An 84306-nucleotide genomic window follows, 5' to 3' on the forward strand; every position below is an offset into this window, starting at 1 on the left:
GGGAGCAGCATGAAGGCCAGCAGCGGGCCGAGGGTGGTGAGCATCGCGTCCATGGGCCGGAACGATGTCAACGGCCCGGCGTCGATCCCACGTCCGCGGGGACGAATCTGTCGATCTCATTTGGACGGAGGAACAACGGGGTACCGCTCCAGGCACGCCAACGCCACGCCGAGCTCGGTGCGCCGCTCGGCCAGCGGGCGGCCGATCAGCTCCTCGGCCTGGGAGAGCCGGTAGCGCACCGTGTTCTTGTGGACGTGCAGCGTCTCTGCGGTGTGCTCGACGTTCCCGCCGGAGGCCAGGTAGGTCGCCACGGTCTCGCGCACCCGGTCCAGTGCGGACCCGGCGCCGGCGAGTCCCCCGAGCTCACGCCGGATGAGCGCCCGCGCGCCGGCCTCGTGCCCGGAGACCAGGCACGCCAGCTCCACGTCGACGTACGACGTCAGCGGCCGCCGGGCTGCCACCGACGCAGCGTACCGCTGCGCGTCGACCGCCTCGCGGTGGCTGTCCCGGAAGCCGGTGACCCCTGCCGCAGTGGTGCCGACGGCCGCGCGCACCTCCGCCGCCTGGACCGCGGCGAGTGCCGTCTCGAGCGCCGCGGGGTCAGGTGGTTCGGAGGTCGCGAGCCAGCACCACAGCTCGCCGCTGCCTGCGGGGACGGTCAGCAGTCCGGCGGCGAGCGCCGTCCCGAAGGAGTGTGCGACCTCGGCCAGCGCCTCGAGCGCGCCGGCGCCGGGCGCGCCCTCCACCCAGAGCACGACGGCGGTCTGCAGCGCGCGGAGCGGATGGCCGAGCACGCGCGTGGCCTCGTCGAGGGGCATCTGCTCGCCGCGGAGCAGGGCGTGCACGGTCTCGGTACGGCGCGCGAGCGCACCCTGCATGGTCGCCTCGCGCTCGGCGGAGAAGACGCCGATCAGCTGCTCGACCGCCTCGTTGATCCAGGTGCCGCCGTGGTCCCAGAGGTAGATCAGGACGTCGGCGCGGTCCGGCCCGTCCTCGGGCACCTCGGCCGCCACCTCGGTGAAGTACTCCCACACCGCCCCGAGCGCCACGCGGTAGACCTTCAGCACCACCGCGAGATCGAGCTGGCGCCGGGCGATCGAGAGCACGAGGTCGACGGCCTGGGGCGGCAGCAGCAGCTCCTGCTTCTTCCGCTCCAGCAGGCTCAGGAACACCTGGTACTGCGCTCGCGTGCTCGCGTGCAGGTCGGCGACGAGCACCGGGTCCTCGGCCAGGACCGGGATCTCGGCGAGGATCGCTGCGTCCACGCGGGCGACGAACACGTCGACGTTCTCGTCACGCGCCGCGTCGACGGCGTACTGGTGGATCCACGCGGCGAGGTCCCGCTCACCACTTCCGGCCACGGCCCCGCCTCCGTTTGTGCAGAAGTCCAGTCGGTGGTGCGCGATTCTGGCAGAAGCACCCTGGCCCCCGGAAGACCGTTGTGCTGGACTCGGTCAATGAGCACACGTGAGTCCTTCGACTACGTCGTCGTCGGCGCCGGCAGCGCGGGCGCGGCCGTCGCGAGCAGGCTGACCGAGGACCCGACCGTCTCGGTCCTGCTGCTGGAGGCGGGACCGCCGGCGGATGCGCTGGAGGTCTCGATGCCGGCCGCGTTCGCGAGCCTCTTCAAGACCAGGTGGGACTGGAACTTCGAGACCACCCCGCAGTCCAGCCTCGGCGGCCGGCGCGCCTACTGGCCGCGGATGAAGGCGCTCGGCGGCTGCTCGTCGATGAACGCCATGATGTACGTCCGCGGTGCGCGCGCCGACTTCGACGGCTGGAAGCGCGACTTCGGCGCGGTGGGCTGGTCCTACGACGAGGTGCTTCCCTACTTCCTCCGCTCGGAGGACAACAGCCGTGGGACGAACGGCTACCACGCGACCGGCGGACCGCTGCACGTCGAGGACCGCCGCTACCGCTACGAGACCCCGCACGCCTGGGTCGACTCCGCCGTCGCGCACGGGCTCGCGGCCAACGACGACTTCAACGGAGAGACCCAGGACGGCGCCGGCGTCTACCAGGTCACCTGCCACAACGGCCGCCGCTGGTCGACGGCCTCGGCCTTCCTCGACGAGCGGGCCCAGGCCCGGCCGAACCTCACGGTGCGCACCGACGCGCTGACCACCAAGGTGCTGCTCGAGGGCGGTCGCGCGGTCGGCGTGACCTACCTGGCCGAGGGGCGGCTCGAGCACGCGTGGGCCGACGCCGAGGTGGTCCTGTCCGGAGGGGCGATCAACTCCCCGCAGCTGCTGATGCTGTCGGGCATCGGCCCGGCCGACCACCTCGCCGAGCACGGCATCGACGTCGCCGTCGACCTCCCGGGCGTCGGGGAGAACCTGCACGACCACCCGGTGACCCCCCTGCTGTGGCGGACGACCGCGAAGGACCTCGGCGTCCACCACGTGACGCCGATGCGGCTGGTGCAGTGGCAGGCGACGGGCCGCGGACCGCTGTCCTCCAACGTCGGCGAGACGGGCGGGTTCGTGGCGACCCGGGCCGGTCTCGAGGGCCCCGACATCCAGTTCATCTGCGCGCCCACCGGCTTCTACGACAACGGCCTCAACGAGCCGGACGGACCGACGTTCACCACCGGCGTCGTCCTCGTCGACGTCGCGAGCCGCGGCCGGCTCCGGCTGCGCGGGTCCGACCCGCGCTGGAAGCCCGAGCTCGACCCGGCGTACTTCGCGGAGCAGGTCGACCTCGACGCGGTGCGTGCGGGCTGCCGCACGGCGGCGGAGATCGCGTCGACCGGACCGCTCGCCGACCTGCTGACCGCGCCGTACCTCCGCCGCAGCGACGACGAGGCCGCGCTGGACGACACGATCGCCCGGTGGTCCCAGACGCTGTACCACCCGGTCGGCACGTGCGCGATGGGCACGCACGACGCCGCGGTGGTCGACCCCGAGCTGCGGGTGCGCGGCGTCGAGGGCCTCCGGGTCGCCGACGCGTCGGTGATGCCGAAGATCACCCGTGGCAACACCAATGCTCCTTCCATCATGATCGGGGAGAAGGCGGCCGACCTGCTTCGCGGTCGCACCCTCGCCGGCCCCCGCACCGAGCAGCGGGCACCAGGCACCACCAAGGAGGCGGCACGATGACCACCACGCACCCGACCGATGCCGGGACCACGCCGGTCCTCGAGGTCCGCAACCCCGCCACGCAGGACGTCGTCGGCACCTACCCGATCCACGGTCCCGACGAGGTCGGCGCCGCGGTGGAGCAGGCGCGGATCGCCGCCGAGTGGTGGCAGGGGATCGGGTACGCCGAGCGGCGCAAGCGGCTCGACGCCTTCCGGGGCGTCATCGCACGCCGGATCAACCAGCTCGCCGGCGTCATCCACGAGGAGATGGGCAAGCCGCACAGCGACGCCGCGCTCGAGGTGGCGCTGGTGCTCGACCACATCGCGTGGGCGGGCAAGAACGCCGGCAAGGTCCTCGGGAAGCGCCGGTCGCCGGTCGGGATGGTCAACGCGCACCTCGGCGCGACCGTGGAGTACCGGCCGCTCGGCGTCATCGGGGTCATCGGCCCGTGGAACTACCCGGTCTTCACGCCGATGGGGTCGATCGTCTACGCCCTGGCGGCCGGCAACGCGGTCGTGTTCAAGCCGAGCGAGTTCACCCCCGGCGTCGGCGCCTGGTTGGTCGACAGCTTCAAGCAGGTCGTGCCGGAGCACCCGGTCTTCCAGCTCGTGACCGGCGACGGCTCGACGGGCGCGGCGCTGTGCCGCTCCGGCGTGGACAAGGTCGCGTTCACCGGCTCGACCGCCACGGCCAAGCGGGTGATGGCGACCTGCGCCGAGACGCTCACCCCGATCGTGGCCGAGTGCGGCGGCAAGGACGCACTTCTCGTCGACGAGGACGCCGACCTCGCCGCGGCCGCCGAGGCCGCGGCCTGGGGTGGCATCGCCAACGCCGGCCAGTCCTGCGTCGGCGTCGAGCGCGTCTACGTGCACAGCAAGGTCTACGACGAGTTCACCCGCCTGCTGTCCGACCAGGTCTCGAGCGTGCGGGCCGGCGGCGACGCGGGCGCGCCCGTCGGGCCGATCACGATGCCGTCGCAGGTCGACATCATCACCCGTCACGTCGAGGAGGCGGTCGCCCGCGGCGCCCGGGTGATCGCCGGCGGCGGCCCCACCGAGGGGCAGGTCGTGCAGCCGACGCTGCTCGTCGACGTGCCCGAGGACGCGAGCGCCGTCACCGAGGAGACCTTCGGGCCGACCCTGGTGCTGCGCAAGGTCGCCGACATGGACGAGGCGCTCGCGCTCACCAACGCCTCGCGCTACCACCTGGCCGCCTCGGTGTTCAGCAAGCGCAGGGGCCGCGAGATCGCCGACCGGATCCGCTCCGGCATGGTCGCGGTCAACTCCGTCTTCACGTTCGCGGTGGTGCCGTCGGTCCCGTTCGGCGGCGTCGGCGACTCCGGGTTCGGCCGGATCCACGGTGAGGACGGGCTGCGCGAGTTCTGCACGCCGCACGCCGTGGTGCGGCAGAAGTTCGCGCCGCCGCTGAAGCTGATGACGCTGCAGCGCACGAAGCAGGCCGAGGAGCGGCTGAACCAGATCATCGGGCTCCTCCACGGCCGGAAGTAGCCGCCGGCGCTCAGGCGGCCGGGCCGTCCGCCAGGCCGGAGCCGGTCACGTTCGTCATCACCTCGACGAACCGCTCGGGGTCGGCGATCAGCCAATTGTGGTCGCCCGGCACGGTGTGCACCTCGGCGCCACCGGCGAGCGCCCGGACCGAGGCGAGCGGGATGACCCGGTCCCCCTTTCCCCACAGGATGAACACGGGCAGCCGGCGCCGCCGCACGACCTCGAGCTCCGCGGCGAGGTTCGCCTCCTGGGCCAGCCGCCCGACGTGCCACAGCGCCCCGGGGTTCCGCAGCGCGTTGCCGACCAGGTCCTCGAGCACGACCGGGAGCACCCGGGTCATCGTGCGCGGCGACAGCACGTCCGTCGAGAGGTGCAGGCCCCAGTCCCACAGCGGGCGGTCGCGGAGCTCCCGGCCGGCCTTCCACTCCGAGCCGCCGACCGAGTTGACCAGCACCAGGCGGTCCACGAGCTCGGGATGGTCGTGTGCGGTCTGCAGCGCGACGCCGCCGCCGAACGAGTGACCGATGAGGGTCACCGGCTCGGTGATCCCCGCCGCACGGACGAAGTCCGCGACCCACCGACCGTAGCCGGCCAGGCTCCTGGCCGTCGGCTTCAGCGGCGGCGTACCGCCGAACCCCGGCAGCGGCGGTGCGTAAACCTCGGCGCCGGTCTCCGCGAGCCGGCTCAGCGCCGCGCGGTAGGACCGGTGCGAGAGCGCCCACCCGTGCAGGAAGACGACCGGCGCCCCCTCGCCGCCGGTGACGTAACGGACCGACGCGCCCTGGACGGACGCCGTCCGGGTCTGCAGTCGCCTCATGGTCCAGATGTACGGCGTGCCCGCGGCGCCCGGCAGAGCAGTTGGGCCCGCAGCCGCAGGCCTTCGGGCACGGTGGCAGCCATCTGAAAAGGTGCCTTGTCCGATCGGGGTCGCGGTCCCTAGCGTGCAGCCATGCGAGCAGCCGAGGCGACGTCCGCCGGCCGCGTGTACGGCGGCCGGTCCGCCGGTGAGCGCGAGGCCGACCGACGGGCCCGGCTGCTCGCGGCCGCGCACGACATCGTCGGGACCCAGGGTTACGCGGCCCTCACGGTCGAGCGGCTCTGTGCGCGCGCGAACGTCTCGAGCCGCAGCTTCTACCAGCTCTACGACGGCAAGGAGGCCGCGTTCGCCGACCTCTACGACGAGCTGCTCGTTCGCTCGGGCGCCAAGGTGGTCGCGTCGCTCGCGGCGACCGAGGGGGAGCCGCTCGCCGAGCGGGTGCCCGCTGCCCTGCTCGCCTACCTGGTCCCGCTCTTCGACGACCTGCGGGCCGCTCGGATCGTGTTCGTCGAGGTCGTCGGCCTGAGCACGCGGATCGAGTCGACCCGGCTGCGCAACCGCGAGAAGCTCATCGAGCTGATCGTGGCCGAGGGAGAGGCGGCGGTCGTCCGCGGCGAGGCCGCCGACCGCGACTGGCGCTTCGCCGCACTCTCGCTCATCGGCAGCGCGACCGCGGTCGCCCTCGACTGGATGCTCCGCACGGAACGCCCGGCCGTCACCCTGCTCGAACGGCAGCTCGGCGAGCTCGCCGTCACCCTGCTCACCGCCACTCCGAGGACCCGCCCGTGAGACGACTCGCTCCCGCCATCGCCCTGCTCGCCTGCCTCGCCCTGCTGCCCGGCACCGCGTCGGTCGCGGCCGTCCGCACGCCGGTGCCCGAGCACGACCCGTTCTACGTCGTGCCCTCGGACATCGCCTCCTACGCGGACGGTCAGGTCGTCGCGTCGCGCACCATCGCCCCGAAGGCGTTCGACATCCCGCTCCCCGCGCAGGGGTGGCAGCTGAAGTACCGGACCGAGGACCGCGCCGGCGCGCCGACCGCGACGGTGACCACCCTCCTCGTGCCGAACAAGCCCTGGCCGGGGCCGGGCCCGCGACCGTTGGTGTCCTACCAGACCGCCGAGGACGGCGTCGCCGGCAAGTGCGCGCCGTCCTACGCGTTCAACGCCGGCCCGGTTGCCGCGGCCAGCAACTCCTACCCCGAGCTGTCGCTGATCGCGCTCGCGCTCGGCCGTGGCTGGGCGGTGTCGGTCCCCGACTACGAGGGCCCGGACTCGGAGTTCCTCGTCGCCGCCGTCGAGGCCAAGGGTGTGCTCGACGGCATCCGGGCCGCGCGCAGCTTCGCTCCCGCCGGCGTCGCGCCCGACGCCCCGGTCGGCGTGTGGGGCTACTCGGGTGGGGCGCTCGCGAGCCTGGACGCCGCGCAGTACCAGCCGACGTACGCACCGGACGTCCCGCTCACGGCGCTCGCCCTCGGCGGCGTGGTGGCCGACATCCGGGCCAGCATCGAGGCCTTCAGCGGCAGCGCCTTCGGGGGCGCGATCCCGATGGGCATCAACGGGTTCCTGCGCGGCTACCCCGACCTCGACCTGATGCAGTACCTCAACGCGTCCGGCCGGCGGAAGGTGCTCGCGACGGCGGGCGACTGCATCCACAACGCGGTGCTCCGCTACCCGTTCCTCAGGATCCAGCAGATCGAGGCGACGCCCGGGGCGCTCGACCGGGCACCCGTGGCGGCGATGCTGCGCGAGAACAGCCCGCTGTACGTCGACCGGATCCCGCAGGTTCCGATCTACCACTACCACGCCAAGCTCGACGAGCTCGCTCCCATCGGGCCGGCCCGTGCGGTGATGCGGAGGTTCTGCAGCCAGGGTGTGGTGGTGCAGAACGTCGAGGACCTGCTCGGCGAGCACCTGAGCGAGGCGGGCAGCGGCGCACCGGGTGCGCTGCGCTTCCTCGCCGACCGGTTCGCCGGCGTGGCCCCGACCAACGACTGCGCCTCGATCCCCGGCGGTTCATGACCGGCGGTCCCCGGGGAGTTCTCTTGACTAGTTCAAGAAAACGCGCCATGGTGGGCAGGTGCCCTCCGGACCCGACTACGAGCTGATGCTGAGGGAGGCGGACCTGCGGGTCACGCGCCCGCGGCTCGCCGTGCTCGAGGTCGTGCACGAGCACCCGCACGCCGACACCGAGTCGGTCATCGACGCCGTGCGTCGAGGGCTGGCAGACGTCTCGCACCAGGCGGTGTACGACGTCCTCCGGGCCCTGACCACGGCCGGGCTGGTGCGCCGCATCCAGCCCGCCGGATCGGTCGCGCGCTACGAGGCGCGGGTCGGCGACAACCACCACCACGTCGTGTGCCGCGTGTGCGGCGCCATCGCGGACGTCGACTGCGCGGTCGGCCACCGGCCGTGCCTCACGGCGTCCGAGCACCACGGCTTCGTGATCGACGAGGCCGAGGTCGTCTACTGGGGGCTGTGCCCCGAGTGTTCCGAAAGTTCCTGAGATACCGGACCGAAAGGTTGACATGACGAACTCCGACCAGAGCCCCCAGGGCGTCGAGCGCAAGGCAGCGGAGGGCTGCCCGGTCGCGCACGACGGTGCGACGGGGAACGGCAGCGAGAGCGAGAACCCGGCCCTCGACTCGCCCACGCCCAAGACGGACGGGCGGCCCCGGTCGAACTCGGACTGGTGGCCCAACCAGCTCGACCTCTCGGTGCTGCACGCCCACTCCCCGGAGGGCAGTCCGCTTCCGGCGGACTTCGACTACGCCGAGGAGTTCGAGAAGCTCGACGTCGACGCGCTCAAGGCCGACGTCGCGCAGGTCCTGCGCACGTCGCAGGACTGGTGGCCGGCCGACTTCGGTCACTACGGCGGCCTGATGATCCGGCTCAGCTGGCACGCGGCCGGCACCTACCGGATCCACGACGGCCGCGGTGGCGCCGGCGAGGGCCAGCAGCGCTTCGCGCCGCTCAACTCCTGGCCGGACAACGGCAACCTCGACAAGGCGCGCCGCCTGCTGTGGCCGGTGAAGAAGAAGTACGGCCAGAAGATCTCCTGGGCCGACCTCCTCGTCCTGGCCGGCAACGTGGCGCTGGAGGACATGGGCTTCGAGACGTTCGGCTTCGGCTTCGGCCGTGCTGACACCTGGGAGCCCGAGGAGGTCTTCTGGGGCTCGGAGGACACCTGGCTGGGCGACGAGCGCTACAGCGGCGAACGTGACCTCGCCAACCCGCTCGGTGCGGTCCAGATGGGCCTGATCTACGTCAACCCCGAGGGTCCCAACGGCAACCCGGACCCGCTGGCGTCCGCCAAGGACATCCGGGAGACCTTCGCCCGGATGGCGATGAACGACGAGGAGACCGTCGCGCTGATCGCCGGCGGCCACACCTTCGGCAAGACCCACGGCGCCGGCGACGCCGACCTCGTCGGCCCCGAGCCCGAGGCCGCGCCGCTCGAGCAGATGGGCCTGGGCTGGAAGAGCTCCTACGGCAGTGGCAAGGGCGCCGACGCCATCACGTCCGGCCTCGAGGTGACCTGGACGGACACCCCGACCACGTGGGACAACCGGTTCTTCGAGATCCTCTTCGGCTACGAGTGGGAGCTGACGAAGAGCCCCGCGGGCGCCAACCAGTGGGTCGCCAAGGACGCCGAGGAGATCATCCCCGGCCCGGCCCCGGACTCGCCGAAGCGCAAGCCGACGATGCTCACCAGCGACCTCGCGCTGCGGTTCGACCCGACCTACGAGAAGATCTCGCGCCGCTTCCTCGAGGACCCCGACGCGTTCTCCGAGGCGTTCGCCAAGGCCTGGTACAAGCTCCTGCACCGCGACATGGGCCCGGTCTCCCGCTACCTCGGACCGTGGGTCCCCGAGCCGCAGATCTGGCAGGACCCGGTGCCGCCGGTCGAGGGCGAGCTCGTCAGCGACGTCGACGTGGCCGCGCTCAAGCAGACCCTGCTCGACTCCGGCCTGACCGTGCAGCAGCTGGTCAAGACCGCCTGGGCGGCGGCCGCGAGCTTCCGCTCCACCGACAAGCGCGGTGGCGCCAACGGTGCCCGGATCCGGCTCGAGCCGCAGCGGAGCTGGGCGGTCAACGAGCCCGAGCAGCTCGCAACGGTGCTGGCAAGGCTCGAGGAGATCCAGCAGGAGTTCAACGCCGGTGGGAAGAACATCTCCCTGGCCGACCTGATCGTCCTCGGCGGCAGCGCCGCGGTCGAGAAGGCAGCGAAGGACGCCGGTGTCGACATCACCGTGCCCTTCCACCCGGGCCGCACCGACGCCACCCAGGAGCAGACCGACGTCGACTCGTTCGCGGTGCTCGAGCCGCGCGGCGACGGCTTCCGGAACCACGTCGAGGCCGACGAGAAGCTCCCGGTGGAGAAGCTGCTGCTCGAGCGCGCCTACATGCTCGGCCTCACGGCTCCGGAGATGACCGTGCTGGTCGGCGGGCTGCGGGCCCTCGGCGCCAACAACGCTGACAGCAAGCACGGCGTGCTGACCGATCGCGTCGGTGTGCTCTCGACCGACTTCTTCACCAACCTGCTCACCCCCGGCACGGAGGTGCACGCCTCGGAGGTGGAGGAGAACGTCTACGAGATCCGCGACGGGCAGACCGGCGAGGTGAAGTGGACGGCGACGGCGAACGACCTCGTCTTCGGTGCGAACTCGCAGCTGCGGGCGCTGGCCGAGGTCTACGCGAGCGACGACGCGACCGACAAGTTCGTCCAGGACTTCGTCGCGGCGTGGGTCAAGGTCATGGAGGCGGATCGCTTCGACCTGAGGTGAGCGCCCCGGTCTGACCGTCAGATCGCCGAGGCCCGGCGTACCGACCGACCACCCGGGGCGGACGGCGCCGGGTCTCGGCGTCTCAGGCCGCGGTGATGCCGAGCGAGTCGAGGAGCACGCGCACCCGGACCTCGATGTCGTCCCGGATCGGCCGGACGGCGTCGATGCCCTGGCCGGCCGGGTCGTCGAGCGGCCAGTCCTCGTAACGGCGCCCCGGGTAGAACCGGCACTCGTCGCCGCAGCCCATGGTGACGACCACGTCGGACTCCTGGACCGCCTCGCCCGTCAGCACCTTGGGCTGCTCGCCCGCGATGTCCACGCCGACCTCCGCCATCGCCGCCACCGCGACCGGGTTGATCCGGTCGCCCGGCAGCGAGCCGGCGGAGAGCACCCGCACCCTGTCGCCGCCGAGGTGGCGGAGGAAGCCCGCGGCCATCTGGGAGCGGCCCGCGTTGTGGACGCAGACGAAGAGCACGGTCGGGGTCATCGGATCACTTCCTCGGGCGGCTGGTCGGGGAACAGCACCCGGACCAGGGGTACGGCGACGGCGGCGCCCAGCAGCTGGAGGGCCACGAACGCCGGCGCCGACGCGGGGGCGATGCCCGCGAAGGTGTCGGAGAACATCCGGGCGATCGTCACGGCGGGGTTGGCGAACGACGTCGACGAGGTGAACCAGTAGGCCGCGGCGATGTAGCCGCCCACGGCGTAGGCGATCGTCTCCGTCCGGCCCGACCGCAGGCCGCCGAAGACGACCACGACGAGGCCGAGGGTCGCGACCACCTCGGCGACCGCGGTCCCGCTGCCGACCCGGTGGTGCGCCGACAGCGAGACCGGGTCGAGCTCGAACATCAGGTTGGCCAGGACGGTGCCGATCACGCCTCCCGCGACCTGAGCCAGCGCGAGCACGCCCGCGGTGGTCCAGGTGATCCTGCCGAGCACCGCCTCGACCGCGGTGACGGCCGGGTTGAACGATGCCGAGACCGGCTGCAGGGTGAGGATCAGCGCGACCAGCACCGCGCCGGTGGCGATGCTGTTCTCGAGCAGCTGGAGCCCGACGTCGCCGGGAGAGAGGCGTTGCGCCATCACGCCCGAGCCGACGACGGCGGCGACGAGCAGCGCCGTTCCCACCGCCTCCGCGGCCGCCTTGCGACCGAGGTCGCTCACCGGCTGCCGCCGAGCAGCGCGGCGAGGTCGGCGAGCGCCTCTCGTCGTACGGCGTAGTAGACCCAGGTCCCGCGCTTGGCGCGGTCGAGCAGCCCGGCCTCGTGCAGCACCTTGAGGTGGTGGCTGATGGTCGGCTGGGACAGGTCGAACGCCTCGTTGAGGTCGCACACGCACGCCTCGCCGTCCGCGTGCGCGGCGACGAGCGAGAGCAGGCGGAGCCGCACCGGGTCGGCGAGCGCCTTCAGCAGCGGCGAGATCTGCTCGGCGGCCTCGGCGCTCAGCGGCGTCGAGACCAGCGGCGAGCAGCAGGCCACCGTCTCGACCGGCGACAGGTCCAGAAACTTCGACATGGATCAATATTGATAGATGTCGATGTGTTGCCGCAAGATGGGCCCGCCATCACATCGACAATCATCGATATCAACGACAACAACGAAGGAGACACCATGTCCCGCCTGCAGCTCGCCCTGAACGTCGACGACCTCGAGGAGTCGGTCGCGTTCTACTCGAACCTCTTCGGCACCGCCCCGGCCAAGCGCAAGCCCGGTTATGCGAACTTCGCGATCACCGAGCCGCCGCTCAAGCTGGTCCTGGTGGAGAACACCGGTGCCGGGGGCACCATCAACCACCTCGGCGTCGAGGTCGCCGACACCGACGCGGTGGACGCGGAGCAGACCCGGCTGGGCGAGGCCGGTCTCGCGTCGGTCGACGAGCGGGGGACGACCTGCTGCTACGCCAAGCAGGACAAGTTCTGGGTCGAGAACGCCCCCAACGGCGAGCGCTGGGAGATCTACACCGTGCTCTCCGACAGCGAGACCTTCTCGGCGCCGTCGGACAGCGACACCTGCTGCGGCGTCCCGATGGCCGAGGCCGAGCCGGCCGCGAGCTGCTGCTGAGGCCGCCGGGCGGGCTCAGGGGGTGACGTTGATGAGCCCGTCCGCGTTCGAGGTGGCGAGCCACGACGTGCCGCCGGTGAGCGAGGAGAGCTGCTTGACCCCGGCGACCCAGGATCCGTCGGTGTTCGTCGGGTCGGGGTCGCCGTCGTCGAACCAGAACATGCCGTAGGAGGGTGACTGCCACCCGTTGGCGAACGCGGCCGAGATGAGGGTCGACGTGATCACGTGCGGGTCCCAGTTGCCGTTGCTGTTCGACGGCCCCACCTCCCCGAGCGCCATCCGCGGCGCGTGGTGGGCCACGTCGAGGTAGGAACCCAGCTCGAGGACGTCCGTGTCGTCGGCGTGGGCCTCGAAGTCATAGCTGGACAGGCCGGCGATGTCATAGGCCGGGCTGCCGTCGGAGAAGGTGGGCAGGATCGAGACCGGGCTCGCGGCGTTGTAGTTGTCGGCCGGCACGAAGGAGTAGCCCCACAGCACGTTGTGGATCCCGTGCTTGGACCAGGCGCGCTGCTGGACCAGCCGGAACAGCTTCCGGACCCCGCTCTTCCACTCGCTGCTGCCGCCGTGGGAGTTGTTGCAGCCCCACCAGAACCAGAAGCTGTTGGCCTCGATCAACGGTCGGAAGATCGTCGCGACGCCGTGGCTCTGCAGCTCGAGGAGGTACGGCGCGACCTTGGTGTCGAACTCCTTGAGGAAGGCCTTGCGCTCCGGCGTGCCCTTGGTGAGCACCTGCTTGACGACCTTCGGGCCGGGCTGCCGGTGCGCCTCGGCGCCGGTCCTCGGGTTGTGCGGGTACCAGCTGGTGACCAGCACGGTCGGCGTGCTCGCCTGCGCCTTTGCGATGAGGTCGGGGAGCACGTCCTCGTTGTACTCGTGCCGCACGGCGTAGTCCCACTCGTTGGTGGTCCAACCGAGCACCCGGATCCGGGTCGCGAGCCCGCCGAGGGTGGTGACCGGGCCGAAGGGGTCGTCCCCGTTGACGTTGAGCTGCTGGCCGGCAGTCATCTGGCCGGCTCCCGACCAGCTGTCGAGCAGCGCGGCGAGGTCGATCGCCGACTGGGTGGCGTGCGGGTCGGCCACCTGGACGGCGAGCCGCCGCCTCGCCGCGGCGGGGGCGGCGAGCGCGGCGTCGCCCCGTGCCGAGCTGCCGAGCAGGACGGCGGGGACGGTGAGGGCCGAGGCGCGGAGCACCGATCGGCGGGACGTGCGGAACGCGGGACGCGGGTCCTCGTGGGCCATCGCAACCACCTCGGCGGTCGGTCGGTTTCGGGTACCGCGAGGCTAGGTCAGTCGGATCCGTGCCGCGACGGGTCGACCTGATCCGCGGGCGATGGTCTAGACCTGCTGCTGCTCCGTCGGCCTCAGGTCGAGCGACTCGTCGCCGAACGCCGTGAGCAGGGTCGTCGCGGGCTCGTCGTCGACCGGGTCCGCCTCCTCGCGTGCGGACGCGGCCGGCGCCGGCGTGGCAGGGAGTGCGCGCGTCGGGGCGGGTGGTGCCTCGCCCGACAGGATCGGCCACACCCACCGGACCGCGGCGGCCAGGGCGACGCAGCCGACGGCGACGACGAGGTAGCGGGTGAGCAGGTCGGTGAGGCTGACCATCCCCTCGGCCAGCCGGAAGCCGGCGGGCACGCAGACGACGAGGGCCGCGAGCAGCAACCAGACGTCGACCAGTCCCGGAGGCACCTGGCCCGGCGGGCGGTTCATGCGACACCCACCGCGAGGGCGGGCTCGTTGGCCTCACCGACGATGCCGACCGAGCGGACCTGCCGGGCGGTGCCGAGCTCGGTGTAGGAGAGGACCGGCAGCCGCGGGACGGCGGGAGCGACGAAGCGGCGGACCGCAGGCCGCAGCTGGGGCGCGCAGGCGAGGACCGGACGATGGCCCTGGTTCTCCGCTGCCGTCGACAGCTGGGCGATGCTGACGAGCAGCCGCTGGGCGAGGTCCGGATCGAGTGCGAGCACCGCGCCGTGCTCGGTCTGCCGGACGTGCTCGAGCATCCGCTGCTCGAGGAGCGGCTCGAAGCTGACGGCGTGCAGGGTGCCGTCGGTGACGTACGCCGCCGCCAGCGAGGGGTCGAGGGCGGCCCGGGCGGCCTCGATCAGGCCGTCGAGGTCCTTCGACGTCGCTGCCCGGACCGAGAGCGCCTCGAAGATCCGCACCAGGTCGCGGATCGGCACCGCCTCCTCCAGCAGCGCGCGGAGCACGGCCTGGATCTCGCCCAGCGAGAGCTGCGTCGGCGTGAGCTCCTCCACCACCACGGGGTGGGTGCGCTTGACGACGTCGGCCAGCAGCCGCACGTCCTCGCGGCCGAGCAGCCGGGCGGCGTGGGTGTGCACGACCTCGGCGAGGTGCGTGGTGACGACGGACGCGCGGTCGACGACCGTCGCGCCGCCGACCTCGGCCTGGTGCCGGAGCTCGGCCGGGATCCACTTGGCCTCCAGACCGAAGACGGGCTCGTGCGTCGGCGTACCGGGGAGGGAGCCGAGGAAGTCGCCGATCGCGAGCACCGTTCCGCGCGGCGCCTCACCGCGGGCGACCTCCGCGCCGAACAGCGTGATCGCGTAGGTGTGGAGCGGCAGCTCCATGTTGTCGCGGGTGCGGACCGGTGGGATGACGATGCCGAGCTCGCCGGCGATCTTGCGGCGCAGCGCCTTGACGCGGTCGAGCAGGTCGCCGCCGGAGCGGGAGTCGACGAGGTCGATCAGGTCGGCGGACAGCTCGAGTCCCAGCGGGTCGACGCGGATCTCGGCGGCGAGCAGCTCGGGAGAGTCCGGTACGGCGAGCTCCGCCGTGCCCTCCGCGACGTCGGCCGCGCCCTCGGGGTTCTCGTCGACGCGGCTGGACAGCAGCAGCATCGCGCCCCCGGCGACGATGAACGGGATCTTCGGGAGGCCGGGGATCAGGCAGAGCACCAGCGCACCGGCACCGGCCACCCGGAGCGGGAGCTGGCGGGCGAGCACCTGGCCGACCAGGTCGGAGCCGAGGTCGGAGTCGGCGACCGAGCGGGTGACGATGAGGCCGGTCGCCGTGGACAGCAGCAGGGCCGGGATCTGGGAGACCAGACCGTCGCCGATCGACAGCAGCGAGTAGGTGTTGATGGCCTCGCCGAACGGCATGCCGTACTGCGCGACACCGATCGCGAGGCCGCCGATCAGGTTGACGAGCGTGATCACGATCGCGGCGATCGCGTCGCCCTTCACGAACTTGGACGCGCCGTCCATCGCACCGTGGAAGTCCGCTTCGGCGTGCACCTCGGCCCGCCGGCGCCGCGCCTCATCCTCGTCGATGAGGCCGGAGTTGAGGTCGGCGTCGATCGCCATCTGCTTGCCGGGCATCGCGTCGAGGGTGAACCGTGCACCCACCTCGGCGACCCGGCCGGCGCCGTTGGTGATGACGACGAACTGGATGACGAGCAGGATCGCGAACACGATCAGGCCGACGATCAGCGAGCCGCCGACCACGAAGTGCCCGAAGGTGTCGATCACCTTCCCGGCGAAGCCGTTGAGGAGCACCAGCCGCGTCGCGCTGACGTTCAGCGCCAGCCGGAACAGCGTCATCATCAGGATGACCGACGGGAACGCCGCGAACTCCAGCGGCTTGTGGATGAACATGGCGACCATCAGCACGAGCAGCGCGCCGGTGATGTTGAGCGCGATCAGCAGGTCGAGGACCATCGCCGGCAGCGGCACCACGAGCATCGCCACGATGAACACGATGCCGACGGGGATGGCGAGCTTGGGCAGGCTCTTCACGCCACAGCCTTTCCGGGGGGTCGTCTCGAGAGGCGGCCGTCCGTGGCTGCGGGTGGCGCGGATCCTTGCGCCGACCCCCTCATCGGCCGGTCAGCCGAGCTCCTGAGGGATCCGCCTCCGCCGACGCGCGGCGAGCAGCACGTCGGGCAGCTCGGCCTCCGTGCGGGGCGTGCGGTGCTCGCCGCCGTACTGGCCGTGCGCCCGCCGGCTGATCACGAACGCCAGCACCTGCGCGACGGCGGCCCAGAGCTCGCGCGGGATCTCCTGCCCGACCTCGGTGGACCGGTAGATCGCGCGGGCCAGCGGTACGTCGCGCACCATCGGCACCCGCTCCTCGACGGCGCGTTCGCGGATCTTGGTCGCGATCGCGCCGGCGCCGCGGGCGAGGACGCGCGGCGCCCCCTGCTCGGGGTCGTAGCGGAGGGCGACGGCGACGTGCGTCGGGTTGACGAGGAGGACGTCGGCGTCGGCGATGTCCTGCATCATCCGCGATCGTGCCGCGGCGAGCTGGCGGCTGCGGATGGCGCTCTTGACCAGCGGGTCGCCCTCGGACTGCTTGTGCTCCTGCTTGATCTCCGCGTGGCTCATCCGGATCTGCTTGCCGATCCGGCGACGCTGCATGGCGTAGTCGGCGGCGGCCATCACCAGGCCGGCGACGCCGATCGTCAGGAACAGCCGGGTGGCCTGGGAGGAGACCTCCTCCAGGACGACGGGGATCGGTACGACGCCGCCGACCAGCGGCATCATCGCGTGGACCGCGCCCCAGGCGAGCAGGGCGACGACGCCGCTCTTCACCAGCATCTTCGCGCCCTCCCACCAGGCGTGCGGTCCGAAGAGGCGCTTGGCACCGGAGAACGGGTTGAGCTTCTTGGGGTCGGGCTTCGCGAGCTTCGGCGACAGGTAGAAGCCGCCCTGGGCGATCGCCGCGACGACGCCGACCACCATGATCATGCCGCCGAGCAGCACGAGGGCCAGGAACGCCTGCCTCGCCACGTCGCCGAGCAGGCTGAGCGCGAGCGGCACCGACGGGTTCTCGACCGAGGTGAGGCTGGTGATCAGCGCCGTCCGCAGCGAGCCGAGCTCGTGGCGCAGCAGCGGTCCGATCGCGAGGGCGACGACGAGCAGGCCGAGCCAGCTGCCGAGCTCAGGCGTGCGCGGGACCTGGCCGTCCTTGCGGGCCTGCTTCTTGCGCTTGGGTGTCGGCTTCTCGGTCTTCTCGCCGCTGTCGCTGCCACTCATCGGCTCACCCGCCCACCATCGTGGCCATCGCCTCGTTGGCGAGCTCGACGACGCGGTCGGTCACGTGCGGGAGCATCGGGAAGGACAGGCCGAGCAGCAGCAGCGTGAGGCCGACCTTGGCGGGGAACATCACGTTGAACGCGTTGAGCTGGGGCGCGACCTTGGTCAGCAGCGCGAGCGCCAGGTCGGACACGAAGAGCACCGCGACGAGCGGCAACGCGATCTGCACCGCGACGGTGAAGAACATCGAGAACGCCGTCACCAGGACCTGCGGCCAGCCGTCGATCGCGGGCATCCCGGTGAGCGGCAGGAAGCGGAACGTGCTCAGCAGCCCGCCGATGACGAGCAGGTGCCCGCCGGTGACCATCAGCAGCGCGATCGCGATCATCTGGTGGAACCGGCCGAAGACGGTGTTGCTGTTGAGCCCCAGCGGGTCGAACGCCTGCGCCAGGGCGAAGCCGCCGAACACGTCGACCAGCGAGCCCGCCGCCGCGATCGTCGAGAACAGCAGCATCGTCACGTAGCCCATCGCGAGGCCCACCGCGACCTGCACGACCGCGCTGGTGAGCAGCGCGACGGTGTCCTCGGGAAGCGGCTGGTCGGCGAGCGTCGGCGCGACCGCGAGCGAGAGCCCGACGGCGAGGATCACCTTGGCCGGCGCCGGGATGCCCTTGCTGGAGAAGGGCGGTACCACGGCCAGCCACGCGATGATCCGCAGCGAGCCGAGGAGCAGGGCGGTGTACGACGCTCCGTCGACGGTGATCGTCATGGCACCGCCTCAGCTCAGCAGCCCGGGGATCTGGTCGAAGAGGTCCTGGGTGAACGAGATCAGCGTGTGCAGCATCCAGTTGCCGGAGAACAGCAGCGCCGCCCCGACGCCGACCAGCTTCGGCACGAACGAGAGCGTGAACTCCTGGATCTGGGTCATCGACTGGAACAGCGAGATCGCGAAGCCGATGACCAGCGCGGTGAGCAGGATCGGCGCGGACAGCTTGAGCGCGACGGTCATCGTCTGCATCGCGATGTCGATGACGTTGGTGTCGGTCATGACGTCAACCCCCGCCGCCGTACGACGAGACCAGCGCCTTGATGATCAGCGCCCACCCGTCGACCATCACGAAGAGCAGCAGCTTGAACGGCAGCGACACCATGACCGGCGGCATCATCATCATGCCCAGACTCATCAACGCCCCGCTGACGACGATGTCGATCACCAGGAACGGGATGAAGACGATGAACCCGATGATGAACGCGTCCTTGAGCTCGGAGAGGACGAAGGCCGGGATGAGGGTGGTCGTGGGGACGTCGTTCCGGTCCTCGGGAAGGTCCTGCTTCGCGACGTTGGTGAGCAGGGACAGCTCGTCGTCGTCGGTGTTGTCGAGCATGAACTTCCGCAGCGGCTCCATGCCGTCGTGGAAGGCCTGGGTCGTGGTCTTGTCGCCGTGCAGGTAGGGCTGCACGCCGTCGTGGTTCACCTGCGACACGACCGGGGACATGATGAACAGGCTCAGGAACAGCGCGAGCCCCGCGAGGACCTGGTTGTTGGGCGTCTGCTGGAGGCCGAGCGCGTTGCGGGTCAGGCCGAGCACCACGAGCACCTTGGTGAAGCTCGTGCAGGTCAGCACGATGGCGGGCAGCAGGCTGAGCAGGGTCAGGGCGAGGATGGTCACCAGGCTGCTGCTGGGCTTGTCGGTCAGCCCGCCCAGGTCGATCTGCACGGACGACCCGCCGTGCCCGTGCGGACCGCTCGGTCCGTGCGGCCCCCCGGGGGCGAGGAACACGACCGCCGTGGCGATCCGGTTCACGAGGCTTCCTGCTCCGGTGCCGACTCGTCGTCCGCCGTGGTCGAGCGGGATCCGCCGAACGCCGCGAACGTCTGCTTCCACGTCTGCGGCGAGAGGATCGACCCGGCCAGCGCGCCGTCGTACTTGACGGGCGCCCTGCGGGGGTTGTCCGGCGTCGCGAGGCCCGTCAAGCCCGGTGAGTCACCGGTCGACCGGTGCTTCCCCGCCGACTCCACCTCGGCCAGCCCCACCTCGTCGAGCCCCACCTCGTCGAGCCCCACCTCGTCCGGCTCCACCTCGGCGAGCAGCGTCACCTGGTGCTCGGTCGTGCCGAGCACCAGCACCCGCGTGCCGACGGTGACGACGGCGACGCCGCTGGAGCGGGTGAGCGACTGCCGGCAGACGACCTGGACGGCGGCGCCGGCCGGCGCCTTGAACCGCCGGTTGACGAGCCGGGCGAGCAGCACCAGCAGGCCGACGACGACGGCGAGGGACCCGAGCAACCGGATCCCCAGCTCCGCCGTGCTGGCGTCCCCGCTGCCCATGCTCAGGCCGTCGCAGCGGCGTCGACGATCTCCGTGACCCGCAGGCCGAAGTCCTCGTCGACGACCACGACCTCGCCGCGGGCCACGAGCCGGCCGTTGACCAGCAGGTCGGCCGGGCTGCCGGCGGCCCGGTCCAGCTCGAGCACCGCCCCGGGCGTGAGCGCGAGCAGGTCGCGGACGGTCATCCGGGTACGGCCGAGCTCGACGGTCACCTCCATGTCGACGCCGTGCAGCATCTCCAGGCCGCGGACGGCGGGGATCGACGGCGGAGCGGCTCCGAAGGCGGGCACGAACGGCTGGTCCAGCGGGGCGATCTCGGGCACCTCGACGACCGGCTGGCGCGCACCCTCGAGGCTCGCGGTGGGCACCAGCACGGCCGCGTCGATGCCGACTCCGATCAGGGGCACGGTCACGAACTCGCCGAGCGCGGTCGGCAGCGCGGCGCCGTCGCCGGGCAGGTCGAGCACGGTGGCCGGGCGGGCACGACCGCCGAGCCGCTCGGCCGCGGCGTCGAGAGCGGGCTGCACGGCCGCCGCGAGGTCCAGCTCGCCGAGCGGGCTCGCGGCCAGGGCGGCCACCAGCTCCGGGCCGACGAGCACGACGACCTGGCCAGGCACGCCGTCCAGCGCGGCGACCGCGCCGCCGGCGAAGGCGTCGGCGACGTGCGAGGACCCCGGCTGCTCGGGACCCGTGGTGAGCGGGGTGACCGACGGCAGCTCGGCCGCGGCCGCCTCGGCGACGGCGACGGCGAGGCCGGTGTCAGGAAGGGCGCTCATTGGTTCTGCTCCTTGGGGGTGTCCACGATGAGGGCGGCCAGGCGCTGGCCGCGGGTGCCGGGAGTGGCGTGAGCGAAGGTGTTGCCGGCGACGGTGACGTCCAGCGGTGCGGACGCCGGGTGACTCAGCCGCAGCACGGAGCCGGCGGAGAGGCCGGTGAGGCTGGCGGGGTCGAGGACGATCGGGCGGAACCGCACCGCGACCGACACCGGCACCCGCGCGAACTGGTCCTGCAGCAGCTGCGCCGAGCGCTCGCGCAGGGCGCGCTCGCGGTCGGAGACCGCGCCGGGGCTGGTCGCGTTGGTCAGGTGGGGGAGCAGGCCGCTGAACGGCAGGCACACCGTCATCCGGTGGCCGCGCTCGTCGATCTTCAGCTCGAAGGTGACGACCACCATCACGTCGGCGGCGCCGGCGACCTGCGCGAACTGCGGGCTGTACTCCACGCCGGTGACGGTCGGCTCGAGCGCCACGATCGGGGTGAGCGAGTAGCGCATCTCGCCCAGCAGCCGGTCGATCAGGCCGCGGATGACGCCGTCCTCGATCTCGGTCAGCGGCCGGTCCGGCTGCTCCTCGGACCCGGGGCCGCCGAGCATGTGGTCGACGCACGACATCGTCGCGAACAGCGGGATCTCCAGCACGCCGGTGCCCGGCATCGGCTCCGCCGAGAAGAGGGTCATGAACGTCGACGCGCCGAGGCTGTCGACGTACTCCGCATACGTGCGCTGCTCGATGTCGACGAGCGTCACCGTGCAGACCGTGCGCAGCGAGCTGGTGAACACCGTGGTCGCCGTGCGCGCGAAGCCGTCGAAGCCGAGCTGCAGCGTCCGCTGGTGCTCGCGCGAGAGCTGGATCGGCCGCCGGAAGTCGTACGGCGTGGGGTCGACGGTGCGGGTGCGCCGTCGCGACCTGGCCGTGGGAGTCGCGGGCGGCGGGACGGTGCTCACAGCAGGACCATCGGTGCGGAGGTCCCAGGACCTGAGCGGCCGCCCGGTCAGTTACGCATGGTCCGGAATGACTATCACTGCGTCACGTACTCGGTGAAGTACACCCCCATCACCTCGTCGGGATATCGCTCCTCGAGCTTCTTCTCCAGCTGGTCGCGCAGCTTCTCCCGCGTCGCGCCGTTGTCGATGTCGCCGATCGAGCGACCGCTGAACACCTCGATCGCGGCGTCGAGCGCCTTGCTGCCGTCGACCTCCGTCGCGCTCTCGGTGAGCTGCAGCGCGATGCCGAGCCGGAGGTAGTGGCCGTCGGCGAGGTTGATCTGGATCGAGTCGAGCGGCGCCACCTGTCCGGGCTTCGGCGCCTGGTCGCCGCCCGGCCGCAGCAGGAAGAAGTAGGCGCCCGCGGCCGCACCGAGGACGAGCACCAGGACGACGAGCAGCAGCTTCTTCCTGCCCTTCTTCGGTGGCTCCTCGGCGGTGGCCGCGTCCGGCGCGGAGATGGTCGACGCAGTCATGTCAGCTCCTGGTAGATCTTGCGGAAGCGGGCCCTGGCCTCGGCCGGCGCGCCGCTGAGGATGACGATGTCGACGCGCTTGTTGATCCGCTGGGAGCCCGGCTTGCTCGGGTCGATCAGCGGTTTGGTGTGGCCGAAGCCGGTGGCGCGCAGCCGCTTGGCGGGCAGCCCGTCGTGCTCCTGCAGCCGGTGCAGCACGTTGACCGCACGGGCGACCGAGAGCTCCCAGTCGGTGGGGTAGTACTTCGGCTTCACCGGCTCCTGGTTGGTGTGCCCGTCGATCTCGAGCGGCTCGGTCAGGTGGGCGAGGATCGGCGCGACGGTGTCGACGACCGCCTCGCCGCGAGGCGTCAGCGTGGCGATGTTCGGCTGGAAGATCACGTGCCGCGAGACCAGGCTGAGGATCAGCCCGCGCTCGTCGACCGACGCCTGCACGTCGTCCTGGAGACCCCTGCGCTCCAGCGCCTTCTGGACCTTGCGCCACAGGGCGAGAAGCTTCTTCACCTCGGCCTTCGCGTCCTCGTAGGACCGCTGGTTGCGCAGCTGGTCGGCACTCTGCAGCACCTTCTCGGTGGCGGCCTGCTGCGAGGCGGGGAGGTTCTGGACGAGCATGTCGTACGTCGACGCCGCGCCACCGGTGGCACCGGTGTCGTCGCGCATCGGATCGGCACCGTTGAGGATGGTCACCGACTTGCCGAACCCGCTGGCGAGTCCCTCCTTGAGCGACGCGAACTTGTTGGCGTCGACGGTCGACATCGCGAACATGATGATGAACAGCACCATCAGGAGGGTGACCATGTCGGCGTACGTCACCAGCCAGCGCTCGTGGTTCTCGTGCGCCTCCTCCTCCTCGTGGTGCGGCCGACGTCTCCCGGTCGAGTGAGCCATCAGGCCGCCTCGCTCTCCTGGGCGGTCGCAGCCGGCAGCAGGGAGCGGAGCTTCTCGGCGACCAGGCGCGGGTTGGCGCCGGCCTGGATGGCGGCGACGCCCTCGATGGCGACCTCCATCCGGGCGCACTCGAGCTCGCCGAGCCGCTTGATCCGGTGCCCGAGCGGGAACCACAGCACGTTCGCCGACATCACGCCCCACAGGGTCGCGACGAAGGCGGAGGCGATGAGCGGACCCAGGGTCTCGGGGGTGGACAGGTTCTCCAGCACGTGCACCAGGCCCATGACGGTGCCGACGATGCCGATCGTCGGCGCGTAGGCGCCGGCGTCGCTGAAGAACTTCGAGGACTGCCGGTCGTCGCGCCGCTTGGCGCGCAGCTCGGCCTCGAGGATGTCGCGCACGTCGTCCGGGTCGGTGCCGTCGATCGCCATCGTGACGCCCTTGACCAGGAACGGGTCGTCGATCTCGCCGAGGCTGTCCTCCAGCGCGAGCAGCCCCTCCTTGCGTGCCTTGTCGGCGAGCTTGACCACCTGCGGGACGAGGTCGCCCGCGGGGGCCACGCCGCCGGTGAAGGCGCGCTTGACGCTGCGGACCGCCTCCTTCGCGTCGGCCATGGTGCCGCCGCCGACCGTGATGAGGAGCGTCGTGCCGAGCACGAGCAGCATCGGCGGGAAGATCAGCAGGCTCATCGGGTTGCCACCCTCGAGCACGTTCGAGACGACGATGACCACCAGGCCGAGGCCGATGCCGATGAGAGTTGCGGGGTCCTTCACCTCTCTCCCCCCTCGTCCGGTGTGACGGCGGCGAGCCGTACGGGTCCCGTGCCGCGGTTACGCCGACCGCTCGCCTGGCTGCGCCGCTCCGCGTCCAGGGCGGCGCTCCGGGCGACGATCGCGCCGCGGTAGTCGACGACCAGCTCGCAGATCTCCTCGAGCGACTCGGTGACGACGTACTTCGTGCCGTCGACGAGGGTGACCACCGTGTCCGGGGTCGCGTCGACGCGCTCGACGAGGTCGGCGTTCAGCACGAACACCGATCCCGAGAGTCGGGTCAGGCTGATCATCCGAGCACCTCCCTGCGCAGCGGTCCCACCGCGGCCGTCCGTGGCCAACGCACTGCCTATCGGCCGTGCCGCCGCGCCCCTGAGCCGTCAGGCTCAGCGCTTGATGTTGACGAGGTCCTCGAGCACCTGGTCGGACGTCGTGATCACCCGCGAGCTCGCCTGGAACCCGCGCTGGGCGAGGATCAGGTTGGTGAACTCGGAGGAGAGGTCGACGTTCGACATCTCCAGCGCGCCGGCCATGATCTGGCCGCGCTGGCCCTGGCCCGCGACGCCGATGTCGGCCACGCCGGAGTTGGCGGACTCGCGGAACTCGGTGTCGCCGATCTTCTCCAAGCCCATCGGGTTCGCGAAGTCGGCGACGGCGAGCTGGCAGATGTCGCGCTGGACGCCGTCGGAGAAGGTGCCGCGCACCTTGCCGTCGGGACCGATGTTGTAGGACGTCAGCTCGACGCCGGCCGGCAGCGTGGAGTCGATCATGTGCAGGTTGATGTCGGTCGGCCCGCCGGTCGGGGCGCCCGTCGCGTCGAGCGCGTAGCCCTCGACGCGCATGCCGTTCGGCGCGACCAGCGTGCCGGTGTTGTCGAACGTGAACGCTCCGGCGCGGGTGTAGACGTTCTCGTTGCCGTCGCGCAGCATGAAGAACCCGTCACCCTGCAGCATCAGGTCGGTGGGCCGGCCGGTGGTCTGGGCCGAGCCCTGGTTGAAGTTGAGCATCGTCGCCGCGAGCTGGACGCCGAGGCCGATCTGGATCGGGTTCGTGCCCCCACGGTCCGCGCCGCCACCGGACGCCGCGGTGAGCATCTGGCTCAGGGTGTCGGAGAAGACGGTGGTGCTGGCCTTGAAGCCGGTGGTGTTGACGTTGGCGATGTTGTTGCCGGTCACGTCGAGCATCGTCTGGTTGGCCCGCAGGCCGCTGATGCCGGCGAAGAGTGAACGAAGCATTGCTGGTCCTACTTTCTCGGTTTCTTCGGGTGATCTCGGAGGTGGTGCGACCGGCCCTAGGGGGTCGGCGGGGTACCGGACGGGCCGGTGGTGGCGTCACCCGAGGGCGCCTCTGGCTGGATGGTGGGGGCGTCGCCGACGCTGATCACGCTCATGACGGGCACCTCGTGACCGTCCACGCTGAGCACCGGGCCGGACGGCAGGAACGTGGTGCCCTGCACGACGCCGGTCTGCTCGACGCCGTTCTCGTCGTTCCAGTGCACGGTCTTGCCGATCAGCGAGCTGGCGCCGAACGACAGCTGGGTGGTCAGCAGCATCGCGGTCTGGTCGGCGACGTCCTGCATCTTCTGCAGCGCGGTGAACTGCGCCGACTGCGAGAGGAACTCGCTGGAGTCGGTCGGGTTGAGCGGGTCCTGGTAGCGCAGCTGCGCCACCATCAGCTCGAGGAACGTCTGCTGGTCGCCCAGGCCGTCGGTGGTGCCGGCGGACGTCGCGGCGACCGGGGACATCAGCCCCGACGAGACGCCGTCGGTGGGGGTGACGGACACGGTTCCCTCCTCACATGGTCCGGTCGAGTCGACCGGTGGTCGGCGCCGCGACGGCAGGTACGTCGTCGCGACGGTTGCGGTCCGCGCGCCGGTCGCGGTGGTCGGGGTGGGCGTCGGAGCGGCCGGGCGTCCCGCCCCCGGACGAGCGGTGCTCGCCCTGCGGGCCGGTCTGGCCCCCGTCGTGGTTGCCGGCGTGCGGGCCGGTCTGGCCGGGCTGGCCGGGCTGGGCCGGCTGGCCGGGCTGGGCCGACTGGGCCGAGAGGCCGGCGGTCGGCGTACCGCCGAGGTCGCGGACGACCACCCGTGCCTCGGCGCCGGTGGCCTCCAGCAGCCGCCGCAGCTCCGGAACGCCCTGGACCAGCGCCTCCTTGGCCTGGTCCGCCGCGAGCCGTACGTGCACCGACCCGTCGCGCACGACGAGCGTCACCCGTACCTCGCCCAGCTGCTCCGGCTGCAGGGTCAGGGTCATCCGGTGCGTCCCGTTCCCCCGCGACACCAGCTGCGTCACCTCCGGCGCCACCTGCCGCACCACCACCGCCGCCGCCGCGGCCGCGGTCTCCCGCTTCCCCCCGCCCCCCGTCGAACCGACAGCTGTGGCGGGTTGAACCGTCAGTTGTGGCGTGTCGAACCCCGTGTTGGAGCGGGTCGAACCGTCAGTTGTGGCGGCGGCCGACAGGTCCGGCGCCGCGTCGGCAGCTGGGTGCGGCGCTGCGCTCCCAGGCTTGGTCTCGTCGGTCGCGGTCGTGCTCGCGGCCGGGGCCGGGGTCGTGGTCGTGGCTCGCGGCTGCAGCTTCCCCAAGGGATGTAGCCGAACCGTCGCTTCCCTCGCCGGATTCGACGTGGGAAGCGCAGGCTTCGGTGCATCCCTTGGGAAATCAGCAGCGGGCTCAGCGGGCGCACCGGGTGCGGCGGGGACGTCGGCGGGCTGTCCGGCGCGGGTGGGCCGGACCGGTACGGCGGGGGTGCGGGGCTGGCCGGCTTCGGCGAGGAGTACGGCGGGCGCGGCAGCCGGCTGGGGCTGCGGCGCGGCGTCGGCCGCGAGGGGCGCCGGCGCGGCAGCGGGCTCCGACGTCGCCGGCGCTGTGACGGGCGCAGAGGTCGTTGGCGCGGCAGCGGCGGGCACCGCAGCCCCCACCGACGACGCGGGCGCTGCGGGCGCGGGTGCTGCGGGCGCAGGTGCTGCGGGCGCAGACGGCACCGGCGCGGGCACGCCGGGCACGACACCCGCCATCGCGGCGACCAGGGCGTCGAGGAAGCCACCGGGCTGACCCGCGGACTGGTCACCCTGGCCGCCGGCCGGGTCACCGGCCGCACCAGGGGTGCCGGTCGCGCCTGCGGCGGTGGGCAGGGACGGGAGGAAGGGCAGCACGCTCATGAGGTCACCGCTGTCCCAGGATCCCGAGCACGCTGCGCACGTAGTTCTGCGTCTCCGGGTAGGGCGGCACGCCGCCGTACCTCAGCACCGCGCCGGGCCCGGCGTTGTACCCCGCCAGCGCGAGGTCGACCTTGCCGAACCGCTGCAGCAGGTCGTGGAGCAGCCGGGCGCCGCCGTCGATCGCCTGAGCGGGGTCGAACGGGTTGCTGACCCCGAGGCTGTCGGCCGTGCCCGGCATCAGCTGCATCAGCCCCTGGGCGCCCGCGCCGCTGACCGCCTTCGGGTCGAAGCCCGACTCCTGCTGGGCGACCGCGGCGATCAGCTCGCCCGGGACGCCGGTGCGCGCGGCCGCGGCGTTGATCAGGTCGGCGTACGGCACGTCCGCGCCGACGCGCGCCGAGGCGTTCGGGACCGTGGTGCCGGCGACCGGCCGTGCGGAGGCACTGTCGCTCGGGAGGATCCGGCGGATGTAGTCCGGCGTCGACGGTACGTCGACCAGCCGGACGTTCGCGCCCGTGTACGGCGCCTCGATCATCTTGCCGTTGCCGACGTAGATCGCGATGTGGTCGGCGCCGTTGTTCCGGCTCGAGTTGTCCCACGCCAGCAGGTCGCCGGGCTGCGCCTCGGCGAGGCTCGCGACGGGCGTGCCCTGCCGGGCCTGGTCGGCCGAGACCCGCGGCAGGTCGATGCCGAGGTCGGCGTACACCCGCTGCACCAGGCCCGAGCAGTCGAGCCCGACCTTGGGGTCGGTCCCGCCCCAGACGTAGGGGATGCCGAGGTACTTCTTCGCGTCCGCCACGACGTCCGCGCCGCTCACGCCGTCGGAGGTGTCGGCCCGCGCGTTCGCGAGCGTCGTGCGGAAGCCGGACCCGCCGGCGCTCACCGACTGCGCCGGCACGAACTGCGCGAACTGGCTCTGCAGCTGGGCCACCCGGGCGGCGACGGTCTCGATGCTCATCGCGCCGCCTCCCCGTCGGTCGCGCGCAGCCAGCGCTGTGCGGTCATGTCGTCGGCGTCCTTCTGCTCCCGGCGCGCGGCCTCGGCCCGGCGCCGCTGGGCCCGTCGCTCGAGCAGGTGGTCGACGGCGGCGAGCCGGGCGCGGTCGCTGTCCCAGCGGTGGTGCGCCTGCTCGGTCAGTCGTACGGCGCTCGCGGCCTCGATGCGTGCGGTCCTGCCGTCCTCGCCCAGCACGGCGAGGGCCGTACGCCGTGCGAGCAGCAGCCCGGGCGTGCTGGTCTCGGGGACCTCGGCGACGGCGAGCCGCTCGTGCAGCTCCTCGGCGCGCCGACCCCGGGACGCGGCCTCGGCGGCGGCGAGCCGCAGGCCGATCCGGCTGTCCTGCTCCCTCACCCCGCGGACCCGGGCGACCGCGGCCAGGCCGCGGTCCTCGGCGTGCACCCTGCTCACGCGACCAGCTCCTCGAGCCGGCGCCAGGTCTCGGCGGTGGGCGTGAGGTCGTCCATCGACTGGCGCAGGAACGCCTCGATGCGCGGCAGCCGCTCGAGCGCGGCGTCCGCGTCGGCGTCGGCACCGGCGACGTACGCCCCGATCTCGACCAGCTCGCGCACCGACCGGTGTGCGGCCAGCATCCGGCGCAGGCGGGTCGCCAGCCGCTGCTGCTCCTTCGTCGTCACCGCGGAGGTGACCCGGGAGATCGACTCGAGCACGTCGATCGCCGGGAAGTGCCCGGACGTGGCGAGCTCGCGGGACAGCACGACGTGGCCGTCGAGGATCGACCGGGCGGTGTCGCCGACCGGGTCCTGGAGGTCGTCGCCCTCGACGAGCACCGTGTAGAGACCGGTGATCGAGCCACGGTCCGACGTACCCGCGCGCTCGAGCAGTCGCGGCAACAGGCCGAAGACGCTGGGCGGGTAGCCGCGGGTCGCGGGCGGCTCGCCCGCGGACAGCCCGATCTCGCGCTGGGCCATCGCGACCCGGGTCAGCGAGTCCATCATCAGCACGACGTCCCGGCCCTGGTCGCGGAACCACTCCGCGATCCGGGTCGCCGTGAACGCCGCGCGCAGCCGCTCCATCGCGGGCGCGTCCGACGTCGCGACGACGACGACCGACCGCGCCAGGCCGTCCGGCCCGAGGTCGACGTCGATGAACTCGCGCACCTCGCGGCCCCGCTCGCCGACCAGCGCGATCACCGACACCGGCGCGTCCGAGCCGCGCGCGACCATCGACAGCAGCGACGACTTGCCGACGCCCGAGCCGGCCATGATCCCGATCCGCTGCCCGCGACCGCAGGGCACCAGCGCGTCGAGCGCACGTACGCCGAGCCCGAGCGGCTGCGTGATCCGGGGCCGCGAGAGCGCCGCAGGAGCGGCGAGCTCGACCACGACGACGTCGAGGGCGTCCAGGTCGGGTCCGCCGTCGACCGGGCGGCCCAGTCCGTCGAGCACGCGCCCGAGCAGCTGCTCGCCGACCCGGATGGTCAGCGGTCCGCCGGTGTGGCGCACCAGGTCGCCCACCCGGATGCCCGCGGTCGGACCGAGCGGCAGGCACACCATCGAGCCCGGCCGCAGCGCGACCACCTCGGCGAGCAGCCGGCCGGCCCCCACGACCTCGACGAGGTCACCGACCGCCGCCGGCAGGTTCCGTACGACGACGTGCAGACCCACCAGCTCGGTGACCGTCCCGTGGTGCAGCGGCCGGGCCGCACCCAGCGCGGCCGCTGCGACGGACGGAGTGAGCAGGCTCATGCGAGCACCTCCCGGACGCGCTCGAGGGCGGCGGCGATGCGGAGGTCGACCACGGCGCCGTCGGACTCGACCAGGGCGTCGGAGACCTCCAGGGCCGGATCGGCGACGACGACCACGCCGTGCTCGGCGAGCTCGGCGGTCGCGGTGCCGGAGGCGACGTCGGGGTGCAGGCGGACGGTCGCGACCGGGCCCGCGGGCAGCGCCCCCAGGACCCTGGCCACGACGTCCTGTGCGCCCTCGCCCCCCACGGCGCGGCCCACGATCTCCTCGGCCAGCGCCCAGGCCAGGTCCGTGCCCTGCGCCGCGAGGGACGCGGCGAGGTCGTCGAGCAGCCCCCGCACCTGCTCGGCGGCCTCCCCGAGCGCCTGTACGGCGACCGCGAGCTCGCGGTCGCGGCGCGACTCCTCCTCCGCGTGCCGGACGTCGAGGGCGCGGGCGTGCTCGGCGGCCTCGGCCGCCGCCTGCCGGCGTCCCTCGGCCCAGCCGACGGCGTACCCCTGCGCCCGCGCCGCCGACCGCGCGCGCTCGGCGAGACCGCCGAGCGCCGCCTCGGTGACGGCGTCGCCGAGCACGGAGTCCCCGCCGAGACGGGTCCACTCGCCGGTCCGCAGCTCCGGCAGCGCCATGGCGACGCCGGCCGAGGCGCTTCGCGCCTGGCTCCCTCGCTCGCGGCCAGCGCTTCGAGCTCGTTCCTCGCTCGGCGCTGTCACTCGCTCGGTCGCCTCAGACGACGAACTCATCGTCGTTCCCCCTGCGGACCATGATCACGCCCTGCTCCTCGAGCTGGCGGATCGTGCGGATGATGCTCTGCTGGGCCTCCTCGACCTGCGCGAGCCGGACGGCGCCGAGCAGCTCGACCTCTTCGAGCAGGTTCTCGGCGGCACGCTCGGAGAGGTTCGTGGTGATCTTGGTGCGGACCGCCTCGGGGACACCCTTGAGCGCGAGCGCGAGCTCGGCGGTGTCGACCTGGCGCAGCACCTGCTGCACCGAGCGGTCGTCCAGCCCGACGATGTCCTCGAACATGAACATCCGGCTCTTGACCTCGTCGGCGAGCGCCGCGTCCAGGCCCTCGAGGCCCTCGACGATCTGCCGCTCGGTCGGCCGGTCGGACCGGTTGATGATGTTGACCAGCGGGTCGACGCCGCCGACCCGCGACACCTCGGCGGGCTGCAGCATCGACGAGAGCTTGCGCTCGAGGATGCTCTCGACGGTGCGCACGATCTCCGGCGACGTACGGTCCATCACCGCGATCCGGTGCGCCACCACGGCCTGCTGGTGCGCCGGCAGGCCGCTGAGCAGCAGCGAGGCCTTGTCGGCGGCCATGTGTGCGAGCACCAGCGCGATCACCTGCGGGTGCTCGTCGGAGATGAAGCCCCGCAGCTGAGCGGGATCCGCGCGGTGCAGGAACTGGAACGGCATCTGCACCGCCGCGGCGTGCAGCCGCTCCATGATCTCCTTCGCGCGCTCGGGGCCCAGCGACTGCTCGAGCAGCTGCTGCGCGAAGCCGAACCCGCCCTGGGTCACGTGCGCGTGCGCGGTCATCAGGTCGTGGAACTCGCCGAGCACCGCGCCGGTCTCCGACGCGGTCACCGCGTCCAGCCGGGCGATCTCGGCGGAGATGTTCTCGACCTCGGTGTCGGTCAGGTGCGCCATCACCTGTGCGGCGCGGTCCTTGCCGAGCTGGATCATCAGCACGGCGGCCTTGCGCACCCCCAACGAGGTGAGCGATGCGGCCTGGGTCATCACGCTCACCTGGGCTCCACGAGCCAGCCGCGGAGCAGCGCGGCGACGTCCTCGGGCTGCCGCTCGACGAGCGCGATCAGCTCGTCACGGACCCGGTCCTCCTCGGTCTCCTCGACCGCCTCGAGCGCCGCGACGGCGGGAGCGGGCGGCTCGATCGGTGCCCGCGCGGCCGCATCGGCCCGCAGCTGCTCGACGACGTACGACGTCGCCTGCTCGCGGGCCTTGGCCCGGCGCCGGGCCTGCGCCCACGCCAGCAGGACCAGCAGGGCGATGCCGCCGCCGATCGCGATGTTGCGGTACATCGTCTTCTTCGCCGCGTCGGCCTTGGCCTTCTGCGCGGCCTCGAGCTCCGCCTGGGCCTCCTCGGCCGCGGAGTGGTCGAACGCCATCTGCGTGGCCTCGATCGTGTCGCCGCGCTTGCGGTCGATGCCGATCGAGTCGCGGATCAGGTCCGAGACCTCGTCCATGTCGTGACCGGCGGCCGCGGCGGTGTCGACGACCACGCCGATGTGCAGGCTCTTGACGGAGCCGGGCGCGGTCTCGCGGTGCTCGACGGTCTGGTCGACGGCGTTGTCACGGGTGGAGCTCTTGTTCTCGTACGCCGAGTCCGATCCGCTCGGCACGGCGCTCGGGTCCATCTGCCCGTCCGGGCCGACCACGCCGCCGCCCGCAGTGCCGCCGGCGCCGGGACCGGTGTAGGTCTCCGAGGACTTCGACTCCGACAGCGCGGTCAGGTCCTTCGGGACGGTGTAGGTGCGGCTCTCGATGGTCGCGTGGTCGAAGTCGAGGTCGGCGGTCGCGGTCACCTTGGAGTTGCCGGGGCCGAAGACGGTGTCCATCATCTGCTGGACCTCGCCCTGCATGTCGTTCTCGAACTGCTCGACCTGGTCGTAGCGGTTGCCGGTGAGGCCGCCGCCCGCCACGTCGTCCTGGCCCGGCATCGCGAGCACGTTGCCGGCCGAGTCGGTGACGGTGACCTGGTTCGGGTCGAGGCCGTCGATGCTGGAGGCGACCAGGTGCACGATCGCCTGCACCTGCTCCGAGCTCAGCGTCACGCCGGGCGTCGTCGCGACGAGCACGGAGGCGGTGGCCGGGTCCTGCTGCTCGGCGAAGACCTGCTTCTCCGGCAGCGCGAGGTGGACGACGGCGGTGTCGATGCCGTCCATCGCCTCGATGGTCTTGTCGAGCTCGCCCTCCATCGCCCGCTTGAAGTCGGTCTGCTCCTGGAAGTCCGACGTCGAGAGGCTCTGGTTGTCGAGCAGGCTGTAGCCACCGGCGTCGCTGGACGGGAGGCCCTTGCCGTTGAGGGCGATCCGGGTCGAGTACACGTCCGACTTGGGCACCATGATCGTGCTGCCGCCGTTGGTGAGCTTGTAGGAGACGCCCTCGGCGTCGAGCTCGTCGACGACGGCGCTGGCGTCGCTCCCCGACAGGTCGGAGTAGAGCGGCGCGTAGCTCGGCGTGGACACCCAGCGGAACACCATGACGGCGCCGATGAGCAGCGCCGCCGTACCGATCACGGCCACCGCTTTCTGGCCGACGGTGAAGTCGCTGAAGGTCTCGCGGGCGCGCCCCAGCGCGCCCATCATCCGGTCCCGCATGTCGTCAGACCTGCATCCTCATGATCTCGTTGAACGCGTCGACGGCCTTGTTGCGCAGGGCCACGGTCAGCTGGGTCGCGACCGAGGCCTCGCTCGCCGCGATGGTGTAGTCGTGGATGTTGTCGAGCTTCCCGGTGGCCGCCTGGACCGCGAGGTTGTCGGCGCGGTCGTTGAGCCCCTCGAGCCGGTCGAGGCCGTCGAGGACCATCGAGCCGAACTCCTCGCCCGAGCCGGACGGCCCGCTGACCCCGTTGGTCGAGGTCAGCGACGGGGCGATGGCGTCCGCGCCGGCGACCGGGGTCGGCGTGGTGGGAGCCGTCGGGAAGGACGGGAACTGGACGGGCGTGATGCTCATGTCACCTGGCCCCGATCTGCAGGGCGGCGGTGTAGGTGTCCTGGGCGGTCTTGGTGACCTGCACCGCGGCCTGGAAGCCGCGCTGCGCCATCACCAGCTGGCCCATCTCCGAGGCCATGTCGATGTCGGGCTGGCGGACGTAGCCGTCGGCGTCGGCGAGCGGGTTGCCCGGGTCGCTGACCAGCCGGCCCTGCGGGTCGCCCTTGGCGAGCCCGGTGACCTCGACACCGCCGTTCGGGTCGGCGCCGAACTGGACGTACGTCGCCTGGAACGCGGTCTGGCTGGTGGGCTCGACGGTGTTGATGTTGGCGATGTTGTCGGCGATCGCGTCGAGCCAGGTCTGGTGTGCGCCGAGCGCGGAGTTGGCGATGCCGAGGGCGTCGAAAGCGCCCATCAGAAGCTGCCTGCCGCGGCCGAGAGGCGGTCGAACCGGTCCGTGAACGCGCGGCCGACGATCTGGTACTGGAACTGCGTCTGGATCGCCGCGATCGACTCCTTGCGGAGGTCGACGTTGTTGTTGTTCGCGCCGACCGGCGTCTGCGTCTCCTCGACGGTCGCCTGCAGCTGGTCCGTCGAGACCGTCCCGCGGTCGATCGCGCTGGAGAGCGCGGACTCGAAGTCGACCGAGTGCGCGCGGAAGTTCGGGGTGTCGACGTTGGCGATGTTGTCGGCGATCACCCGCTGGCGCAGGGCGAGGCCGTCGATCGCGTCGTGCAGCACGAAGCTGACCGGATCGGACATGGCGAAGGACACGGTGCAAACCCCCACGGGTAGGGCAAAGCGGGGTGCCGGTCCATCGGCGAGGGGCGAGCGGATCCTTGCTCAGGCTCCTGATCGGTCCCGGACGCCGGCGGTTGAGCGATCGGTCGGCCGGTGCTGCTAGTCAGGAATGACTACCTGTCAGAACAGGACGACGCTGAGCCGGCCGGTCCCGTAGCCCGCGATGTCGACCGTGAGGTCCTCACGGCGACCGAGGGTGAGCGTGCGGATCCGCAGCTGCGGGTCGAGCGTCGGCCCGGCCGGGTGCATCTCGTGGAGCCGGACGTGGTCGGCGCCGGGCACGTTGAAGACCGAGGCGCCGATGTTCAGGACCTCGTAGAGGTTCTCGGCCAGGTTGTCGGTCAGCTTGCCGTCGTCGATCGCGGCCTGTGCGCCGGCGGCCGGCACCAGGCCGATCGCGGCGCCGGCGTACGCCGAGAACGGCAGGTCGCACGCGACGAGGGCCACGAGGTGGAGCGCGTCGTCGACGTACGTCGCGATGGTCACGGCGTCGTCGGGACGAGGGGCGTACGGCGTGCCCGGCGACAGGCTGACGTCCCGCCCGAGCAGGTCGGCGAGCAGGTCCTTGAGCTGCTTGGGCTGGGGGAGGTGGACGGCCATCGCCGGCTCAGAGGACCGAGCGGAGCGCGTCGTCGAACGCCTCCGGGGTGAACGGCTTCGCGATGAGGAACGCCGCGCCGGCGGCCTCGGCACGCTGGCGCATCTCGTCGGACCCCTCGGAGGTGACGAACCCGAAGGCGACGTCGGAGCCCGAGGCGCGCAGCGCGGACAGGCAGTCGATGCCGGTCATCTCCGGCATGTTCCAGTCCGACAGCACCAGGTCCGGCCGCTCGGTCGTGACCAGCTCCAGTGCCTGCTTGCCGTTCTCGGCCTCCACGATCTCGTGGCCGCCGTGGCCGGCCTGGCGCAGCGTGCGGACGACGATCTGCCGCATCACACGGCTGTCGTCGGCGATCAGGATCTTCATCGGTGGGTCTCCCCGGTCGAGTTGTGGACGGTGACGCGTACGGGCTCGCCGTCCCAGGTCGCCTCGACCCGGGCGACCTCGCGGGCGTCGGAGGAGAACGCGGCGCGGCCGGCGGCGACGGACGGCAGGGACAGCACGCTCGGTCCGGGCATCAGGCTCTTCACGTTGCCGCCGAGCATGTTCACCAGCTCGCCGACCGCGTCGGCGACGTCGGCGTCGGAGACCTCGGCGTCGTGGGGCAGGTCGAGCATGGTCGTGGTGAGCGCGCCGGCGACGTACGTCGTCAGCTCGACGGTGACGCTGCCCTCCCAGCCGCCGCTCACCGTGACGGCGGCCGACCACACGCCCACGCTGTCGAAGGGCGTGCCGACCGGCACCAGCCGGTCGATCAGTGGTGCGGCCTCGCCCAGCAGGGTGGTCCACACCTCGTCGGTGACCGCGCGGACGTCGTCGTACGACGGAGCGGTGAGGGCGGGCGCGGTCATGCCGCACCTCCGACCAGGCCGAGCATCTCGAGCTTCTCCGCGATGGCGTCGGGCGTGAACGGCTTGATGACGTACTCGTGCGCACCGGCGGCGAGCGCCCGCACGATCTGCTGCTGCTCGCTCTCGGTGGTGACCATCATCAGCGTCACGTTGCGCCAGTCGGGGTTGGCGCGGACCTTCGTGATGAAGGTGTAGCCGTCCATCACCGGCATGTTCCAGTCGACCAGGCACACGTCGGGGACGGGGCCGCTCTCCATCCGCTCGAGGGCCTCCTGGCCGTGCCCGGCCTCGTCGGTCTCGAAGTCGAGGGAGGTGACGATCCGGCGCAGGATGCTCCGCATCGCGCGCGAGTCGTCGATGATCAGTGCCTTCACGTCAGGGCTCCTGTCGCGGGTCGGTGGACTTGCACGCGTCCCTCCTGCTCCCGCCGCCACTGGGCGGCGAGGTCCGGCGGAAGGTCGAGGGTCGTCTCGGAGGAGCCGAGCATCAGGTAGCCGTGCGGCGCGACCATCGGCCGCATCCGGCGCAGGATGTCGTGCTTGGTCTCCTGGTCGAAGTAGATGAGCACGTTGCGGAGCATGATCAGGTCGAACGAGCCGAGCCCGTCGTAGGGCGCCGCGAGGTTGAGGTGCCGGGTGGAGACGTGCTCGCGCAGCCGCGGCACGATCTCCCACTCGTTGCCGGCGCGGGCGAAGTAGCGCACCAGCGCCGTCGCGGGCAGCCCGCGGTTGACCTCGACCGCGCTGTACCGCGCGTTCCGCACCCGCTCGAGCATCGCCGTCGAGACGTCGGTGGCGACGATCTCGTGGGTCCAGCCCGCCGGCAGGTGCTGGTCGAGGAGCATCGCGAGCGAGTAGGCCTCCTGGCCGCTCGAGCAGGCCGCGCTCCAGATCCGCAGGTGCCGGGTGGCGGCGCGGGCCTCGAGCAGCCGGGGGAGGAGCACGTCGGAGAACACCTGGTACGGCGCGTGGTCGCGGAACCAGCTGGTCTCGTTGATGGTGAGTGCGTCCATCGCCTTGCGCCGCTCGACCGGGTCGATCGGCAGCCGCTTGACGTACTCGTCCACGGTGCAGCCCGCGGCGGCGGCCAGTGGCCGCAGCCGCGCCTCGACGAGGTACTCCTTGCCGGCGTCGTAGATCATCGAGGTCTCGCGACGCACGAGGGCCGAGACCGACTCGTAGGTGTCCGTCGCCGTAGTCATGCCTCGTCTATCGGGCGCCGGGTGCCCGTCCTGAGCGGTCATGAGGGGCCGCGGCGACGACCTTTATGTACGTACATCCAGGCTTGATGTACGTACATAAAGGTGGATGTACGTACATAAAGGCGCGCGCTCAGCACCGCCGCGCGGAGGCCGATGAGGGATCCGTGACGACCCCGAAGATCCGCGTCCTCGTCGTGGACGACTCCGCGCTCGTACGCCGCCTGGTGACCACCGCACTGCGGGAGGCGCCCGACCTGGAGGTCGTCGGCGTCGCCGCGGACGGGGTGGAGGCGGTCGAGCAGGTGGACGCCCTCGAGCCCGACGTCGTCACCCTCGACATCGAGATGCCCCGGCTGGACGGGCTCGGCGCGCTGACCGAGATCCGCGAGCGGCACCCGCGGCTGCCGGTGATCATGTTCTCCACGCTGACCGAGCGCGGCGCGGCGGCGACCCTCGAGGCGCTGTCCCGGGGCGCGTCGGACTACGTCACCAAGCCTTCCAACACCGGCCGCATCGCGGACGGCATCACCGCGATCCGCGACCAGCTGGTGCCCCGGATCCGCGCGCTGGTCGGCATGCGCAAGCTCGCTCCGGCCGGCGTCCGGACCGCCGTGAGCCGACCGCCGACCGCCCCGCCCGCGCGCAGGGCACCCGTGGGCCGCCCCGAGGTGCTGCTCATCGGCTGCTCCACGGGTGGCCCCGACGCCCTCGCCCGGCTGCTGCCGAAGCTGCCCGCCGACCTCGGCGTACCGGTCCTCGTGGTCCAGCACATGCCGCCGGTCTTCACGACGATGCTGGCCGAGCGGCTGGACCGCTCCTCCCCGCTGACCGTGCGCGAGGCCGCCGACGGCGACCCGGTGCGAGCCGGGGAGGTGCTCATCGCGCCCGGGGACCACCACGTCCGGCTGCGCTCGGCGGCCGGCTCGGTCCGGGTGGTGCTCGACCAGGGCCCGCAGGAGAACTTCTGCCGTCCCGCCGTCGACGTGCTGTTCCGCTCCGCGGCCGAGGTGTACGGCGGCCGCGCCCTCGCCACCGTGCTGACCGGGATGGGCCAGGACGGACTCGAGGGCGCCCGGCTGCTCTCCGCCGCCGGCGCGACGATCATGGCGCAGGACGAGGAGACGTCGGTCGTGTGGGGCATGCCCGGCGCCGTCGCCACCGCCGGTCTCGCGCACGACGTGCTCCCGCTGGACCAGCTGCCCGCCCGGCTCCTCGGCGCGCTCCGCGCCTGACGCGCGCCGCTCAGGCGGTGACGTCGAGGTACACCGAGCCCGGCCGCGCGGGCCCGCCGGGCCGGGGCCGGTCGGCAGCGGCACGCTGCTGCCGATTGACGGCGATGGCACCGGGGAGCGCGGCGATCACGGCGGCCTGGCGCTCGCGCAGCGCGAACGCCCGGTCGACCAGGTGCGCGGGGAGCGGGCCGAGCCCGTCGGGCTTCAGCCAGCGGCCGGGCACCGGCACCGCGTCGGACCCACCGGGCGCGCCGGACGCGTCGGACCCCTCGGACCCCTCGGACAGCAGCGACTCGCAGTGGTGCAGGTGCTGCTCGAGCTCGTCGAGCGCCTGCTCCCAGGTCGGTCGGGTCACGCCGCCGCCTCAGCTGAGCGCCGCGGCCATCGCCGCCTGGCGCCAGGTGTCGCAGAGCTGACGGGCGATGAGCAGCGCCTCGTGGGTTGTGTCCGGGTCACGCCGTACGTTCGCGGTGACCAGGCGCCGGCGCAGGTACTCGTAGAGCGACGCGAGCTCGGTGCCCGCCGGCATCAGGTCGACGTCGAGGCTGGCCTGCAGCTCGTTGACGATGTCCTGCGCGTGCAGCAGCTGCTGGTGCGCCTCGGGCCAGTCCCCGTCGACCTGGGCGCGCAGGCCCCGCTCGACGTCGAGCACCAGCCGCTCGACCAGCATCACCAGGAGGCGGGCCGGGCTGGCGGTGCTGACGGAGTTGCCCACGTACGCCGCGCGGGCACTGGTCGGATAGGTCACGGTCTCTCCTAGGAGCTCGAGCTGCTCGACAGGGCGGAAAGCTGGCTGGTGAGCCAGGCCTGCTGGCTCTGCATCTGGGAAAGGGCGGTCTCGAGCGCGGTGTACTGCGTCTCGAGCGTCGTACGGCGCAAGGCGAGCCGGTCGTCCCACGACGCGATGCTGTCGTTGAGCTGCTTGATCGTGGAGTTGTGGCCGTTGATCGTGGTGGTCACGCTGCCGGTGTACCGGTCGCTCGCTGCGTCCGCGACCTTCTTCACCCGCGCCGCGAAGCCGTTCGTCCCGGTGATGGCGGCGGTCACCGCGTCGGGATCGGCCTGGTAGGCCGCGGCGAACTTCGTCTCGTCGAAGACCAGCTTGCCGTAGCGGTCGACCTGGATGCCGTACGCCGCCATCGAGGTCTTGTCGCCGGGATAGATCGACTCGAGCAGGTTGCTCGCCACCTGCCGCACCGTGCCGTCGCCGGCCAGCACCCCGGCCTTGGACGCGTCGGAGTTGTTCGCCGTCTGCGTGGAGATCGAGTCCAGGATCGCGTTGATGCTGGTGACCATCGTCTTCACGGCAGCCGACCGTGCGGTCGCGTCCCGCGAGACCGAGATGGCGGCGGTGCCGGTCGCGGCCGCACCGAGGGTGATCGTCACGCCCGGCACCAGGTCGGCGAACGTGTTCGTCGACGAGGTGGCGTCGATGCCGCCGACGCTGATCGTGGCGTCGCGCCCGGCGCGGACGGTCGCTCCCCCCAGGAGCGACCCTCCGTCCGCGTCGGTGAGGTCGAAGGCCTGGCCGGCACCGGTCGTGGTCGACTCGACGAGCAGCCGGTACTGGTCGGTGCCACCCGAGGTGCCGACCTTGACGAGGGTCGCGCGGACGCCGGCGTTCGCGGCGTTGATGGCGGACGCCACCTGGTCGAGGGTGCCGCCGGCGGTGCTGATGGTGAGGTCCGGCTGGCCGCTGCGCTTGAGCACCACGTCGGTACCGGTGCCCGTGACGACGTCGGTCTTCGCGTGCGGGTCGAGGAACGCGAGCTGGTGGGAGAGGGCGGTCTGCCCGACGGTGACGCTGAACGCCGTCGGCGCCGCGCTGCTGGTGGCGGTCACGGTGACCGCCGAGTTCGAGGAGGTGGCTTGGAGCGTGGCCCACACGTTGGTCGTCGAGGACGAGGCGCCGGAGAGCCCGGCGGCGGTGGTGGAGAGGTTCGCGAGCTTGGTGTTGAGCGCCTGGAGGGCGGTGACCTCGCTCTGCTCGGAGGTGACCCGGATCTTGAGCTTGTTCTGGGTCGTGGCCTCCAGCTGCATCATCTTGTCGATGAGGCCGGCGGTGTCGAGGCCGCTGACGAGGCCGCTGATGCTCGCGGTGGACGACGTCGTCGTCATGCCGGCCTCCTTCGCTCACGAGACGGATCGGGACTGCGATCGGGACCGGGCGCCGGTGGGGCTGGTGCCCCGCCGGCGCCCGGAGACGCTCTGGGCCGTGGTGGCCCGGGGCCCGATCAGTTCTGCAGCAGCTGCAGAACGCTCTGCGGGGCGGACTTCGCCTGGGCGAGCATCGCCGTACCGGCCTGGGACAGGATCTGCGAACGGGTGAAGTTCATCATCTCCTGAGCCATGTCGGTGTCGCGGATCCGCGACTCCGACGCTGACAGGTTCTCGACCGCGACGTTCACGTTGTTGATCGTGTGCTCGAAGCGGTTCTGGATCGCACCGAGCGCGGCGCGCTGGGTGGACACGGCGGTGATGGCGGTCTGGACGGCGTCGCTGCCACCGGCCGCGGTGAGGGCGGAGGTCGACGACGTGAAGTCCGCCAGCGCGCTCGCACCGTCGATGGTGATCGCGTCGGTGCTGGCGTAGCCGACCTGGAAGGTCAGGTCGTTGCCGGCGAACAGGTCGACACCGTTGAACTTGGTGTTGTCCTTGATCCGGCTGATCTCGGTGGTGAGCTGGGTGAACTCGGCCTCGATCGCGGCCTGCGAGTCGGTGTTCTGCGTGCCGTTGTTGTACTGCACCGCGAGGTCGTTCATGCGCTGCAGCATGGAGTGGACCTCGGTCAGCGCGCCCTCAGCGGTCTGGGCGACGGAGACGCCGTCCTGGGCGTTCCGGACGCCGACCTTGAGACCACCGACCTGCGAGCGCAGGCCCTCGGAGATCGCGAGACCGGCTGCGTCGTCCGCGGCCCGGTTGATGCGGAAGCCGCTCGAGAGCTTCTCCAGCGACTTGGACATCTGCCCCTGCGTGACCGACAGGTTGCGGTACGCGTTCATCGCGTCGATGTTCTGGTTGATGCGAAGACCCATGATGATTTCCCTCCTGGATTCAGGTCATGTGCTCCAGGAGCCCGTCCGTGGGCTCCCGTCGCGAGGTTGATCGGTGCGTGGCGGCGGAGCCTGAGGAGTTTTCAGCCGACAGCGCCGAGGTTCCGCGGTGTACGCCGTACGCCGTCCGCGTGCCGCGCGGCCACGGCGGCGAAGTAGGCCTCGCGACGCCGCTGCGCCACACCGCCGGTCTTGCCGGCGGGCTTGACGAGCGTCGGCTCGAGCGCGTTGTTGAGGGCGTCGCGCAGCAGGATGAGCGCCTCGGCGCGCATCTGCGAGATGCGGGAGTCGGTGACCCCGAGGTCGGCGGCGATGTCGGCCATCGGACGCTCCTCGAAGAAGTACTCGCGCACGACCTTCTGGAGCCGCTCGGGCAGCTCGACGATCGCCTCGCGCAGGTAGGTCAGCTGCTCGTCGTACTCGACGGCCTGCTCGGGCGACGGCGCGCGGGTCGGCAGCAGGTCGTCCAGGGAGCCGGTCGCCGGCGCGTGGAGGGAGAGCACCTGAGCCCGGGCGACGTCGTCGTCGTTGGCGAGGACCTCGTCCTCGGACAGGCCGCACGCGCGCGCCACCTCGATCGCCGTGGGGGTGCGACCGAGGGTGGCGGCGAGGGTGCCGCGGGTCTCCGCGAGGTCGCGGGCCCGGCGCCGGACCGAGCGCGAGGCCCAGTCGACGGCGCGGAGCTCGTCGAGCACCGCGCCGCGGATGCGGGTGGCGGCGTAGCGCTCGAACGGGACGCCGCGCTCGGCGTCGTAGGCCCGGGCGGCCTGCACCAGCGCGGTGAGGCCGGCGGACGTCAGGTCGTCCCTGCTGACGTGCGACGGGACCCGACCCATCGTCTCGCGAACGATGTGGCCGACGAGGGGCATCGTGCGAACGATGAGGTCGTCGGTGCTGGTTTCGGTGGTGGCCGCCGGGCCTGCGATGCTTTCGGACACATAGCGGACATTGCAGGTCAGAAGGGAAATGCTCGATGGGTTTCGAGGCTTCCGGGCCCCTGCCCGGAACACTTCGGGACCCTGGTCCCAAGAGGTCCCAATCGGCGGGTCCTCCCAATTGACTAGTGCCGTCGGACAACCGACTGAGGAATTCTCGGCGACTCCTCATATCGGCGGCGGCCCGGGCGATGAAAGGGGCCGAGAGTCCCGGTTGGCGGGACCGATCCGAGAGGTGATCCGGTGGACCGGCTGTCCCAGATCCTGTGGCGCGAGCGGGAGCTCCTCGAGCTGCTGTCGTTCAAGCTCGAGGTCGAGCGACTGGTGCTCGCGAGCGGGCGCACGCGCTACCTGGCCACCGCGACCCGTGAGATCGAGGACGTGCTCGGCTCGCTGCGCGAGACCGAGCTGATGCGCGCGGTCGCCGCGGACGCCGCGGCCGAGGAGCTCGGCCTCCCGCCGAACCCGTCGCTCGCCGCGCTGGCGGAGACCGCGCCCGAGCCGTGGCGCGCGATCCTGGTCGAGCACCGCGACGCACTGGTCGCCGTGGCTCGTGAGATCGCCGACCTGTCCTCGGAGAACCAGGGCTTGCTCACGGCCGGCTTCCGCGCCGCCCAGGAGACGCTGCTCGCCCTCGGCGGGGGCGCCGCCGACGGCTACACCCACGCAGGCGCCGCCATCGTCGACGCACCGCGCAGCCGCCTGGTCGACCGGGCGATCTGAGGCAGGGCAGCGTGTCGGGCACCTTCTCGTCGATCAACACGGCGCTCTCCGCGATCCGGTACAACCAGGTCGCGCTCGACCTCGCGAGCAACAACATCGCCAACGCGAACACCGACGGCTACGTGCGGCGTCGCCTCGTCGCGGGTTCCGTCGGCGGCCCGACCACTCCCGCGATGTGGTCGAAGTACGACGGCCACGGCGACGGCGTCCGGGTGGTCGCCTCGCAGCGGATGGTCGACGTGCTGCTGGACGGCCGCGTACGACGCGAGCACGGCACCCTCTCCTACCTGCAGACCACCCAGACGGTGCTGAAGCGGCTCGACGACGCCATCGCCGAGCCGAGCGACAACGGAGTGGCCGCGGCGCTCCAGGAGTTCCGCAGCTCCTGGCACGACCTCGCCAACAACCCCGGCGGCGACGCCGCCCGCCAGCAGGTGCTCGGCCGGGCAGCGACCCTGGTCCAGGCGATCCACAGCCAGCTCTCGAACGTGACCGGCGAGGAGGCGGACCAGCGGGTCCACATGCTCTCGCTCGTGAGCGACGTCAGCTCCGCCGCCGGCGACCTCGCCGCCCTCAACCAGACCATCCTCAGCAGCAAGGCGAACGGCAACGACGTCGCCGACCTGGAGGACCAGCGCGACCAGCTCGCGCTCCGCCTCAGCGAGCTCGCCGGCGCGGTGACGACGGTGCGCCCCGACGGGATGTACGACGTCACGGTCGGCGGCCAGTCGCTGGTCTCGGGCAACACCGCCTCCTCGCTCACCATCGCCTCGGGCATCACGGCGACCGGCGACTCGGACGGCACGCCGCTGACCCTCGCGGTCACCGGACCGTCCGGCACCACGCCGGTCACCGGGCTCGGCGGCGAGGTCGGCGCGGTCAGCGACCTGCTGACGACCGTGCTCCCGGGCTACCGCGCCGGGCTGGACGCCGTCGCGAAGGACCTCGCCGACACGGTCAACGCCCAGCACGCGGCCGGGTACGACGCGAGCGGCGCGGCCGGTGGCGACTTCTTCAGCTACGACCCCGCGGACCCCGCCGCCAGCCTCGCCGTCGCCATCACCGACACCTCCAAGATCGCTGCCGCCTCCGTCGCCGGCACGGTCGACGGCAACAACGCCGACGCCCTCAGCCAGACCGGGAACGTCGAGTCGGCGTACCAGCGCCTGGTCAACTCCTTCGGCGTCGAGGTCAGCACCCTCAACTCCCGCACCACCAACCAGCAGGCCCTGGCGGGCTCCGTCGACGAGTCCCGGGAGCAGCAGGCCGGCGTCAACCTCGACGAGGAGACCGTGAACCTGATGACGGCGCAACGCGCCTACCAGGCCGCAGCCCGCGTGATGTCGACGATCGACGAGGTCCTCGACACCCTCATCAACCGCACCGGCCTGGTCGGCCGCTGACCACGGAGGAAGCGCCATGACCATCGGACGCGTCACCCAGCGGATGCTGGCCCAGAACTCGCTCGGCTCGGTGCAGAGCGGCCTCGGCCGGCTCGCCAAGGTGCAGGAGCAGCTCACCACCGGCCGGGTGCTCAACCGGCCGTCGGACAGCCCGACCGCCACCACCGCCGCCATGCGGATCAGGAGCGAGCGGGCCGCCCAGGAGCAGTACGCCCGCAACGCCCAGGACGGCCTCGGCTGGCTCACCCAGATCGACTCGACGCTCGGCTCGGTCACCGACACCGTCCGCCGGGCCCGCGAGGTCGGGCTCCAGGGCAACAACACCGGGTCGGTGGGCCAGGTCGCCCGGGACGCACTGGCCACCGAGGTCGACGGGCTCCGGGCCGACCTGGTCTCCCAGGCCAACTCCACCTACCTCGACCGCCCGGTCTTCGGCGGCATCACCAGCGGCTCGAAGGCCTACGACGACGCCGGCAACTTCGTCGGCGTGGTCGGCAACGTCAACCGGCGGGTCGGCGACGGCGTCGTGGTCAAGGTCGACGTCGACGGCAACACCGTGTTCGGCGACGGCGCGACCTCGGTCTTCGCCGAGCTCGACGGACTGTCCGCCGCGCTGCGCTCGGGCAACACCACAGCGATCGGCGCCTCGCTCGACGCGCTCGCCGCTCGCCTCGACACGGTGACCTCGGCCCGTACCGCCGTCGGCGCCACCCAGAACCGGGTCGAGCGCGCCGCCCAGTCCGCGACCGACGCCAAGGCCGCGCTCGACGGCGACCTCAGCAACGTCGAGAACGCCGACCTCGCCGCGACCACGGTCGAGCTCCAGCTCGCGGAGGTCTCCTACCAGGCCTCGCTCGCCGCCACGTCCCGCGTGCTGCAGCCGAGCCTCGTCGACTTCCTGCGGTGACCCCCGTGACCCCGGTGACCTCGTGACCGCGCTGCAGGCTGCCAGGATGGACGTCATGGACGGTGTCGAAGCAGTGGACCTCCCGGTGATCGAGCTGGCGCACCCGATGCCCGGCTTCCCCGACGACGAGCGGTTCGCGCTCGTCCGGCTCGACGAGAGCGGCGTGCTGATGGGGTTCCGCTCGTTGCACCGCGACGACCTGCAGTTCGTGGTCGTCCCGCCCGCGCCGTTCTTCCCCGACTACGCCCCCGAGCTCGACGACGACGTCGTCGCGGAGCTCGGCATCGCCTCCGCGGCGGACGCCCTGGTCCTCCTGGTCGTCCACGCCGGCGACTCGCTCGCCTCCACCACGGTCAACCTGCGCGCGCCGATCGTGGTCAACACGGCCACCCGTCGCGCCGCCCAGGTGATCCTCGAGGACGCCGAGCTGCCGCTGGCCGCGCCGTTGGTCGCGTGAGCGCGCCGGTCACCCGCTAGCCTCGGCATCGTGCTCGTCCTCTCCCGCCGCATCGGCGAGTCGATCGTCGTCGGCGCCAGCGCCGAACGTGTCACGATCACCGTCCTCGAGGTGCGCGGCGACGTGGTCCGCATCGGCATCGACGCCCCCCGCTCGGTCCGCGTCCACCGCGCCGAGCTCCTCGAGCAGCTCGCCGAGACCAACACCGAGGCCGCCTCGCCCTCGAAGGACGCCGTCGACTCCCTGACGCAGGCACTTCGCGACCGCCGCTGACCCGCGAGCGCATTCGCCTCATCCCGACCCGACTGCCGCCGATGAGCGGGGTTGAAGGGAGGGCGCATGGACGACGACGCGGAGATCATCGCGGAGTTCCTGGTGGAGTCGCACGAGAACCTCGACCAGCTCGACCGAGACCTGGTCGAGCTGGAGCAGCAGCCCGGTTCACGGGATCTGCTCTCGAGCATCTTCAGGACGATCCACACGATCAAGGGCACCAGCGGATTTCTCGCGTTCGGGCGGCTCGAAGAGCTGACCCACGTCGGTGAGACGCTCCTGTCGCGGCTGCGCGACGGCGAGCAGGAGATGACGCTCGAGGTCACCGAGGCGCTGCTGCGGATGGTCGACACCGTCCGCGGCCTCCTCGACGCCATCGAGCGGACTGCCTCCGACACCGACCCGTCGGTCGACGTCGCGCCCGTCGTCGAGGTCATCGAGCGGCTGCTCGCGGGGGAACCCGCGGCGCCGCCCGCGACGACGGACGTCGAGACGGCGGCAACTCTTCAAGGGACCGACGGGGGTGGCGTCGACCCGACGTCGTCCCCGGACGGGTTGAGCGCGCCTCCGTCGGTACCCCCAGCCACCGTGGACGAGGAGGTCTGGGACGGCGTCGAGCGCCGTACGCCGGCCGCCGACCCCGCGGAGACCTTCGACGGCGCCGAGCGCCGTACCGTCGTCGACTCCTCGGTCCGCGTCGACGTCGACCTGCTCGACAACCTGGTCCAGCTCGTCGGTGAGCTCGTCCTCACCCGCAACCAGATCCTGCAGCGCACCGAGGCCGGCACCGACGCCGAGCTCGGCCGGGCGAGCCAGCGGCTCGACCTGGTCGCGAGCGAGCTGCAGGAGTCGGTGATGAAGACCCGCATGCAGCCGATCGGCCAGGTCTGGTCGAAGATGCCGCGCGTCGTCCGGGACCTCGCCCACCAGCTCGGCCGCGAGGTCGAGCTGGTGATGGAGGGCCACGAGACCGAGCTCGACCGCAGCCTCCTCGAGGCGCTCAAGGGCCCGCTGACCCACCTGGTCCGCAACGCCCTCGACCACGGCATCGAGCCACCCGACGTCCGCACCGCCGCGGGCAAGCCGGCCAAGGGCACCCTCGTGCTGCGCGCCTTCCACGAGTCCGGCCAGGTCGTCGTGGAGATCCGCGACGACGGCAAGGGCATCGACCCCGCTCGGATCGGCGCCGCCGCGATCGACCGCGGCGTCGTCACCCGCGAGCAGCTCGCCCGCATGGACGCCCGCGAGGTGCTCGGCCTGATCTTCCGTCCCGGCTTCTCGACCGCCGCCGAGGTCAGCAACATCTCCGGCCGCGGCGTCGGCATGGACGTCGTCCGCACCAACATCGAGCGGATCGGCGGCTCGGTCGACGTGCAGTCCGAGGTGGGCCGCGGCACGACGTGCCGGGTCCGCATCCCGCTGACGCTCGCGATCATCCCGGCGCTCGTGGTGGGGGAGGGCGGCGAGCGGTACGCGATCCCGCAGGCAAACCTGGTGGAGCTGGTCCGGCTCGAGGGCGAGGACCTCGCCCGCGACGTCGAACGGCTCGCCGGTGCGCCGGTCCTCCGGCTGCGGGGCCGGCTGCTGCCGCTCGTCCACCTCGCCGAGACGCTCGGCGGCGGCGAGCCGGCCACCGACGCGCTGACCGTGGTCGTGCTGCAGAGCGACGACATCCGGTTCGGCCTTTGCGTCGGGGAGGTGCACGACACCCAGGAGATCGTGGTCAAGCCGATCGGGCGCCAGCTCAAGGGGCTGGCGATGTACGCCGGCGCGACCATCATGGGCGACGGCCGCGTGGCCCTGATCCTCGACGTCGCGGGCGTGGCGCAGACCCGCGGGATCTCCGCGACCGACGCCGACGCGGCGGACACCCGCGGCGACGCGGACCCCGACGCCACCGCGCTGCTCGTCCTCGAGGTCGCCGGCGGCCGCCGTGCGGCCCTCCCGCTCGAGGCGGTCGCCCGGCTCGAGGAGTTCCCGGTGAGCCGCATCGAGCGGTCCGGGACCGCCGAGGTCGTCCAGTACCGCGACGGCATCCTGCCGCTCGTCCGGCTCGCGCCCGCGATCGGGCTCACCGAGACCGACGCCTCCGACGAGCAGGTCCACGTCGTCGTCCACGACGTCGGCGGCCGCGACGGCGGCGGGTCCGTGGGCATCGTCATCGACCGGGTGCTCGACGTCGTCGAGACGACCCTGGTGCGGTCCGACTCCGGGCGCCGGCACGGCGTCACCGGCTCGGCCGTCGTGCAGGACCGGGTCACCGACCTCGTCGACCTGCCGGCCGTCGTCGCCCTCGCGGGAGCAGGTGCCCGATGAACGCGCCGACCACCGTCGCGACGTCGGTCGCGCCCTCCACGGAGCAGTACTGCACGTTCTGGGTCGACGGCCTGTTCTTCGGCGTCGCCGTCGACGAGGTCCAGGAGGTGATCCGGCACCAGCCGATGACCCCTGTCCCTCGGGCGCACGAGGCCGTCCACGGCCTGATCAACCTGCGCGGCCAGATCGTCACCGCCGTCGACCTGCGGGTCCGGCTGGACCTGCAGGAGCGGCCGGCCGACCGGCCGCCGATGAACGTCATCGTCCGCTGCGCCGGCGAGGTGGTCAGCCTCCTCGTCGACGACATCGGCGATGTCATCGACACCAGCGACCGCGGCGGTGCGGCGCCCGTGCCACCGAACCTGCCGGGCGCCCTGCGCGACGTCGTACGGGAGGTCCGTCCGCTGGCGGACGCGATCCTCCTCGTCCTCGACGTCGACCGGGCCCTCGACCTCACCATCCACGACACCGACACCACCGGAGGAACCCCGTGACCGATCTGCAGACCGCCCCGGCGGTGAACGGCCGTCACCCAGCCCCGCACGCCGAGGAGGGCCTCGACCCGGCGCTGTTCCGGTCGATGCTCGACAACTCGCCGACGAACGTGATGTTCGCCGACCGGGACTTCGTCATCACCTACATGAACCCGGCCTCGCTCGAGACGCTGACCCGGCTCGAGGAGCACCTGCCGGTCAAGGCGAAGGACGTCGTTGGCTCGAGCCTGGACATCTTCCACAAGGACCCGGGCTACCAGCGCGGCATCCTGGCCGACGAGTCGAACCTGCCGCGCCGCGCGAACATCAACGTCGGTCCGGAGGTCCTCGACCTCAACGTCTCCCCGATCCGCGACGCCAAGGGCCGGCACATCGGAGCGATGGCGACCTGGGAGGTCGTGACCGAGAAGCTCCGGCTGGAGCGCGAGGTCGCGCGGATCACCTCGATGATGGAGAACAGCCCGACGAACATGATGTTCGCCGACCGCGACTTCGTCATCACCTACATGAACCCGGCCTCGCTCGAGACGCTGACCCGGCTCGAGGAGCACCTGCCGGTCAAGGCCAAGGACGTCGTGGGATCGAGCCTCGACATCTTCCACAAGACCCCGAGCTACCAGCGCGGCGTGCTCGCCGACGAGACCAACCTCCCGCGCCGTGCGGACATCTCCGTCGGCCCGGAGACGCTGGACCTGCTGGTGTCGGCGATCCGCGACGAGCAGGGCCAGTACATCGGCGCGATGGCGACCTGGGAGGTCGTCACCGACAAGCTCCGCATGGAGCGGGAGCGCACCGAGTCGGCCGCCGACACGAAGGCGGTCAACGAGGTGCTGTCCGCCCTCTCGGCGATCGAGGACGTCGACGTCGCCGTGCAGACCGCGCTCGACACCGTCCGCCGCGAGTTCGGCTGGGCGTACGGCTCGTTCTGGCGGGTCGACCCCGCCGACGCGCTGCTCAAGTTCGACCGGGAGTCGGGCGACGCCGGTCCGGAGTTCCGCCGGGTGACGCTCGAGGCGTCCTTCGCCGAGGGCGTCGGCCTGTCCGGTCGCACCTGGAAGCAGCGCGACCTCTACTTCACCCGCGACATCGGCGAGATGACCGACTGCGTCCGGGCGCCCGTCGCGCAGAAGGTCGGCGTCAAGTCCGGCGTCTGCTTCCCCATCATCGTCGGCGGCGAGGTGGTCGGCACGATGGACTTCTTCGCGACCGAGACCCTCGACCCGAGCCCCCAGCGCCTCGACTCCCTCCGGAACGTCGGCCGCCTGGTCTCCTCGGCCGTCGAGCGCATCGAGCGGGACAGCCGCGAGCGCGCCGCCGCCGAGGCGCAGTCCGCCAAGGTCGCCCTGATCCTCGAGGCGGTCCAGGCGGCTGCCGCCGGTGACCTGACCCACGAGCTGGCCGTGGACGGCGACGACGCTGCCGGCCAGGTCGCCGCGGCCCTCCGCACGCTGCTGGACACGCTGCGCGGCAGCATGGGCCAGATCAGCGGTACGGCGGACACCCTCTCCGTCGCGGCGCAGCAGCTGACCACGACCTCCGAGGGGATGGGCGGCGGTGCGGCGCTGACCTCGGAGCGGGCCGCGTCCGCGTCCACCGCGTCGGTGCAGGTGTCGGCGTCGATCCAGACGGTCGCGACCGCGGCCGAGGAGATGACCGCCAGCATCCGGGAGATCGCGAAGAACGCCACCGAGGCAGCCACCGTCGCTACCGACGCGGTGACCGTCGCGAGCGGCGCCCAGGCGACCGTCGCGTCGCTGGGCGAGTCGTCGGCCGAGATCGGGCAGGTCATCAAGGTGATCACCTCGATCGCCCAGCAGACCAACCTGCTCGCGCTCAACGCGACCATCGAGGCCGCGCGCGCCGGCGACGCCGGCAAGGGCTTCGCGGTCGTGGCCAACGAGGTCAAGGAGCTGGCCAAGGAGACCGCGCGGGCGACCGAGGACATCAGCCAGAAGATCGAGGCGATCCAGACCGACACCCAGGGTGCGGTCTCCGCGATCAGCCGGATCGCGGACGTCATCGCCCGGATCAACGACATCCAGACCACGATCGCCTCCGCGGTCGAGGAGCAGACCGCGACGACCAACGAGATCGCGCGGTCGGTGACCGAGGCCGCGGCCGGCGCGAACGGCATCGCCGAGGACGTCACCCAGGTCGCCTCCGCCGCCGCCCAGACCCGGGAGGGCGCGGAGGAGACGCTGCGGTCGGCCACGGAGCTGACCGGGATGGCGGGGGAGCTGAAGGGACTGGTCGGGAAGTTCACGCTGGAGGCGTGAGGTCCTGATTCGATCGGGCCGGGCGGCGTTCGTTGTGAATGTCGCCCGGCTCGAGCCAATTGAGGGTGAGGTTGGCTGTCGGGCGGACAGCGGCCCGCGCGGACACCGGTCGGCTTAGCCTCTTGCCGCGCTCGGCTCTTCGGTCGGGCGCCGCGGTGGCTCCGGCCGGCGCGTCGTCGAGGAATCGCCGCCCGGCGCCCGCGCGGACCGCCGTCCGCGCGTCGCCGGTGGGTGAGGTCGCGCCTCGGAGTGGCTGGGTCAGCCCGCGGTGCGGCGGTCGGGGATGACGATGTCGACCGAGGCGGGGCGGAGGTCCTCCCGGCGGGGGAGGGGGGCGGGCTGGTAGTCGTTGCGGACCCGGTTGGCGAGCAGGGCGGCCTGCATGCGGGTCTCGACGCCGAGGCGGCTGAGAAGGCCGGTGACGTGGTTCTTGACGGTCTTCTCGGCGAGGAAGAGGCGCTCCCCGATCTGGCGGTTGGTGAGGCCCTCGCCGATGAGGAACAGGATCTTGGTCTGGCGCGGGGTCAGCTCGGAGATCAGCTCGAGGGTCGACTTGTGGAACTCGACCTGCTGCTGGACGCGGGCAGCCATCACCGGGTCGATGAGGGAGTGGCCCGCGGCGATCAGGCGGATCCCGCTGACCAGGTTGGTGCCGTCGATCTGCTTGAGGACGTAGCCGCTGGCGCCGGCGAGGATGGCCGAGCTCACCGCGGCCTCGCTGTCGTAGCTGGTGAGGATCAGGCCGCGGATCTCGGGGTCGAGCGAACGCATCTCGCGGCACAGCTCGATGCCGGTGCCGTCGGGGAGCTGGGCGTCGAGGACCACGACGTCGGGCCGGAGCCGCAGGATCTCGGGGAGCGCGACGGTCGCCGTCGCGGCCTGCCCCACCACCTCGATGTCGTCGGCGAGGGCGGCGATGAGGCTGGCGATGCCTCGGCGGACGATCTCGTGGTCGTCGACGAGGTAGACGCGGATGGTCGAGGCGGCGGGCACGTGAGTAGTTTCAAGAACTTTCAACCAACCTACGAGGGGTTCGGCCGACGTCCAACCGAAAGTGTTTGGACAAGTGGTCAGAACGGGCCATGCGGGCCTCCGACCGGCCCGTCACGGGTCAGCCGCCGGAGATGCCCAGGAACTCCTGCAGGGCACGCTCGCGGGAGCGGAGCTCGCGGAGGAGGTCGACCAGCCGACGGGTGGTGACCTGGCCGGCGGCGGGCGGGGCCGGCTCGGGGGCCAGCCACTCCTGGGCCTCCTCGGCGGTGATCCGGGTGCCGAGCTCGAGTCGGTAGACGGTGTCCTCCAGCTCGAAGCCGATGTCGGCGACGGCCGCGGTGAAGTCGACCCCGTCGGCGGGGTCGTGCACGAGGACGAACTCGCCCGGCTCGAGCCCGCGGGCCAGGCCCGCGGCGACGTGGCTGACCGCGATCGAACGGCTGCGCCGGGTGAAGGGGCTCAGCTCGACGACGACGCGCTCCATGGGTCTCCTCGGGCTCGGCTTTGGACGTCACCCTTACAACGCGCTCCGAGGCCCTCCGGTTATCAGGACGTTGGTCCCAAAAAAGTTGGTTGGTTGCAAATGTTTGGCCGCTGAGTACGTTGGGTAACTGGTCCTCGATTGCTGAACACCTGTGGCCAAGCCAACCGCCACATCGCTCTCGTCCTCGGGAGTAGTTCGTGACCACCACCGCCGTTCTGGCGTCAGACAAGTCCACCATCACCCCTCTTACGTCCGCCAAGCCTGAAGTCACCTCGGACGAGCGCAAGCGCCGTACGGCGTACCTGCTCAACCTGGCAGTCGATCTGGAAGGCGACGAGCGCAACCGTGTCCTGGACGAAGTGATCGTCCTCAACATCCCCGTCGCGCACTCGTTGGCAGCCCGCTACCGCAACCGCGGTCAGCAGGTCGAGGAGCTGGAGCAGGTTGCCTGCCTGGCCCTCACCAAGGCGGTCCGCGCCTTCCGGCCGGACCGCGGCGAGGACCTGCTGGTCTTCGCGGTGCCGAGCATCCTCGGCGAGCTCAAGCGGTACTTCCGTGACGTCAGCTGGACGGTCCGGCCCCCGCGCCGGCTCCAGGAGCTGCGGCCGCGGATCGCCACGGCCGAGGAGGAGCTGAGCCAGCGGCTCGGCCGCGCTCCGACGCCGCGGGAGATCGCCGAGCTGGTCGGCTGCGAGGAGGACGACGTCCTCGAGGCGATCGACTGCCGCGACTGCGCCAGCCCCTCCTCGCTCGACGAGTCACCGGCCGCCGGGGCAGACACGCCCTGGATCGACCGGCTCCCGAGCCTCGACGCCGGCTTCGACCGCACCGAAGCCGTCGCCGTGCTGGCACCTGCGTGCCGGCGGCTCAAGCCGCGTGATCGACAGATCCTCCGGATGCGCTTCTACGAGCAGCTGACGCAGCAGCAGATCGCCGACGAGCTGGGCGTGACCCAGGTCCAGGTCTCGCGGCTGCTGCAGCGCATCATGCGGGACCTCCGTCGTTCGATCGGCAGCCCCACGCCGCAGCGTCAGCACGCTACGGCTGCCTGACGCCGCCCCCCCGCTTGTCCCTCGGTCCACCGGCGCAGGACCGAGGGACATGCCATTTTTCTGAGCGAGCGGGTCGGCGACCGACACGCTGCCGCCCTCGCGGTCGCGCGGCCCGTCCCGTCAGTCCTGGCGGCGGCGGGTGATGCCGTCGGAGCCGAACTTGTGGCTGCTGTCGCACCAGGGCATCCGGCCGGAGCGGCCGCACTGGCAGAGGGCGACCACGGGGCGGGCGACCGGCACCAGCTCGCCGTCCTCGGTCTCCACCTGGGTCGCGCCCCGGACCAGCAGCGGGCCGCCGGGACACTGACGCACGCTCACGGTCGTCACTGGGCGACGTCCTCGGGCATGTCGCGCCATGGCGAGAGGATCGCCTCGGCGGCCAGGGCGTCCACGGCGAGGGACGCCGCGACCCCGAACAGGACGTCGGCCGCCTCGGCGGGGTTGTCGTCGACGAACGCACCGCAGATGTCGCGTACGGCGACCTGCTCGTGCACGGAGTCGGCCTCCACGTGCTCCTCGAAGTACGCCGCCACGGGGTCGGGCAGCCCGAGCCGGCGTGCGCCGAGCGCGACCATCCGGCACGGCACCGAGCTCGTCGCCTCGTAGGCCGCGAGGTGGCCGAGCGCCGCGCCCCGCAGGCGCCGGTTCAGCGCGAAGAGGGACATCACGTTGACGGCGGCGAGGGTGGCCGCGGGCGCCTGGTCGACGTAGGGGATGACGTCCGTCGTCATGCCGAGGCTCTCGAGGGCGTCGGCGAACAGGGTCGCGTGCAGCCTCGAGGGCTGGCCGCCGCCGTACTCGTCGTACTGGAGCTCGGCGAGCGCGGCCTTGGGCGCTCCCTCGAGCCGCGGCAGCACGAAGCTCTGCGGGTCGGACTCCCGCAGCTGGTAGACCGCACGACGGGCCAGGTAGGTCCGGTAGTGGTCCACGTCGGCACGCCGCTGCAGGAAGCTGGCCAGCTCGGGCAGCGCACCGCTGCCGGTGGCCTCGAAGATCCGGTCCGCCACCGCCACGCCGGGTTGCTTCGGCTGCTCGCCCCCGGCCGGCCAGTCGATAGGGCCGACCAGGTCCCGCACGGCCGCCTCGAACGCCCGCTCCATCGGCTGCCGCGCGGCGATCAGGAGCGGGTCCCACTCCAGGTCGGCCGGGACGCCGGGGAAGCCGCGGTAGTGCAGCTCGTAGAGCATCCAGAGCGCGAGCTGGAAGTCGCGATCGACGAGCGGGTCGACCGGGTGCCCGAGGTCGTCGTGCACGGGCACCGACCGCGGCGGGTCGCTCGGGTCCGCTGTCAGCGCGCGGATGACGCCCTCGCTCAGCGGGCCGCAGGCCTTCGGCAGCACGTTGGGAAGGCGGGTCAGGTTGCTCTCCGGGAGGGCATGCTTCCCGCCGAGTTCACGGGGCGCTATTTTGCTCTCGCGGGCATCGGGTCCGGCCATCGGGACGACCTCCTCTCTCGGGGCCGGGAGGTACCCTTGCCGGTCGGCGGCATACGGAAGCGGGGGGCGTCGTGACGACGGAGCAGCGGACTGATCTGGCACCGGGGGAGACCCGGCAGACAGGTCGCTTCGTCTTCCACGTGGCAGAGCAGCGCTGGGAGTGGGACGACGACGTCTACCGCATCCACGGCTACGAGCCCCACACGGTGGAGCCGAGCAACGAGCTGTTCCTCAAGCACAAGCATCGCGACGACCGCCAGCGCGTCGAGGACCGCTTCGCCGAAGCCGCGGCCACCGGTGAGCCGTTCTCCATCTACTACCGCATCCTCGTCGACGGCTCCGAGCGCCGCGTGGTCGTGACGGGAGAGGGGGTGCGCGACGGCGCCCGGGTGACCCATCTCACCGGCTACTACGTCGACCTCACGCCCGAGTTCACCGCCGAGAACAGCGCGGCCGCCGACGCGGCGGTCGCGGCGTCGGCCGCGGCCCGCGAGACGATCGAGCAGGCCAAGGGCGTGCTCATGCTGGCCTACGGCCTGGACGCGGATGCTGCCTTCGCCATGTTGAAGTGGTGGTCGCGCAACCGGAACGTCAAGGTGCGCGACGTCGCCGACCGGCTGCTCGCCGTCGCCCGCGAGGGTCACGTCAGCCACCCCGGGCTCAGGAGGCTGCTGGACGCGCTGCTCGACGACCTGACCGTCGACCGGAGCAAGTAGCACCGGGCCGGGGACGGCCTGCCTCGCCTTATGAGGAATCACCTGGTGGGTACCCACCATGCATGCACCGCTCTGCCCGGCTCGATGCGCCCGACGTAGAGGTCACCGACTTCGCGGGGCTGGCGATCGGCTGGGACCGACGGGTGCTGCGGCCGCGTCCGTGGACCGCCGAGCAGGGCCGCTGGGCCGCGGACCTGCTGCTCGGTGCTCCCGACGGGCCGATCCTCGAGCTGTGCTGCGGCGCCGGCCACATCGGCCTCCTCGCCGCCCACGGCTCGGGCCGCGACCTGGTCCAGGTCGACGAGGACCCGACGGCCGCGGCGTACGCACGCCGGAACGCCGAGGCCGCTCGGGTCCGGAGCGACGTACGCGTGGGCCCGCTCGGGAGCAGCCTGCGCGCCGAGGAGCGCTTCCCGATGGTGATCGCGGACCCGCCGTGGCTGCCCATGGTCGGGGTGGCCTACCCCGACGAACCGGTGGAGCCGTCCACCGGAGCGGTCGAGGGCGTCGACGCGCTGCACGAGTGCGTGGACGTGTGCCTCGACCACCTCGCACCCGACGGCCACGTCGTGCTCCAGGTGGGCCTGTCGAAGCAGGTCGAGCGACTGACGGGCTGGCTGGCGGAGTACGCCGCCGCCGACGCCACGGTGCCCGAGCGCGCGGTGCTCGGTGTGCGGGACCGTCGGCCCGGTGGCTATCTCGTCCACGTGGGCCCGAGCCGGGGAGCCTGACGGTCGTGGGCACCAAGCGCGATGAGGACGAGCCGTCGGCCGAGCGGCTCACCCGCAACTGGAACGAGCTGCTCCAGGAGCTGCGGGTCATGCAGACCGGCGTGCAGATCCTCACCGGCTTCCTCCTCACCGTGCCGTTCTCCGACCGGTTCACGGCGCTGGAGGACCACCAGAAGGTCATCTACCTGGGCGTGCTCGGTGGGGCGGTCCTCACGACGGCCCTGATCGTCGCGCCCGTGTCGTTCCACCGGATCCTGTTCCGCCAGGGCGAGCGGGACTGGATCGTCGAGGCGGCCAACAAGTGCGCCCGGGTCGGGCTGCTGCTCTTCGGGCTGGTCTCCTCGACGGTGGTGCTCCTGGTCTTCGACATCGCCGTCAGCACGACCGCTGGGCTGGTCGCCGCCGCCGTGTCGGTGACGGTCTCCGGGACACTCTGGTACGGCGTGCCGCGGGTTCTGCGGCGCCGGCACCTGACTTGAGCCGGGGGCGCCGCGGCGGGCGAGCTGCCGCCGCGGTCGCCCTGCTCGCCGTCGTCGCGGGCGGCCACCGGCGAGGTCCGGGTCGGTCCCGGCGCCGGCATCCGCCCGCTCCGCGGGTGAAGGATCGCCGGTTGTCCCGACGGCGCCCGGGTACCGCAGATGAGCACACAGAGCGAAGGAGGACTCATGCCCGGCAAGAAGAAGCCCGGTCCCAGCGTGAAGAACCCGGACACCTACGAGGCGCTGCGCGACGAGGGTGCGAGCAAGGAGAAGGCCGCACGGATCTCCAATGCGCAGGCCAACCAGGGCAAGAAGGTCAGCCGGCGAGGCGGGAGGTCGGGTTCGTACGACGACTGGACGGTCGACAAGCTCCGCAAGCGCGCGGGCGAGATCGGCATCGACGGCCGCTCCAAGATGAACAAGGGCGAGCTCGTCGAGGCGCTCCGCAACCACTGACCGAGCGGGCTCCTAGGCCGCGGGGTACCCGCTCTCCTTGAGCAGCCGTGCGAGGTGGACGGTGTTCGCCGCGGCCGTCCTGGTCGTGGCGCTCGTCTTCTCCGAGCCCCCGTCCAGGTCCAGGTAGTCCGTGCTCTGCATCGCCTCGCCGACCCAGTACGTCGAGCCGTTCGCCGCGACGCTGAACCCGACGTCGTTGAGCGCCTGGAGGCACTCCGCGATCACGTGGTGCGCGCCGTCCTCGTTGCCGACGACGGCGACCGCGGCGACCTTGCCGTAGGTCTCCATCCGGCCCTCGTCGTCGGTCTCCGAGATCTCGGCGTCGAGCCGCTCGAGCACCATCTTGCACACCGAGGCGGGCTGCCCCATCCAGATCGGCGTCGCGATCACCAGGACGTCGGCGGCGAGCATCTGCTGACGGACCGTCGGCCACGCGTCTCCGTCACCCTCGTCGGTCGAGACCCCGAACTTCACGGAGTGGTCGGCGACCCGGACGAGCGACCCCTCCACGCCGTGCTCCCGGAGCGCCTCGAGGAACTCGGTGCCGAGCTGGACGGAGCTCGACGGTGACGGCGACGGCTTGAGGGTGCAGGCGAGCACCAGCGCATTGAGATCGGCCATGGGGGTGTGGTTCCCAGCGGACCCCGCCGCAACCGGGCTAGCAGCCCAGCGTCGTCCGGACCAGCGCGGCGACGCTCGCCGGGTCGGTCGTCGCAGCGGCGGCGTCGATCGCCGAGACGCGGAGCGGCCAGCCCCGCTCGCGCGCCTCGGTCTGGATCGCGTCGGCGGCCTTCTCGACCGCCGTCCCGGTCGGGGCGACGGTGACGAGGTCGGCGACGCCGTCGGCGTCCTCGAGGTCGAGCCGGCCCTCGATGAAAGCCCGGTACGTCGAGTCCTGCTCGTCGATGTCGACCAGGCCGTCGAACTTCTCCGCGTAGTCGCGGAACACCACCTTGAACACGCTCTCGACCTGGTGGGGGGTGCTGGCGTCGAGCTCGACGCCCTCGGCGCTGCCGCCGGCGTCCTCCACCTGGATCGCCGTGTCCTTGGCGCCGGTGCCGTCGACGTCGGCAACCACCACGTGCGCGCCGCAGCCGGCGAGCTCGAGCGCGATCGCGCGGCCCAGCTCGCGCCCGGCACCGGTCACGAGCACCACGCGTCCGGTCATCTGGTCAGCCATGGGAGCTCCTCTTCTGGGATGGTCGGACCCGACTGGGTGGTACCCGACGGGAGCGCCGTCATCCGGCGTCGTCGAGCAGCTCGTCCGGCGGCCTGCTTGACACGCGGTCTACGGTTGAAGTGGTTAGGAAGCAGCCGGCGGTCTCGCATCGCACACCGGGCACAGCCATCGGGAAGACGACCCCATGTCCACGGTTGCTCAACATCCGGCTCCCGGATCCCCGGAGCTCGGCATCCGGCTCCACTTCGATCCTGCGTCCCCTCGCGTGTGCGTCTTCGGCGAGCTCGACCTCGGCTCCGCCCACCTGCTCGCCGACGCCCTGGACTCGATCGGGGCTACTGCTCGCGGCGCGATGTTCGTCGTCCTCGACGTGGAGGGTGTCACCTTCTGCGACCTCGCCGGCCTGCGCGCGATCGAGGCCTGCGCAGTGAGTCTGGAGCGGATCGGGAAACGGCTGATGATCCAGCATCCGCCGCGATCGATGGCGAAGCTGATCTCGATCACGGGCGTCGCGGCCGCGATCCCCTGCGGCTGACCAGCCGTTCCCTGCGGGCCGACATCCAGGCCCACACGGCCGCCTGGAGGGCCAGCGTGAGCCACCCGGCCAGCACCATCCCACTGATGTTCAGGACCAGCTGCAGCGTGCTGCCCCAGATCTCGTGGGAGATCCCGAACGCCAGGCCGAGCGCCACGTTGCCGGCCGCCGGGACCGTGGTGACCGAGATGAAGACACCGGACAGCCCTCCCACCTTGGACGACGTCAGGGCCAGCACGCCCGCCGCCGCGGCGATCAGCGCGACGAGAAACGAGAACTTGTCCGGGTGGTAGATGAACGTGGTGCTCGTGCGGTCGGCGGTGACGTCGTCCGCGTGCACCCAGCCGAGGCCGCGCGCGGCCAGCGCCGCGAGCGCGGCGATGGCGATCGCCACGACGAAGCCCACGACGAGGGTTCGCGCGGCGATGCCGAACAGCGTCTTCCGGCGCCGCACGACCGCCAGGCCCAGCGTGGCGATCGGCACGAACTCCGGCCCGAGCACCATCGCGCCGATCACGAGGATCTGGGAGTCCAGGATGATCGCGATGCTCGCGATGAGGGTCGCCAGGACCATGAAGGACAGATAGGTCCAGTTCAGCTCGGACTCCTCGTAGGCACGCTGGGTGACCTCGGCCCAGACGACCGAGTCCGCGCTGCTGCCGGGAGTACGCCGATCCGCGTCGAACCCGGCCCGGGAGAGCCAGGTCCGTGCCGGGTCGACGTGGATGCTGCCGGCCTCCGGGATCCCGAGCGCGCGCAGCTCGTCGATGATCTGGTTCGCGGCTTCGCGCGCCACGTCGGCGAGGAGGACGTCGCCCTCCGGGCGGATCGCGGCGCCCGGGAGGTGGATGAGGTTCGTGACCGCGGGGTCGGCGGTCAGCAGCTCGACGGCCTGGTCGGTCAGCTCCGCCGGGGCCGTGATCCGCAGGTGCAGCATGGGCTCATCTTCCCCGCTCGCGAGGCTCGGGAAGCGTGCGACAGGCGGGTCGCTAGACCCAGCGCGAGAACCAGATGCGGTCCAGCCACTCGCTGTGGGTGAGCAGCCCGTCGGTCCAGATCGGCCAGAACCACGCGAAGTTCACCAGCGTGAGCACGACGAAGGCACCGCTGACGACGACACCGACGGTGCGCCGCGGCGAGGGGTAGCGCGACGGCCCGATCAGCTGCCCGATGGCGAGGGTCAGCGCGATCACCACGAAGGGCAGGATCGCCGAGGCGTAGAAAAGGAAGATGGGCCGGTCGTCGTACTGCAGCCACGGCAGCCAGGTGGACAGCGTGCCGACGACGGCCAGGCCGTACCTCCAGTCCCGGGCACCGACCCACATCACCGCCGCGAAGATCAGCGCGATGCACCCGGCCCACCAGATCGTCGGCGTGCCGAGCAGCAGCACCTGGCGGATGCAGTCGCTGCCCTGGGGCGCGTCGCAGCCGTCGTCGCCGGGCTGGATGTCGTTGGTGACCGCGACACCCACCGGCCGGTTGAGCAGCAGCCAGCTCGACGGCTTCGACTGGTAGGTGTGCGTCGCGCAGTTGAGGAAGTGCGTGTGGAACGTCCAGACGTCCTGGTGGTAGTACCAGAGCGAGCGCAGCGACTGCCACAGCTCGGCCGGGCCGTGCGCGTCCGGCTCGTCCGCGGTCGGCCAGTGCTTGCTGGTGTCCAGCTGCGTGGCGACGTAGGAGTCGTCCTTCTTGGCGCAGTGGCCGTGGCCGGTGTACTGCGTGTACTGCGTGGAGCTCAGGTGGTCCTCGTAGCTCCCGGAGTGCGCGAGCCAGCCCGCCCACGTCGAGATGTAGACGATCGTGCCGAGCAGCACCAGTGACAGGAACGCCGGTACGCCGTCCAGCAGGACGCTCTTGAGCAGCGGCCACCTGACCCCGAACGACCGCCGGGCGCCCGCGCTCCACAGCACGACCATGATCCCGAAGGCCGCGAGCGGGTAGATCGCCGTCCACTTCGTCCCCGCCGCGAGCCCGAAGCAGACCCCGCCCGCCAGCAGCCAGGGCCGCCACAGGAAGCCGAGCCTGCGGATCTCGATACGCCGAGGCTCGTTCCTCGCCTCGGCTACTCGATCAACGGAGGCCCCTTCCGTTGGTCGAGTAGCCGCCGAGGAACGAGGCGGCGTATCGAGACCCTCGGCGAGCTTGCGGCGCAACCAGTCGCGGTCGGCGACGAGGCAGTGGATCGCGCAGAGCAGGAAGAACGCGAGGTAGATGTCGAGCAGCGCGAGCCGGGAGAGCACCAGCTGCATGCCGTCGAGCATCAGCAGCAGCCCGGCGACGCAGCCGAGGAGCGTGGACCCGGTCATCCGCCGGACCAGCCGGCACATCACCAGGATCATCAGCGACCCGATGACCGCGGACATGATCCGCCAGCCGAAGGGGTCCATCCCGAACGCCTTCTCGCCGAGCGCGATCAGCCACTTCCCGACGTCGGGGTGCACCGCGAGTGACGGCTCACCCGTCCACACGCCGTGGGTGTGCCCGGCCAGGATGTCGGCGTTGATGTCGGTCTTGGAGTTGCCGTCGACGTCGGTCAGGTAGGTCTCGATGTAGCCGTTGTTGAGCAGCGACCACGCGTCCTTGGCGTAGTAGGTCTCGTCGAACGCGAACACCTTGGGCGTGCCGAGGTGATAGACCCGCAGGCCGAACGCGACCAGCGTGAGCCCGAGCGGCGCGAGCCAGCCCATCAGCCGCTCCCGGCGACGGATCCCGGTCAGCACACCGCGCGCCCGCTCGCGCGCCGAGGGGACCGGGAGACCGTCCGCGGTGCGGGACAACCCCACGGTCGGCTCGGCGGTCACGAGGAGGAACTGTACGTGGGCAGGACTGACATGATCGGCCCCATGGCGGATGGCGTGCTGGTGCTGGCGGGGACGCCGATCGGCCGGGTGGCCGACGCGCCGCCCCGGCTCGCGGAGGAGCTCGCGAAGGCCGACCTGGTCGCCGCGGAGGACACCCGCCGGTTCCGCCGTCTCGCGGCCGACCTCGGGGTCGAGGTCGGAGGCCGGGTCGTGTCCTACTTCGAGGGCAACGAGTCCGCGCGTACGCCGACCCTGGTCGAGGCCCTCGAGGCGGGCGAGCGGGTCGTGCTGGTCACCGACGCCGGCATGCCGAGCGTGTCGGACCCCGGCTACCGGCTCGTCGCCGCGGCGGTCGAGCGCGGCATCACGGTGACGGCGGTCCCGGGCCCCAGCGCGGTGCTGACCGCCCTCGCGGTGAGCGGCCTGCCGGTCGACCGGTTCTGCTTCGAGGGCTTCCTGCCGCGCAAGGCGGGCGAGCGGGCCCGGCGGCTGGCCGCCCTGGCCGCGGAGCCGCGCACGATGGTGTTCTTCGAGGCGCCGCACCGGACGGCCGCGGCCCTGGCGGCGATGGCCGAGGCGCTCGGCGCCGACCGGCCGGCCGCGGTGTGCCGCGAGCTGACCAAGACCTATGAGGAGATCCGCCGGGGCCATTTGGCCGAGCTCGCGGCCTGGGCCGAGGATGGGGTCCGGGGCGAGATCACGATCGTGGTCTCCGGCGCCACGGCGGGCCCCGCCGTGGCGAGCGACCCGGACAGCCTGCGCGCGGCCGTGGCCGCGCTCGAGGAGGACGGCATGAGACGCAAGGACGCCATCGCCCAGGTCGCCGTACAGGCCGGGCTGCCGAAGCGGGAGGTCTACCAGGTGGTGCATGTCGGTGAATGACGTGAGCGGCCGGATCACCGAGGTCCGGCGCGCCGGGCTGACCTTCGACGTCCGCGACGAGGGCCCGGTCGACGGCGAGCCGGTCGTGCTGATGCACGGCTTCCCGGAGCGTGCGACGTGCTGGCGCTACGTGTCGCCCATCCTCAACGCGGCGGGCTACCGGACGCTGGCGATCGACCAGCGCGGCTACTCGCCCGGTGCCCGGCCGAAGCGCCGTCGCGACTACGTGCAGAGCGAGCTGGTGGACGACATCGTCGCGCTGATCGACGAGGTCGGCGGCAGCGCCCACGTGGTCGGGCACGACTGGGGCGCGAGCGTGTCCTGGCTCGTCGCGATCATGCATCCCGACAAGGTGCGCACCCTCACCGCCGTGTCGGTCCCGCACCCGGGCCTGTTCATGAAGTCCTGGACGCGGTCGGCCCAGGGGATCAAGTCCTGGTACATGGCGTTCTTCCAGCTGCCGGTGATCCCCGAGGCACTGGCCGGGTCCCGGATCTTCCAGCGCTGGGCACGCCGCGGCGGGATGGACGAGGACGCGATCAACCGGTTCCGCTCGGAGATCCTCGAGGACGGCGCGCTGACCACGGCCATCAACTGGTACCGCGGGCTGCCGCTCTCCGACCCGCGGTCCGTCGGCGGCAACGTGACCGTCCCGACCACCCTGGTGTGGAGCGACGGCGACCACTTCGTCGGCCGCTGGGCCGTCGACCGCACCGACTCCGTCGTCGAGGCGCCCTATCGGCTGGTCGTGCTCTCCGACGTGTCGCACTGGATCCCGACCGAGGCGCCCGACGCGCTCGCGGACGCGATCCTCGGCCGGATCTCCGGCAAGGACGGATGACCGCCGGCGTGCCCGACGGCCGGCCGGGGGTCCCCGAGCCGTTGCCGCACCCGGTCGTCGACAACCACTGCCACCTCGACATCGCCCGCGAGGGCGAGCCGTGGGACGCGGGCGAGGCGATCGCCGCCGCGACGGCGGTCGGCGTGCCCCGGATCGTGCAGATCGGGTGTGACCTGCGCGGGGCCCGGTGGGCCGTCCAGGTCGCGCAGGAGCACGACGCCCTGGTGGCCGGCGTCGCGCTGCACCCCAACGAGGCGCCGCGGCTCGCCGAGCGCGGCGAGCTCGAGGCGGCCTGGGCCGAGATCGAGCGGCTCGCGGCCGACGACCGGGTCCGCGCCGTGGGGGAGACCGGACTGGACGCCTTCCGGACCGGTGAGGAGGGCCGGCGCGCGCAGGTGTCGTCGTTCGCCTGGCACATCGACCTGGCCAAGCGGCTCGGCAAGACCCTGGTGATCCACGACCGCGACACCCACGCCGAGGTGCTCGACGTCCTCGACGCCGAGGGCGCGCCGGACCGCTGGGTCATGCACTGCTTCTCCGGCGACGGCGCGTTCGCGCGCGAGTGCCTCGACCGCGGCGCCCACCTCTCCTTCGCGGGCACCGTCACCTTCAAGAACGCCGAGCCGCAGCGCGAGGCGCTCCGGCTCGGGCCGCGCGACCGGATCCTGGTCGAGACCGACGCGCCGTACCTCACCCCCAGCCCGCACCGGGGCCGCCCGAACGCCTCCTACCTGGTGCCGTTGACGGTCCGGCGGATGGCCGCGGAGCGGGACGAGGACCTCGGCGAGCTGTGCGCCGCGATCGAGGCGAACACCTTCGCCGCGTTCGGCGGCGCCTGGTAGCCGGCACGCAGCAGGGCGCAAACTATTGCAAGCAACCGGGTGTGAACGATGGTGCTGGTGAGGCGTCGAACCGGTGAAACGGGTCACTCCGCACGCCTGCCGGGCCCGTCGCGGGTTTGCATTCCGGTGCTTGCTGTTGTTTCGGTAGAGCGCGACGGCCGGGATCGGGAACCGTTACGACCAGCGCCGGGAGCAGCCACGAGCCGCTCCCGAGGCGCCCGGGTCAGGGGGCACGCGCCGCCGTACGTATGAGGTACGGCGGCCCGCTCCCGGACAGGGCTGTGCTGGCGCCCGAGGCCCGGAGAGTACGACGTTCGGAGAATCGTGCCCGCCAGTGAGCACACCACCCAGACCCCCGACGCGACCAGCGCGAGCCTGAAGGCCCGACTGGCCGCACTCATCGCCAGCCGCACCGTGCTGGTCGCGACCGCCGTGGTCGTGGCCCTGGCCGTCATGGGAGCCACCTACGGCTACCAGACGATGAAGACCACGGTGACCCTCTCCGTCGACGGCAAGGACCGCACCGTGTCCGGCCTCGGCGAGCACACCGTGGGCGACGTCCTCCAGGCGCAGGACATCACCGTCGGCCGGCACGACCTCGTGCAGCCCGACGTGGACGAGCCGATCCAGGACGGCGACCGCATCTCGGTGCGCTACGGCCGCCCGGTCGAGCTGACCGTCGACGGCAAGACCACCACGCACTGGGTCACCGCGACCGACGTGGACCAGGCCGTCGAGGAGCTCAGCGGCATCACCGCCGGCGCGCGCGTGATGACCAGCCGAAGCCTCGACATCCCCCGCGGTGGCACCCAGATCCGCGTGGTCACGCCGAAGAAGCTGACGGTCGCGATCGCCGGCCACAAGGCAGTCACCAAGGAGGTCCCGGCCTACACGGTCCGCGACGCCCTGACGTCGCTGCACGTGAAGTGGGACAAGAACGACCGCATCTCGCCGAAGCTCGGCGCCACGGTCGACGACGGCGACCACATCACGTTCACCGACGTGGACTTCAAGAGGAAGCACGTGAGCCACGAGAGCTACGACGTGCCGACCGTCTACCGCGACGACGACTCGGCGTACGAGGGCGACGACACCGTCGTCCGCGACGCCGAGGCCGGCACGCGCAACGTGACCTACCGGCTCGTGTTCGAGAACGGCAAGCTCGTGAAGCGCGTCGTCCTGCACCAGAAGGTGCTCGACCCGGCCGTGGCCGAGGTCGTGGCGCAGGGCACCAAGCAGGAGCCGACCTCCAACTATGCCGGCGGCTCGACCGTCTGGGACGCCATCGCGCAGTGCGAGTCCGGTGGCAACTGGGCGGCCAACACCGGCAACGGCTACTACGGCGGGCTGCAGTTCAGCCTCGGCACCTGGCAGGCGTACGGCGGCTCCGGCCTGCCGAGCGAGGCCAGCCGTGAGACCCAGATCGCCATCGCCGAGAAGGTCCGCGCCGCCGAGGGCGGCTACGGCGCCTGGCCTGTGTGCGGTGCCCAGGCGTACTGACGGATAGCCTCACCGCATGACGAGCCCCGCCGGTCCGAGACTCCTCGGGCCGGCGGAGGTCCGTTCCCTGGCCGACAAGCTGGGCATCCGGCCGACCAAGCAACGGGGCCAGAACTTCGTCATCGACGCCAACACGGTGCGGCGGATCGTGCGCGAGTCCGGTGTCGCCGACGGCGAGGTGGTCGTCGAGGTCGGGCCCGGCCTCGGGTCGCTGACCCTCGCGCTGCTCGAGGCGGGCGCGTCGGTCACCGCGGTCGAGATCGACCCGCTGCTCGCCGACGCGCTGCCGGCCACGGTCGCGGAGTACGCGCCCGACCACGCCGAGCGGCTGGTCGTCGTACCCGCCGACGCGCTGCGCATCACCGAGCTCCCCGGGCCGCCGCCGACCGCGCTGGTCGCCAACCTGCCCTACAACGTCTCGGTCCCCGTGCTGCTGCACCTGCTCGCGCTGCTGCCCTCGCTCGAGCACGGCCTGGTGATGGTGCAGTCCGAGGTCGCCGACCGGCTGGCGGCCGCCCCCGGCTCCAAGGTGTACGGCGTCCCGTCGGTCAAGGCCGCCTGGTACGCCGACGTACGCCGCGCCGGCGCCATCGGCCGCAACGTCTTCTGGCCCGCGCCGAACGTCGACTCCGGGCTCGTCGCGTGGACCCGCCGCGACCCGCCGACCACCGCGGTCTCCCGGGCGGACGTCTTCGCGGTCATCGACGCCGCGTTCGCCCACCGGCGCAAGGGCCTGCGGGGCGCGCTGCGCGAGATCGCGGGCAGCAGCGAGGCGGCCGAGGCCGCGCTGGTCGCCGCCGGCATCGAGCCGCTCGCCCGCGGCGAGTCGCTCGACGTGCACGGTTTCATCCGGATCGCCGAGGCCTTGGGGTCCGGTGGTTGAGGTGCGAGCGAAGCGAGTCCCGGTGGTTGAGGTGCGAGCGAAGCGAGTCCCGGTGGTTGAGGTGCGAGCGAAGCGAGCCTCGAAACCACCGATGATGGAGACGACATGAGTGCCGAGCCTCTTCCGGATCCGCTGTCGGTGACGGTCCGGGCGCCGGCGAAGATCAACCTCTTCCTCGGCGTGGGCCGGGCGCGCCCGGACGGCTTCCACCCGCTGGAGACGCTCTACCAGGCCGTCTCGCTCTACGACGACGTCACCGTGACCAGCGCGGACGAGTGGTCCGTGCGGACGGTGTCCGACGACCCCCACGTCGACCTGGCCGGCGTACCGGAGGACGAGGACAACATCGCCGTCCGCGCCGGCAAGGCGCTGGTCACCCACCATGGGGTGGACCGTGCGGCGGCGATCGAGATCCGCAAGGGCATCCCGGTCGCGGGCGGCATGGCGGGCGGGTCTGCCGACGCGGCCGCGACGCTGCTCGCGCTGGACCGGCTGTGGAACCTGCAGACCTCCGACGAGGACCTGCTGGCGCTCGCCGCCGGGCTCGGCTCGGACGTGCCCTTCGCGCTCGTCGGCGGTACCGCGCACGGCACCGGCCGCGGCGAGGTCGTCACCCCCGTCGAGGACAACGGCACCTGGTGGTGGGTGGTCGTCTTCAACGAGATCGGGCTGCCGACGCCGACGGTCTATGCCGCCTTCGACGTCGGGGAGTACGCCGAGGACGAGATCGGCATCGACGAGCCGCGCTACAAGATGCTGCGCGAGGCGGACCCGGACACGATGGCCCTGCTGGTCCGCAACGACCTCGAGGACCCGGCGTTCGACCTGCGCAAGGACCTCGAGCGGACCGCCGAGCAGATCCTCACGTGCGGCGCGACCACGGCGCTCCTCTCCGGGTCCGGCCCGACGCTGCTCGGCGCCGCCCGCGATGCCGCCCACGCCCGCGAGATCGTCGCGCGCCTCGCCGAGCTCGGCCACGAGAACGTGATGGTGGCCAACGGACCGGTGGCCGGCGCGCACGTGGTGTCCTACAACTGATGGCGAATCTGCTCAACCTCGAGAAGGTCTCCAAGGCCTACGGCGTCCGCCCGCTGCTGACCGACGTCTCCCTCGGCGTCGCCGCCGGTGAGCGGATCGGCATCGTCGGGCGCAACGGCGACGGCAAGACCACCCTGCTGCGGGTGATGACGGGGGAGGAGCCGGTCGACACGGGCCGGGTCTCCCGCCAGCGCGGCCTGCTCGTCGGCTTCCTGAGGCAGACCGACGACTTCGCCGACGACCACACGGTCCGCGAGGTGGTCCTGCAGGGCAAGGCCGACCACGAGTGGGCCGCGGACCCGGCGCTCCGGGAGATCGTCGACGTGCTGCTCGCCGGCGTCGACCTCGACCGCGCGATCGCCGGTCTGTCGGGAGGCGAGCGCCGTCGCTGCAGCCTGGCCGCGCTGCTGCTCGGCGAGCACGACCTGGTGATCCTCGACGAGCCGACCAACCACCTCGACGTCGAGGCGGTCGCCTGGCTCGCCGCGCACCTCGCCGCGCGACCGTCCGCCCTGGTCGTCGTCACCCACGACCGGTGGTTCCTCGACGCGGTCTGCCAGCAGACCTGGGAGGTCCACGACGGCGTGGTCGACGCCTACGAGGGCGGGTACGCCGCCTTCGTCCTCGCCAAGGCGGAGCGGCAGCGGCAGGCGGCCTCCTCCGAGGTCCGCCGCCAGAACCTGGTCCGCAAGGAGCTCGCCTGGCTGCGCCGCGGCGCGCCCGCCCGTACGTCGAAGCCGAAGTTCCGCATCGACGCCGCCAACGCGCTGATCGAGGACGTACCGCCCCCGCGCGACCGGCTCGAGCTGCAGAAGTTCGCCACCCAGCGGCTCGGCAAGGACGTGCTCGACATCGAGGACGTCGACCTCCGCCGCGGCGAGCGGGTCCTGCTCGAGCACGCCACCTGGCGGCTCGGCCCGGGCGACCGGGTCGGCATCGTCGGGGTCAACGGGGCCGGCAAGACCTCGGTGCTCGCGCTGCTGTCCGGTGAGCTCGCCCCGCAGCACGGGCGGGTGCGGCAGGGGCGGACCGTCGTGCTCCAGCACCTGTCGCAGAACGTCGACTTCGAGGACCCCGAGTCGCGCGTCCTGGCCACCGTCGAGTCGATCCGCCGGGTGACGCGGACCGTCGACGGCGAGGTCACGGCGACCTCGCTGCTCGAGCGGTTCGGCTTCACCGGTGACAAGCTCACCGCCCGCCTCGGCGACCTCTCCGGCGGCGAGCGCCGGCGCTTCCAGCTGCTCCGGCTGCTGCTCACCGAGCCCAACGTGCTGCTGCTCGACGAGCCCACCAACGACCTCGACATCGAGACCCTCAACGTCCTCGAGGACTTCCTCGACGGCTGGCCCGGCACCCTCGTCGTCGTCTCCCACGACCGCTACTTCCTCGAGCGCGTCACCGACACCGTCTGGGCCCTCCTCGGCGACGGCCAGATCTCGATGCTCCCCCGCGGCGTCGACGAGTACCTCGAGCGCCGCGCCGCAGGTCTCGATACGCCCTCGCTCGTTCCTCGCGAGGGCTACTCGACCGGCGACATCACCGTTGGTCGAGTAGCCGCCGAGGAACGAGGCGGCGTATCGAGACCATCCAGGGCGAAGGCGGGGTCGGCGGAGGAGCGTACGGCGCGCAAGGCGCTCGCCCGGCTGGACAAGCAGCTGGAGCGGCTGGCGGCGCGGGAGGCGGAGCTGCACGAGGCGATCGCGGCGAACGCGACCGACCCCGAGAAGCTGACCGAGCTCGCGGCGGAGCTGGGCGAGGTGCAGGAGGAGAAGGACGCCGCCGAGCTGGAGTGGCTCGAGGCGGCCGAGGTCGTGGAGTAGCGGCTCAGTCCTCGAACGGCAGCAGCAGCCGGCGGAGCAGGCCGGCGAGGGCGTCCTGGTCGGCGGGTGAGAGGTCGGCGAGCAGCTCGTTCTCGGCGTCGATGAGCGCGGTGAACGCGCCGTCGACGGCCTTCTTGCCCTCGGGGGTGAGTCGGACCAGCACCCCGCGGCGGTCGCTGGGGTCGGGATGCCGCTCGACCAGGCCGCGCGAGGCGAGCCGGTCGACCCGGTTGGTCATCGTCCCGCTGGTCACCAGGGTCTCCTTGAGCAGCCGCCCCGGCGAGAGCTCGTACGGCGACCCGGCGCGGCGCAGCGCGGCCAGCACGTCGAACTCCCACAGCTCGATCTCGTGCTCGGTGAACGCCTGCCGACGCGCGCGGTCGAGGTGGTGGGCCAGCCGCGAGATCCGGCTGAAGACGGCGACGGGACCCATCGCGAGGTCGCTGCGCGCGCGCGCCCACGCCTCGATCAGGTCGTCGACCTCGTCGCGCCCGCCGGACATGACAGAACCTTAACCGACGTCTCAAGAATCTTGATATCAAGAGAGTGTCGGGTAGGGTCGCCCCCGTGGACACCGTGACCACCGACCTCGACCAGCTCGAGCTGGTCAGCCTCGCCTGGGGCGACATCGAGGACAGGAGCCGCCCGCTCGCCGTGCTCCTGCACGGGTTCCCGGACACCGCGCACACCTGGCGGCACCTCGGGCCGGCTCTCGCCGAGGCCGGCTATCGCGTGGTCGCCCCGTTCACCCGCGGCTACGCGCCCTCCGGCCTCCCTGCCGACCGGAGCTACCACGTGCCGGCGCTGATGTCCGACGCGCTCGCCGTGCACGCCGCGCTCGGCGGCGACGACCGGGCCGTGCTCGTCGGTCACGACTGGGGTGCGATCACCGCCAACGGCCTCGCGGCGTACGGCGAGAGCCCGTTCGCGCGCGTCGTCGCGCTCGCCGTACCTCCCTTCTCCGCGATGAACCCCGACCGCGCCGACCTGCTCGGGTGGGCGCGGATCCTGCCGCGGCAGCTGGTGCTGAGCTGGTACACCCTGTTCAACCAGCTCCCCGTCCTCCCCGAGCGCAGCTTCGACCGCCTGGTCGCGCACCTGTGGCGGCGCTGGTCGCCCGGCTACGACGCGACCGAGGACCTCGCCCACCTCGCCGCGTCGCTCCCCGACGACGAGCACCGCTCGGCGGCGATCGGCTACTACCGCGCGCAGCCGCGGGTCTGGCGGCTGCCGGACCGCTACCGCGCGCTCGCCGACGACTGGGTCAAGGCGCCGCGGGTCCCGCTGCTCTACCTGCACGGCGCCGACGACGGCTGCCTCGACCGGCGCTGGGCGGACCGGGTCGCGCCCCGGCTGCCCGCCGGCAGCGAGGTCACGGTCGTCCACGGCGCCGGCCACTTCCTCCAGCTCGAGCAGCCGGACGCCGTCGCCGCGCGGATCCTCGACTTCGTCGGGGCCTCCGCATGACGCACCGCTGGGACCCCGAGCGCTACCTCGCGTACGCCGACGAGCGCGGCCGCCCGTTCGTCGAGCTGCTGGCGCGGGTCCGGGCCGAGGAGCCGGAACGCGTCGTCGACCTGGGCTGCGGCCCCGGCAACCTGACCGCGCTGCTGCGCCGGCGGTGGCCCGAGGCCGACGTGCTCGGTGTCGACAGCAGCGCCGAGATGATCGAGCGCGCCCGGCAGGACGTCGACGGCGTGCGCTTCGAGGTGGGGGACCTGCGGGAGTGGGCGGGTCTCACAAGGGGTCTCGATACGCCGTCGCTCGTCCCTCGCGACGACTACTCGACCGCCGGTCTGGTCGATGTGCTGGTCTCGAACGCCACCCTGCAGTGGGTGCCGGGTCACCTCGAGCTGCTGCCGGCTCTCGTGGCGAAGGTGCGGCCGGGCGGGACCTTCGCGTTCCAGGTGCCGGGCAACTTCGGCGAGCCGAGCCACACGATCCGCGACGAGCTGGCGGCCGAGGCGCCGTACGCCGAGGGTCTCGAGACGGTCGCCAGGGCGACCTCCTCGACCACCGGAGGGGGCGTCGCCACTCCGAGCGCCCACGACGCGGCGACGTACCTCCGCGCCCTGACCGCGCTCGGCTGCGAGGTCGACGCGTGGGAGACGACGTACCTCCACGTCCTGCACGGGGCGGACCCCGTCTTCACCTGGGTGTCCGGGACCGGCGCCCGGCCGACGCTGCAGGCGCTGCCGGACGACCTGCGCCCGGCGTTCGAGGACGAGTTCAAGCGGCGGCTGCGGGCCGCGTATCCCGACGACGGCCACGGGGTCGTGCTTCCCTTCCGTCGGGTCTTCCTCGTCGCCGTGAGGAGCAAGTCATGAAGCTGCACCACGTCCAGGTCGCCTGCCCGCCCGGCGGCGAGACCGAGGCGCGCCGGTTCTACGGCGACGGGCTCGGGATGATGGAGGTCGAGAAGCCCGGCGAGCTCGCGCAGCGCGGCGGTTGCTGGTTCCGGGTGTACGACGCCGCGGGCGCGGTCGCCGCGGAGATCCACGTCGGCGTGGAGGACCCGTTCGCGCCGGCGCTCAAGGCCCATCCCGCCCTGCTGCTCGACTCGGTCACCGACCTCGAGCTGTCCGCCGAGCGGCTCGCGGCGGCCGGGTTCGACGTCGACTGGACCGAGCGGCTCACCTTTGCGGGCTACGAGCGGTTCCACGTCTTCGACGGCGCCGGCAACCGGGTCGAGGTGATGGCGGCCGCGACGTGACGCAGGTCCGATTGCCGGGGCTGGTTACCCGCGAGTAACCTCGGCCGCATGAGTGCGGTCAAGAAGCTCTGGGACATCAGCACCGGCGTCCCCTTCCTCGGCGAGCCGGTCGGCAAGCGGGTGTTCTCGCTGGCGTTCAGCCAGAAGGCGCCGTACTTCGCGACCATCCGCCCGCGGTTCACGGTCGTCGAGCCGAACCACGTCGAGCTGGTGATCCCCAAGCGCCGCGGCGTGCAGAACCACATCGGCACCGTGCACGCGATCGCGCTCTGCAACGGCATGGAGGCCGCCATGGGGGCGCTCGCCGAGGTCACCATCCCCGCCGACAAGCGCTGGATCCCCAAGGGGATGGACGTCTCCTACACCGCCAAGGCCAGCAGCGACATCACCACGATCGCCGAGACCGACCAGGCGCAGTGGGACACCGCCGACGGCGACGTCGCCGTGCGGGTGAAGTGCGTGCGGGACGACGGCACCGTCGTCGCCGAGGGCCACATCAATCTCTGGGTCACCGCGAAGAAGTAGCGATTCGGGCAGGATCGCCCGCTCGCCGTACCCTTTTCGGGTCATGAGCACCGCGTCGAGCACCGCGTCCGAGCCCCGCACCTACGAGGTGCGCACCTACGGGTGCCAGATGAACGTCCACGACTCCGAGCGACTCTCGGGGCTCCTGGAGGACGCGGGGTACGTCCCGTTCGAGCCGGGGTCGTCGGCCGGCCGGGCCGAGTGTGCCGATGTGGTCGTCTTCAACACCTGCGCAGTGCGGGAGAACGCCGACAACAAGCTCTACGGCAACCTCTCCCACCTGGCGCCGATCAAGGCCGCCAACCCCGGCCTGCAGATCGCCGTCGGCGGCTGCCTCGCCCAGAAGGACCGGCAGACGATCACGGCCAGGGCGCCGTACGTCGACGTCGTGTTCGGCACCCACAACATCGGCTCGCTGCCGGTGCTGCTGGAGCGGGCGCGGGTCCAGGAGGAGGCGCAGGTCGAGATCCTCGAGTCGCTCGAGGTGTTCCCGTCGACGCTGCCGACCAAGCGCGAGTCGGCGTACGCCGCCTGGGTCTCGGTGTCCGTCGGCTGCAACAACACCTGCACGTTCTGCATCGTCCCCTCGCTGCGCGGCAAGGAGAAGGACCGCCGGCCCGGCGAGATCCTCGCCGAGGTCGAGGCGCTGGTCGCCGAGGGTGTCTCCGAGGTCACCCTGCTGGGTCAGAACGTGAACTCCTACGGCGTCGAGTTCGGCGACCGGCAGGCGTTCTCCAAGCTGCTGCGGGCGTGTGGCTCGATCGACGGGCTCGAGCGGGTGCGCTTCACCTCGCCGCACCCCGCCGAGTTCACCGACGACGTGATCGAGGCGATGGCCGAGACGGCGAACGTGATGCCGCAGCTGCACATGCCGCTGCAGTCCGGCTCGGACCGGATGCTGCGGGCGATGCGGCGGTCCTACCGCCAGTCCAAGTACCTCGGCATCATCGACCGGGTCCGTGCCGCGATGCCCGACGCCGCCATCACCACCGACATCATCGTCGGCTTCCCCGGCGAGACCGAGGAGGACTTCCAGGCGACGCTCGACGTCGTGCGGGAGGCGCGGTTCTCGGGTGCCTTCACGTTCCAGTACTCCAAGCGGCCCGGCACGCCGGCCGCCGAGCTCCCGGACCAGGTCCCGGCCGGCGTGGTGCGGGACCGCTACGACCGGCTCGTCGAGCTGGTCAACCAGATCGCCTGGGACGAGAACAAGCGGCTGGTCGGCCGCGAGGTCGAGCTGATGGTCGCCGAGGGCGAGGGCCGCAAGGACGCCGCCACCCACCGGCTCTCCGGGCGCGGGCCGGACAACCGGCTCGTGCACTTCGAGGCGGACTTCTCGCAGGTCGACGGCGAGGCGCGTCCCGGTGACCTGGTCACCGTGGGCATCACGTACGCCGCCCCGCACCACCTGGTCGCCGACGGCCCGGTCCGCGCGCTGCGCCGGACCCGGTCCGGCGACGCCTGGGACGCGCGGCAGGGTCGGGCGGCGGAGGCGCGGTCCGTCGGGCTCGGCATGCCGGCGGTCGGCGTACCTGCGCCACTGCCCGACGCCCCCGTCTGTGGATGAGCGTCTCGCGGTAGGGGGACGGCTGGCAGCCTGTCGGCATGTCGCCCTTCCTGCGCGCCGACTCCCAGGACATCCGTGAGGTGCTGGCTGACGGCGCCGTCCAGGTCCTGACCAAGCGGGGCGCCGACGGGGTGAACGTCGCCGCGCTCGCACGGTGGATGGGCATCACCCGACAGGCACTGAGCGAGCGGCTGTGGGACGCCGACGGCCCGCGGAGCCGGATCATCCGGCTGACGGTCGCCACGTTCGGCGAGCGCTGGCTGGGGTGGACCGCCGCGGCGTTGCTGAGCGATCCGCCGGTCCCCGCGTTGCCTGCCGGCCCGGAGGAGGCGCACGGCGTCCGGGTGTGGATCGCCCTCGCCGAGCTCGCCCGCGGCGAGGACGCCGTCGGCAAGCCGGATCCCCTCGGGGTGGTCGGTCGGGTCCGCCGCGACGAGCGCGACGACCTCCGGCACCGGCTGGCCGACTGGCTGCGCGCCTATCCCGCCGACGACGACGTCGACGAGCTGCTCGCGCTCGCCGAGGGTCTCCGCGCCGCGCTCGTCGCGCCCAGTCCGACCGTCTCGCTCGACGCCGCCCGCCGGATCCTGGTCCGCCGCCTCGACGCGATCCGGCAGGCGACCCCAGCCGCGCATCCCCCGCGGTCTGCTTGACGTCAGTCGGGTCGAGCCCTGCGGTACGTCAGGTAGGGCTGCGCGACCTGCTTGACGTCAGTCAGGCGGAGGCCTGACTGACGTCAAGCAGGCCGCCGGGCCCGCCTTGACGTCAAGCAGGGCTGGCCCTACCTGACGTCAACGGGGATCGGCAGGGGGGCCGGCCTGAACGGGCCGCCGGACCGGGATGCCAAGATCGGTCGCATGCCGGCTGACGAACCGACCATCCTGGCGACCTCGGGGGGAGCCGTCTCGGGCTCCCGCACCAAGTGGGAGGTCGGGCCGTTGACGTCGTACGCCGTGGAGCTGGCCGGCGTGACCGGGCGGGCGCCGCGGGTCTGCTTCCTGGCGACGGCGAGCGGCGACAACCCGCAGCTGATCCGGGACTTCTACGACATGAGCCAGCTGGCCGGCTTCCACGGCAGCCACCTGCAGCTGTTCACGATGCCGAACGTCGAGGACGTGCGGGAGCACCTGCTCGGCCAGGACGTGATCTGGGTGTGGGGCGGCAGCGTGGCGGGGCTGCTGGCGATGTGGCAGCTGCACGGCGTGGACGCGGTCATGCGCGAGGCGTGGGAGGCAGGCGTCGTGCTGACGGGCGTCTCGGCCGGGTCGATCTGCTGGCACCTGGGCGGGACCACCGACTCCTTCGGTCCCGACCTGCGGCCGGTGACCAACGGGCTGGGACTGGTGCCCTACTCCAACGGCGTCCACTACGACTCCGAGGAGCAGCGCCGTCCGCTCTTCCAGAAGCTCATCGCCGACGAGGTGCTGCCCGCCGGCTACGCCACCGACGACGGCGCCGGCGTGCTCTACCGCGGCACCACGATGGTCGAGGCGCTGACCGAGCGGGACGGCGCGGCCGCCTACTGGGTCGAGCGCGGCCCGGACGGCACCGCCGTCGAGACCCGGCTCGACACCCGCCGCCTGCGCTGACCGCTGAGGAACCCCTGTCGGTGGCCACGCCTGTCGGTGGCCACGCCTAGCGTCGCAGCCATGACCGACTTCCTCTCCCTGCACCGCCCCGGCGACCCGCTCCTGATGCCGAACGCCTTCGACGTCGGCTCCGCGCGGGTCCTCGCCGGCGCCGGCTTCCAGGCGATCGCGACGACCAGCGGCGGGTACGCCGCGACCCTCGGGCGCGGCGACGGCGAGGTCACCCGCGACGAGGCCGTCGGCCACGGCGGCGCCCTGGCCGCGGCGGTCGGCGTACCGGTCAGCGCCGACCTCGAGGACGGCTTCGGCGACAGCCCCGACGAGGTCGCCGCCACGATCACCGCCGCCCGCGAGGCGGGCCTGGCGGGCTGCTCGATCGAGGACTACACCCGCGACGACGACAACCCGGTCCACGACCTCGCCCTCGCCCGCGACCGGGTCGCGGCCGCGGTCGAGGCGAGCGGTGGCCCCGGGACGCTGGTGGTCACGGCCCGTGCCGACGGCCACCTGCACGGCCACACCGACCTGGGGGAGACCGTCGCCCGGCTCCAGGCGTTCCAGGAGGCCGGCGCCCACGTGCTCTACGCGCCCGGCCTGCGCACGCTCGAGGAGGTCGGGACGGTGTGCGCCGAGGTCGACCGGCCGGTCAACGTGCTGCTGCTGCAAGGCGGGCCGACGCCCGCCGAGATCGCCGACGCCGGCGCGGCGCGGATCTCCGTCGGCGGAGCCTGGACGTGGGTCGCCTACAGCGGCCTGGTCGACGCGGCGCGCGAGCTGCTCGCCGGCAGCGCGTCGTACTTCGACCGCATCGGACCGGCGTACGACGCCTTCACCCGCGGCGGCCGCTGACCGCGAGCCCCAGCGGCGGTTGCCTCCCGCCCGAGCACCCCTCTCCAGTGCTCGGGCAGGAGGCCATCGCCCTCCCGCGGTGGTGGCTCTCCCCCGTGGGACCCCCTACGGGTTGCCGCCCCGCGGCGCCCCCAGACGCCTCGGCGCGGTCCCGTAGGGGATCCCCCGGGACCTGTCAGTCCCGCGCGCACCGCGCGTGTCCCCGGGTACTGACAGGAGCTTTCGGTTGCCGACGGCCGCGTCGAGCGCGGCCCGGCGCTGCAGGACCAGCGAGGTGCGCGAGATCCGGAGCATCACGGCCGCGGACGGCGTGACCGTGCCCGACGCGTACGTCGACAGCCGCTCCGGCGTGGTCCCCATCCACGCGGCGAACTCCGGCTCGGGCACGCCGCTGAGCGCGACCAGCCGGCCGATCTCCCGCGCGACCGTGTCGCGCTCGGCCTCCCGCTGCTGCTCACGGCACAGGTCGAGGAGCGCCGCGATCATCGCCGCGGCGTGCTCGAAGCCCGCTTCCCGGGCGAGGTCGGCGACCCGGACGGCGTACGGCGACCACGCGCTCTCCGACGCCAGCCCCACCAGGTGCCGCCACTCGCCGATCGTTCCGTTCTCGGCGATGTCGAGGAGCTCCTCGACCGACTCGACCGGCGGCGCCGGGCAGCTCCGGTCGACGCCCTGCTGCAGCAGGGCGTGTGCCGCACGGATCCCGACGTTGTCGATGATGTCGAAGCGCGCCCCCGTGGCGGGCGCCGCCGCGAGGCGCTCGCGGAGCCCCTCCGCGAGGAGCCGGCGGATCACCGCCGTGGCGACCGGGAGGGAGGCGTCGCCCTCCAGTCGCCGCCCGTGCCGGTGCTGCAGCCGGGCGAGCGGGCCGTGCCCGAGCAGCTGGACGAGGTCGGCGAGATCGGCGTGGTCGGCCGGGTCGTCGTACACGGCGAGGCCGACCAGGTTCGCGCTCACCGCGCAGGTCGCGGTGGACCGGCGCGCGTCGCTCAGCTCCTCCAGGAGCCCGAGCAGCCGCTCCCAGGCGATGACGTGCGCGCCGTGCCCCGCCCCGACCACCCGGTCGGCACGGGCCAGGACCCCGATCACGACGTCGAGCAGCCGCTCGTGCTGCGGCTCGCTGGCGCGGCGGGTGACGAAGGCGGCGTACAGGTCCGCGACCCCCGCGCTGGCGCGGACGGGCCTGAGCACGGTGATCGTCATCCTCGTCGCCCCTCGGTCGGTGCTGCCGGCCTCTCGGCCGTGCCTGTCACCTGTCCAGACGGAGACGCCGACGGAACATCACGCGGTTTCCGGATCTTTCTTCCGGGGATGTCGGGACCGTGTCGGAGAAGGGACGCGCTGGACGGATGCGCGAGGCCGTTACACACTGCTAACGGCCACCGGCACGGCACCACATGGGGGAAGAGCGATGGCGGACGACGCTGCGCACGCGCAGGACGAGCAGCTGCTCGACGGCGTGCGCGCGGGCGACGACGCTGCCTACGAGACGCTCTACCGCGAGCACCTCGACGACGCGCGCCGTCTCGGCCGGATCCTGGTCGGCGCCGAGCACGCCGACGAGCTGGTCGCCGAGTCCTTCGCCAAGGTGCTCGCCGCGCTGCGCAACGGCGCCGGCCCGACCAGCAACTTCCGGTCCTACCTGCACGTCACCATCCGCAACGGCTACCGCGACGGTCTCCGCGCGACCAGCGAGGCACCCGTCTCCGACCAGCCGTGGCTGCTCGACGACACCGAGCCCGGCCCGGAGGCGATGGTCGAGGGCCTCGACGAGACCGTCGCGGTCGACGCGCTGGCCAGCCTGCCCGAGAGCTGGCAGCAGGTGCTCTGGCACGTCGAGGTCGAGGGCCGCAAGCCCGCGGAGGTCGCGCGGCTCCTGGACCTGCGACCCGGTGCGGTCTCCTCGCTCGCGCACCGGGCCCGCGAGGGCCTCAAGCGGGCCTACCTCGACCGGCACGCCGGACCCGAGCCCGCCCGCCCGGCCTGCCAGTGGACGCACGCCCGGATGGGCCAGCACGCCCGCGGCGACCTCGGCGCTCGTGCCTCGGCGAAGTTCGACGACCACGTCGCCGACTGCCCGGCCTGCCAGGACTCCTTCCTCGCCGTCGAGGCGGCCAACCGCAGGCTCGCCGCCTACGTCCTCCCGATCGTGCTGCTCGGCGCCGCGACCGGCAGCAAGGGCCTGCTCGTGCTCCTCGGCACCGGCGGCGCCGCGGCGGCCGCCGGCGGGGCCGCGGCCGGCGCTGCTTCGGGTGGTACGACGTCCGGGGGCGCTGCCGCCGGCAGCGCGGCGGCGGCGGGGGGCGGCGTCACCGGCCCGGCAGGCATCGCCGCGGCGGCCGCGGTCGCGATCGGCCTCGCCGCGGTCGGCGCGTTCGTGGTGACCCACCACCACGCGGGCGAGGAGTCGCGGTCCGCGGCCGGCGACCACGGGGCCGTGGCGCCCGGGCCGAAGGACCAGCACCACCGGGACCGGACACCCGCACGGCACGGGCCGACGGCCCGGCCGCCGGCACCGCTGCCCGCCGCCCCGCCCGTGGTCGCGACCGCCCCGACGCCGGCCCCACCGCCCTCGGGCAACCCGTCGTCCGCGCCGCCGTCCTCGCCGCACAGCGACGCGCCCTCGACGATCCACCCCACCGACCCGCCGCACGTCAGCCCGACCCCGGCCGACCCCGGCGGCCCGACCGAGCACACCGACCTGGCGAGCGTCCGCGCCACCCAGGTCGGCAGCTCGGTCAACTGGCGCGTCGCGGCCGACGTCGACCTACTCGGCGGACCGGCCCGCACGATCGAGGTCCGGTTCGCCTTCCACGGGCTCGTGACCGTCGGGACCCCGCACCCGGGTGCCGGCTGGAGCTGCAGGAGCCTCCTGCTCGGGCCGTTCTCGGTGCGGTGCACCTTCGACTACGCCGGCACGCCACCGCCGCCGGTCACCGTCAGCGCGCGCACCAACCCGCTGGCCCGGCACCTCTCCGGCACCGCGACGCTGCGCTCGGCCGGCGAGACGATCGGGACCCGGCCGTTCGGCTGAGCGGGCTAGAACCCGAAGTGGGTCAGCGCCGGCAGCGACCCGGCGCGGATCCCCTCGAGCACCACCCGCTCGTGCGGCACGACCGGGTCGGGCAGCCCGTCGAGCCGGTACCACCGCAGGTCGGCGCACTTGCTGGGCTCCACGATCCGCGGCTCGCCCGTCCACGACCGCGCGGTGAAGAAGAAGTCGACCCGCTCGTCGATGGGCAGGTCGTGCGCGGTCCGCTGCATCGCGGTGACGAAGGTCAGCTCGACGTCCTCGACCGCGACCTCCTCGTGGGCCTCGCGCCGCGCCGCGACCTCGGCGGTCTCGCCGCGCTCGACGTGCCCCGCGGCCGCGGCCGCCCAGTGCTCGTCCATGTAGCCCGTCCCGCGCCGCAGCTGGAGCAGCACCTCCGTGCCGTGCTCGCCGTCCCGCAGGAAGAAGACGTACGCCGCCGGCACCACCACGAAGCGCTCGGCCCCGGTGGCCGGGTCCTGAACCGTCACCGGCACAACCTAGCCGCCTTGGCAGACTGCCCCTCATGGAGCAGGTGGTCCCGATCGTGGCGCTGGTCGGGCCGACCGCCGCCGGCAAGACCAGCCTCTCCCTCGACCTCGCCGAGCGGCTCGGCGGCGAGGTCGTGAACACCGACGCGATGCAGGTCTACCGCGGCATGGACATCGGTACGGCGAAGCTGCCGCCCGCCGAGCGACGCGGCATCCCGCACCATCTGCTCGACCTGCTGGAGGTCACCGAGCCGGCGACGGTCGCGGAGTTCCAGGGCTGGGCGCGCGCCGCTATCGCCGACATCCGCACGCGCGGCGCCGTGCCGGTCCTCGTCGGCGGGTCCGCCCTCTACACCCGCGCGATCCTCGACCGCTTCGACTTCCCCGGGACCGACCCCGAGGTCCGCGGCCGGCTCGAGGCCGAGCTCGCGGAGGTCGGCAGCGCCGCGCTCCACCGGCGGCTGCGCGACCTCGACCCCGTTGCCGCCGACCGGATCGAGGTCTCCAACGGGCGCCGGATCGTCCGCGCGCTGGAGGTCGTCGAGATCACCGGGAAGCCGTTCACCGCCAGCCTGCCCGTCCAGGAGTACGCCGACCCGCACAGCGTCCAGGTCGGCGTCGCCATCGACCGTGCCGACCTCGAGCCGCGGATCGTCCGGCGCGTGGACGAGATGTTCGACGCGGGCTTCGTCGACGAGGTCGCGCGGCTGCTCGACCTCGGGCTCGCCGAGGGCCGGACCGCCTCGCGCGCCATCGGCTACCAACAGGTGATCGCCCACCTCGAGGGCCGCCTGACCCTCGACGAGGCGCGCGACCGCACGGTCATCGCCACCCGCCAGTTCGCCCGGCGCCAGCTGGCCTGGTGGAAGACCGACCCCCGGATCGCCTGGGTCCCCCACGCCGCCCCCGACCGCGTCGACCAGGCCCTCGCCGCGGCGCGAGCCGCCACGGCACCTCTAACCTGACAGGCATGTCGCTCCCGCAGCCCACCTCCGACACCGCCGCCCTCGTCACCGGCGCCTCCTCCGGCATCGGTGCCGAGATCGCCCGCAACCTCGCCGGTCGTGGCCACAACCTGGTCCTCGTCGCCCGCAGCGAGGACAAGCTCAATGCCCTCGCGACCGAGCTCGCCGCGCTCGGCGTACGCGCCGAGGTGCTGCCGACCGACCTCACCGACCGGGCCGCACGGAAGGCGCTGCCGGGCCGCGTCGCCGAGCTCGGGCTGACCGTCTCTGTCCTGATCAACAACGCCGGCTGGTCGACCATGGGTGCCGTGGCGAAGGCCGACCCCGAGGCGGAGCTCGGGATGGTCGAGGTCGACGTGGCGGCCGTGGTCGACCTGACCACCCGCTTCCTCCCGGCCATGACCGCCGCGGGGACGGGCGCGGTCCTCAACGTCGCGTCCACGGCGGCCTTCCAGCCGATCCCCGGCCAGGCCGGCTACTCGGCGGGCAAGGCGTTCGTGCTCGCCTACACCCAGGCGGTCGCCGAGGAGGTACGCCGCCAGGGCGTCTCGGTGACCGCGCTCTGCCCGGGACCCGTCGACACCGGGTTCCTCGACACCGCCGGGATCAGCGAGACCGAGGCCAAGGGCGCGATGCCGGAGATCATGTGGGTCGACGCCGCGGCCGTGGCCAAGGCCGCGGTCGACGGGCTGGCGAAGGGCCGGCGGGTGGTCATCCCCGGCGCCGCGAACATCGTGTCGGCCCGGCTCTCCTGGCTCACCCCACGGTCGGTGCTGCTGCCGGTGCTGCGTCGCGGGCACCCCGCGCTCCGCCGCTGACCGCGGCGCCGGTGTCGGTGGTCGCGCGCATGCTGCTGCCGTGACCAGGCTGATCTACTACACCGCCACGACGCTCGACGGGTTCATCGCCGACCCCGACGACTCGCTCGACTGGCTGATGCGCCAGGACCAGGACGAGCACGGACCGCTGAACTACGAGGACTTCATCAAGGACATCGGCGCCCTCGTGATGGGGTCGACCACCTACGAGTGGGTGCTCGAGCACGCCCCCGACGAGTGGTACTACGCGATGCCCACCTGGGTGATGTCCACCCGCCAGCTGCCGATGCCCAAGGTCCCCGCGGACGTGCGGTTCGCCTCCGGCGACGTCCGGCCCGTGTATGACGCGATGGTCGCGGCCGCGGCCGGCAAGGACCTCTGGGTGGTCGGTGGCGGCGAGCTCGTCGGCAGCTTCGCCGACGCAGGCCTCCTCGACGAGGTGATCACCTACACCGCGCCGGTCACCCTCGGCGCCGGCCGCCAGATCCTCCCGCGCCGCCTCGACCTCGAGCTGCTCGAGGCCACCCGGAACAAGGCCTTCGTCGCCGCCCGCTACCAGGTCCTCGGCCCGCTGAAGGAGGACCGCACCGCCGGTGGTTGAGGTGCGAGGCGCCCCAGCGCCGAGCCTCGAAACCCCCGGCGCACCCTTGAGCTCACTTGCCCGGCAGGAGTAAAGCTGGGGCATCGGCTCCATCTCGGGAGGACCCATGCTGCGAACGACCGCCATCCTCGCCACCGCCGCCCTCGGGACGGCCCTGCTCGGTACGCCGACCGCCGGCACCGCCGCGTCGCCACCGGGCGCCGACCGGGCCACCGAGCCGCCACGCAACGCGACCGTCGTCGGTCACGGCGGGGCGGTGACCTCGGTCGACCCGAACGCGTCCCGCATCGGGCTGAAGGTGCTGAAGAACGGCGGCAACGCCGTCGACGCGGCGGTCGCCACGGCCGCGGCGCTCGGCGTGACCGAGCCCTACAGCTCGGGCCTCGGCGGGGGCGGCTACTTCGTCTACTACGACGCCGACTCCGGCAAGGTCCGCACCATCGACGGCCGCGAGACCGCGCCGGCGGGGATCACCCACGACGCGTTCATCGACCCCGACACCGGCCAGCCCTACCCGTTCACTCCCGACCTGGTCACCAGCGGCGTCTCGGTCGGCGTACCGGGCACGCCCGCCACCTGGGACACCGCCCTGGACCGCTGGGGCTCGCTGTCGCTGCGCGAGGCGCTGAAGCCGGCGGCCCGCCTCGCGCGGAACGGGTTCGTCGTCGACGACACGTTCAACCTGCAGACCACGGAGAACGAGGAGCGGTTCCAGACCTTCACACCGACCAAGCACCTGTTCCTCGCGCACGGCGTACCGGCCGTCGGCTCGACCTTCAAGAACCCGCTGCTGGCCCGCACCTACGACCTGGTCGGTGAGCACGGCGTCGACTGGCTCTACGACGGGCCGCTCGCGCACGAGATCTCGCAGGTCGTGCAGCACCCGCCGGTCAGCGGCGACACCGACCTGCCGGCGCCGCCGGGCAGCATGAAGCCGTCGGACCTGCGCGACTACCGCGCGATCCTGCAGGCCCCGACCCACGTCGGCTACCGCGGCTACGACGTCTACGGCATGGCGCCGTCGTCGTCCGGCGGCTCGACGATGGGGGAGGCGCTCAACATCCTCGAGCAGTACGACCTCGGTGGCATGTCCACGGTCGACGCGCTGCACCACTACCTCGAGGCGACCGCGCTGGCGTTCGCCGACCGCGGGAAGTACGTCGGCGACCCGGCGTACGTCGACGTACCGCTGCACGCCCTGCTCGACGACACCTTCGCCAAGGAGCGCGCCTGCAACATCGACCCGGCGACCGCCGCGCCGAAGCCGGTCGCTCCGGGCGACGTGACGTCCTACGACGGCGTCTGCCCCGAGTCGACGACCGCCGCCGACCCGACCGCCGACACCGAGGGTCTCTCGACGACGCACCTCACGACGGCCGACCGGTGGGGGAACGTCGTGTCCTACACGCTGACCATCGAGCAGACCGGCGGCTCGGGGATCGCGGTGCCGCACCGCGGGTTCCTGCTCAACAACGAGCTGACCGACTTCACCGCGGTCTACGACCCCGCCGACCCGAACCGGATCGAGCCGGGCAAGCGGCCGCGCAGCTCGATGTCGCCGACGATCGTGCTGCAGGACGGCAGCCCCGCCATCGCGCTCGGGTCGCCCGGCGGCTCGACGATCATCACCACCGTGCTGCAGGTGCTCGTCAACCGGCTCGACCTCGGGATGTCCCTGCCCGACGCGGTCGCCGCACCGCGGGCCTCGCAGCGCAACACCGCGAGCGTGACCGCGGAGCAGGCGTTCATCGACGAGTACGGCGCCGCGCTCGAGGCCTACGGTCACACCTTCACGGCCGCCGGTGCCCCCGGCACGAGTGCCGCCGAGATCGGCGCCGTCACCGGTATCGAGTTCGGCCCGCACGGCAAGATGACCGCCGTCGCCGAGCCCACCCGCCGCGGCGGCGGCGACGCCGAGGTCGTGAACCCACGCTGACCGGTTGAGGTGCGAGGCGCCC

At 72.3% G+C, this 84306-nt stretch carries 94 protein-coding genes; 42 read left to right on the forward strand and 52 right to left on the reverse strand.

Annotation, left to right across the window (positions count from 1 at the left end):
• Positions 1-116 precede the first annotated feature (116 nt).
• A complete protein-coding gene (locus ABD709_RS00220; RefSeq protein WP_344771746.1) occupies positions 117-1361 on the reverse strand; it encodes a PucR family transcriptional regulator in 1245 nt (414 codons plus the stop codon).
• A 96-nt stretch (positions 1362-1457) separates the two neighbouring features.
• On the opposite strand from ABD709_RS00220, the gene ABD709_RS00225 reads away from it, so the two are divergent.
• Positions 1458-3098 (forward strand): GMC family oxidoreductase, encoded by a 1641-nt coding sequence (locus tag ABD709_RS00225; protein WP_344771747.1) that lies wholly within the window; start codon positions 1458-1460, stop codon positions 3096-3098.
• Entirely contained in the window at positions 3095-4588 is a 1494-nt protein-coding gene (locus tag ABD709_RS00230) for an aldehyde dehydrogenase family protein (RefSeq protein ID WP_344771748.1), read from the forward strand. The genes ABD709_RS00225 and ABD709_RS00230 overlap by 4 nt, the downstream gene beginning before the upstream one ends.
• A 10-nt stretch (positions 4589-4598) precedes the next feature.
• On the opposite strand, the gene ABD709_RS00235 is transcribed toward ABD709_RS00230, so the two are convergent.
• Entirely contained in the window at positions 4599-5405 is an 807-nt protein-coding gene (locus ABD709_RS00235) for an alpha/beta fold hydrolase (protein ID WP_344771749.1), read from the reverse strand.
• 132 nt (positions 5406-5537) lie between these two features.
• On the opposite strand from ABD709_RS00235, the gene ABD709_RS00240 reads away from it, so the two are divergent.
• The 4 genes from ABD709_RS00240 to katG all read left to right on the forward strand — a co-directional run bounded on the left by ABD709_RS00240 (position 5538) and on the right by katG (position 10191).
• Entirely contained in the window at positions 5538-6194 is a 657-nt protein-coding gene (locus ABD709_RS00240; protein ID WP_344771750.1) for a TetR/AcrR family transcriptional regulator, read from the forward strand.
• On the forward strand, positions 6191-7426 hold the full coding sequence (locus tag ABD709_RS00245; RefSeq protein WP_344771751.1) for a lipase family protein: 1236 nt from the start codon (positions 6191-6193) through the stop codon (positions 7424-7426). The genes ABD709_RS00240 and ABD709_RS00245 overlap by 4 nt, the downstream gene beginning before the upstream one ends.
• Positions 7427-7511: 85 nt before the next feature.
• Positions 7512-7910: a Fur family transcriptional regulator gene (locus ABD709_RS00250; RefSeq protein ID WP_344772298.1), complete on the forward strand. Its 399-nt coding sequence runs from the start codon at positions 7512-7514 to the stop codon at positions 7908-7910.
• Between the two features lie 22 nt (positions 7911-7932).
• The gene (katG, locus tag ABD709_RS00255; protein ID WP_344771752.1) at positions 7933-10191 is read left to right on the forward strand and encodes a catalase/peroxidase HPI; all 2259 of its coding nucleotides are present in this window, start codon (positions 7933-7935) and stop codon (positions 10189-10191) included.
• Positions 10192-10273: 82 nt separating this feature from the next.
• Here katG and ABD709_RS00260 read toward each other — a convergent pair whose 3' ends face one another.
• The 3 genes from ABD709_RS00260 to ABD709_RS00270 are packed head-to-tail and all read right to left on the reverse strand — an operon-like array spanning position 10274 to position 11705.
• A complete protein-coding gene (locus ABD709_RS00260) occupies positions 10274-10678 on the reverse strand; it encodes an arsenate reductase ArsC (protein ID WP_344771753.1) in 405 nt (134 codons plus the stop codon).
• Positions 10675-11355 (reverse strand): aquaporin, encoded by a 681-nt coding sequence (locus ABD709_RS00265; protein WP_344771754.1) that lies wholly within the window; start codon positions 11353-11355, stop codon positions 10675-10677. The genes ABD709_RS00260 and ABD709_RS00265 overlap by 4 nt, the downstream gene beginning before the upstream one ends.
• Positions 11352-11705 carry a metalloregulator ArsR/SmtB family transcription factor gene (locus ABD709_RS00270; protein WP_344771755.1) on the reverse strand — a complete coding sequence of 118 codons (354 nt, stop codon included), beginning with the start codon at positions 11703-11705 and terminating at the stop codon, positions 11352-11354. Before ABD709_RS00270 ends, ABD709_RS00265 begins: the two co-directional genes overlap by 4 nt.
• A gap of 96 nt (positions 11706-11801) precedes the next feature.
• Between ABD709_RS00270 and ABD709_RS00275 the strand changes: the two genes are divergently transcribed.
• Complete coding sequence (locus ABD709_RS00275) at positions 11802-12251, forward strand: ArsI/CadI family heavy metal resistance metalloenzyme (protein ID WP_344771756.1); 450 nt, start codon at positions 11802-11804, stop codon at positions 12249-12251.
• Between the two features lie 15 nt (positions 12252-12266).
• Here the strand turns inward: ABD709_RS00275 and ABD709_RS00280 are convergent, their stop codons facing one another.
• The 31 genes from ABD709_RS00280 to ABD709_RS00430 all read right to left on the reverse strand — a co-directional run bounded on the left by ABD709_RS00280 (position 12267) and on the right by ABD709_RS00430 (position 36461).
• Positions 12267-13490 carry a glycosyl hydrolase gene (locus ABD709_RS00280; protein ID WP_344771757.1) on the reverse strand — a complete coding sequence of 408 codons (1224 nt, stop codon included), beginning with the start codon at positions 13488-13490 and terminating at the stop codon, positions 12267-12269.
• A gap of 96 nt (positions 13491-13586) precedes the next feature.
• Positions 13587-13958 carry a hypothetical protein gene (locus ABD709_RS00285; RefSeq protein WP_344771758.1) on the reverse strand — a complete coding sequence of 124 codons (372 nt, stop codon included), beginning with the start codon at positions 13956-13958 and terminating at the stop codon, positions 13587-13589.
• Entirely contained in the window at positions 13955-16006 is a 2052-nt protein-coding gene (gene flhA / locus ABD709_RS00290) for a flagellar biosynthesis protein FlhA (RefSeq protein ID WP_344771760.1), read from the reverse strand. Before flhA ends, ABD709_RS00285 begins: the two co-directional genes overlap by 4 nt.
• 90 nt (positions 16007-16096) lie before the next feature.
• Complete coding sequence (locus ABD709_RS00295; protein WP_344771761.1) at positions 16097-17245, reverse strand: EscU/YscU/HrcU family type III secretion system export apparatus switch protein; 1149 nt, start codon at positions 17243-17245, stop codon at positions 16097-16099.
• 4 nt (positions 17246-17249) lie between these two features.
• Positions 17250-18014, reverse strand: coding sequence for a flagellar biosynthetic protein FliR (locus ABD709_RS00300; protein WP_344771762.1), 765 nt, complete (start codon positions 18012-18014; stop codon positions 17250-17252).
• A gap of 9 nt (positions 18015-18023) precedes the next feature.
• Entirely contained in the window at positions 18024-18293 is a 270-nt protein-coding gene (gene fliQ / locus ABD709_RS00305; RefSeq protein WP_344771763.1) for a flagellar biosynthesis protein FliQ, read from the reverse strand.
• 4 nt (positions 18294-18297) lie between these two features.
• The gene (gene fliP, locus ABD709_RS00310; RefSeq protein WP_344771764.1) at positions 18298-19050 is read right to left on the reverse strand and encodes a flagellar type III secretion system pore protein FliP; all 753 of its coding nucleotides are present in this window, start codon (positions 19048-19050) and stop codon (positions 18298-18300) included.
• Entirely contained in the window at positions 19047-19574 is a 528-nt protein-coding gene (locus tag ABD709_RS00315; protein WP_344771765.1) for a flagellar biosynthetic protein FliO, read from the reverse strand. The genes fliP and ABD709_RS00315 overlap by 4 nt, the downstream gene beginning before the upstream one ends.
• Before the next feature lie 2 nt (positions 19575-19576).
• A complete protein-coding gene (fliN, locus tag ABD709_RS00320; RefSeq protein ID WP_344771766.1) occupies positions 19577-20350 on the reverse strand; it encodes a flagellar motor switch protein FliN in 774 nt (257 codons plus the stop codon).
• A complete protein-coding gene (locus ABD709_RS00325; protein ID WP_344771767.1) occupies positions 20347-21294 on the reverse strand; it encodes a flagellar motor switch protein FliM in 948 nt (315 codons plus the stop codon). The genes fliN and ABD709_RS00325 overlap by 4 nt, the downstream gene beginning before the upstream one ends.
• Positions 21295-21368: 74 nt before the next feature.
• Positions 21369-21809, reverse strand: a complete 441-nt coding sequence (locus tag ABD709_RS00330) for a flagellar basal body-associated FliL family protein (RefSeq protein WP_344771768.1) — start codon at positions 21807-21809, stop codon at positions 21369-21371.
• Positions 21806-22696, reverse strand: coding sequence for a flagellar motor protein MotB (locus tag ABD709_RS00335; RefSeq protein ID WP_344771769.1), 891 nt, complete (start codon positions 22694-22696; stop codon positions 21806-21808). Before ABD709_RS00335 ends, ABD709_RS00330 begins: the two co-directional genes overlap by 4 nt.
• Entirely contained in the window at positions 22696-23469 is a 774-nt protein-coding gene (locus tag ABD709_RS00340) for a motility protein A (protein WP_344771770.1), read from the reverse strand. Before ABD709_RS00340 ends, ABD709_RS00335 begins: the two co-directional genes overlap by 1 nt.
• A complete protein-coding gene (locus ABD709_RS00345; RefSeq protein ID WP_344771771.1) occupies positions 23466-23759 on the reverse strand; it encodes a flagellar FlbD family protein in 294 nt (97 codons plus the stop codon). Before ABD709_RS00345 ends, ABD709_RS00340 begins: the two co-directional genes overlap by 4 nt.
• Before the next feature lie 93 nt (positions 23760-23852).
• On the reverse strand, positions 23853-24701 hold the full coding sequence (locus tag ABD709_RS00350) for a flagellar hook-basal body complex protein (RefSeq protein ID WP_344771772.1): 849 nt from the start codon (positions 24699-24701) through the stop codon (positions 23853-23855).
• A 56-nt stretch (positions 24702-24757) separates the two neighbouring features.
• The gene (locus ABD709_RS00355) at positions 24758-25249 is read right to left on the reverse strand and encodes a flagellar hook capping FlgD N-terminal domain-containing protein (RefSeq protein ID WP_344771773.1); all 492 of its coding nucleotides are present in this window, start codon (positions 25247-25249) and stop codon (positions 24758-24760) included.
• Positions 25250-25259: 10 nt separating this feature from the next.
• The gene (locus tag ABD709_RS00360) at positions 25260-26624 is read right to left on the reverse strand and encodes a flagellar hook-length control protein FliK (protein ID WP_344771774.1); all 1365 of its coding nucleotides are present in this window, start codon (positions 26622-26624) and stop codon (positions 25260-25262) included.
• Between the two features lie 4 nt (positions 26625-26628).
• Positions 26629-27582, reverse strand: coding sequence for a transglycosylase SLT domain-containing protein (locus ABD709_RS00365; protein WP_344771775.1), 954 nt, complete (start codon positions 27580-27582; stop codon positions 26629-26631).
• Positions 27579-28031 (reverse strand): hypothetical protein, encoded by a 453-nt coding sequence (locus tag ABD709_RS00370; RefSeq protein WP_344771776.1) that lies wholly within the window; start codon positions 28029-28031, stop codon positions 27579-27581. The genes ABD709_RS00365 and ABD709_RS00370 overlap by 4 nt, the downstream gene beginning before the upstream one ends.
• Entirely contained in the window at positions 28028-29329 is a 1302-nt protein-coding gene (locus tag ABD709_RS00375) for a FliI/YscN family ATPase (protein ID WP_344771777.1), read from the reverse strand. The genes ABD709_RS00370 and ABD709_RS00375 overlap by 4 nt, the downstream gene beginning before the upstream one ends.
• Positions 29326-29955: a FliH/SctL family protein gene (locus ABD709_RS00380; RefSeq protein WP_344771778.1), complete on the reverse strand. Its 630-nt coding sequence runs from the start codon at positions 29953-29955 to the stop codon at positions 29326-29328. Before ABD709_RS00380 ends, ABD709_RS00375 begins: the two co-directional genes overlap by 4 nt.
• Before the next feature lie 97 nt (positions 29956-30052).
• Positions 30053-31072, reverse strand: coding sequence for a flagellar motor switch protein FliG (fliG, locus tag ABD709_RS00385; RefSeq protein WP_344771779.1), 1020 nt, complete (start codon positions 31070-31072; stop codon positions 30053-30055).
• A gap of 5 nt (positions 31073-31077) precedes the next feature.
• On the reverse strand, positions 31078-32673 hold the full coding sequence (fliF, locus tag ABD709_RS00390; protein WP_344771780.1) for a flagellar basal-body MS-ring/collar protein FliF: 1596 nt from the start codon (positions 32671-32673) through the stop codon (positions 31078-31080).
• A 4-nt stretch (positions 32674-32677) separates the two neighbouring features.
• Positions 32678-33028, reverse strand: coding sequence for a flagellar hook-basal body complex protein FliE (gene fliE / locus ABD709_RS00395; RefSeq protein WP_344771781.1), 351 nt, complete (start codon positions 33026-33028; stop codon positions 32678-32680).
• A gap of 1 nt (position 33029) precedes the next feature.
• A complete protein-coding gene (locus ABD709_RS00400; protein WP_344771782.1) occupies positions 33030-33422 on the reverse strand; it encodes a flagellar basal body rod protein FlgC in 393 nt (130 codons plus the stop codon).
• Positions 33422-33769 carry a flagellar basal body rod protein FlgB gene (gene flgB, locus ABD709_RS00405; RefSeq protein WP_344771783.1) on the reverse strand — a complete coding sequence of 116 codons (348 nt, stop codon included), beginning with the start codon at positions 33767-33769 and terminating at the stop codon, positions 33422-33424. Before flgB ends, ABD709_RS00400 begins: the two co-directional genes overlap by 1 nt.
• A gap of 159 nt (positions 33770-33928) precedes the next feature.
• A complete protein-coding gene (locus ABD709_RS00410) occupies positions 33929-34408 on the reverse strand; it encodes a hypothetical protein (protein WP_344771784.1) in 480 nt (159 codons plus the stop codon).
• 7 nt (positions 34409-34415) lie between these two features.
• The gene (locus ABD709_RS00415; protein WP_344771785.1) at positions 34416-34775 is read right to left on the reverse strand and encodes a response regulator; all 360 of its coding nucleotides are present in this window, start codon (positions 34773-34775) and stop codon (positions 34416-34418) included.
• Positions 34772-35260 (reverse strand): chemotaxis protein CheX, encoded by a 489-nt coding sequence (locus ABD709_RS00420; protein ID WP_344771786.1) that lies wholly within the window; start codon positions 35258-35260, stop codon positions 34772-34774. The genes ABD709_RS00415 and ABD709_RS00420 overlap by 4 nt, the downstream gene beginning before the upstream one ends.
• Positions 35257-35634, reverse strand: coding sequence for a response regulator (locus ABD709_RS00425; protein WP_344771787.1), 378 nt, complete (start codon positions 35632-35634; stop codon positions 35257-35259). Before ABD709_RS00425 ends, ABD709_RS00420 begins: the two co-directional genes overlap by 4 nt.
• Positions 35631-36461, reverse strand: coding sequence for a CheR family methyltransferase (locus ABD709_RS00430; protein ID WP_344771788.1), 831 nt, complete (start codon positions 36459-36461; stop codon positions 35631-35633). The genes ABD709_RS00425 and ABD709_RS00430 overlap by 4 nt, the downstream gene beginning before the upstream one ends.
• A gap of 164 nt (positions 36462-36625) precedes the next feature.
• Between ABD709_RS00430 and ABD709_RS00435 the strand changes: the two genes are divergently transcribed.
• Positions 36626-37693: a protein-glutamate methylesterase/protein-glutamine glutaminase gene (locus ABD709_RS00435; protein ID WP_344771789.1), complete on the forward strand. Its 1068-nt coding sequence runs from the start codon at positions 36626-36628 to the stop codon at positions 37691-37693.
• Between the two features lie 10 nt (positions 37694-37703).
• On the opposite strand, the gene ABD709_RS00440 is transcribed toward ABD709_RS00435, so the two are convergent.
• The 5 genes from ABD709_RS00440 to ABD709_RS00460 form a co-directional block, all read right to left on the reverse strand.
• Positions 37704-38048: a hypothetical protein gene (locus ABD709_RS00440; RefSeq protein ID WP_344771790.1), complete on the reverse strand. Its 345-nt coding sequence runs from the start codon at positions 38046-38048 to the stop codon at positions 37704-37706.
• Positions 38049-38057: 9 nt separating this feature from the next.
• Entirely contained in the window at positions 38058-38441 is a 384-nt protein-coding gene (gene fliS / locus ABD709_RS00445; RefSeq protein ID WP_344771791.1) for a flagellar export chaperone FliS, read from the reverse strand.
• 8 nt (positions 38442-38449) lie between these two features.
• Positions 38450-39811, reverse strand: coding sequence for a flagellar filament capping protein FliD (gene fliD / locus ABD709_RS00450; RefSeq protein ID WP_344771792.1), 1362 nt, complete (start codon positions 39809-39811; stop codon positions 38450-38452).
• Positions 39812-39927: 116 nt separating this feature from the next.
• Positions 39928-40728, reverse strand: a complete 801-nt coding sequence (locus ABD709_RS00455) for a flagellin N-terminal helical domain-containing protein (RefSeq protein WP_344771794.1) — start codon at positions 40726-40728, stop codon at positions 39928-39930.
• Positions 40729-40829: 101 nt separating this feature from the next.
• Complete coding sequence (locus ABD709_RS00460; RefSeq protein ID WP_344771795.1) at positions 40830-41684, reverse strand: sigma-70 family RNA polymerase sigma factor; 855 nt, start codon at positions 41682-41684, stop codon at positions 40830-40832.
• A gap of 240 nt (positions 41685-41924) precedes the next feature.
• Here ABD709_RS00460 and ABD709_RS00465 point away from each other — a divergent pair, with 240 nt between their 5' ends.
• From ABD709_RS00465 to ABD709_RS00500, 8 genes are all read left to right on the forward strand, one after another.
• Positions 41925-42404 (forward strand): flagellar protein FlgN, encoded by a 480-nt coding sequence (locus ABD709_RS00465; RefSeq protein ID WP_344771796.1) that lies wholly within the window; start codon positions 41925-41927, stop codon positions 42402-42404.
• Positions 42405-42415: 11 nt separating this feature from the next.
• Entirely contained in the window at positions 42416-43807 is a 1392-nt protein-coding gene (gene flgK, locus ABD709_RS00470) for a flagellar hook-associated protein FlgK (RefSeq protein ID WP_344771797.1), read from the forward strand.
• Between the two features lie 16 nt (positions 43808-43823).
• Entirely contained in the window at positions 43824-44714 is an 891-nt protein-coding gene (locus ABD709_RS00475) for a flagellin N-terminal helical domain-containing protein (RefSeq protein ID WP_344771798.1), read from the forward strand.
• 55 nt (positions 44715-44769) lie between these two features.
• Complete coding sequence (gene fliW, locus ABD709_RS00480) at positions 44770-45171, forward strand: flagellar assembly protein FliW (protein WP_344771799.1); 402 nt, start codon at positions 44770-44772, stop codon at positions 45169-45171.
• A 30-nt stretch (positions 45172-45201) separates the two neighbouring features.
• On the forward strand, positions 45202-45444 hold the full coding sequence (gene csrA / locus ABD709_RS00485; RefSeq protein ID WP_344771800.1) for a carbon storage regulator CsrA: 243 nt from the start codon (positions 45202-45204) through the stop codon (positions 45442-45444).
• A 66-nt stretch (positions 45445-45510) separates the two neighbouring features.
• Positions 45511-47760, forward strand: a complete 2250-nt coding sequence (locus ABD709_RS00490; protein ID WP_344771801.1) for a chemotaxis protein CheA — start codon at positions 45511-45513, stop codon at positions 47758-47760.
• Complete coding sequence (locus tag ABD709_RS00495; RefSeq protein WP_344771802.1) at positions 47757-48254, forward strand: chemotaxis protein CheW; 498 nt, start codon at positions 47757-47759, stop codon at positions 48252-48254. The genes ABD709_RS00490 and ABD709_RS00495 overlap by 4 nt, the downstream gene beginning before the upstream one ends.
• Positions 48251-50530, forward strand: coding sequence for a methyl-accepting chemotaxis protein (locus ABD709_RS00500; RefSeq protein WP_344771803.1), 2280 nt, complete (start codon positions 48251-48253; stop codon positions 50528-50530). The genes ABD709_RS00495 and ABD709_RS00500 overlap by 4 nt, the downstream gene beginning before the upstream one ends.
• A 258-nt stretch (positions 50531-50788) precedes the next feature.
• On the opposite strand, the gene ABD709_RS00505 is transcribed toward ABD709_RS00500, so the two are convergent.
• Together ABD709_RS00505 and ABD709_RS00510 are read right to left on the reverse strand one after the other, a co-directional pair.
• Positions 50789-51523 carry a response regulator gene (locus ABD709_RS00505; RefSeq protein ID WP_344771804.1) on the reverse strand — a complete coding sequence of 245 codons (735 nt, stop codon included), beginning with the start codon at positions 51521-51523 and terminating at the stop codon, positions 50789-50791.
• 118 nt (positions 51524-51641) lie between these two features.
• Positions 51642-52007, reverse strand: a complete 366-nt coding sequence (locus ABD709_RS00510) for a hypothetical protein (RefSeq protein ID WP_344771805.1) — start codon at positions 52005-52007, stop codon at positions 51642-51644.
• A 197-nt stretch (positions 52008-52204) separates the two neighbouring features.
• Between ABD709_RS00510 and ABD709_RS00515 the strand changes: the two genes are divergently transcribed.
• Complete coding sequence (locus ABD709_RS00515; RefSeq protein ID WP_344771806.1) at positions 52205-53059, forward strand: sigma-70 family RNA polymerase sigma factor; 855 nt, start codon at positions 52205-52207, stop codon at positions 53057-53059.
• A gap of 120 nt (positions 53060-53179) precedes the next feature.
• Here the strand turns inward: ABD709_RS00515 and ABD709_RS00520 are convergent, their stop codons facing one another.
• Both ABD709_RS00520 and ABD709_RS00525 read right to left on the reverse strand, forming a co-directional pair.
• On the reverse strand, positions 53180-53386 hold the full coding sequence (locus ABD709_RS00520; RefSeq protein ID WP_344771807.1) for a CDGSH iron-sulfur domain-containing protein: 207 nt from the start codon (positions 53384-53386) through the stop codon (positions 53180-53182).
• The gene (locus ABD709_RS00525; RefSeq protein WP_344771808.1) at positions 53383-54495 is read right to left on the reverse strand and encodes an iron-containing redox enzyme family protein; all 1113 of its coding nucleotides are present in this window, start codon (positions 54493-54495) and stop codon (positions 53383-53385) included. Before ABD709_RS00525 ends, ABD709_RS00520 begins: the two co-directional genes overlap by 4 nt.
• Before the next feature lie 140 nt (positions 54496-54635).
• Between ABD709_RS00525 and ABD709_RS00530 the strand changes: the two genes are divergently transcribed.
• From ABD709_RS00530 to ABD709_RS00545, 4 genes are all read left to right on the forward strand, one after another.
• On the forward strand, positions 54636-55211 hold the full coding sequence (locus ABD709_RS00530) for a PAS and ANTAR domain-containing protein (protein ID WP_344771809.1): 576 nt from the start codon (positions 54636-54638) through the stop codon (positions 55209-55211).
• Positions 55212-55273: 62 nt separating this feature from the next.
• Positions 55274-55942 (forward strand): methyltransferase, encoded by a 669-nt coding sequence (locus ABD709_RS00535; RefSeq protein WP_344771810.1) that lies wholly within the window; start codon positions 55274-55276, stop codon positions 55940-55942.
• 5 nt (positions 55943-55947) lie between these two features.
• Positions 55948-56421, forward strand: coding sequence for a DUF6328 family protein (locus ABD709_RS00540; RefSeq protein WP_344771811.1), 474 nt, complete (start codon positions 55948-55950; stop codon positions 56419-56421).
• 186 nt (positions 56422-56607) lie between these two features.
• Positions 56608-56877, forward strand: coding sequence for a DUF7218 family protein (locus tag ABD709_RS00545; RefSeq protein WP_344771812.1), 270 nt, complete (start codon positions 56608-56610; stop codon positions 56875-56877).
• 12 nt (positions 56878-56889) lie between these two features.
• On the opposite strand, the gene ABD709_RS00550 is transcribed toward ABD709_RS00545, so the two are convergent.
• Positions 56890-57498: a flavodoxin family protein gene (locus ABD709_RS00550; protein ID WP_344771813.1), complete on the reverse strand. Its 609-nt coding sequence runs from the start codon at positions 57496-57498 to the stop codon at positions 56890-56892.
• 37 nt (positions 57499-57535) lie between these two features.
• Positions 57536-58057 (reverse strand): SDR family NAD(P)-dependent oxidoreductase, encoded by a 522-nt coding sequence (locus ABD709_RS00555; RefSeq protein WP_344771814.1) that lies wholly within the window; start codon positions 58055-58057, stop codon positions 57536-57538.
• Positions 58058-58241: 184 nt separating this feature from the next.
• Here ABD709_RS00555 and ABD709_RS00560 point away from each other — a divergent pair, with 184 nt between their 5' ends.
• Positions 58242-58592, forward strand: coding sequence for an STAS domain-containing protein (locus ABD709_RS00560; RefSeq protein ID WP_344771815.1), 351 nt, complete (start codon positions 58242-58244; stop codon positions 58590-58592).
• Here ABD709_RS00560 and ABD709_RS00565 read toward each other — a convergent pair.
• Positions 58558-59529, reverse strand: coding sequence for a DUF389 domain-containing protein (locus ABD709_RS00565; RefSeq protein ID WP_344771816.1), 972 nt, complete (start codon positions 59527-59529; stop codon positions 58558-58560). The two genes, ABD709_RS00560 and ABD709_RS00565, sit on opposite strands and share 35 nt — an antisense overlap.
• Before the next feature lie 52 nt (positions 59530-59581).
• Positions 59582-61393: a dolichyl-phosphate-mannose--protein mannosyltransferase gene (locus ABD709_RS00570; protein WP_344771817.1), complete on the reverse strand. Its 1812-nt coding sequence runs from the start codon at positions 61391-61393 to the stop codon at positions 59582-59584.
• A gap of 33 nt (positions 61394-61426) precedes the next feature.
• Here ABD709_RS00570 and rsmI point away from each other — a divergent pair, with 33 nt between their 5' ends.
• The 7 genes from rsmI to ABD709_RS00605 all read left to right on the forward strand — a co-directional run bounded on the left by rsmI (position 61427) and on the right by ABD709_RS00605 (position 69199).
• Complete coding sequence (rsmI, locus tag ABD709_RS00575; RefSeq protein WP_425575010.1) at positions 61427-62275, forward strand: 16S rRNA (cytidine(1402)-2'-O)-methyltransferase; 849 nt, start codon at positions 61427-61429, stop codon at positions 62273-62275.
• Positions 62262-63116, forward strand: coding sequence for an alpha/beta fold hydrolase (locus tag ABD709_RS00580; protein WP_344771818.1), 855 nt, complete (start codon positions 62262-62264; stop codon positions 63114-63116). The genes rsmI and ABD709_RS00580 overlap by 14 nt, the downstream gene beginning before the upstream one ends.
• Entirely contained in the window at positions 63113-63958 is an 846-nt protein-coding gene (locus ABD709_RS00585) for a TatD family hydrolase (RefSeq protein ID WP_344771819.1), read from the forward strand. The genes ABD709_RS00580 and ABD709_RS00585 overlap by 4 nt, the downstream gene beginning before the upstream one ends.
• 324 nt (positions 63959-64282) lie before the next feature.
• Positions 64283-65458 (forward strand): resuscitation-promoting factor, encoded by a 1176-nt coding sequence (locus ABD709_RS00590; protein ID WP_344771820.1) that lies wholly within the window; start codon positions 64283-64285, stop codon positions 65456-65458.
• A gap of 16 nt (positions 65459-65474) precedes the next feature.
• Positions 65475-66341 (forward strand): 16S rRNA (adenine(1518)-N(6)/adenine(1519)-N(6))-dimethyltransferase RsmA, encoded by an 867-nt coding sequence (rsmA, locus tag ABD709_RS00595; protein WP_344771821.1) that lies wholly within the window; start codon positions 65475-65477, stop codon positions 66339-66341.
• 105 nt (positions 66342-66446) lie between these two features.
• Complete coding sequence (locus ABD709_RS00600; RefSeq protein WP_344771822.1) at positions 66447-67379, forward strand: 4-(cytidine 5'-diphospho)-2-C-methyl-D-erythritol kinase; 933 nt, start codon at positions 66447-66449, stop codon at positions 67377-67379.
• The gene (locus ABD709_RS00605; protein WP_344771823.1) at positions 67379-69199 is read left to right on the forward strand and encodes an ABC-F family ATP-binding cassette domain-containing protein; all 1821 of its coding nucleotides are present in this window, start codon (positions 67379-67381) and stop codon (positions 69197-69199) included. Before ABD709_RS00600 ends, ABD709_RS00605 begins: the two co-directional genes overlap by 1 nt.
• Before the next feature lie 4 nt (positions 69200-69203).
• Here the strand turns inward: ABD709_RS00605 and ABD709_RS00610 are convergent, their stop codons facing one another.
• The gene (locus ABD709_RS00610) at positions 69204-69701 is read right to left on the reverse strand and encodes a MarR family winged helix-turn-helix transcriptional regulator (protein ID WP_344771824.1); all 498 of its coding nucleotides are present in this window, start codon (positions 69699-69701) and stop codon (positions 69204-69206) included.
• A 65-nt stretch (positions 69702-69766) separates the two neighbouring features.
• Between ABD709_RS00610 and ABD709_RS00615 the strand changes: the two genes are divergently transcribed.
• From ABD709_RS00615 to ABD709_RS00650, 8 genes are all read left to right on the forward strand, one after another.
• Positions 69767-70666, forward strand: coding sequence for an alpha/beta fold hydrolase (locus ABD709_RS00615; protein WP_344771825.1), 900 nt, complete (start codon positions 69767-69769; stop codon positions 70664-70666).
• A complete protein-coding gene (locus ABD709_RS00620; RefSeq protein ID WP_344771826.1) occupies positions 70663-71526 on the forward strand; it encodes a methyltransferase domain-containing protein in 864 nt (287 codons plus the stop codon). Before ABD709_RS00615 ends, ABD709_RS00620 begins: the two co-directional genes overlap by 4 nt.
• The gene (locus ABD709_RS00625; RefSeq protein ID WP_344771827.1) at positions 71523-71912 is read left to right on the forward strand and encodes a VOC family protein; all 390 of its coding nucleotides are present in this window, start codon (positions 71523-71525) and stop codon (positions 71910-71912) included. The genes ABD709_RS00620 and ABD709_RS00625 overlap by 4 nt, the downstream gene beginning before the upstream one ends.
• A 48-nt stretch (positions 71913-71960) precedes the next feature.
• On the forward strand, positions 71961-72437 hold the full coding sequence (locus tag ABD709_RS00630) for a hotdog fold domain-containing protein (protein WP_344771829.1): 477 nt from the start codon (positions 71961-71963) through the stop codon (positions 72435-72437).
• A gap of 43 nt (positions 72438-72480) precedes the next feature.
• On the forward strand, positions 72481-74004 hold the full coding sequence (miaB, locus tag ABD709_RS00635; RefSeq protein WP_344771830.1) for a tRNA (N6-isopentenyl adenosine(37)-C2)-methylthiotransferase MiaB: 1524 nt from the start codon (positions 72481-72483) through the stop codon (positions 74002-74004).
• Positions 74005-74042: 38 nt separating this feature from the next.
• Positions 74043-74657 (forward strand): hypothetical protein, encoded by a 615-nt coding sequence (locus tag ABD709_RS00640; protein ID WP_344771831.1) that lies wholly within the window; start codon positions 74043-74045, stop codon positions 74655-74657.
• A gap of 204 nt (positions 74658-74861) precedes the next feature.
• Positions 74862-75593 carry a Type 1 glutamine amidotransferase-like domain-containing protein gene (locus ABD709_RS00645; RefSeq protein WP_344771833.1) on the forward strand — a complete coding sequence of 244 codons (732 nt, stop codon included), beginning with the start codon at positions 74862-74864 and terminating at the stop codon, positions 75591-75593.
• Positions 75594-75653: 60 nt separating this feature from the next.
• Positions 75654-76442: an isocitrate lyase/PEP mutase family protein gene (locus tag ABD709_RS00650; protein ID WP_344771834.1), complete on the forward strand. Its 789-nt coding sequence runs from the start codon at positions 75654-75656 to the stop codon at positions 76440-76442.
• A gap of 105 nt (positions 76443-76547) precedes the next feature.
• On the opposite strand, the gene ABD709_RS00655 is transcribed toward ABD709_RS00650, so the two are convergent.
• Positions 76548-77645, reverse strand: coding sequence for a hypothetical protein (locus ABD709_RS00655; protein WP_344771836.1), 1098 nt, complete (start codon positions 77643-77645; stop codon positions 76548-76550).
• 208 nt (positions 77646-77853) lie between these two features.
• Between ABD709_RS00655 and ABD709_RS00660 the strand changes: the two genes are divergently transcribed.
• On the forward strand, positions 77854-79476 hold the full coding sequence (locus tag ABD709_RS00660) for a sigma-70 family RNA polymerase sigma factor (protein WP_344771838.1): 1623 nt from the start codon (positions 77854-77856) through the stop codon (positions 79474-79476).
• Between the two features lie 5 nt (positions 79477-79481).
• Here the strand turns inward: ABD709_RS00660 and ABD709_RS00665 are convergent, their stop codons facing one another.
• On the reverse strand, positions 79482-79964 hold the full coding sequence (locus tag ABD709_RS00665) for an NUDIX hydrolase (protein WP_344771839.1): 483 nt from the start codon (positions 79962-79964) through the stop codon (positions 79482-79484).
• Positions 79965-79999: 35 nt separating this feature from the next.
• Between ABD709_RS00665 and miaA the strand changes: the two genes are divergently transcribed.
• From miaA to ggt, 4 genes are all read left to right on the forward strand, one after another.
• A complete protein-coding gene (gene miaA, locus ABD709_RS00670; protein ID WP_344771840.1) occupies positions 80000-80929 on the forward strand; it encodes a tRNA (adenosine(37)-N6)-dimethylallyltransferase MiaA in 930 nt (309 codons plus the stop codon).
• Between the two features lie 5 nt (positions 80930-80934).
• On the forward strand, positions 80935-81747 hold the full coding sequence (locus tag ABD709_RS00675) for an SDR family NAD(P)-dependent oxidoreductase (RefSeq protein WP_344771841.1): 813 nt from the start codon (positions 80935-80937) through the stop codon (positions 81745-81747).
• Positions 81748-81787: 40 nt separating this feature from the next.
• Complete coding sequence (locus ABD709_RS00680) at positions 81788-82348, forward strand: dihydrofolate reductase family protein (RefSeq protein ID WP_344771843.1); 561 nt, start codon at positions 81788-81790, stop codon at positions 82346-82348.
• 106 nt (positions 82349-82454) lie between these two features.
• On the forward strand, positions 82455-84284 hold the full coding sequence (gene ggt, locus ABD709_RS00685; RefSeq protein WP_344771844.1) for a gamma-glutamyltransferase: 1830 nt from the start codon (positions 82455-82457) through the stop codon (positions 84282-84284).
• The last annotated feature ends 22 nt before the right edge of the window (positions 84285-84306 follow it).

The sequence above is a fragment of the Nocardioides panacisoli genome, assembly GCF_039537325.1.
Lineage (GTDB): Bacteria > Actinomycetota > Actinomycetes > Propionibacteriales > Nocardioidaceae > Nocardioides > Nocardioides panacisoli.

What these genes read in the sequence shown, in the direction of transcription:
- fliF (WP_344771780.1), bottom strand. Translation starts at nt 32,673, where the DNA reads ATGCGGGACCGGATGATGGGCGCGCTGGGGCGCGCCCGCGAGACCTTC.
- ABD709_RS00365 (WP_344771775.1), bottom strand. Translation starts at nt 27,582, where the DNA reads ATGAGCATCGAGACCGTCGCCGCCCGGGTGGCCCAGCTGCAGAGCCAG.
- ABD709_RS00400 (WP_344771782.1), bottom strand. Translation starts at nt 33,422, where the DNA reads ATGGGCGCTTTCGACGCCCTCGGCATCGCCAACTCCGCGCTCGGCGCA.
- ABD709_RS00560 (WP_344771815.1), top strand. Translation starts at nt 58,242, where the DNA reads ATGTCCACGGTTGCTCAACATCCGGCTCCCGGATCCCCGGAGCTCGGC.
- ABD709_RS00420 (WP_344771786.1), bottom strand. Translation starts at nt 35,260, where the DNA reads ATGACCGCGCCCGCCCTCACCGCTCCGTCGTACGACGACGTCCGCGCG.
- fliG (WP_344771779.1), bottom strand. Translation starts at nt 31,072, where the DNA reads ATGACCCAGGCCGCATCGCTCACCTCGTTGGGGGTGCGCAAGGCCGCC.
- rsmA (WP_344771821.1), top strand. Translation starts at nt 65,475, where the DNA reads ATGACGAGCCCCGCCGGTCCGAGACTCCTCGGGCCGGCGGAGGTCCGT.
- miaA (WP_344771840.1), top strand. Translation starts at nt 80,000, where the DNA reads ATGGAGCAGGTGGTCCCGATCGTGGCGCTGGTCGGGCCGACCGCCGCC.
- flgB (WP_344771783.1), bottom strand. Translation starts at nt 33,769, where the DNA reads ATGTCCGATCCGGTCAGCTTCGTGCTGCACGACGCGATCGACGGCCTC.
- ABD709_RS00260 (WP_344771753.1), bottom strand. Translation starts at nt 10,678, where the DNA reads ATGACCCCGACCGTGCTCTTCGTCTGCGTCCACAACGCGGGCCGCTCC.
- ABD709_RS00270 (WP_344771755.1), bottom strand. Translation starts at nt 11,705, where the DNA reads ATGTCGAAGTTTCTGGACCTGTCGCCGGTCGAGACGGTGGCCTGCTGC.
- ABD709_RS00360 (WP_344771774.1), bottom strand. Translation starts at nt 26,624, where the DNA reads ATGAGCGTGCTGCCCTTCCTCCCGTCCCTGCCCACCGCCGCAGGCGCG.
- ABD709_RS00565 (WP_344771816.1), bottom strand. Translation starts at nt 59,529, where the DNA reads ATGCTGCACCTGCGGATCACGGCCCCGGCGGAGCTGACCGACCAGGCC.
- ggt (WP_344771844.1), top strand. Translation starts at nt 82,455, where the DNA reads ATGCTGCGAACGACCGCCATCCTCGCCACCGCCGCCCTCGGGACGGCC.
- ABD709_RS00300 (WP_344771762.1), bottom strand. Translation starts at nt 18,014, where the DNA reads ATGACGATCACCGTCGACGGAGCGTCGTACACCGCCCTGCTCCTCGGC.
- ABD709_RS00345 (WP_344771771.1), bottom strand. Translation starts at nt 23,759, where the DNA reads ATGATCAGCCTGACCCGACTCTCGGGATCGGTGTTCGTGCTGAACGCC.
- ABD709_RS00225 (WP_344771747.1), top strand. Translation starts at nt 1,458, where the DNA reads ATGAGCACACGTGAGTCCTTCGACTACGTCGTCGTCGGCGCCGGCAGC.
- ABD709_RS00555 (WP_344771814.1), bottom strand. Translation starts at nt 58,057, where the DNA reads ATGGCTGACCAGATGACCGGACGCGTGGTGCTCGTGACCGGTGCCGGG.
- ABD709_RS00285 (WP_344771758.1), bottom strand. Translation starts at nt 13,958, where the DNA reads ATGAACCGCCCGCCGGGCCAGGTGCCTCCGGGACTGGTCGACGTCTGG.
- ABD709_RS00610 (WP_344771824.1), bottom strand. Translation starts at nt 69,701, where the DNA reads ATGTCCGGCGGGCGCGACGAGGTCGACGACCTGATCGAGGCGTGGGCG.
- ABD709_RS00455 (WP_344771794.1), bottom strand. Translation starts at nt 40,728, where the DNA reads ATGGGTCTTCGCATCAACCAGAACATCGACGCGATGAACGCGTACCGC.
- ABD709_RS00275 (WP_344771756.1), top strand. Translation starts at nt 11,802, where the DNA reads ATGTCCCGCCTGCAGCTCGCCCTGAACGTCGACGACCTCGAGGAGTCG.
- ABD709_RS00625 (WP_344771827.1), top strand. Translation starts at nt 71,523, where the DNA reads ATGAAGCTGCACCACGTCCAGGTCGCCTGCCCGCCCGGCGGCGAGACC.
- ABD709_RS00640 (WP_344771831.1), top strand. Translation starts at nt 74,043, where the DNA reads ATGTCGCCCTTCCTGCGCGCCGACTCCCAGGACATCCGTGAGGTGCTG.
- ABD709_RS00280 (WP_344771757.1), bottom strand. Translation starts at nt 13,490, where the DNA reads ATGGCCCACGAGGACCCGCGTCCCGCGTTCCGCACGTCCCGCCGATCG.
- fliW (WP_344771799.1), top strand. Translation starts at nt 44,770, where the DNA reads ATGGACGGTGTCGAAGCAGTGGACCTCCCGGTGATCGAGCTGGCGCAC.
- ABD709_RS00335 (WP_344771769.1), bottom strand. Translation starts at nt 22,696, where the DNA reads ATGGCTCACTCGACCGGGAGACGTCGGCCGCACCACGAGGAGGAGGAG.
- ABD709_RS00510 (WP_344771805.1), bottom strand. Translation starts at nt 52,007, where the DNA reads ATGGAGCGCGTCGTCGTCGAGCTGAGCCCCTTCACCCGGCGCAGCCGT.
- ABD709_RS00495 (WP_344771802.1), top strand. Translation starts at nt 47,757, where the DNA reads ATGAACGCGCCGACCACCGTCGCGACGTCGGTCGCGCCCTCCACGGAG.
- ABD709_RS00620 (WP_344771826.1), top strand. Translation starts at nt 70,663, where the DNA reads ATGACGCACCGCTGGGACCCCGAGCGCTACCTCGCGTACGCCGACGAG.
- ABD709_RS00430 (WP_344771788.1), bottom strand. Translation starts at nt 36,461, where the DNA reads ATGACTACGGCGACGGACACCTACGAGTCGGTCTCGGCCCTCGTGCGT.
- ABD709_RS00490 (WP_344771801.1), top strand. Translation starts at nt 45,511, where the DNA reads ATGGACGACGACGCGGAGATCATCGCGGAGTTCCTGGTGGAGTCGCAC.
- ABD709_RS00410 (WP_344771784.1), bottom strand. Translation starts at nt 34,408, where the DNA reads ATGGCCGTCCACCTCCCCCAGCCCAAGCAGCTCAAGGACCTGCTCGCC.
- ABD709_RS00630 (WP_344771829.1), top strand. Translation starts at nt 71,961, where the DNA reads ATGAGTGCGGTCAAGAAGCTCTGGGACATCAGCACCGGCGTCCCCTTC.
- ABD709_RS00600 (WP_344771822.1), top strand. Translation starts at nt 66,447, where the DNA reads ATGAGTGCCGAGCCTCTTCCGGATCCGCTGTCGGTGACGGTCCGGGCG.
- fliD (WP_344771792.1), bottom strand. Translation starts at nt 39,811, where the DNA reads ATGACGACGACGTCGTCCACCGCGAGCATCAGCGGCCTCGTCAGCGGC.
- ABD709_RS00580 (WP_344771818.1), top strand. Translation starts at nt 62,262, where the DNA reads ATGTCGGTGAATGACGTGAGCGGCCGGATCACCGAGGTCCGGCGCGCC.
- ABD709_RS00330 (WP_344771768.1), bottom strand. Translation starts at nt 21,809, where the DNA reads ATGACTGCGTCGACCATCTCCGCGCCGGACGCGGCCACCGCCGAGGAG.
- ABD709_RS00525 (WP_344771808.1), bottom strand. Translation starts at nt 54,495, where the DNA reads ATGGCCGGACCCGATGCCCGCGAGAGCAAAATAGCGCCCCGTGAACTC.
- ABD709_RS00350 (WP_344771772.1), bottom strand. Translation starts at nt 24,701, where the DNA reads ATGCTTCGTTCACTCTTCGCCGGCATCAGCGGCCTGCGGGCCAACCAG.
- fliE (WP_344771781.1), bottom strand. Translation starts at nt 33,028, where the DNA reads ATGAGCATCACGCCCGTCCAGTTCCCGTCCTTCCCGACGGCTCCCACC.
- ABD709_RS00675 (WP_344771841.1), top strand. Translation starts at nt 80,935, where the DNA reads ATGTCGCTCCCGCAGCCCACCTCCGACACCGCCGCCCTCGTCACCGGC.
- ABD709_RS00240 (WP_344771750.1), top strand. Translation starts at nt 5,538, where the DNA reads ATGCGAGCAGCCGAGGCGACGTCCGCCGGCCGCGTGTACGGCGGCCGG.
- miaB (WP_344771830.1), top strand. Translation starts at nt 72,481, where the DNA reads ATGAGCACCGCGTCGAGCACCGCGTCCGAGCCCCGCACCTACGAGGTG.
- ABD709_RS00585 (WP_344771819.1), top strand. Translation starts at nt 63,113, where the DNA reads ATGACCGCCGGCGTGCCCGACGGCCGGCCGGGGGTCCCCGAGCCGTTG.
- ABD709_RS00475 (WP_344771798.1), top strand. Translation starts at nt 43,824, where the DNA reads ATGACCATCGGACGCGTCACCCAGCGGATGCTGGCCCAGAACTCGCTC.
- ABD709_RS00295 (WP_344771761.1), bottom strand. Translation starts at nt 17,245, where the DNA reads ATGAGTGGCAGCGACAGCGGCGAGAAGACCGAGAAGCCGACACCCAAG.
- ABD709_RS00380 (WP_344771778.1), bottom strand. Translation starts at nt 29,955, where the DNA reads ATGGCGCTGCCGGAGCTGCGGACCGGCGAGTGGACCCGTCTCGGCGGG.
- fliN (WP_344771766.1), bottom strand. Translation starts at nt 20,350, where the DNA reads ATGAGCGCCCTTCCTGACACCGGCCTCGCCGTCGCCGTCGCCGAGGCG.
- ABD709_RS00535 (WP_344771810.1), top strand. Translation starts at nt 55,274, where the DNA reads ATGCACCGCTCTGCCCGGCTCGATGCGCCCGACGTAGAGGTCACCGAC.
- fliQ (WP_344771763.1), bottom strand. Translation starts at nt 18,293, where the DNA reads ATGACCGACACCAACGTCATCGACATCGCGATGCAGACGATGACCGTC.
- ABD709_RS00605 (WP_344771823.1), top strand. Translation starts at nt 67,379, where the DNA reads ATGGCGAATCTGCTCAACCTCGAGAAGGTCTCCAAGGCCTACGGCGTC.
- ABD709_RS00415 (WP_344771785.1), bottom strand. Translation starts at nt 34,775, where the DNA reads ATGAAGATCCTGATCGCCGACGACAGCCGTGTGATGCGGCAGATCGTC.
- ABD709_RS00645 (WP_344771833.1), top strand. Translation starts at nt 74,862, where the DNA reads ATGCCGGCTGACGAACCGACCATCCTGGCGACCTCGGGGGGAGCCGTC.
- ABD709_RS00250 (WP_344772298.1), top strand. Translation starts at nt 7,512, where the DNA reads ATGCTGAGGGAGGCGGACCTGCGGGTCACGCGCCCGCGGCTCGCCGTG.
- ABD709_RS00655 (WP_344771836.1), bottom strand. Translation starts at nt 77,645, where the DNA reads ATGACGATCACCGTGCTCAGGCCCGTCCGCGCCAGCGCGGGGGTCGCG.
- ABD709_RS00375 (WP_344771777.1), bottom strand. Translation starts at nt 29,329, where the DNA reads ATGAGCCTGCTCACTCCGTCCGTCGCAGCGGCCGCGCTGGGTGCGGCC.
- ABD709_RS00315 (WP_344771765.1), bottom strand. Translation starts at nt 19,574, where the DNA reads ATGGGCAGCGGGGACGCCAGCACGGCGGAGCTGGGGATCCGGTTGCTC.
- katG (WP_344771752.1), top strand. Translation starts at nt 7,933, where the DNA reads ATGACGAACTCCGACCAGAGCCCCCAGGGCGTCGAGCGCAAGGCAGCG.
- ABD709_RS00650 (WP_344771834.1), top strand. Translation starts at nt 75,654, where the DNA reads ATGACCGACTTCCTCTCCCTGCACCGCCCCGGCGACCCGCTCCTGATG.
- ABD709_RS00550 (WP_344771813.1), bottom strand. Translation starts at nt 57,498, where the DNA reads ATGGCCGATCTCAATGCGCTGGTGCTCGCCTGCACCCTCAAGCCGTCG.
- ABD709_RS00545 (WP_344771812.1), top strand. Translation starts at nt 56,608, where the DNA reads ATGCCCGGCAAGAAGAAGCCCGGTCCCAGCGTGAAGAACCCGGACACC.
- ABD709_RS00660 (WP_344771838.1), top strand. Translation starts at nt 77,854, where the DNA reads ATGGCGGACGACGCTGCGCACGCGCAGGACGAGCAGCTGCTCGACGGC.
- ABD709_RS00235 (WP_344771749.1), bottom strand. Translation starts at nt 5,405, where the DNA reads ATGAGGCGACTGCAGACCCGGACGGCGTCCGTCCAGGGCGCGTCGGTC.
- ABD709_RS00230 (WP_344771748.1), top strand. Translation starts at nt 3,095, where the DNA reads ATGACCACCACGCACCCGACCGATGCCGGGACCACGCCGGTCCTCGAG.